At 70.3% G+C, this 112,198-nt stretch carries 103 protein-coding genes, 1 tRNA gene, 1 other RNA gene and 1 pseudogene (1 of these 106 running past the window's edge); 44 read left to right on the forward strand and 62 right to left on the reverse strand.

Features of this window, described 5'->3' with window-relative positions; all coding sequences use genetic code 11:
* Nucleotides 1-623, forward strand: a pseudogene (locus V8J36_RS10955) (hypothetical protein); the annotation flags it as partial.
* Nucleotides 624-741: 118 nt separating this feature from the next.
* Nucleotides 742-2,583 carry a cation:proton antiporter domain-containing protein gene (locus V8J36_RS10960; protein WP_336467318.1) on the forward strand — a complete coding sequence of 614 codons (1,842 nt, stop codon included), beginning with the start codon at nt 742-744 and terminating at the stop codon, nt 2,581-2,583.
* A 128-nt stretch (nt 2,584-2,711) separates the two neighbouring features.
* Here V8J36_RS10960 and V8J36_RS10965 read toward each other — a convergent pair whose 3' ends face one another.
* The 5 genes from V8J36_RS10965 to V8J36_RS10985 form a co-directional block, all read right to left on the reverse strand.
* A complete protein-coding gene (locus V8J36_RS10965) occupies nt 2,712-3,221 on the reverse strand; it encodes a CarD family transcriptional regulator (RefSeq protein ID WP_336462457.1) in 510 nt (169 codons plus the stop codon).
* 335 nt (nt 3,222-3,556) lie between these two features.
* Nucleotides 3,557-3,895 carry a ferredoxin FdxA gene (gene fdxA / locus V8J36_RS10970; protein WP_336467319.1) on the reverse strand — a complete coding sequence of 113 codons (339 nt, stop codon included), beginning with the start codon at nt 3,893-3,895 and terminating at the stop codon, nt 3,557-3,559.
* A 154-nt stretch (nt 3,896-4,049) separates the two neighbouring features.
* Entirely contained in the window at nt 4,050-4,340 is a 291-nt protein-coding gene (locus V8J36_RS10975; protein ID WP_336467320.1) for an RNA-binding S4 domain-containing protein, read from the reverse strand.
* 3 nt (nt 4,341-4,343) lie between these two features.
* Nucleotides 4,344-7,277 carry a helicase-related protein gene (locus tag V8J36_RS10980; RefSeq protein ID WP_336467321.1) on the reverse strand — a complete coding sequence of 978 codons (2,934 nt, stop codon included), beginning with the start codon at nt 7,275-7,277 and terminating at the stop codon, nt 4,344-4,346.
* A 12-nt stretch (nt 7,278-7,289) separates the two neighbouring features.
* Nucleotides 7,290-7,931: a tetratricopeptide repeat protein gene (locus V8J36_RS10985; RefSeq protein WP_336467322.1), complete on the reverse strand. Its 642-nt coding sequence runs from the start codon at nt 7,929-7,931 to the stop codon at nt 7,290-7,292.
* An 88-nt stretch (nt 7,932-8,019) separates the two neighbouring features.
* Here V8J36_RS10985 and V8J36_RS10990 point away from each other — a divergent pair, with 88 nt between their 5' ends.
* Both V8J36_RS10990 and V8J36_RS10995 read left to right on the forward strand, forming a co-directional pair.
* Nucleotides 8,020-8,307 (forward strand): SCP2 sterol-binding domain-containing protein, encoded by a 288-nt coding sequence (locus V8J36_RS10990; protein WP_336467323.1) that lies wholly within the window; start codon nt 8,020-8,022, stop codon nt 8,305-8,307.
* Nucleotides 8,308-8,310: 3 nt separating this feature from the next.
* Nucleotides 8,311-9,261, forward strand: coding sequence for an alpha/beta hydrolase (locus V8J36_RS10995; RefSeq protein ID WP_336467324.1), 951 nt, complete (start codon nt 8,311-8,313; stop codon nt 9,259-9,261).
* A gap of 64 nt (nt 9,262-9,325) precedes the next feature.
* On the opposite strand, the gene V8J36_RS11000 is transcribed toward V8J36_RS10995, so the two are convergent.
* The 5 genes from V8J36_RS11000 to V8J36_RS11020 are packed head-to-tail and all read right to left on the reverse strand — an operon-like array spanning nt 9,326 to nt 14,239.
* The gene (locus tag V8J36_RS11000; protein ID WP_336467325.1) at nt 9,326-10,255 is read right to left on the reverse strand and encodes an NAD(P)-dependent oxidoreductase; all 930 of its coding nucleotides are present in this window, start codon (nt 10,253-10,255) and stop codon (nt 9,326-9,328) included.
* A 20-nt stretch (nt 10,256-10,275) separates the two neighbouring features.
* Nucleotides 10,276-11,001 (reverse strand): proteasome-type protease, encoded by a 726-nt coding sequence (locus V8J36_RS11005; RefSeq protein ID WP_336467326.1) that lies wholly within the window; start codon nt 10,999-11,001, stop codon nt 10,276-10,278.
* Nucleotides 11,002-11,055: 54 nt separating this feature from the next.
* Nucleotides 11,056-11,868, reverse strand: a complete 813-nt coding sequence (locus V8J36_RS11010; RefSeq protein ID WP_336467327.1) for a transglutaminase family protein — start codon at nt 11,866-11,868, stop codon at nt 11,056-11,058.
* Complete coding sequence (locus V8J36_RS11015) at nt 11,865-12,818, reverse strand: alpha-E domain-containing protein (RefSeq protein WP_336467328.1); 954 nt, start codon at nt 12,816-12,818, stop codon at nt 11,865-11,867. The genes V8J36_RS11010 and V8J36_RS11015 overlap by 4 nt, the downstream gene beginning before the upstream one ends.
* 5 nt (nt 12,819-12,823) lie before the next feature.
* Nucleotides 12,824-14,239 (reverse strand): circularly permuted type 2 ATP-grasp protein, encoded by a 1,416-nt coding sequence (locus tag V8J36_RS11020; protein WP_336467329.1) that lies wholly within the window; start codon nt 14,237-14,239, stop codon nt 12,824-12,826.
* Between the two features lie 340 nt (nt 14,240-14,579).
* On the opposite strand from V8J36_RS11020, the gene V8J36_RS11025 reads away from it, so the two are divergent.
* From V8J36_RS11025 to V8J36_RS11035, 3 genes are all read left to right on the forward strand, one after another.
* Nucleotides 14,580-15,599: a ligase-associated DNA damage response exonuclease gene (locus tag V8J36_RS11025; RefSeq protein WP_336467330.1), complete on the forward strand. Its 1,020-nt coding sequence runs from the start codon at nt 14,580-14,582 to the stop codon at nt 15,597-15,599.
* A 169-nt stretch (nt 15,600-15,768) separates the two neighbouring features.
* Entirely contained in the window at nt 15,769-17,361 is a 1,593-nt protein-coding gene (locus V8J36_RS11030; protein ID WP_336467331.1) for an ATP-dependent DNA ligase, read from the forward strand.
* 93 nt (nt 17,362-17,454) lie between these two features.
* Entirely contained in the window at nt 17,455-19,281 is a 1,827-nt protein-coding gene (locus V8J36_RS11035) for a M3 family oligoendopeptidase (RefSeq protein ID WP_336467332.1), read from the forward strand.
* Between the two features lie 986 nt (nt 19,282-20,267).
* On the opposite strand, the gene V8J36_RS11040 is transcribed toward V8J36_RS11035, so the two are convergent.
* From V8J36_RS11040 to V8J36_RS11060, 5 genes are all read right to left on the reverse strand, one after another.
* A complete protein-coding gene (locus V8J36_RS11040) occupies nt 20,268-20,684 on the reverse strand; it encodes a DUF4174 domain-containing protein (protein ID WP_336467333.1) in 417 nt (138 codons plus the stop codon).
* 94 nt (nt 20,685-20,778) lie between these two features.
* The gene (locus V8J36_RS11045) at nt 20,779-21,729 is read right to left on the reverse strand and encodes an endonuclease/exonuclease/phosphatase family protein (protein ID WP_336467334.1); all 951 of its coding nucleotides are present in this window, start codon (nt 21,727-21,729) and stop codon (nt 20,779-20,781) included.
* 582 nt (nt 21,730-22,311) lie between these two features.
* A complete protein-coding gene (gene rpoH, locus V8J36_RS11050; RefSeq protein WP_336467335.1) occupies nt 22,312-23,208 on the reverse strand; it encodes an RNA polymerase sigma factor RpoH in 897 nt (298 codons plus the stop codon).
* A gap of 331 nt (nt 23,209-23,539) precedes the next feature.
* Nucleotides 23,540-24,982, reverse strand: a complete 1,443-nt coding sequence (gene cls, locus V8J36_RS11055; protein WP_336467336.1) for a cardiolipin synthase — start codon at nt 24,980-24,982, stop codon at nt 23,540-23,542.
* A 799-nt stretch (nt 24,983-25,781) separates the two neighbouring features.
* Entirely contained in the window at nt 25,782-26,819 is a 1,038-nt protein-coding gene (locus V8J36_RS11060) for an RluA family pseudouridine synthase (protein WP_336467337.1), read from the reverse strand.
* Between V8J36_RS11060 and V8J36_RS11065 the strand changes: the two genes are divergently transcribed.
* The gene (locus V8J36_RS11065; RefSeq protein ID WP_336467338.1) at nt 26,812-27,120 is read left to right on the forward strand and encodes a DUF6476 family protein; all 309 of its coding nucleotides are present in this window, start codon (nt 26,812-26,814) and stop codon (nt 27,118-27,120) included. The two genes, V8J36_RS11060 and V8J36_RS11065, sit on opposite strands and share 8 nt — an antisense overlap.
* On the opposite strand, the gene V8J36_RS11070 is transcribed toward V8J36_RS11065, so the two are convergent.
* Genes V8J36_RS11070 through mgtE form a run of 3 tightly spaced genes read right to left on the reverse strand, consistent with a single transcriptional unit; the run spans nt 27,117 to nt 29,498 of the window.
* A complete protein-coding gene (locus tag V8J36_RS11070) occupies nt 27,117-27,521 on the reverse strand; it encodes a VOC family protein (RefSeq protein ID WP_336467339.1) in 405 nt (134 codons plus the stop codon). The two genes, V8J36_RS11065 and V8J36_RS11070, sit on opposite strands and share 4 nt — an antisense overlap.
* Nucleotides 27,522-27,531: 10 nt before the next feature.
* Nucleotides 27,532-28,116: a 5-formyltetrahydrofolate cyclo-ligase gene (locus tag V8J36_RS11075; RefSeq protein WP_336467340.1), complete on the reverse strand. Its 585-nt coding sequence runs from the start codon at nt 28,114-28,116 to the stop codon at nt 27,532-27,534.
* Nucleotides 28,113-29,498 carry a magnesium transporter gene (gene mgtE, locus V8J36_RS11080; protein WP_336467341.1) on the reverse strand — a complete coding sequence of 462 codons (1,386 nt, stop codon included), beginning with the start codon at nt 29,496-29,498 and terminating at the stop codon, nt 28,113-28,115. The genes V8J36_RS11075 and mgtE overlap by 4 nt, the downstream gene beginning before the upstream one ends.
* Nucleotides 29,499-29,676: 178 nt before the next feature.
* Here mgtE and guaD point away from each other — a divergent pair, with 178 nt between their 5' ends.
* The 9 genes from guaD (at nt 29,677) to V8J36_RS11125 (ending at nt 42,487) form a co-directional block, all read left to right on the forward strand.
* Nucleotides 29,677-30,975: a guanine deaminase gene (gene guaD, locus V8J36_RS11085; protein ID WP_442902474.1), complete on the forward strand. Its 1,299-nt coding sequence runs from the start codon at nt 29,677-29,679 to the stop codon at nt 30,973-30,975.
* 326 nt (nt 30,976-31,301) lie between these two features.
* The gene (locus tag V8J36_RS11090; protein WP_336467342.1) at nt 31,302-32,195 is read left to right on the forward strand and encodes a LysR family transcriptional regulator; all 894 of its coding nucleotides are present in this window, start codon (nt 31,302-31,304) and stop codon (nt 32,193-32,195) included.
* Between the two features lie 262 nt (nt 32,196-32,457).
* A complete protein-coding gene (paoA, locus tag V8J36_RS11095; protein WP_336467343.1) occupies nt 32,458-33,093 on the forward strand; it encodes an aldehyde dehydrogenase iron-sulfur subunit PaoA in 636 nt (211 codons plus the stop codon).
* Nucleotides 33,090-34,040, forward strand: a complete 951-nt coding sequence (locus V8J36_RS11100; protein WP_336467344.1) for an FAD binding domain-containing protein — start codon at nt 33,090-33,092, stop codon at nt 34,038-34,040. Before paoA ends, V8J36_RS11100 begins: the two co-directional genes overlap by 4 nt.
* Nucleotide 34,041: 1 nt before the next feature.
* Nucleotides 34,042-36,240, forward strand: a complete 2,199-nt coding sequence (gene paoC, locus V8J36_RS11105) for an aldehyde oxidoreductase molybdenum-binding subunit PaoC (RefSeq protein WP_336467345.1) — start codon at nt 34,042-34,044, stop codon at nt 36,238-36,240.
* A gap of 490 nt (nt 36,241-36,730) precedes the next feature.
* Entirely contained in the window at nt 36,731-38,812 is a 2,082-nt protein-coding gene (locus V8J36_RS11110) for a TonB-dependent siderophore receptor (protein WP_336467346.1), read from the forward strand.
* The gene (locus V8J36_RS11115; protein ID WP_336467347.1) at nt 38,806-39,738 is read left to right on the forward strand and encodes an iron-siderophore ABC transporter substrate-binding protein; all 933 of its coding nucleotides are present in this window, start codon (nt 38,806-38,808) and stop codon (nt 39,736-39,738) included. The genes V8J36_RS11110 and V8J36_RS11115 overlap by 7 nt, the downstream gene beginning before the upstream one ends.
* Nucleotides 39,735-41,723: a Fe(3+)-hydroxamate ABC transporter permease FhuB gene (gene fhuB / locus V8J36_RS11120; protein ID WP_336467348.1), complete on the forward strand. Its 1,989-nt coding sequence runs from the start codon at nt 39,735-39,737 to the stop codon at nt 41,721-41,723. The genes V8J36_RS11115 and fhuB overlap by 4 nt, the downstream gene beginning before the upstream one ends.
* Nucleotides 41,720-42,487, forward strand: coding sequence for an ABC transporter ATP-binding protein (locus V8J36_RS11125; protein WP_336467349.1), 768 nt, complete (start codon nt 41,720-41,722; stop codon nt 42,485-42,487). Before fhuB ends, V8J36_RS11125 begins: the two co-directional genes overlap by 4 nt.
* A gap of 542 nt (nt 42,488-43,029) precedes the next feature.
* Here the strand turns inward: V8J36_RS11125 and dps are convergent.
* From dps to V8J36_RS11165, 8 genes are all read right to left on the reverse strand, one after another.
* Entirely contained in the window at nt 43,030-43,515 is a 486-nt protein-coding gene (gene dps, locus V8J36_RS11130) for a DNA starvation/stationary phase protection protein Dps (protein ID WP_336467350.1), read from the reverse strand.
* Between the two features lie 69 nt (nt 43,516-43,584).
* Nucleotides 43,585-44,256 carry a Crp/Fnr family transcriptional regulator gene (locus tag V8J36_RS11135; RefSeq protein WP_336467351.1) on the reverse strand — a complete coding sequence of 224 codons (672 nt, stop codon included), beginning with the start codon at nt 44,254-44,256 and terminating at the stop codon, nt 43,585-43,587.
* 72 nt (nt 44,257-44,328) lie between these two features.
* On the reverse strand, nt 44,329-45,222 hold the full coding sequence (locus V8J36_RS11140) for an MBL fold metallo-hydrolase (RefSeq protein WP_336467352.1): 894 nt from the start codon (nt 45,220-45,222) through the stop codon (nt 44,329-44,331).
* A 27-nt stretch (nt 45,223-45,249) separates the two neighbouring features.
* The gene (locus tag V8J36_RS11145; protein ID WP_336467353.1) at nt 45,250-46,026 is read right to left on the reverse strand and encodes a sulfite exporter TauE/SafE family protein; all 777 of its coding nucleotides are present in this window, start codon (nt 46,024-46,026) and stop codon (nt 45,250-45,252) included.
* 1 nt (nt 46,027) lies between these two features.
* Entirely contained in the window at nt 46,028-46,462 is a 435-nt protein-coding gene (locus V8J36_RS11150; RefSeq protein ID WP_336467354.1) for a DUF6691 family protein, read from the reverse strand.
* Between the two features lies 1 nt (nt 46,463).
* A complete protein-coding gene (locus V8J36_RS11155) occupies nt 46,464-46,901 on the reverse strand; it encodes a YeeE/YedE family protein (RefSeq protein WP_336467355.1) in 438 nt (145 codons plus the stop codon).
* Complete coding sequence (locus tag V8J36_RS11160) at nt 46,898-47,101, reverse strand: YgaP family membrane protein (RefSeq protein WP_336467356.1); 204 nt, start codon at nt 47,099-47,101, stop codon at nt 46,898-46,900. The genes V8J36_RS11155 and V8J36_RS11160 overlap by 4 nt, the downstream gene beginning before the upstream one ends.
* A gap of 112 nt (nt 47,102-47,213) precedes the next feature.
* Nucleotides 47,214-48,146 (reverse strand): 3-keto-5-aminohexanoate cleavage protein, encoded by a 933-nt coding sequence (locus tag V8J36_RS11165; RefSeq protein WP_336467357.1) that lies wholly within the window; start codon nt 48,144-48,146, stop codon nt 47,214-47,216.
* Nucleotides 48,147-48,413: 267 nt separating this feature from the next.
* Here V8J36_RS11165 and V8J36_RS11170 point away from each other — a divergent pair, with 267 nt between their 5' ends.
* Both V8J36_RS11170 and V8J36_RS11175 read left to right on the forward strand, forming a co-directional pair.
* Nucleotides 48,414-49,139, forward strand: a complete 726-nt coding sequence (locus V8J36_RS11170) for a GntR family transcriptional regulator (protein WP_336467358.1) — start codon at nt 48,414-48,416, stop codon at nt 49,137-49,139.
* Nucleotides 49,123-49,890 (forward strand): SDR family oxidoreductase, encoded by a 768-nt coding sequence (locus V8J36_RS11175; RefSeq protein ID WP_336467359.1) that lies wholly within the window; start codon nt 49,123-49,125, stop codon nt 49,888-49,890. Before V8J36_RS11170 ends, V8J36_RS11175 begins: the two co-directional genes overlap by 17 nt.
* A gap of 441 nt (nt 49,891-50,331) precedes the next feature.
* On the opposite strand, the gene V8J36_RS11180 is transcribed toward V8J36_RS11175, so the two are convergent.
* Nucleotides 50,332-51,441 carry a helix-turn-helix transcriptional regulator gene (locus tag V8J36_RS11180; protein ID WP_336467360.1) on the reverse strand — a complete coding sequence of 370 codons (1,110 nt, stop codon included), beginning with the start codon at nt 51,439-51,441 and terminating at the stop codon, nt 50,332-50,334.
* A gap of 224 nt (nt 51,442-51,665) precedes the next feature.
* On the opposite strand from V8J36_RS11180, the gene V8J36_RS11185 reads away from it, so the two are divergent.
* The 4 genes from V8J36_RS11185 to V8J36_RS11200 are packed head-to-tail and all read left to right on the forward strand — an operon-like array spanning nt 51,666 to nt 56,399.
* Nucleotides 51,666-52,571 carry a dihydrodipicolinate synthase family protein gene (locus V8J36_RS11185; RefSeq protein ID WP_336467566.1) on the forward strand — a complete coding sequence of 302 codons (906 nt, stop codon included), beginning with the start codon at nt 51,666-51,668 and terminating at the stop codon, nt 52,569-52,571.
* Between the two features lie 3 nt (nt 52,572-52,574).
* Entirely contained in the window at nt 52,575-54,083 is a 1,509-nt protein-coding gene (locus V8J36_RS11190; protein WP_336467361.1) for an aldehyde dehydrogenase, read from the forward strand.
* Nucleotide 54,084: 1 nt separating this feature from the next.
* Nucleotides 54,085-55,431: an NAD(P)/FAD-dependent oxidoreductase gene (locus V8J36_RS11195; RefSeq protein WP_336467362.1), complete on the forward strand. Its 1,347-nt coding sequence runs from the start codon at nt 54,085-54,087 to the stop codon at nt 55,429-55,431.
* Nucleotides 55,432-55,457: 26 nt separating this feature from the next.
* The gene (locus V8J36_RS11200; protein ID WP_336467363.1) at nt 55,458-56,399 is read left to right on the forward strand and encodes a LysR substrate-binding domain-containing protein; all 942 of its coding nucleotides are present in this window, start codon (nt 55,458-55,460) and stop codon (nt 56,397-56,399) included.
* Nucleotides 56,400-56,485: 86 nt separating this feature from the next.
* On the opposite strand, the gene V8J36_RS11205 is transcribed toward V8J36_RS11200, so the two are convergent.
* Nucleotides 56,486-56,562, reverse strand: a tRNA-His gene (locus tag V8J36_RS11205).
* A gap of 119 nt (nt 56,563-56,681) precedes the next feature.
* On the opposite strand from V8J36_RS11205, the gene V8J36_RS11210 reads away from it, so the two are divergent.
* Nucleotides 56,682-56,918 (forward strand): DUF6324 family protein, encoded by a 237-nt coding sequence (locus V8J36_RS11210; RefSeq protein ID WP_336467364.1) that lies wholly within the window; start codon nt 56,682-56,684, stop codon nt 56,916-56,918.
* A gap of 4 nt (nt 56,919-56,922) precedes the next feature.
* Here the strand turns inward: V8J36_RS11210 and V8J36_RS11215 are convergent, their stop codons facing one another.
* A complete protein-coding gene (locus V8J36_RS11215; RefSeq protein ID WP_336467365.1) occupies nt 56,923-57,348 on the reverse strand; it encodes an MmcB family DNA repair protein in 426 nt (141 codons plus the stop codon).
* A gap of 655 nt (nt 57,349-58,003) precedes the next feature.
* On the opposite strand from V8J36_RS11215, the gene ssrS reads away from it, so the two are divergent.
* A non-coding RNA gene (ssrS, locus tag V8J36_RS11220) (6S RNA) lies at nt 58,004-58,161 on the forward strand.
* Nucleotides 58,162-58,184: 23 nt separating this feature from the next.
* On the opposite strand, the gene V8J36_RS11225 is transcribed toward ssrS, so the two are convergent.
* The 6 genes from V8J36_RS11225 to V8J36_RS11250 all read right to left on the reverse strand — a co-directional run bounded on the left by V8J36_RS11225 (nt 58,185) and on the right by V8J36_RS11250 (nt 62,033).
* A complete protein-coding gene (locus tag V8J36_RS11225) occupies nt 58,185-58,427 on the reverse strand; it encodes a hypothetical protein (protein WP_336467366.1) in 243 nt (80 codons plus the stop codon).
* Nucleotides 58,428-58,533: 106 nt separating this feature from the next.
* Nucleotides 58,534-59,025, reverse strand: coding sequence for a transcription antitermination factor NusB (nusB, locus tag V8J36_RS11230; protein ID WP_336467367.1), 492 nt, complete (start codon nt 59,023-59,025; stop codon nt 58,534-58,536).
* 42 nt (nt 59,026-59,067) lie between these two features.
* Nucleotides 59,068-59,580 carry a 6,7-dimethyl-8-ribityllumazine synthase gene (locus V8J36_RS11235; RefSeq protein ID WP_336467368.1) on the reverse strand — a complete coding sequence of 171 codons (513 nt, stop codon included), beginning with the start codon at nt 59,578-59,580 and terminating at the stop codon, nt 59,068-59,070.
* A gap of 4 nt (nt 59,581-59,584) precedes the next feature.
* Nucleotides 59,585-60,688: a 3,4-dihydroxy-2-butanone-4-phosphate synthase gene (ribB, locus tag V8J36_RS11240; protein ID WP_336467369.1), complete on the reverse strand. Its 1,104-nt coding sequence runs from the start codon at nt 60,686-60,688 to the stop codon at nt 59,585-59,587.
* Between the two features lie 149 nt (nt 60,689-60,837).
* Nucleotides 60,838-61,437, reverse strand: a complete 600-nt coding sequence (locus V8J36_RS11245) for a hypothetical protein (protein WP_336467370.1) — start codon at nt 61,435-61,437, stop codon at nt 60,838-60,840.
* The gene (locus V8J36_RS11250) at nt 61,413-62,033 is read right to left on the reverse strand and encodes a riboflavin synthase (protein WP_336467371.1); all 621 of its coding nucleotides are present in this window, start codon (nt 62,031-62,033) and stop codon (nt 61,413-61,415) included. Before V8J36_RS11250 ends, V8J36_RS11245 begins: the two co-directional genes overlap by 25 nt.
* A gap of 233 nt (nt 62,034-62,266) precedes the next feature.
* On the opposite strand from V8J36_RS11250, the gene V8J36_RS11255 reads away from it, so the two are divergent.
* The 4 genes from V8J36_RS11255 (at nt 62,267) to V8J36_RS11270 (ending at nt 67,970) form a co-directional block, all read left to right on the forward strand.
* Nucleotides 62,267-63,361, forward strand: coding sequence for a phosphatase PAP2 family protein (locus V8J36_RS11255; protein WP_336467372.1), 1,095 nt, complete (start codon nt 62,267-62,269; stop codon nt 63,359-63,361).
* Nucleotides 63,362-63,365: 4 nt separating this feature from the next.
* Complete coding sequence (locus V8J36_RS11260; protein WP_336467373.1) at nt 63,366-64,652, forward strand: capsule biosynthesis protein; 1,287 nt, start codon at nt 63,366-63,368, stop codon at nt 64,650-64,652.
* A gap of 101 nt (nt 64,653-64,753) precedes the next feature.
* Nucleotides 64,754-65,896 carry a polysaccharide biosynthesis/export family protein gene (locus tag V8J36_RS11265; protein WP_336467567.1) on the forward strand — a complete coding sequence of 381 codons (1,143 nt, stop codon included), beginning with the start codon at nt 64,754-64,756 and terminating at the stop codon, nt 65,894-65,896.
* 1 nt (nt 65,897) lies between these two features.
* Nucleotides 65,898-67,970: a capsular polysaccharide biosynthesis protein gene (locus V8J36_RS11270; RefSeq protein WP_442902482.1), complete on the forward strand. Its 2,073-nt coding sequence runs from the start codon at nt 65,898-65,900 to the stop codon at nt 67,968-67,970.
* A gap of 71 nt (nt 67,971-68,041) precedes the next feature.
* Here V8J36_RS11270 and ribD read toward each other — a convergent pair whose 3' ends face one another.
* The 9 genes from ribD to lepA form a co-directional block, all read right to left on the reverse strand.
* A complete protein-coding gene (gene ribD / locus V8J36_RS11275; protein WP_336467374.1) occupies nt 68,042-69,127 on the reverse strand; it encodes a bifunctional diaminohydroxyphosphoribosylaminopyrimidine deaminase/5-amino-6-(5-phosphoribosylamino)uracil reductase RibD in 1,086 nt (361 codons plus the stop codon).
* The gene (gene nrdR / locus V8J36_RS11280; RefSeq protein ID WP_336467375.1) at nt 69,124-69,591 is read right to left on the reverse strand and encodes a transcriptional regulator NrdR; all 468 of its coding nucleotides are present in this window, start codon (nt 69,589-69,591) and stop codon (nt 69,124-69,126) included. The genes ribD and nrdR overlap by 4 nt, the downstream gene beginning before the upstream one ends.
* A gap of 143 nt (nt 69,592-69,734) precedes the next feature.
* Nucleotides 69,735-70,151 carry a secondary thiamine-phosphate synthase enzyme YjbQ gene (locus V8J36_RS11285; RefSeq protein WP_336467376.1) on the reverse strand — a complete coding sequence of 139 codons (417 nt, stop codon included), beginning with the start codon at nt 70,149-70,151 and terminating at the stop codon, nt 69,735-69,737.
* Nucleotides 70,152-70,190: 39 nt separating this feature from the next.
* On the reverse strand, nt 70,191-70,712 hold the full coding sequence (locus V8J36_RS11290; RefSeq protein ID WP_336467377.1) for a CAP domain-containing protein: 522 nt from the start codon (nt 70,710-70,712) through the stop codon (nt 70,191-70,193).
* Nucleotides 70,712-71,104 carry a hypothetical protein gene (locus V8J36_RS11295; protein WP_336467378.1) on the reverse strand — a complete coding sequence of 131 codons (393 nt, stop codon included), beginning with the start codon at nt 71,102-71,104 and terminating at the stop codon, nt 70,712-70,714. The genes V8J36_RS11290 and V8J36_RS11295 overlap by 1 nt, the downstream gene beginning before the upstream one ends.
* A 315-nt stretch (nt 71,105-71,419) precedes the next feature.
* Nucleotides 71,420-71,776: a hypothetical protein gene (locus tag V8J36_RS11300; protein WP_336467379.1), complete on the reverse strand. Its 357-nt coding sequence runs from the start codon at nt 71,774-71,776 to the stop codon at nt 71,420-71,422.
* Between the two features lie 12 nt (nt 71,777-71,788).
* Nucleotides 71,789-73,789, reverse strand: a complete 2,001-nt coding sequence (rpoD, locus tag V8J36_RS11305; RefSeq protein ID WP_336467380.1) for an RNA polymerase sigma factor RpoD — start codon at nt 73,787-73,789, stop codon at nt 71,789-71,791.
* A gap of 210 nt (nt 73,790-73,999) precedes the next feature.
* Nucleotides 74,000-76,039: a DNA primase gene (gene dnaG / locus V8J36_RS11310; RefSeq protein WP_336467381.1), complete on the reverse strand. Its 2,040-nt coding sequence runs from the start codon at nt 76,037-76,039 to the stop codon at nt 74,000-74,002.
* Between the two features lie 181 nt (nt 76,040-76,220).
* Complete coding sequence (gene lepA, locus V8J36_RS11315; RefSeq protein ID WP_336467382.1) at nt 76,221-78,020, reverse strand: translation elongation factor 4; 1,800 nt, start codon at nt 78,018-78,020, stop codon at nt 76,221-76,223.
* Between the two features lie 130 nt (nt 78,021-78,150).
* Here lepA and V8J36_RS11320 point away from each other — a divergent pair, with 130 nt between their 5' ends.
* Together V8J36_RS11320 and V8J36_RS11325 are read left to right on the forward strand one after the other, a co-directional pair.
* Entirely contained in the window at nt 78,151-78,348 is a 198-nt protein-coding gene (locus tag V8J36_RS11320; protein WP_336467383.1) for a heavy-metal-associated domain-containing protein, read from the forward strand.
* 159 nt (nt 78,349-78,507) lie between these two features.
* Complete coding sequence (locus V8J36_RS11325) at nt 78,508-78,816, forward strand: arginine transporter (protein WP_336467384.1); 309 nt, start codon at nt 78,508-78,510, stop codon at nt 78,814-78,816.
* A gap of 93 nt (nt 78,817-78,909) precedes the next feature.
* Here V8J36_RS11325 and V8J36_RS11330 read toward each other — a convergent pair whose 3' ends face one another.
* Complete coding sequence (locus V8J36_RS11330; protein ID WP_336467385.1) at nt 78,910-79,356, reverse strand: low molecular weight protein-tyrosine-phosphatase; 447 nt, start codon at nt 79,354-79,356, stop codon at nt 78,910-78,912.
* Nucleotides 79,357-79,447: 91 nt separating this feature from the next.
* Here V8J36_RS11330 and V8J36_RS11335 point away from each other — a divergent pair, with 91 nt between their 5' ends.
* Entirely contained in the window at nt 79,448-80,134 is a 687-nt protein-coding gene (locus tag V8J36_RS11335; RefSeq protein ID WP_336467386.1) for an NAD-dependent deacylase, read from the forward strand.
* A gap of 69 nt (nt 80,135-80,203) precedes the next feature.
* On the opposite strand, the gene rpmB is transcribed toward V8J36_RS11335, so the two are convergent.
* Together rpmB and meaB are read right to left on the reverse strand one after the other, a co-directional pair.
* Nucleotides 80,204-80,491 carry a 50S ribosomal protein L28 gene (rpmB, locus tag V8J36_RS11340; protein WP_336467387.1) on the reverse strand — a complete coding sequence of 96 codons (288 nt, stop codon included), beginning with the start codon at nt 80,489-80,491 and terminating at the stop codon, nt 80,204-80,206.
* Nucleotides 80,492-80,887: 396 nt separating this feature from the next.
* Entirely contained in the window at nt 80,888-81,892 is a 1,005-nt protein-coding gene (meaB, locus tag V8J36_RS11345) for a methylmalonyl Co-A mutase-associated GTPase MeaB (protein WP_336467388.1), read from the reverse strand.
* 197 nt (nt 81,893-82,089) lie between these two features.
* Here meaB and V8J36_RS11350 point away from each other — a divergent pair, with 197 nt between their 5' ends.
* The 3 genes from V8J36_RS11350 (at nt 82,090) to V8J36_RS11360 (ending at nt 87,867) form a co-directional block, all read left to right on the forward strand.
* Nucleotides 82,090-82,824, forward strand: coding sequence for a DUF3108 domain-containing protein (locus tag V8J36_RS11350; RefSeq protein ID WP_336467389.1), 735 nt, complete (start codon nt 82,090-82,092; stop codon nt 82,822-82,824).
* A gap of 216 nt (nt 82,825-83,040) precedes the next feature.
* Nucleotides 83,041-85,479 (forward strand): ATP-dependent helicase HrpB, encoded by a 2,439-nt coding sequence (gene hrpB, locus V8J36_RS11355; protein ID WP_336467390.1) that lies wholly within the window; start codon nt 83,041-83,043, stop codon nt 85,477-85,479.
* A gap of 69 nt (nt 85,480-85,548) precedes the next feature.
* Nucleotides 85,549-87,867 carry a Tex family protein gene (locus tag V8J36_RS11360; RefSeq protein WP_336467391.1) on the forward strand — a complete coding sequence of 773 codons (2,319 nt, stop codon included), beginning with the start codon at nt 85,549-85,551 and terminating at the stop codon, nt 87,865-87,867.
* Between the two features lie 140 nt (nt 87,868-88,007).
* On the opposite strand, the gene V8J36_RS11365 is transcribed toward V8J36_RS11360, so the two are convergent.
* The 4 genes from V8J36_RS11365 to V8J36_RS11380 form a co-directional block, all read right to left on the reverse strand.
* Nucleotides 88,008-88,649, reverse strand: a complete 642-nt coding sequence (locus tag V8J36_RS11365) for an Isoquinoline 1-oxidoreductase subunit (protein WP_442902483.1) — start codon at nt 88,647-88,649, stop codon at nt 88,008-88,010.
* 28 nt (nt 88,650-88,677) lie between these two features.
* Nucleotides 88,678-90,903 (reverse strand): xanthine dehydrogenase family protein molybdopterin-binding subunit, encoded by a 2,226-nt coding sequence (locus V8J36_RS11370; protein ID WP_336467393.1) that lies wholly within the window; start codon nt 90,901-90,903, stop codon nt 88,678-88,680.
* 3 nt (nt 90,904-90,906) lie between these two features.
* Nucleotides 90,907-91,365: a (2Fe-2S)-binding protein gene (locus V8J36_RS11375; protein ID WP_336467394.1), complete on the reverse strand. Its 459-nt coding sequence runs from the start codon at nt 91,363-91,365 to the stop codon at nt 90,907-90,909.
* A gap of 165 nt (nt 91,366-91,530) precedes the next feature.
* A complete protein-coding gene (locus tag V8J36_RS11380; RefSeq protein ID WP_336467395.1) occupies nt 91,531-92,841 on the reverse strand; it encodes an MFS transporter in 1,311 nt (436 codons plus the stop codon).
* Nucleotides 92,842-93,088: 247 nt separating this feature from the next.
* On the opposite strand from V8J36_RS11380, the gene ppk2 reads away from it, so the two are divergent.
* Entirely contained in the window at nt 93,089-94,021 is a 933-nt protein-coding gene (ppk2, locus tag V8J36_RS11385; protein WP_336467396.1) for a polyphosphate kinase 2, read from the forward strand.
* A 122-nt stretch (nt 94,022-94,143) separates the two neighbouring features.
* On the opposite strand, the gene proS is transcribed toward ppk2, so the two are convergent.
* From proS to V8J36_RS11410, 5 genes are all read right to left on the reverse strand, one after another.
* Nucleotides 94,144-95,484, reverse strand: coding sequence for a proline--tRNA ligase (proS, locus tag V8J36_RS11390; RefSeq protein ID WP_336467397.1), 1,341 nt, complete (start codon nt 95,482-95,484; stop codon nt 94,144-94,146).
* 169 nt (nt 95,485-95,653) lie between these two features.
* Entirely contained in the window at nt 95,654-96,457 is an 804-nt protein-coding gene (locus V8J36_RS11395; protein WP_336467398.1) for a M15 family metallopeptidase, read from the reverse strand.
* Between the two features lie 10 nt (nt 96,458-96,467).
* Nucleotides 96,468-97,079: a hypothetical protein gene (locus V8J36_RS11400; protein WP_336467399.1), complete on the reverse strand. Its 612-nt coding sequence runs from the start codon at nt 97,077-97,079 to the stop codon at nt 96,468-96,470.
* 161 nt (nt 97,080-97,240) lie between these two features.
* Entirely contained in the window at nt 97,241-97,624 is a 384-nt protein-coding gene (locus V8J36_RS11405) for a hypothetical protein (protein WP_336467400.1), read from the reverse strand.
* The gene (locus V8J36_RS11410) at nt 97,621-97,935 is read right to left on the reverse strand and encodes a hypothetical protein (protein WP_336467401.1); all 315 of its coding nucleotides are present in this window, start codon (nt 97,933-97,935) and stop codon (nt 97,621-97,623) included. Before V8J36_RS11410 ends, V8J36_RS11405 begins: the two co-directional genes overlap by 4 nt.
* A 218-nt stretch (nt 97,936-98,153) precedes the next feature.
* Here V8J36_RS11410 and V8J36_RS11415 point away from each other — a divergent pair, with 218 nt between their 5' ends.
* From V8J36_RS11415 to V8J36_RS11430, 4 genes are all read left to right on the forward strand, one after another.
* Nucleotides 98,154-99,353, forward strand: a complete 1,200-nt coding sequence (locus V8J36_RS11415) for an AI-2E family transporter (RefSeq protein WP_336467402.1) — start codon at nt 98,154-98,156, stop codon at nt 99,351-99,353.
* Complete coding sequence (locus tag V8J36_RS11420) at nt 99,353-100,027, forward strand: chromosomal replication initiator DnaA (protein ID WP_336467569.1); 675 nt, start codon at nt 99,353-99,355, stop codon at nt 100,025-100,027. Before V8J36_RS11415 ends, V8J36_RS11420 begins: the two co-directional genes overlap by 1 nt.
* A gap of 153 nt (nt 100,028-100,180) precedes the next feature.
* Nucleotides 100,181-102,355 carry an RNA degradosome polyphosphate kinase gene (locus tag V8J36_RS11425; protein WP_336467403.1) on the forward strand — a complete coding sequence of 725 codons (2,175 nt, stop codon included), beginning with the start codon at nt 100,181-100,183 and terminating at the stop codon, nt 102,353-102,355.
* 200 nt (nt 102,356-102,555) lie between these two features.
* The gene (locus tag V8J36_RS11430; RefSeq protein WP_336467404.1) at nt 102,556-104,112 is read left to right on the forward strand and encodes a Ppx/GppA family phosphatase; all 1,557 of its coding nucleotides are present in this window, start codon (nt 102,556-102,558) and stop codon (nt 104,110-104,112) included.
* A 30-nt stretch (nt 104,113-104,142) separates the two neighbouring features.
* Here V8J36_RS11430 and V8J36_RS11435 read toward each other — a convergent pair whose 3' ends face one another.
* From V8J36_RS11435 to V8J36_RS11455, 5 genes are all read right to left on the reverse strand, one after another.
* Nucleotides 104,143-104,496, reverse strand: a complete 354-nt coding sequence (locus V8J36_RS11435) for a hypothetical protein (RefSeq protein WP_336467405.1) — start codon at nt 104,494-104,496, stop codon at nt 104,143-104,145.
* 64 nt (nt 104,497-104,560) lie between these two features.
* Complete coding sequence (locus V8J36_RS11440) at nt 104,561-105,598, reverse strand: endonuclease/exonuclease/phosphatase family protein (RefSeq protein WP_336467406.1); 1,038 nt, start codon at nt 105,596-105,598, stop codon at nt 104,561-104,563.
* A complete protein-coding gene (locus tag V8J36_RS11445; RefSeq protein WP_336467407.1) occupies nt 105,598-106,302 on the reverse strand; it encodes a TerB family tellurite resistance protein in 705 nt (234 codons plus the stop codon). Before V8J36_RS11445 ends, V8J36_RS11440 begins: the two co-directional genes overlap by 1 nt.
* 77 nt (nt 106,303-106,379) lie before the next feature.
* Complete coding sequence (locus tag V8J36_RS11450; RefSeq protein WP_336467408.1) at nt 106,380-106,871, reverse strand: GNAT family N-acetyltransferase; 492 nt, start codon at nt 106,869-106,871, stop codon at nt 106,380-106,382.
* A 2-nt stretch (nt 106,872-106,873) separates the two neighbouring features.
* Nucleotides 106,874-107,479, reverse strand: coding sequence for a VOC family protein (locus V8J36_RS11455; protein ID WP_336467409.1), 606 nt, complete (start codon nt 107,477-107,479; stop codon nt 106,874-106,876).
* A 217-nt stretch (nt 107,480-107,696) separates the two neighbouring features.
* On the opposite strand from V8J36_RS11455, the gene nhaA reads away from it, so the two are divergent.
* The 4 genes from nhaA (at nt 107,697) to V8J36_RS11475 (ending at nt 111,521) form a co-directional block, all read left to right on the forward strand.
* Nucleotides 107,697-108,908 carry a Na+/H+ antiporter NhaA gene (gene nhaA, locus V8J36_RS11460; RefSeq protein WP_442902475.1) on the forward strand — a complete coding sequence of 404 codons (1,212 nt, stop codon included), beginning with the start codon at nt 107,697-107,699 and terminating at the stop codon, nt 108,906-108,908.
* A 168-nt stretch (nt 108,909-109,076) separates the two neighbouring features.
* Nucleotides 109,077-109,436, forward strand: a complete 360-nt coding sequence (locus tag V8J36_RS11465) for a HesB/IscA family protein (RefSeq protein WP_336467411.1) — start codon at nt 109,077-109,079, stop codon at nt 109,434-109,436.
* 130 nt (nt 109,437-109,566) lie between these two features.
* Nucleotides 109,567-110,313, forward strand: coding sequence for a triose-phosphate isomerase (gene tpiA / locus V8J36_RS11470; protein ID WP_336467412.1), 747 nt, complete (start codon nt 109,567-109,569; stop codon nt 110,311-110,313).
* 26 nt (nt 110,314-110,339) lie between these two features.
* Nucleotides 110,340-111,521: a cytochrome P450 gene (locus V8J36_RS11475; RefSeq protein WP_336467413.1), complete on the forward strand. Its 1,182-nt coding sequence runs from the start codon at nt 110,340-110,342 to the stop codon at nt 111,519-111,521.
* Here the strand turns inward: V8J36_RS11475 and V8J36_RS11480 are convergent.
* Nucleotides 111,518-112,198 carry the 3' portion of a glycosyltransferase family 2 protein gene (locus tag V8J36_RS11480; RefSeq protein ID WP_336467414.1) on the reverse strand. 192 nt of this gene lie beyond the right edge of the window, so only the last 681 of its 873 coding nucleotides appear in the window; its start codon lies off the right edge, out of view — the gene reads right to left on this strand; the stop codon is at nt 111,518-111,520. The two genes, V8J36_RS11475 and V8J36_RS11480, sit on opposite strands and share 4 nt — an antisense overlap.

The following is a 112,198-nucleotide window of genomic DNA, read 5'->3' on the forward strand; positions in this document are numbered from 1 at the left end:
CTGCCCGCCGGGCCGCCGACGCCGCCCAGGCCGAACAGCGCGCCGTGGCCGAGGCCGAGGCGCAGCGCGCCAACGACTTCGCCACCTCGACCCGGCTCGCGGTGCAAAGCTCGCGCAAGCCCACCAGCCGGCCCACCGACTTCTCGCAAGGTGTGGCCGCCGCGCTGGCGCTGGCCGTCGCCACCCCGATCCCCGAGCCCGTCGTCGCGGCCCCCGCTCCCGCGCCGGCGCCGGTGGCCCAGCCCGTCGCCCAGCCCGCGCCGCAGCCGGTGGCCCCGGCCCGCGTCGCCCTGGCCGCGCCCGAGCCCGAGGCCCCCGCGGATCATGACGAGATCGACGAGCCCGAGCCCGTCGGCACCGCGCCCTCGATCCCGACCTCGGCCTCGGTGGCGCAGCGCGCGACCATCGCCAGCGCGATCTCGCTGCGCGACATGAACCTGATCGGGATCTACGGCTCGGCCAAGAACCGGCGCGCGCTGGTGCGACTGGGCAACGGCAAGTACCTTCGCGTGGCCGTGGGCGACCGGCTGGACGGCGGCCGCGTCAGCCAGATCGGCGACGGTCAGCTGATCTATGTGAAGAACGGCCGCAGCCAGGTCCTGAAGATGATCCGCGAGAGCTGATCGCGACCGGTCACGAGCGCGGGACGCAGGCGCCGGCGCCTCTGGCGTCCGCGCGGGCCGCGTGGCACCTTGCCGCGGCCCCGGGCCCCTCCCGCCCGGACCGACGCGAGGACCCCCGATGGACGCCTTCCTGTTCCAGGCGACGCTCTACCTGCTGGCCATGGTCGTGGCCGTTCCCATCGCCTCACGGCTCGGCCTCGGCTCGGTGCTGGGCTATCTGGTCGCGGGGATCGTCATCGGCCCGCTGACCGGGCTGACCGGGGCCGAAATCACCGACCTGCAGCATTTCGCCGAATTCGGCGTGGTGATGATGCTGTTCCTGATCGGGCTGGAACTGGAGCCGCGCGCGCTTTGGGCGATGCGCGACAAGCTGGTGGGCATGGGCGGGCTGCAGGTGCTGGCGACGCTGGCGCTGATCGCGCTGGCGGGGCTGGCGCTGGGGCTGAGCTGGGAAAGCGCGCTGGCGACCGGGGCGATCCTGTCGCTGAGCTCGACCGCGATCGTGCTGCAGACGCTGGACGAGAAGCACCTGATGCAGACCGCCGGCGGGCGGTCGGCCTTCGCGGTGCTGCTGACGCAGGACATCGCGGTGATCCCGATGCTGGCGCTGCTGCCGCTGCTGGCGCTGCCCGGCGCCCGCGCGCTGGCCGAGGGCGAGCATGCCGCGATGCTGCAGTCGCTTCCGGGCTGGCAGGTCACGCTGGTGACGCTGGCGGCGGTGGGCGTGGTGATCCTTGCCGGCCATTACCTGATCCGGCCGGCCTTCCACTTCGTGCAGGCCGCCCGCCTGCGCGAGATCAACACCGCGCTGGCGCTGGCGATCGTCGTCGCCATCGCCTCGCTGATGCTGCTGGTCGGGCTGTCGCCGGCGCTTGGCACCTTCCTGGCCGGCGTGGTGCTGGCGAACTCGGAATTCCGCCACGAGCTCGAATCGGACATCGCGCCCTTCAAGGGGCTGCTGCTGGGCCTGTTCTTCATCACCGTCGGCGCCGGCATCGACATGGACCTGCTGATGTCGAAGCCGCTGCAGCTTCTGGGGCTGGCAGTGGCGCTGATGGCGGGCAAGGGCGTCGTGCTCTACGCGCTGGCGCGGGTCTTCCAGCTGCGGGGCCGCGACCGCTGGCTGTTCACGCTGGGTCTCGCGCAGGCGGGGGAATTCGGCTTCGTGCTGATCTCGTTCACCTCGCAGCAGCGGATCCTGCCGGCCGAGACGGCGCAGCTGCTGATGATGGTCGTCGCCCTGTCGATGCTGCTGACCCCGCTGGTGTTCATCCTCTACGAGCGTCTCGCGCGGCGGATCACCGAAGAGGTGCCCGATGCCGACGAGATCGACGAGGCGCAGCCGATCCTGATCGCCGGCATCGGCCGGTTCGGTCAGGTGGTGAACCGCATGGTCACCATGTCGGGGTTCCGGACCACGGTCATCGACCATGACCTGAACACCATCCGCCTGATGCGCCGCTTCGGCTATCAGGGCTATTTCGGCGACCCGACCCGGCCCGAACTGCTGAAGGCGGCGGGCATCGACAAGGCGAAGATCCTCGTCGTCTGCCTGGACGCGCCCGAAGCGACGACGCATCTGGTCGCCTATGCCCGGCGGATCCGGCCCGACCTGCACATCATCGCCCGCGCCCATGACCGGATCCATGTCTTCCAGCTGTATCAGGCCGGGGCCGACGACATCGTGCGCGAGCTGTTCGACAGCTCGCTGCGCGCGGCGCGCTACGTGCTCGAGAATTCGGGCCTGTCGGAATACGAGGCGGCCGAGGCCGAGAAGATCTTCTTCAAGCTCGACCGCGCGGCGGTGCGCAGCCTGGCCGAGGTCTGGGAGCCGGGCGTGCCGGTCGAGCAGAATGCCAACTACATCCGCCGCTCGCAGGAGCTGAACCGCGAGTTGGAGGCGGCCCTGACCCAGCATTTCCAGCCGACGGGGGAAAGCCCGGCCGCATCGGGGGACTAGGGCCGCGGCAGAGGGGGGGGCTCTGCCCCCCGCCCGTTCCGGGCGCCCCCCGGGATATTTCCGCCAATGCGAAACGCAAAAGGGCCGCCTCGCGGGAGACGGCCCTTCTGTCTGTCTTTCGAAACCGGTCAGGCGGCGCGCGAGACCAGAACGTCGTCGACGGTCTTGGCGGCGCCGGCTTCATCCACGCCCGAAACGGCCGCGACTTCGCGGGTCAGGCGCTCGAGCGCGGCTTCGTAAAGCTGACGCTCGGAATAGGACTGCTCGCGCTGGTCGTCGTTGCGGTGCAGGTCGCGGACCACCTCGGCGATGGCCATCAGGTCACCCGAGTTGATCTTCTGTTCGTATTCCTGCGCCCGGCGCGACCACATCGCGCGCTTCACGCGGGCCTTGCCCTTCAGGGTTTCCAGCGCCTTGGTGACGATGTCCGGAGTCGAGAGCTGACGCATGCCGATTTCGGTCGCCTTGTGCGTCGGCACGCGCAGCGTCATCTTGTCCTTCTCGAACGAGATCACGAACAGCTCGAGCTTCAGCCCGGCGATTTCCTGCTCTTCGATCGACAGGATCTTGCCCACGCCATGCGCGGGATAGACCACATGGTCGTTCGGCCGGAAATCGGTTTTCTTGGTCTTGGTCATTCGGTCGCTTCCTCGCACAGGGCTCAGACCCCAGAGAGACGAAAGCACCCGCCGGACTGGGTCATTGTCCGGTGCGTGCAGGGTTCGTGGCGCTGGAAAACCACCCCGCGGGCGAGCAGCTCCGAAGGTGGCGGGTCAGATCTCCAAGTTCATTGTGACGGAAATATAGCAGATTCTCCCCAGATTTCAAAGCGGCGCGGTGGCGCTCAAGGATTGATCGGGAAGGATAGGAAAACCTGCATTTTCCATGCTCTTAGAGCATGGAGATCACGGGCCGGCGCAGGATTCTCCCGCGCGATCACCGAATCGCGACCGGTCCGGTCGCGTTGGCGCAATCAGTCGCCCTGGCCCGGCGCTTCCGAGAAATACTTCTCGAGCTTGCCGGTCTCGCCGTCGCGCTCTTCGGCGCCCGGCAGCGGGTCGCGCTTCTGGGTGATCACCGGCCAGAGCTCGGAATATTTCCGGTTGAACTCGACCCATTTCTCCATGTCCGGCTCGGTGTCGGGCCGGATCGCGTCGGCGGGGCATTCGGGTTCGCAGACGCCGCAGTCGATGCATTCGTCCGGATGGATGACCAGAGTGTTCTCGCCCTCGTAGAAACAGTCGACCGGACAGACCTCGACGCAGTCGGTGTATTTGCAGGCGATGCAGTTGTCGGTGACGACATAGGTCATGGGACGGGGCCTTCCGGAGGGCTGTCGCGGATCGTCTTGCTGACTACCTGCGCCGCGCGGCCAGCGCAAGCGGCGAGCGGCAGGAAAGTCCATGGTTTCGGGGCACTGGCGCCGGGCGGAACCGCATCCGCCCAAGAGCGCGGCAGCGGGGACGTCATTCGCCCCGGGGAGCCGCTTCCAGATCGTCGTAGAGCGCCTGCGCCTCGGTCGCGGGGCCGCGACGCGCGCCGCAGGAGGCCACGCGGACCACCCGCACCTGCCCCGGCAGTGCAAGCGTCAGCGTGTCGCCGGGGCGCAGGACGTGGCCGGGCTTGGTAACGCGGGTGCCGTTCAGGCGGACCTTGCCCCCCTCGATCAGCGCGACCGAGACCGAGCGGGTCTTGCAGAAACGGGCGAAGAACAGCCACTTGTCCAGCCGGACAGCGTCCTGATCCTCGCCCGCCAAGGCTTACTTCCGGTCGCGCAGCGCGGCCAGCACCGCGAACGGATTGTCGGGGTCGATCTTCTGCTCGCGCGGGGGGCGGGATTCGAACTGGCGGGGCTTCTGCTGTTCGCGGTCCTTCCGGTCGAACTTGCCGCCCTTGCCCTGCGGCTTGCCGCCCTTCGGACGATCGCCACGCTCGGGCCGGTCGCCGCTGCGCTCGGGCTTCGGACCGCCGAAGCGACGCTCGCCACCCTCGCGGTTGCCCCCTTCGCGGGTGCCGCCCTCCCGGTTGCCACGGAAGCCGCCTTCGCGGTTGCCGTCACGGCCGCCTTCGCGGCGCGGGCCGCGCGGACGCGGTGCCCAGGTGAAGGTGTAGTAGGTCTCCTGCTCGACCGCGGGCGCCTCAACCTCTGCCGCGGCGTCTCCCTCGACCGCAGGCTCGGCGGCCACAGGCTCGGCCGCCTCGGCCAGAGGCGAGGTTTCCTCGGGGATCGGGTTCGGCGCGGGGCCCGCTTCGGGCTCGGCGACGGGCTCGGCGGCCGGCGTTTCCGACGGCGCGGTGGCGGCCAGCGGATCCGGGCGGGCCTTGGCACGCTCGGCCTTCTCGGCCTTGTAGCCCAGACCGCCCATCAGGTCCGAGAACTGCTCGAGCGTCATGCCCGTGATCGACAGCATGTCCGGCGTCGCCTCGAAGCCCGCGCGGCTGTCCTTGGCGCGCAGCAGGTCGGCAAGGCGTTCCAGCATGTCGATGCGGATCGCGCGCGTTCCGGCCGGATGATAGCCCGAGAGCGTGTAATAGCCCTTCGGCACGTCGGGCATGTTCGGGATCGTCACCAGCCCCGGCGGCGGGCTTTCGGGGAATTCCTGCAGGTCATGGGCCAGCGACCACAGCACCAGCCGCAGGCGGGTCGGCGCGGGCTTCAGCAGCGCCTGCTGGAAGATCGTGTACTGGCCGAAGCGCACGCCGTGCTTGCGCAGAAGGCCGCGGGCGTCCTGGTCGAGTTCCTTGACCTCGGCGGCCACGGTCTCGCGCGGGATCACGCCCAGGTTCTCGACCAGGCGGAAGGCGAAGCCGCGGGCAAGGCCGGTCAGCGTCTCGTCCGACGACAGCGCCACCAGCGGCTCGAACAGCGTGGCGACGCGGCGGTCGATGAAATGCTGCAGGCGGCGGCGGACCTTCTCGGCCACGTCGGCGCCGGCCTCTTCATCGACGAAGGGCTCGACACCCGGTTTCAGCGGGTCGGCGCCCTTCACGAGCTTGCCCACCGCCGAGTTGCCCCACATCAGGCCGCCCTGCTCGGTGAAGTCGAGCTCGGTGTCCGGCGCATTGTAGAACCGGTCGGCGCGGAGCGAGAACTCCGGGCGCAGCGACTCGTAGGCCGCCTGGCGCAGGGTCTTGGCCTCGTCGGGCGAAGACGTTCCGTCCTGGCGGAAGCGGAACCCTTCCAGACGGCCGACGAACTCGCCCTCGACCGCAACTTCGCCCTTGTCGTTCACCTCGGCCACGAGATGCTCCTTCTGCTTGAGCCGGCGCAGCAGCACGGATGTGCGCCGGTCCACAAATCTTTGGGTCAGAGCACCGTGCAGCGCGTCCGACAGGCGGTCTTCTACCGCGCGAGTCGCCTCGCGCCAATGGCTTTCATCCGCCACCCAGCCCCTGCGTTGTGCAATGTAGGTCCAGGTGCGGATGAAGGACAATCTTTTGGACAAGGCGTCGATGTCGCCCTCGGTCCGGTCGATGCGCTTGATCTGCGTCGCAAGCCAGTCGTCGGCGACATGGCCGGTATCGTGCAGGAAGCCGAAGATCCGGGTCAGCAGCGTCGCGTGCTCGGCATGCGAGATGCCGCGGAAGTCGGGAATCCGGCAGACGTCCCACAGAAGCTTCACGTCGCGCGGGCCCTGGATGCGGCCGCGCACCTCGCCGGCCTCGATCAGCGACTTGAGCGCCATGACGTCGTCATTCTCGCGGGCGCGCAGCAGCCAGGGATCGTCGGTCCCGGCTTCGAGCGAGGCGATCAGCCGTTCCGGCGTGCCGAAGTCGAGATCGGCATTGCGCCACATCAGCTTCTTGATCGGCGCGAAGCGGTGGTTTTCCAGCGCCTCGACGAGGTCGGGGCGGAAGGGGCTGGCCTCGCCGGTGACGCCGAAAGTGCCGGGCTGGGTGTGGCGCCCTGCCCGGCCGGCGATCTGGCCCAGCTCGTGCGGGAAAAGATCGCGCATCCGCCGCCCGTCGAATTTCGCCGTGGCCGAGAAGGCGACGTGATCGATGTCGAGGTTCAGCCCCATCCCGATCGCATCTGTCGCGACAAGGTAATCGACATCGCCGTTCTGGTAGAGCGCGACCTGCGCGTTGCGGGTCCGGGGCGACAGCGCCCCCATCACCACCGCGCAACCGCCCTTCTGCCGGCGGATCAGTTCGGCGATGGCATAGACGTTATCGACCGAAAACCCGACGATGGCCGAGCGTTGCGGCATCCGGCTTATCTTTTTCGAACCGGTATAGGTCAGGGTCGAAAACCGCTCGCGGCTGGTGAACTGCGCTTTGGGCACGAGATCCGCGATGGCGGGCCTCATGGTGTGCGACCCGAGGAACATGGTCTCGATCAGCCCGCGCGCCCGCATCAGCCGGTCGGTGAAGATGTGGCCGCGCTCGGGATCGGCGCAAAGCTGGATCTCGTCCAGTGCAAGGAAATCGGCGCCCAGCCCCTCGGGCATCGCCTCGGTGGTGCAGACCCAGTACTGGGTCCGCTCGGGCACGATGCGTTCCTCGCCGGTGACCAGCGCCACGACCGAGGGGCCGCGCTTGGCGACGATGCGGTCGTAGACCTCGCGCGCCAGAAGGCGCAGCGGCAGGCCGATGATCCCGGTGCGATGGCCGAGCATCCGCTCGATCGCCATGTGGGTCTTGCCCGTGTTGGTGGGCCCGAGGACCGCGGTGATCCTCGATTCGCGTGACATGTCGCGGGAGTCCTAGAGTTCCGTGCCCTCGGTGGAGTGCTCGAGTTTCTCGAGCTGCTCGCGCACGTCGGCCTGATGGGGATTGGCCTTGAGCGAGGCGCGGAACGCCTCTGCCGCGGCCTGCGGATGGTCGAGCTGTTCGAGGATCAGGCCCAGTCCGGCCAGCGCGCCGTAATGATCGGGGTTGAGGGTCAGCACCTGGCGGATGTCGGCCAGCGAGGGCCCGAATTCGCCGGCGGTGAAATAGGCGGTGGCGCGGGCGTTCCAGCCCTCGGCGAAGCCGGGGGCGTGATCGACCAGCGCGGTAAGATGCTCGATTGCGGCGGCACTGTCGCCGGCGGCCAGCGCCGCCTGACCGCGCTGCAGAAGCAGGTCCATTGCCGGCGAGCCCGAGCGCGACCATTCGCGCTGCAGATCGGATTCGGCGCGCTTCCAGTCGGGAGATTCGGGGTTCTGAAGCTCGTCCAGAAGCTCGCGCAACCGGGTCTGGGCGTCGGGAATCGGGGTCGGCCCCTCGTGCGACTCGGCTTCCTGCGGTGCACCGGGAACGGTCAGATCCTGCGCCCCGGCCGGCGCCGCGAACGCGATCACGCCTGCGGCAAGAGCGGCCCACAGCGTCACGACAGGTTTGTGGTTGGCGATGAAGCTGTCCATAACAATACCAAGTGTAGTCGATGCTGCGCGGATTGCGAGAGCCGCGGTGCCCGCGTCAGGATCAAAATTGCAGGATCGGAGTGCGTCGATGAGCGAAGTTGTGGCCAAGGCCGTGGAAAAGCTGAACGAACGGCTGGCGGGGGGCTTCGCGGGCCTCGCGCGGGTGGTGATCGAGGACGAGGGCAGCATCGTCATCGACACCGATGGCGCGCGCGAGGGCGATGCCGAGGCCGACGTGACCCTACGGGCCAGCGCCGAGACCTTCGTAGGCATGCTGAAGGGCGAGGTGAACCCGATGTCGGCCTACATGTCCGGCAAGCTGAAGATCGAGGGCGACATGGGCCAGGCGATGAGCCTCGGGTCGGCGCTGGCCTGAGCCATGGCCGCGGCCGAGGATTTCGGCGCGGCCGGGGCCGCGCCCTTTCATGCCGGGGTGGCCGAAGGGCCGGCCTCGGGCCATGCGGTCTGGGTCAGGACCCGCGACGGGCTGCGGCTGCGCGTCGGGCTCTGGCCGCATCCGGGCGCGCGCGGCACGGCGCTGATCTTCCCCGGGCGCACCGAATTCGTCGAGAAATACGGCGCCGTGGCGGCCGGGCTTGCCGCGCGGGGTCTGGCGACGGCGGCCGTGGACTGGCGCGGACAGGGGCTGGCGGATCGCCAGCTGTCGGACCCGATGACCGGCCATGTGATGCGCTTCGAGGACTACCAGCAGGATGTCGCGGCCTATCTGGGCGCGGTGCGGGCCGCCAGCCTGCCGGCGCCGATGGTGCTGGTCGCGCATTCGATGGGCGGCGCGATCGGGCTGCGGGCGCTGCATGAGGGTCTGCCGGTGGTCGGCGCCTGCTTCTCGGCCCCGATGTGGGGGCTGGCGCTGAAGGGCGCGGTGATGCCGGCGGCCTGGGTGCTGTCCTGGGCCGCGGGGCGGCTCGGGTTCGGGCACCGCTACGCGCCGGGCACCGGACCCGATCCCTATGTGGGCGCGGCGGCGATGGCGGGCAACGTGCTGACCTCGGACCCGCAGGAATTCGCGCGGATGCAGCGCCAGCTGGCCGCGCATCCCGAGCTGGCGCTGGGGGGGCCGAGCCTTGGCTGGCTGGGGGCAGCGCTGCTGGAAACGCGGGCGCTGCGGCGGCAGGCGATGCCCGCGCTGCCCTGCCATGTCGCGGTCGGCACGAACGAGCGGGTCGTCGATCCCGAGGCCGTGGCCGCCGGGGCGGCGCGCTGGTCGGGCGCGAGCTTCGCGCGGATGGAGGGGGCCGAGCACGAGATCCTGATGGAGCGGCCCGGGATTCGCGGCGCCTTCCTCGACCGGATCGCCAAGATGATCTGAGGTCCGGGGCTCTGCCCCGGGCCCCGGGATATTTCCGCCAGCAAGAAATCAGGCGGTCAGACCGTCAGGCTGCGGGCGGGGCCACGATCGTCATCGCGGGGTCGAGACGGCCTGCGAGGTAGTCGCCGATCGCGCCGGCGGCCATCAGGCCGGTGGCGCGGAAGCCGCGGTCGCCCATGCCCGCCAGATGCGGGGTCAGCATCACGTTCGGCACGTCGCGCAGCGGCTCGTCGGCGCGGATCGGCTCCTGTGCCAGCACGTCGAGCCCGGCGCCGCCGAGATGCCCTGCGCGCAGGCTGTCGGCCAGCGCCACCTCGTCGATCAGCCCGCCGCGGGCGGTGTTGATGACGATCGCACCGGCGGGCAGCGCCGCAAGCTCGGCCGCGCCGATCATGTCGCGGGTGGCGGGGCTGAGCGGCAGGTGCAGCGACAGCACATCCGTCACCGGCAGCACCGCGGCCAGCGAGGCCGCGACCGGCAGCCCCTCGTCCGTGGCCCCGCCCGCGCGCCGCGGCCAGACCACGGTCACCGCCATGCCGAAGGCCTGCGCCAGCCGCGCCACCTTCTGCGCCGAGGCGCCCCAGCCGACCACCGTCAGCCGCCGCCCTTCCAGATCGCGGATCGCGATCGCCGGATCGGGCCGCGCCGCGATCCGCTGCGCCGAGAGCGAGCGCGCGAGGCCGAGGATCAGCATCATCGCCTGTTCGGCGACCGAGCCGGAATTGGCGCCGGGCGTGTTGGTCACCGCGATCCCCGCGGCCTTCGCGGCAGCGAGGTCGATGTTGTCGACCCCCGCCCCGTGCTTGGCGATGATCTTCAGCCGCGGGGCGGCGGCGATGCGGTCGGCCCCCAGCTTCATCGTGCGGACCAGCACCGCCTCTGCCTCGGCCAGCGCGGCCATCAGATCGGCGGGGCGGTCGATCACGTCATGGCCGGCGGCGGCAAGCTCGACGAGCGTGTCGGGATGGACCGGCTCGGTCACGAGAACGCGCATGGCGTCTCCTTTCGGTCTTCTCAGATGGTGACGCGCACGAAGCTTTCGCGCAGCGCGTTGGACCAGGCCTCGGACATCGCCTTGAACTGGGGGTCCCCGGCCTCGATCCGGCGGCGCATGGTGACGCGGCAGTCGTCCGCCCGGATCACGGTCATGTCGAGCGGCATGCCCACCGACAGGTTCGAGCGCAGGGTCGAATCCATCGACAGCAGCACCGCCTTCTGCGCGTCGGCCAGGCTGGTCGTCGGCTTCACCACCCGGTCGAGGATCGGCTTGCCGTATTTGTGCTCGCCGATCTGCAGGAAGGGCGTGTCTTCGGTCGCCTCGATGAAGTTGCCTTCGGGATAGATCAGGAACATGCGCATCGCGCCGCCCGCCCGCTGGCCGGCGACGATCATCGAGGCCGAGGTCGAGACCTTCGAGGCCTGCATCTTCTCGTCGATCGACTGGCGCACGCCCGACAGCGTGTCGCCGATGATCTGCGCGACCTTCAGCATGGTCGGCGCCAGCATGATCGAGGTATGGGCCGTCGCATCCTCGTCCTCGATCGCCTCGCGCAGCTTGGCGATGGTGGTCTGGGTGACCGACAGCGAGCCCGCGGTCAGGATCGCGATCACCCGCTCTCCCGGCTGCTCGAAGACGAAGGTCTTCTTGTAGATCGCGATATTGTCCAGCCCGGCGTTCGTCCGTGTGTCGGACAGAAGCACCATGCCCTCGTCAAGCAGAAGGCCCACGCAGTACGTCATTGATAGTCCCCGAAGCGCGCCCTGCCCGACCCCACGGACAGGTGCGGCGCGACCCTATTGCTGGACGGCCGCGACCGCAACCGCCACATCGAGCGTCTCTCCGATCTGGCCCAGCGCCACGCCGCGGATCGGTGCCGCATCGCGGGCGTCGAAGCCGGAACCCAGCCGGATGTAGCGTTCGTCCGGGCAGCAGGCATTGGCCGCATCGAAGCCCACCCATCCCAGACCGTCGATGAAGATCTCCGCCCAGGCATGGGCGGCGTCATGGCTTGCTCCTTCGGCATCGGCCAGAAGGTAGCCCGAGACATAACGCGCGGGGATGAACATCGCCCTAGCGGCGGCGATCATCGCATGGGCATGGTCCTGGCAGACGCCCTCGCCCAGCGCCAGCGCCTCGGCGGCGGTGGTATGGGCCTCGGTCGCGCCGGGGACATAGGCGATGGCCTCGCTGACCGCGGCGGACAGGCGGTGCGCGAAATCGAGCGTGTCGCGGGCCTTGGCCTTCGCCGTCTCGCCCATCGCGGTCAGCGCCGCATCGGCGCGGGTCGGATGGGTCTCGCGCAGCCAGGCCTCGGGCGGCACCTGCTCGCGGAAGCCGCGCAGCACGCCCGCCATGTCGGTGGTGGTCACCTCGCCGGTGACGCGCACGGTGATCTCGTCCACCGGGCCCTTCACCGACCAGCTTTCGATCACGTCGCCCGAGCCGTCGCGGAAGCGCGCGCCCATGGCTCCGCCGTCGACGGCGATCTTCCACTGGATCGCCCGCTGCCCGTCGCAGGCCGAGGGCGTCAGGCGCAGGCTCTGCACCGCCGCGCGGATCGGCGCGTCATAGCGGTAGGTCGTCACATGGCTGACGGTCAGGATCATTGCGCCTCTCCGGTCAGGTAGACACCGCTCACCGAGGCCGACAGCGTGCCGATCTTGCCGATGAAGCGGGTGAGGAACTCATGTAGGCCTTCCTCGAAGATGTCGTCGACGGTCATCTCGGACAGCTCGCCCAGCAGGCTGCGGGCCTGGCTCTGCACCGGGCTCGAGGCGCGGTAGTTCCGCGCGAGCCGGTCGAGATGGCTGACGACGCCGTCGACCGAGGTGATCAGCGAGCGCGGCGACATCGGGTTCAGGATCAGGAAATGCGCGATCTTCGCCGCGGTGATCTCGCCGCCATAGGCCCAGTGGAAGGCACGGTGCGAGGACATGGCGCGCAGCAGCGTCTGCCACTGGTAGGTGTCGAGGCCCGAGCCCACGAATTCCACCCGCGGCAGCAGGACGTAGTATTTCACGTCCAGCATCCGCGCCGTCGCGTCGCCGCGTTCCAGCTTGTAGCCGAGGTTCAGGAAGTCCCAGCCGTCAGAGCGCAGCAGGGTCGAGTCGATGGCGCCGCGGACCAGCGCGCAGGTGCGCAGGGTCCATTCGGTCAGCCGCGAGAGCTCCAGTTCGCTGCGCGGGCGGCGTTCCAGCTGCTTCAGCTCCTGGAAGGCCGAGTTCAGCGCGTCCCAGACCTGGCTGGTCATCGCGGTGCGCACGATGCGCGCGTTCTCGCGGGCGCGGCCGATGCAGGTCGCGACTGACGAGGGGTTCTCCTTGTCGAAGAACAGGTAGCTTTCGATGTTGCGCTGCACCGGGTCGCCATACTTGTGCTGGAAGCCCTCGGCGGTGCCCGAGGCCTGCAGCAGGCTGTCCCATTCGCTGCGGTAGCCATGCCCGGCCGAGGGCAAGAGCGCGATGCGCCCGCCCACTTCCAGCAGGCGCGCCATGGTCTCGGCCCGCTCCATGTAGCGACCAATCCAATAGAGGTTGTCGGCGGTTCTGCTCAGCATGTCCGTTACTCCGCCAGAACCCAGGTGTCCTTGACCCCGCCACCCTGGCTGGAGTTCACGACGAGCGATCCCTCCTTCAGCGCGACGCGGGTCAGCCCGCCCGGAACAAGCTCGATCCGCTCGCCCACCAGGCAGTAGGGCCGCAGGTCGACATGGCGCGGCGCCACGCCCTCGTCCACGAAGGTGGGCACGGTGGACAGCGCCAGCGTCGGCTGGGCGATGTAGTTCTCGGGGTCGGCGATGATGCGCTCGCGGAAGCTCGCGATCTGTTCCTTGGTGGACTTCGGCCCCACCAGCATCCCGTAGCCGCCCGAGCCATGGACCTCCTTCACCACCAGCTCGCCGAGGTTCGCCAGCACATGCTTCAGGTCGTCGGTCTTGGCGCACTGCCAGGTCGGCACGTTTTCCAGGATCGGCGTCTCGCCCAGGTAGAAGCGGATCATCTCGGGCACGAAGGTATAGACCGCCTTGTCGTCGGCCACGCCCGCGCCCGGCGCGGAACAGATCGTCACACCGCCCGAGCGATAGACATCCATCAGCCCCGGCACACCCAGCATCGAGTCGGGACGGAAGCAGAGCGGGTCGATAAAGGCGTCGTCGATCCGGCGATAGATCACGTCGAGCTTCTTCGGCCCTTCGGTGGTGCGCATCCAGACGAAGCCGTCGCGCACGAAGAGATCCGCGCCCTCGACCAGTTCCACCCCCATCAGGTCGGCAAGGAACGAGTGTTCGTAATAGGCCGAGTTGAAATGGCCAGGCGTCAGGATCGCGATCGTGGGCTCGCGGTCGCATTTCGCCGGCGCCACCGAGGCGAGCGTGCGGCGCAGCAGTTCCGCATAGCCGTCGACCGGCTCGATCCGGTTCGCTTGGAAGAGGCCCGGGAACATCCGCATCATGATCTCGCGGTTCTCCAGCATGTAGGAGACACCCGAGGGCGTGCGGCAGTTGTCCTCCAGCACGTAGAACTGGTCGGGACCGGTGCGGACAAGGTCGATGCCGACGATGTGGCTGTAGACCCCGCGCGGCGGGGTGAAGCCGACCACAGCCTTCTCATAAGCCTCGTTGCGGTAGACGAGGCGCGAGGGGATCTTGCCCGCCTTGATGATCTCGCCCCGCCCGTAGACGTCGGTGAGGAAGGCATTGAGCGCGCGGGCGCGCTGCTTGATGCCGCGTTCGAGCTTGCGCCATTCGTCCTGCGCGAAGACGCGCGGGAACATGTCGAAGGGGATCAGCCGGTCGGGATCGCCGCCCTCGCCGTAGACGGCGAAGGTGATGCCGATGCGGCGGAACAGCTCCTCGGCCTCGGCCTGCTTCATCTGCCGAAGCTCGGCGGGCATCTTGCCCATCCAGTCCTGCAGCTGGCGGTAGGGCACGCGCACCTCGCGGCCCTGGTACATCTCGTTGAAGTATTCGGTCGCCATGCGGCCGCCGCCCCCCTGCCGATCGTTCCGGTCACTGGCCCTGTTCGAGTCGGGCCTCTCCTCTCAGGTTTAGGCAGCGACCGGGGCAGAGGAAAGGGCAGCCGTCGAGGCTTCCTGCCGAGGCGCCCGGAACTGCGCCCGTTTATCATGCACTTGATCAATAAACGCGCAATCCCGTCGTGATGGGCCGCGACGCAGGGTCCACCGCGGGGTCCTGCCGCTGCCGGAACCGCACCCGCGCGACAGGGTTGCCCCCGGGACGGCCCTCGGCAGCCGTCCCGGGCGCGGCCCCGACCGCCGCCCCGACGCCCGTTCCGTGACCGCCAAAGGATCCAAGCCCGTGAGCCGCGCCCCCGTCCTGACCTTCACCGACCGCGGCATCCACTGCCCCGCGGGGGACTTCTACATCGACCCCTGGCGGCCGGTCGACCGGGCCATCGTCACCCATGCCCATTCCGACCACGCCCGGCCCGGCATGCGCCGGTATCTCGCGACGCCGCGCAGCCTTGCCGCGATGCGCCACCGTCTGGGCGAGATCGAGGCCGCGCCCCTGCCCTATGGCGAGCGGATGCGGATCGGCGCGGCCACGGTCTCGCTGCACCCCGCCGGGCATGTCCCGGGCTCGGCGCAGGTCCGGGTCGAGGTGGCGGGCGAGGTCTGGGTGGTCTCGGGCGACTACAAGACCGAGGAGGACGGGCTTTCGGAACCCTTCGAACCAGTCGCCTGCCATGCCTTCATCTCGGAATGCACCTTCGGCCTGCCGGTGTTCCGCTGGCGCCCGGAAGCCGAGCTGCGCGCCGAGATCGCCGGCTGGTGGGCAGCCTGTCGCGCCGAGGGCCGCACCGCGGTGATCGGCGCCTACTCGCTGGGCAAGGCGCAGCGGGTGCTGAACGCGCTCGACCCACAGGCGGGCCCGATCCTCACCCATGGCGCGGTCGAAGAGATGTGCCGCGTCCTGCGCGCCGAGGGCGTGCCGCTGCCGCCCACGACCCGGGTGACGCCCGAGGTGACGCGCAAGACGCACCCCGGCGCGATCGTGGTGGCGCCGCCCTCGGCGCTCGGCACGCCCTGGGCGCGCCGCTTCGGGCCGACCTCGCAGGCCTTCGCCTCGGGCTGGATGCGGCTGCGCGGGATCCGCCGCCGCCGCGCCGTCGACCGCGGCTTCGTGATGTCGGATCATGCCGACTGGGACGGGCTCAATGCCGCGATCCGCGCCACCGGGGCCGAGCGCGTCTTCGTCACCCACGGCTACACCCAGCCCTTCCGCCGCTGGCTTGAAACGCAGGGCTACGAGGCCGGCATCGTCGCCACGGACTGGCAGGGCGAAGAGGCGGACACCGCCCCGGAGGACAGCGCATGAGCCCGCGCGCGGACGGGGGCGCTGCCCCCGCGGCCTTCGGCCTTCCCCCGGGATATTTTCACCAGTGCGAAAAGCGGAAGATCTTGCTGCTTTCGCACTGGCTCAAATATCCCGGGGGTGAGCGGGCGCAGCCTACGAGGGGGCAGCGCCCCCTCTCGCGAGGCTGGCCATGAAGCGCTTCGCCCGCCTCTTCGCCGCCCTCGACACCACCACCCGCACCTCAGAGAAGGTCGCGGCGCTTGCCGCCTATTTCCGCGAGGCGCGCGAACCCGACCGGCTCTGGACCATCGCGCTGCTCTCAGGCCGGCGGCCGAAGCGTGCCGTCACCTCGACCCGGCTTGCGGAATGGGCCGCAGAGGTCGCAGGCCTGCCCGCCTGGCTCTTCGAGGAAAGCTACGCAGTCACCGGCGACCTCGCCGAGACCATCGCCCTGATCCTGCCCGAGGCATCTTCCGGGGCGGACCTCTCCCTTTCCGACTGGATCCAGCGGATCCGGGCGCTGCCCCGGCTGGACGAGGCCGAGCGGCGCGCTGAGGTGCTGGCCGCCTGGGGGCAGCTCGACGGCACCGAGCGCTTCCTGTTCAACAAGCTTCTGACCGGCGGCTTCCGCATGGGCGTCGCGCAAGGCCTGATGGTGCGCGCGCTGGCCGAGGCGACGGGGCGCGACGAGCCGGACCTCGCCCTGCGCCTGATGGGCGACTGGTCGCCCGACAGCACCAGCTTCGCCGCCCTCGTGCTGTCCGAGAACCCCGCCGCCGACCTGTCGCGGCCCTATCCCTTCTGCCTCGCCCATCCGCTCGAAGCCGCACCCGAGAGCCTTGGCGCGCCCGCCGACTGGGCGGCCGACTGGAAATGGGACGGCATCCGCGGCCAGGCAGTGCTGCGCGAGGGCGCTTTCGCGCTCTGGTCGCGGGGCGAGGAGCTGGTGACCGACCGCTTCCCCGAGCTTTCCGAACTCGCCGACCGTCTGCCGCAGGGCACCGTCGTCGATGGCGAGATCCTCGTCTGGAAGGACGGCCGCCCCCTGCCCTTCGCCGCCCTGCAGCCCCGCATCGGGCGCAAGACGGTAGGCCGAAAGCTGCTGTCAGAGGCGCCGGTGATCCTGATGGCCTATGACCTGATGGAGCACGAGGGCCGCGACATCCGCGACCTGCCCTTCGCCGAGCGTCGGGCGCGGCTGGAAGCGATCGCCGCCACCGTCCCCGACACCGCGCCCTTCCGCCTGTCGCCCCTGATCGCCTTCGACGACTGGCCCGCGCTCGCCGCCCTGCGCGAGACCGCCACGGCGCGCGCGGCCGAGGGCGTGATGCTGAAATCCCGCGCCTCGCCCTATCACACCGGGCGCAAGCGCGGCGACTGGTGGAAATGGAAGGTCGACCCGATGAGCCTCGACGCCGTGATGGTCTATGCCCAGGCCGGGCACGGGCGGCGCGCGAACCTCTACACCGACTTCACCTTCGCGCTCTGGGACGGCAACGATCTCGTGCCGGTCACCAAGGCCTATTCCGGTCTGACCGATGCCGAATTCGCCGAGATCACCCGCTGGGTGGGCAAGCACACGCAGGAGCGCTTCGGCCCGGTGCGCCGGGTGGTGCCGGACCTCGTGTTCGAGATCGCCTTCGAAGGCATCCAGCGCTCGACCCGCCACAAGTCGGGCATCGCGCTGCGCTTTCCGCGCATGGTGCGCTGGCGGCGCGACAAGCCCGCCGCCGAGGCCGACACGCTGGACGCGGCCGAGGCGCTGCTGGCGTCCCGCGCCTGACGTCCCGCGTCTTGGGCATCGTGGCCAGACCTTGCGCCCCGCCGCCCCCAATGCCTAAGTCGGGAACAACGCGTCACGTGAAAGAGGTCCCCGATGATCCGCCAGCCCCAGCCGCTCTTCGATGCCAATGCCAGCGCCGGCGGCGCCTTCGGCACCCTGCCGGAATGGGACCTGAGCGATCTCTACCCCGCGCCCGATGCCCCCGAATTCACCCGCGACATGACCTGGCTGGAAGCCGAATGCGCCAGCTTCGCCGATGCCTACGAGGGCAAGCTGGCCGGTCTTTCCGCGGAGGATATGCTGACCTGCATCCGGCGCTACGAGAAGATCGACGTCGTGGCCGGGCGGATCATGTCCTACGCCGGCCTGCGCTACTACCAGAACACCATGGACGCCGCGCGCGCCAAGTTCATGGCCGATGCGCAGGACCGCATGACCGCCTTCACGACGCCGCTCGTGTTCTTCAGCCTTGAATTCAACCGGATCGATGATGCGGTCTACGAGGCGGCGATGGCGGCCAATGCCGATCTGGCGCGCTATCGCCCGGTGCTGGACAGGATGCGCGCGATGCGCCCCCACCAGCTGTCGGACGAGCTGGAGAAGTTCCTGCACGACCAGTCGACCGTCGGCTCGGCCGCCTGGAACCGGCTCTTCGACGAGACGATGGCCGGCCTGATGTTCGAGGTCGAGGGCGAGCCCGAGGCGCTGAACCTCGAAGCCACGCTGAATCTGCTGTCGGAACAGGACCGCGCCCGGCGCGAGGCGGCCTCGCGCGCGCTGGCGAAGGTCTTCGGCGCCAACATCAAGCTCTTCGCCCGCGTCCACAACACGCTGGCCAAGGAGAAGGAGATCGAGGACCGCTGGCGCAAGATGCCCTCGCCCCAGTACGGCCGGCACCTGTCGAACCATGTCGAGCCCGAGGTGGTCGAGGCGCTGCGCAATGCCGTGGTCGCGGCCTATCCGCGGCTGTCGCACCGCTATTACCGGCTGAAGGCCAAGTGGCTGGGGCTGGAAAAGCTGCAGGTCTGGGACCGCAACGCGCCCCTGCCGCAGGAAGACCCGGCGCCGGTGACGTGGGACCGGGCGCGCGACATGGTGATGGGCGCCTATGCGGGCTTCGACCCCGAGATGGCGACGATCGCCGAGCCGTTCTTCGACAAGGGCTGGATCGATGCGGGCGTGAAGCCCGGCAAGGCGCCCGGCGCCTTCGCGCATCCGACCGTGACCGAGGTGCATCCCTACGTGATGCTGAACTACCTTGGCAAACCGCGCGACGTGATGACGCTGGCGCATGAACTGGGCCACGGCGTGCACCAGGTGCTGGCGGCGGGCCAGGGCGAGATGCTGTCCTCGACCCCGCTCACCCTGGCGGAAACCGCGAGCGTTTTCGGCGAGATGCTGACCTTCCGCGCGCTGCTGGCGCAGGCGAAGACCCCCGGCGAGCGCAAGACGCTGCTCGCCGGCAAGGTCGAGGACATGATCAACACGGTCGTGCGCCAGATCGCCTTCTACGATTTCGAGTGCAAGCTGCACGCCGCCCGCCGCGAAGGCGAACTGACGCCCGAGGACATCAACGCGCTGTGGATGTCGATCCAGGGCGAATCCCTGGGCGATGCCTTCGAGTTCATGGAGGGCTACGAGACCTTCTGGTCCTACATCCCCCACTTCGTGCATTCGCCCTTCTACGTCTATGCCTATGCCTTCGGCGACGGGCTGGTGAACGCCCTCTACGCCGCCTACGAGGACGGGCTGCCGGACTTCCAGGCCAAGTATTTCGAGATGCTGAAGGCCGGCGGCTCGAAGCACCACAAGGAGCTGTTGGCGCCCTTCGGCCTCGACGCCTCGGACCCGGCGTTCTGGGACAAGGGCCTGTCGATGATCGAGGGGATGATCGACGAGCTAGAGGCCATGGAAGCCTGAGGCGCCCCCCGGGCGGCGCAGTGCCGCCCGGACCCGCACCGGGGGAGCCCAGCCGCCCCCTGCGGCACCCTGCCCTGCGCGGCCGCTGTCGTCGATCCCGTCGACCGGGTGCCGCCATTGCCGTCTTGGCATGGCGGGCCGGGACTTTCCTGTGCAAGGCGCGAGACCACGGGCGCTCTTGCCCATGAACGCCCCGCGGGGCAGAGGCGGATCGATGGTGCCGCACCGCGAGATCGCACTGGCCGTCGCCATGAAGACGGACGTCGTGCAGACATCGCCCGTGGCTGCGGCGACCCGGTCCGGTTTGAATTCCACGTCGCGGTACTTCCCCGGCTCGCATCGGACGCTGCGCATCGCCCGATACGGTGGCCCCCAGGCCGGCGACCGTTCCGGGACGAGATCGCCCGCGAGCGCCGGCAGCGCCCGGCCTCTCGCGCCCTGGCCTGCACTCCCCGGCAACTGCGTCGGCGCCCCGCGATCACTGGTCGCTTGCCAGCCCCTCGCGTCGGAACGGCACCGCGCGTCAGCGTGGCCGCGGGGGAGCTGGACCCCCGCCCCCCGGGAACCAGACAGGCCGCGCCGAACCACGTCTTCCCAGCACGAGCGCGGAGGAACCCCTTCCGCCGGATCGTGCGCCGGCAATATTCCCGCGCGCTGCCGAACAACGGGTGCCTCGCCGGGACAGAGCGCACGCGGGAGGACCGCGTAAGCCGGCCAAGCGTCCCGCGCCGCACGCAGAGCACCGGGCCGCCCGGCCACAGGACACCGGCCTTCACGGCACTCTCGCGAAGCCCAAGGCCTCCACGGCAGCTTTCGCCGCGGCCCACGCCATTCGCTTCCGGGCGCTCGCCGCCGGTGCGCCAGCTTCATCGGGATGCCGAGCGGCGCCAGCCTCTGCTGGGGTCACGGGCGCACGATGCGCCCTACAGTTGCCGTGGCCGCCGGTCGAAGGGCACCGGCGAAGCGCGGGCACCCGGGCCCGGCTCTCAACCCTCGACGCGCTGGCCCTGACGCATCGGCATGCGGTCGATCGTGTCGAGCAGCGTCTCGATCGCGATCGGGCGGGCCTCGTCCATCTTCACCCCGCCATCGAGGCCGACCAGCAGCATCCGGAACCCCTCGACGCCGAAGCCGGTGCGCAGGCGACCTGCGGCCTCGGGCGCGGTGTCGCTCAGCACGACGATCCGCCGTTCGGCCAGCGCGGCCGACCGGGCCTGCAGCGCGGCCATCGCCGCGCGATACTGCGGATCGTCGGCCGAAGGCGCGAAGATCAGCACCGGCCGCGCCTGCCAGCGGAAATCGTCGAGATCGCCCCGGTCAGGCGACAGGCTGCGCAACGGCGCGGCCTCGACGGACAGCGCGGTGGCGGCGAAAAGAACGGGTGTCAGCAGTCGGGACAGCAAGGGAGGCTCCTTCCGGGACAAGGTTCGGAAGGAAGACGTCGGGAGCGCGCGATCGGATCACCGCCCCGGTGCCGGCACCGCGGCCGGCCGGCGATCAGCCGCCCAGCGCCACCTCTGCCAGAAGGCCAAGGTGGTTCGACCCCAGCCCGGCGCCGAAGGGCTTCAGGCTGACCAGCCGCGCGCCGCCGCGCACGAACATGTTGTCGATCGGCACACCGGCCCAGCCCGAGCCTACCGGCCAGGTCGGCACCGGAACCCGCGCCGCCCGCAGGCCGCTTTCATCAAGCAGCGCCCGGTTCATCCGCCCCCAGGGCGCGGCATTGAAATCGCCCGCCACCAGCACCGGGCCGGCGATGTCATGCAGCAGGTCCTGCACCTGTTCCGTGGTGCGGATCGCGGGCTCCAGCGTCCAGGGCTTCAGCGCCTGCAGCGCCGCCAAGGTCAGCACGCGGCCGTCGCCCAGCTCGACCTGCGCCTCGCGCAGCCGCCCGTCCCATTGCGCGGGCACCCGGCCCGAAGGCTCGCCCGAGAACGGCAGCTTCGACAGGATCACCACGTTGCAGGCCCGGTCGCAGCCCAACATGTTCGGATAGGTCCGCCGCAGCTCGGGCAGCGCCTTGCGCATCGCCTCGCTCTCGGCCAGCGCCACCACATCGGCGCCGCTGTCCTCGACCGCCTTGGCGATGCGGCCCGCATTCGCCTCGTTGGTGATCAGCGTGTTGAAGAACAGCACCCTGACCGCCACCTGCGCATCGCGCTGCAGCGGCAGCGAGCGCTGCAGGTGCCCCAGCATGAACCAGCCCGCGAAGCCGGCAACGACCAGACCGGTCACAAGCCCGATCCGCCAGGCGCCCAGCACCCCGGCCACGATCGACAGCAAGAGGCCTGCCAGCAGGAATTGCGGCGCGAGGCTGTCGAGGATCCGTGCCAGCGCCGAGACCGGAAGCGTGTCCCCGATCATCCCCGGCACCACGCCCCCCGCAAGCGACAGCGCCGCCAGACAGAGCACGGCACCGATCAGGCGCTGGCGGAAGGTGTTCATCATGCGTCGCCCCTTTTCCGAACATTCCCCCGGCGCGTGGCCTCCGCCGGGGCGCGCGCCAACCTAAGCATCACGCCCCCGCGCGCAACCGCTGCCGCGGGGGCGCGGCGGACATTGGCCGATCACGATCGCGCGCCCTTCGCCAAAACCGGGGCCCCCGCAGCGCTTGCGGGATTGCCGGCATCCGCGCGCAGAAAGCGAAACCGCCTTGCGGGCCTGCCTTCTGGGATGATGACCCCCTCGCGCTCCGCGTCGCGTTGGCCGCGGAGCGCAGGCCCCCGGCGACCGGCATCCTGAGCGCCCGATGCGCGATCCGGCGTGGTGGGGAGGCCTCGGCGAGGCAGCACGCAAAGCGATGACGCACCGCGAGAGAGGGAGGAGAGCTGCGCGACCGGGCCATGCCCGGAGGGGCAACCGGCAGCGGCGCGGCGGGGTGCGACCCGGCGCACCGGCCCATGACATGACGGGCACGGCGCTGCGATGCACCGCGCAACAGTCGCGAACGCCCCGCGTCCGAACGCGACGGGGCCGCGCTGGTGGCGCGGCCCCTCGGGTCTGTCCTGCCTCGGGCGCGGCGCCCGGGCATCAGGCGGTGGCGAGCATGCCGCGGTCGCGGGCCAGCTCCTGCATCCGCTTCTGCAGCTTCTCGAAGGCGCGCACCTCGATCTGGCGGATCCGCTCGCGGCTGACGTCGTATTGCGACGACAGATCCTCGAGCGTGGCCGGGTTCTCGGTCAGGCGGCGCTGGACGAGGATGTCCTTCTCGCGGTCGTTCAGCACGTCCATCGCGCCCGCCAGCAGCTCGCGCCGCGCCTCGAGCTCGTCGCGCGCCTCGAAATCGCCGGCCTGGTCGGCGCTCTCATCCTCGAGCCAGTCCTGCCACTGCGTCGCGCTGTCGCCGTCCGAGCCCACCATCGCGTTCAGCGAGGCGTCGCCCCCCGACAGCCGGCGGTTCATCGCGATGACCTCGTCTTCCGAGACGTTCAGGTCCTTGGCGATCTGCGCGACGTTTTCGGGGCGCAGGTCGCCCTCTTCCAGCGCGCCGATCTTCGACTTGGCTTTGCGCAGGTTGAAGAACAGCTTCTTCTGCGCCGAGGTGGTGCCCAGTTTCACCAGCGACCACGAGCGCAGGATGTATTCCTGGATCGCGGCGCGGATCCACCACATCGCGTAGGTCGCCAGACGGAAGCCCTTTTCGGGATCGAAGCGCTTCACCGCCTGCATCAGGCCGACGTTGGCTTCGGAAATCACCTCGGCCTGTGGCAGTCCATAGCCGCGGTAGCCCATCGCGATCTTGGCGGCGAGGCGAAGGTGGCTGGTCACCAGACGGTGGGCGGCGCCCGCGTTCTGGTTTTCGACCCAGTTCTTCGCCAGCATGTATTCCTCTTCCGGCTCCAGCAGCGGGAACTTGCGGATCTCCTGCAGGTAGCGGTTCAGACCCTGTTCGGGGCTGGGGGCGGGAAGGTTGGCATAGGTGCTCATGTCTGCCCTTTCCGGGGCGCCCGTGCGACGCAGCGCCCCCTGTTAGCCGTCCGATCATCGGCACGGCACGTTACACAAAGATTACCCGGTTCTTAAATCCGTCCTAAACCGCGGCGCCGGGGCCGCTTCGTCGGATCCTCGATCAGGCAACGCCCCCAGCCCGGATCGGTTCGATACATGGGTGCGTGAACATTTCAACTGAAGATGAACTAAACCGCAGAGTTTAGCAAGCGGATTCGTCCGGGCTGACGCGAACGTCAGCTGTGCGGGCCCGCACCTGACGGCTTCGTCAGGGAACCGGGATCCGCGAAACGCAGCCAGACCAAGGGGATCAGAGCAGCGGCCCGACCGTGGCGACGAGATTGCAGGCCATCCGCCGCGGCAGGCCCCAGGCGCGGATCAGCTCGGGGTCGACGCGCTGGCTGTCGTCGAGCCACTCCTCGAACCGCACCCGCAGCGCCGCGGCCAGCGCCACGTCATGGGCCAGAAGGCTGTTCTCGTAATTCAGCTCGAAGCTGCGCCGGTCCATGTTGGCCGAGCCGACGACGATGCCCTGCATGTCGGCGACCAGCACCTTGGCGTGCAGAAGCCCGGGGCGGTATTCGTAAAGCTCGACCCCGGCCGAGATCAGCGGGCGGTAGTAGCTGCGGCTGGCGAGGCCCACGGTGCGGCTGTCGTTGCGCTCGGGCAGGATCATCCGCACCCGCACCCCCCGCACCGCCGCCGCGCAGATCTGCTGGTGCAGCGCCTCGTTCGGCACGTAATAGGGCGTGACGATCAGCAGATCGCGCTGCGCGGTGGCGATCACCGCCTGGAACAGGTCCGACACCGCCTTCTTGTTCATCCCCGGGCCAGAGCCCACCGCGATCGCCGTCACCCGCCCCTCGGGCCCGCCGTCGGCATCGTGCATCGGCTCTGCCAGAAGCTCGTCGATGGTCTCATAGGCATGGGTGGCCCAGTCGGCCGCGAACAATTGCTGGTGCTGCCAGACCACCGGCCCGGTCATCCGCACCATGATGTCGACCCAGGGCGCGAAACGCGGCTTGATCGCGAAGGCCGGGTCGGCGCAGTTCTGGCTGCCGGCATAGGCGATGTGGTTGTCGATCACCACGATCTTGCGGTGATTGCGGATATCGATGCGGCTGATCGACAGCCGCAGCCGCGGGAAGCTGATCGCGAAGGCCCGCGTGCACTGCACCCCCGCCGCACGCATCCGTCCCCAGGTGGCAGAGCCCGCGAACTTGCGCGCCCCCAGAGCGTCGACCATCACCCGGCAGGTGACGCCGCGCCCGGCGGCGCGGATCAGCGCCTCGGCCACGCGCTCGCCGTTGCGGTCGTTCAGCCAGATGTAGAACAGCAGGTGGCAGTGGCGTTGCGCGACGTCGATGTCCTCGACCAGCCGGTCGATGAAGCTGTCGCTGTCGCGCATCATCGCGATGCGGTTGCCGGGCAGCGGGCGAAAGCCGTTGGCGGCGGCGGCGCGGGCGAAGGCGGGGCGGTAGGGCTCCGGGATCGGCGCCTCGCCGGGGGCCGAGGGCGGCTCGGGCGGCAGGGCGGCCAAGGCCTCGGTCATCCGCTGGATCTTGCCGCGGCTGATGCGGACCTCGCCCACGAGGAAATACAGGCCCACACCGACGAAGGGCAGACCCACCACCACCAGCACCCAGGCCATGCGCGCGGCCGGCTCGCGGTCCTCGCGGGCCAGAACCCGCATCAGGGTCAGCGCCTGAAGCAGGAAGTGCAGGACCACCGACCATTGGAACGAACTGAGCATGATCCCCCTGCATCCCTGTTCCGCGCCAACCCCGTGACGACGGGGCGGTTCCCCGCGCAGTCCCGGGCGCCGACGATTTGCGCTCGCGGCGGCGTCCCACGCAGTCGCGGCCCCGTCCACGAACCCTTTCGTGGTCGAATGTCCCTGTCCAGACAATGGGATCAGAAGTGCGCGTTCAACTGTTTGCTGCGACACTCGCCGCCTGCGCCCCAAGTGTCGGCTCCACGGAAATCACGACCGTGCGCGCCTGCGGCCTGATGCAGCCCGGCCCGCCGCTGGTCGGAGCGGGGTCCTTGGCGACGCGCAGCGGGCTTCAGGGTCACGCGCGATGCACGCCTTCATTCACCGCGCGGGGCCCTGCACGGTCCCCGGACCGCATTCGGTGAAAGCGGGCAAGCTCGCCTCGCCGGACGCCCGGCCCGCACCCGTCCTTCGGTCGCGGTCCCTGTCGCCGTCCGAGGTTCCGCAATCGACGGCGCGCGCTCGCCCCCCGGCAGATCCTTGCCCCGCTGGCCGCCGACGTTCGGGCGACCGTCCGCCAGCCCGTGACCTGCGGCGCAGCGGCCGACGGCGACCGGTCAATCGGCTTCGGCACGAGCCGCCGGCCAGCGGTGGCGACGGGCTGCGACGGCGGGTCTTCGGCGACGTCGTCCCTGGCAGTCTGACCGTCACGGTCGGTGCCGCGCTGCCGCCGCCTTTTTCTCTGGTCGCGCTGCCGGCGACCAGCGGTCTGGACGCGCTGGCACCGGGGCACCATCGGGCGAAGCGCGGCGGCAGGGGCCGCGCCCTCAGCGCGGGCTCACTCGGGCGCGGCCTCGGCCAGCAGATCTGTCAGCGCCGCCATGTCTTCGGGCAGCGGGCTTTCGAAGCGCATCTCCTCGCCGGTCACCGGGTGGCGGAAGCCCAGCGTCGCGGCATGCAGCGCCTGGCGCGGGAAGGCTTCGACCGCCTCGGCCCGCTCGGCCCCCAGCGCGGTGGCCGAGACCTTGCGCCGCCCGCCATAGGTCTGGTCGCCCAGAAGCCCGTGCCCGCAATAGCTGAGGTGGACTCGGATCTGGTGGGTGCGGCCGGTTTCCAGCCAGCAGTCCAGCATCGCGACCGGTCCCGCCCAGGCCTCGACCACGCGGGCGCGGGTCACGGCGTGGCGGCCCTCTTCCCAGACCACCGCCTGGCGCTGGCGGTCGGTGCGGTGGCGGGCAAGGTTGGTGGCGATGCGCAGGATGCCGCCCGCCTCGAAGCTGACGCCTTTCAGCCCGCGCAGCCGCGGATCGGCGCGGTCGGGCACGCCGTGGCAGAGCGCGATGTAATGGCGCTCGACCGAGTGGTCCTCGAACTGCGCGGCAAGCCCGTGATGGGCGCGGTCGGACTTGGCGACGACCAGCAGCCCGGTGGTGTCCTTGTCGATGCGGTGCACGATCCCCGGCCGGCGGGCGCCGCCGATGCCCGACAGCGTGTCGCCGCAATGGTGCAGCAGCGCGTTGACCAGCGTGCCGCGCGGGGTGCCGGGCGCGGGATGCACGACCATGCCCGCGGGCTTGTCGATGACGATCAGGTCGGCGTCCTCGTAGACGACGCTCAGCGGGATGTCCTCGGCGACCGTTTCCAGCACCTCGGGTTCGCCCACGTCGATCTCGATCACGTCGCCGGGCGCGACCTTGGTCTTCTGTTCGGTCAGCACCGTGCCCTCGCGGGTCACCGCGCCCTCGGCGATCAGCTTGGCCAGCCGCGAGCGCGACAGGGACCATTCCTCTGGCACGGCCTGCGCCAGCGCCTTATCAAGACGCTGAGGCGCATCCTCGCCCAGAATGACGACGAGAGGGTCCCGTTCCGTGTCCAAGTCCGACGCTCCAGAAAGCCTGCTGCCGCCCGAACTGAGGTTCCTCAAGATCCTCGTCTCGGCGCTGGCGGGTGTGATGATCGTGGGGCTTCTAGCCATCGTGGCGCTGCTTGTCATCCGCTTCTCGTCCGCGCCCGAGGTGCCGCGCCTGCCCGAGGCGGTGGTGCTGCCCGATGACGCCAAGGCGAAGGCCGTGACCTTCGGCACCGGCTGGTATGCGGTGGTGACCGATCAGGACGAGATACTGGTGTTCGACGCAGGGTCTGGCGAGATCACCCAACGTGTGAAGATCGCCCCCTAAAGCCCCCACATCGCTGGCATTCCCACCTCGACCGAGGTGCCGGCCGGATCGCGGCAATAGAGCGAACGCGCCCCCGAGGGCCAGAGGTGGTCAAGCTCGATCGCGACACCTTGGGCCAGCAGATGACGGTGCCAGTCGTCGATCTCGGCCAGCGTCTCGGCGCGGAAGCAGACATGGCCGGGGCCTGTCGCGCCGTGGCGGGGGATCGCGATCTTCGGGTCGGGGCGGGCCGAGACCTCGGGGTCGAAGATCAGCAGCATCTGCGAACCGCAGCGCAGGAACACCAGCCGCCCGGGCACCTTCTGCACGACCTCCAACCCGAAGACGCGGGTGTAGAAATCCTGCATCGCATCGAGATCCGTGGCGTAAAGCACGGTTTCCAGAATGCCGTCCGCGCGCATGGCTTTCCCCTCAGGCACCGGGGCGGATCACGCCCCCTTCGGTCACGATCAGGTCGAGCGGCTGGTCGGTGGCCTCGATCGGCACCTCCTCGACCTCCTGCGCGGCCCAGGCGAAGCCGATGGCGATCACCGGGCCCTTCGCGCGCAGCCGTTCCAAGGTACGGTCGTAGAAGCCGCCGCCATAGCCCAGCCGATAGCCGCGCCAGTCGAAGGCCAGCATCGGCACGATCAGCACGCTGGGCAACAGCCAGTCGCCGCTTTCCGGGATCAGCGCGCCGAAATCGCCGGGCACCATCGGTACCTCGGGCGTCCACTCGCGGAAGAGAAGCGGCAGCCCCTCGCCCTCGATCACCGGCACCACGATGCGGCTGCCCTGCCCGCGCGCCAGATGCGCGGCCATGGCGGGACGGGGATCGATCTCGGTGCGGATCGGCATGTAGCCTGCCATCACCTGCCCCACGCAGGGCGCGAGCACCGAATAGAGCCGGGTCGAGGCGCGTTCCAGTGCCTCGCCCTGCCCGGCGGCATGGGCCGCCTTGCGGGCGGCGAAGGCGGCGCGGCGGGTCGCGGCCTTGGCTTCGAGAAGATCGGTCACAGCAGGATCACCGTTGCAAGGCCAAGGAAGGCGAAGAAGCCCACGACATCTGTCATCGTGGTGACGAAGGTGCCTGAGGCCAGCGCCGGGTCGAGGTCGAACCAATCGAGCGCCAGCGGGATCAGCGTGCCCGCCAACGCCGCCACGATCAGGTTCACCACCATCGCGATCGCGATCACGAGGCCCAGAAGCGGCAGCCCGTAGACCCCCCAGCCGACCGCGCCCATGATCACCGCGAAGAGAAACCCGTTGATCGCGCCCACCATCGCCTCGCGCCGCACCACCCGGCCGGCATTCGAGCGGGTGAGGTTGCGCGTCGCCAGCGCCCGCACCGCGACGGCCAGCGACTGGGTGCCCGCATTGCCACCCATCGAGGCCACGATCGGCATCAGCGCCGCCAACGCCACCAGCGACTGGATCGTGCCCGAGAATTGAGAGATCACGAAGGCCGAGAGATTGGCGGTCAGCAGGTTGATCAAGAGCCAGGGCGTGCGCTGGCGCACCGTCTCGCGCACGCCGTCCGAGATCGAGCTTTCCTCGCCGACACCGGCGAGGCGCAGCACGTCTTCCTCGTGTTCCTCGTCGAGCACGTTCATCGCGTCGTCGATGGTGATCACGCCCACCAGCCGGTCGTCGTCATCGACCACCGGGGCCGAGATCAGGTGATACTGGTTGAAGGCATAGGCGACGTCGCCTTCCTCTTGCAGGACGTGGAAGGTGCGGAAGCTGTCCTCGAGGATGTCCTTCAGCGCCATGTCGCGGCGCGAGGCCAGGATCTTGCCCAAGGTCGCATGGCCCACCGGGTGCTGGCGCGGATCCACCAGAACGACATGGTAGAACTGCTCGGGCAGCCAGTCGGCGGTGCGCAGCGAGTCGATGGCCTCGCCCACCGTCCAGTGCTCGGGCGCGGTGACGACCTCGCGCTGCATCAGGCGGCCGGCGGAATATTCGGGATAGGTCAGCGACTGCTCGACGGCGGCGCGGTCGCCCTCTTCCAGCGCCTCGAGGATGATTTCCTGCTGGGGCTCCTCGAGGTCCTGGATCAGGTCGACGACATCGTCCGATTCCAGCTCGCGCACGGCCTCGGTCAGGATCTCGCGCGGGAGGTATTCGATCACCTCCTCGCGGATCGACTCGTCGATCTCCGACAGCACCTCGCCGTCGATGCCGCGCGGCCAGATCTGCAGAAGATCGCGCCGCTCGTTCGGGCCGATCTGTTCGAGAAGGTCGGCGATGTCGGCGGCGTGCAGAGGCTCGGTCAGGGATTCGAGCCGGGCGGCATCGCCCTCCTCGACCGCCTCGAGGATCTCGCCGACAAGCGCGGCATCGAGCGCATAGTCCTCGTCCTCGCGCTCGGGATCCTCGATCTTCTGCTCGGCCATGGCGCCCCCTTCGGTCTTTGGCGCGGAGCCTAGCCGAGGGGGGCGGGAAGGACCAGTGCGGGCGCGGCATTGCGGCGAGGGCGCTTTGGGGCCGGGCGGCGCGGGGGGCTGCCTGCCCCCCGGTCTCCGGCTTGCGCCGGAGCCTCCCCCCGGGGATATTTGCGCCAATGAGAATGAGTTGGCGGAGGGCGTCTTGGCCGAGATCCTGATCGGAACCACGCTGGAGTTCACCGGCGATCCCTTCCTCGAGGGGCCGGAGGCGGCGCGGATCACCACGCGCGGCGGGGTGCTGGTCGAGGGCGGCCGGATCGCGGCCCTGGGCGACGGCGCGGCCCTGCGCGCGGCGCATCCGGGGGCGGTTGTGACCGATCTGGGCGACCGGCTGATCTCACCGGGTTTCGTCGATGCCCATGTGCATTACGCGCAGACCGCGATCATCGCGAGCTGGGGCAAGCGGCTGATCGACTGGCTGAACAGCTATACCTTCCCCGAAGAGATGCGCTTCGGCGACCCGGCCTATGCGGGGGACATCGCGGGGCGCTATCTCGACCTGGTGCTGGCAAACGGCACGACGACGGTCTGCAGCTATGCCACGATCCATCCCGAAAGCGTCGATGCGCTGTTCGGGGCGGCGCAGGCGCGGGGGATGCGGATCTATGCCGGCAAGACCTGCATGGACCGCAACGCCCCCGAGGGGCTGCGCGACACCCCCGCCCTTGCCTATGACCAGAGCCGGGCGCTGCTGGAGCGTTGGCACGGCGTCGACCGGCTGGGCTACGTCATCACGCCGCGGTTTTCGCCGACCTCGACACCCGAGCAGCTGATGGTGCTGGGCCAGCTGTGGCGCGAGCATCCCGACTGCCTGATGCAGACCCATCTGAGCGAGCAGACCGACGAGATCGCCTGGGTGAAATCGCTGTTCCCGCAGGCGCGCGACTATCTCGACACCTACGAGGCGCAGGGACTTCTGGGCCCGGGCGCGGTCTTCGGCCATGCGATCCATCTCGAGCCGCGCGAGCGGGCGCGGCTGCGCGAGGCCGGGGCGGCGCTGGTGCATTGCCCGACCTCGAACACCTTCATCGGCTCGGGCCTGTTCGACATGGGCGGGCTGAAGGCCGAGGGGCATCTGGTGGGGCTGGCGACGGACACCGGCGGCGGGTCGTCCTTCTCGATGCTGCGGACGATGGCGGCGGCCTATGAGCTGGGCCAGCTGCGCGGCCGGGCGCTGCATCCGGCCGAGCTGTGGTGGCTGGCGACCTGCGGATCGGCCGCGGCCCTGCGGGCCGGGGCGCGGATCGGGCGGCTGGCGGTGGGGATGGAGGCGGATCTGATCGCGGTGGACCTGGCCTCGACCCCCGCGATCGCGCAGCGGGCCGCGCGGGCCGGCGACGCCTGGGAGGCGATCTTCCCGACGATCATGATGGGGGATGACCGGGCCGTGGCCGGGGTCTGGGTCACCGGACAGCGGCTGCGCTGACCGCGGCCGGGGGCCAGAGCAGCCAGAGACGCCATCGCGGTGATGCGGATCGGGTGCCTCGCAGCTGTCACACCTTCGCTCTTTCAGGAGTTGCGTCCCGTCCCTTGCGATGACAGCCACCGACGTCAGAAACCTCTGATCCCAGCCCTCTGACGCCGGGTTTCCAGATCCGGCCACCTCGTTCCGACGGCAATTCCACGCTCTCGGAAGCTGGTGTCGCGAAGGGCCGGCGCGGGACCAGAGCGGTGGATTGACGGCGCGGGGCCTGCGGTCGATCATGCGGTGGAACGATCTATCCCCACGGCACCCATGACGGACGGACATGAATGAAGCGGGAGGATCTCGGTGACCTGATGGCCTTCCTCGCCGTCTGCGAAGCGCGCAGCTTCACCCGGGCCGCGGCGCGGCTGGGAACCTCGCAGAGCGCGCTGAGCCACACGGTCAAGCGGCTGGAGGAGCGCATGGACCTGCGGCTGCTGACGCGCACCACCCGCAATGTCATGCCGACGCCGGCGGGCGAGCAGCTGGCGGCCACGCTGCGTCCCGCGCTGGACGGGATCGAGGCGCAGCTCGCGGCGCTGAACGAGATGCGCGACCGCCCGGCGGGGCTGGTGCGGATCAATGCCTCGCACCATGCCGCGACCGAGATCCTCTGGCCGAAACTCTCGCCGCTGCTGGCCGCGCATCCCGACGTGCAGATCGAGATCGTGGTCGAGCAGCGCCTGACCGACATTGTCGAGGACCGCTTCGATGCCGGCGTGCGGCTGGGCGAGAGCGTCGAGAAGGACATGATCGCCGTGCGGATCGGCCCGGACCTGCGAATGCTCGCCGTGGCTGCGCCCGACTACTTCGCCCAGGCCGGACGCCCCGCAACGCCGCAAGAGCTGACACAGCACAACTGCATCAACCTGCGCCTGCAGACGCTTGGCGGGATCTACGCCTGGGAATTCGAGCAGGACGGCCGGCCGCTCAATGTCCGCGTCAGCGGTCAGGTCACCTCGAGCGATGTCGAGATCATCATCCGCGCCTGTCTCGACGGGCGCGGCATCGCCTGCCTGCCGGACTACCACCTGCGCGAGCATATCGCGGCCGGGCGGCTGGAACCGGTGCTCGAGGCATTCTCGCCGGCTTTCCCCGGCTATCACCTCTACTATCCCTCGCGCCGGCAGGCCTCGCCGGTCTTCGCGCTGGTGCTCGAGGCGCTGCGCCACCGCGGCTGACCGCGCGCCGCGGCGGGTCACATCGGCGTCATCGCGACCGGGATGCGGCCCGGGGCGTCGAACCGCGCGAACGCCCGCCCCGGCAGGGCCAAGTGGGGCCTCGGCGCGGCCGCGGCGGCCCGCGGCCGGGCCATTCATGCGGCAAAGAGATAACTGCAAGCGGCCCGACGGCATAGTCTTCGCCGCGCCGTCGACTATGTCACCGGTATCCCGCCCGGCCACGCCCCGCAGCGCGGCCCCAGCCAGACACTCAGGAACCCAGATGTCCCCACCCATCGCGTTCGAGATCCGCCGGCGCACGCTGCTGGCCTCTTCCGCCGCCGCCGCCATGTCGGTCGCGGCCCAGCGCCCCGCGGCAGCCAAGACGCCCGCCGTGCCCGCCCCCGAAACCCGGACCGTCACGCTGAACGTGAACGGCACCGCCCGGCAGATCGCCGTCGACACCCGCACCACGCTTCTCGACGCGCTGCGCGAGACCTTGCACCTGACCGGCACCAAGAAGGGCTGCGACCACGGGCAGTGCGGGGCCTGCACCTGCACGGTGAACGGGGCGCGGATCAACAGCTGCCTCAGCCTTGCGGTGATGCATGACGGCGACGAGATCGGCACGATCGAGGGGATCGGCACGCCCGAGGCGCTGGACCCGATGCAGGCGGCCTTCGTGAAGCACGACGGCTTCCAGTGCGGCTACTGCACCCCCGGCCAGATCCAGTCGGCACACGCGGTGCTGGACGAGATCCGCGCCGGCATTCCCAGCCATGCGACCGGCGACCTGACCGCCGCCATCGCCCTGACCGATGCCGAGATCCGCGAGCGGATGTCGGGCAACCTGTGCCGCTGCGGGGCCTATGCCAACATCCTCGCCGCCATCACCGAGGTCGCGGAGCAGGACGCATGAGAGCCTTCACCTACGAAAAGGCTGCCTCGCCGCAGGCCGCCGCCGCCCGTGCCGCAGAGGTCGAGGGCGCGACGTTCATCGCCGGGGGCACCAACCTGCTGGACCTGATGAAGCTCGAGATCGAGACGCCGGTCCACCTGATCGACGTGAACGGCACCGGGCTCGACACGATCACCGAGACCGCCGAGGGCGGGCTGAGGATCGGGGCGATGGTGCGCAACACCGCGCTGGCCGCCGATGCCCGCGTGCGGCGCGACTGGCCGGTGCTGACCCGCGCGCTGGTCGCCGGTGCCTCGGGCCAGCTGCGCAACAAGGCGACCACCGCCGGCAACCTGCTGCAGCGCACCCGCTGCCCGTATTTCTACGACACCGCCCAGCCCTGCAACAAGCGCAGCCCCGGCGCGGGCTGCGCCGCGCTGACCGAGGGCGCCTTCTCGCGCCAGCTCGGGGTCATCGGCACTTCGGACGCCTGCATCGCCACCCATCCCTCGGACATGGCGGTGGGCCTGCGGGTGCTGGACGCGGTCATCGAGACGGTGACGCCGGCCGGGCTCACCCGCACGATCCCGCTGGCCGACTTCCACACCCTGCCCGGCGCCACGCCCGAGCGCGAGACCGTGCTGATGCCCGGCGAGATGATCACCGCGGTGATCCTGCCCGCCCCGGTCGGCGGCCGGCAGGCCTATCACAAGGTGCGCGACCGGGCGTCCTATGCCTTCGCGCTGGTTTCGGTCGCGCTGATCCGCCAGCCCGACGGCACCGGGCGCGTGGCATTGGGCGGGGTCGCGCCGCGGCCCTGGTCGAGCGCCGAGGCCGATGCAGAGCTGCCCAACGGCGCCCGCGCCGTCATCGCGACGCTTCTCTCGGGCGCCCGCCCGACCGAGGAGAACGCCTTCAAGATCACTCTGGCCGAACGCACGCTGGCCGCCATGCTTCAGGAGGCCTGAGATGGAGTTCAACGCCCCCGCCGGGCGCAACCTCTTCGACGAGGCCCGCGTCATCGGCAAGCCGCACACCCGCATCGACGGGCCGCTGAAGGTTTCGGGCCGGGCGCCCTATGCCTATGAACGTCACGACGTCGCGGCCGACCAGCTGGTCGGCTATCCCGTGGTCTCGAGCATCGCGCAGGGCCGCGTCACCGCCATCGACACCGCCGCGGCAGAGGCCAGCCCGGGCGTGCGCGGCGTGGTGACCACGCTCGAGACCGGCGAGATGCCGAAGCCCTTCAGCCAGAACGTCGCCCCGCTGTTCGGGGGCGAGCGCATCTTTCACTATCATCAGGCGCTGGCGGTGGTGGTGGCCGACACGCTGGAACAGGCCCGTGCCGCGGCGGCGCTGGTCCGCATCGACTATGCGCCCGACGAGGGCAGCTACGACATGGAAGCGCGCTGGGACGCCCTGCGCGACGATGCCTCGGACCCGGTGGCGCGGGTCGGCGACTTCGAGGGCGCCTTCGCGGCGGCCGAGGTGACGCTGGACGAGGACTATCGCACCCCCGCCCACAGCCACGCGATGATGGAGCCGCATGCCAGCATCGCCGAATGGCGGGACGGACGGCTGACCGTCTGGACCTCGAACCAGATGATCGCCTGGAACCGCCAGTCGCTGGCCACGACGCTGGGTCTGGACCCCGAGGACGTGCGCGTCGACAGCCCCTATGTCGGGGGCGGATTCGGCGGCAAGCTGTTCCTGCGGGCCGACGCGGTGCTGGCGTCGCTGGCGGCGCGCAAGCTTGGCCGGGCGGTGAAGGTCGCCCTGCCCCGGCCGATGGTGATCAACAACACCACGCACCGGGCGGCGACGATCCAGCGCCTGCGCATCGGTGCCAACCGCGACGGGCACATCACCGCCATCGCCCATACCGCGGTCTCGCACACCCTGCCCGGCGGCTCGGGCGAGAATGCCGTCGACCAGACCCGGCATTTCTATGCCGGCGCGAACCGCCTGATCGTCAACCATCTGGCCGAGATGCACCTGCCCGAGGCCAACGCCATGCGCGCCCCCGGCGAGGCCTCGGGGCTGATGGCGCTTGAGATCGCCATGGACGAGATGGCCGAGAAGCTGGGCATGGACCCGGTCGAGTTCCGCGCGATCAACGACGTCCAAGTCCATCCCGAGGATGCGGGCCGCCCCTATTCCGACCGCAACTTCGTCGCCTGCCTGCGCGAGGGGGCGGCGGCCTTCGGATGGGAGTCGCGCAACCGCAATCCCGGCGGGCGGCGCGAGGGCGACTGGCTGATCGGCCACGGGCTGGCGGGCGCCTATCGCGGCTCGCCCGTGCTGGCCTCGGGCGCGCGGATCCGGCTGACGCCCGAGGGCGGGCTGATCGTCGAAACCGACATGACCGACATCGGCACCGGCAGCTACACGATCCTTGCCCAGACCGCGGCCGAGGTGATGGGCCTCGGCATCGACCGGGTCGAGGTGCGGCTGGGCGACAGCGACTTCCCGGTCGCCGCGGGTTCGGGCGGGCAGTTCGGCGGCCCCTCGTCCACCGCCGGGGTCTATGCGGCCTGCCTCGCGCTCAGGGCCGAGATCGCCCGGCGGATCGGCGCGAACGATGCCGAGGCGCTGGTCTTCGCCGACGGCGCGGTGACCGCGGGCAGCGAGACCCGGACCCTGGCCGAGATCGCGGCCGGCGAAGAGATCGCGGCCGAGGACAGCATCAGCTTCGGCGACTTCCGCGACGCGGCGCAGGTCGCGACCTTCGGCGCGCATTTTGTCGAACTCGCGGTGCATGCGCTGACCGGCGAGATCCGGTTGCGGCGGATGCTGGCCGCCTGCGACGCGGGACGGATCCTGAACCCGGTCACCGCCCGCAGCCAGGTCATCGGCGGCATGGTGATGGGTGTCGGCGCGGCGATGATGGAGGAACTGGCCCCCGACACCGGGCGCGGCTTCTTCGCCAACCACGACCTCGCGGGTTACGAGGTGCCGGTCCATGCCGACATCCCGGTGCAGGAGGTGATCTTCCTCGACACGCTCGACGCCACCGCCACGCCGATGAAGGCCAAGGGCATCGGCGAGCTTGGCCTCTGCGGTGTCGCCGCCGCCGTCGCCAATGCCGTCTACAACGCCACCGGCGTGCGCCTGCGCGACTATCCGGTGACGCTGGACAAGCTGATCGACAGGCTGCCCGCAGCCTGACCGATCGCGCTCCCGGCCGCCCTGCCGGGCGCGCCGGGTACGACGGCCATACGGAATGCAGGGATCCCCCGACGCGGCCCTCGGCGGGTCTTCGGGGCGGACCGGACGGTGGCGCGCTGGCCATTGCGCGCGCCGCACCACTTGTCGCGCCCCTCCACCGGGGCGCGGATACCCGGCACTCGCATCTCCTGGGCCCCTCATGCTGCCGAGCGCCCATTCTTCGCGGCGCGTCCCGGCGAACCCCCGCGGCACCTTGGGTGCGCACTGACCGGCACGCGACCGCGAAGCGTGATCGCTCGGCCAAGCCATTGTAGGAGCTTAGATAAACGTCATCGATCCAATGACATGAAGGCGAACGCCCATTTTCGCGCGGCGCGGCGATCACAGCCCGCCCCAATTTCGTAGTTTTTTACTCGGAATATAGGCGCCAGCTCTGGACAATTCCGACAATTACAGTAGGGAATCGCCGAAACACATCATCGGCGGCCCCATGACCCTTTCCAGATCTGCTCTCCTGCTGCTCGGCCCGAGCCTTCTTTCCCTGCACGCCGCCTGGGCGCAGGAGCCCACAGAGGCCCTGACGCTCGACACGATCACCGTCACCGCCTCGCCCGACAGCGCGGTCGCGGCCGATGGCTATGTCGGCACCTACAGCCAGGGCGCGACGAAATCGGCAACACCGGTGGCCGAGACCCAGGCCTCGGTCTCGGTCGTCACCGGGCGGCAGATCGAGGACCAGGGCGCGACGACGCTGGGTCAGGCTCTGTCCTACACCGCCGGCGTCCTTGGCGAGCCCTATGGCGCCGACCCGCGCTTCGACAGCCCGACGGTGCGCGGCTTCGAGGCGCGCGGCGCGCAATATGTCAACGGCCTGCGCCAGCTGCGCTACATGGGCGCCCCCGCCTACGAGACCTACGGCCTGCAGCAGGTCGAGGTCCTGAAAGGCCCGAGCTCGTCGCTGTACGGCGCCGGCAGCCCGGCGGGCATCATCAACCAGGTGCAGAAGCGCGCGCAGGAGTTCGACTTCGGCGAGACCGGCCTGTCCTTCGACAGCAACGGGTCGTCGGCGGCCTTCCTCGACATCAACCGCGCGGCGTCGGACACGCTGTCCTACCGCCTGACCGGCATCGGCCGCGACAGCCAGACCCAGATCGACGAGCTTGGCAACGAACGCGGCTATCTTGCCGGCGCGCTGCGCTGGCGGCCCGACGACCAGACCACCATCGACGTCATCGCGTCCTACACCAAGGACAGCCCGATCTCGCCCACCGGCGTCCCCTACGGCCTGACGCAGACCGAAAGCGGGCGCGAGCTGCGCAAGCTGCAGACCGACGAGGAAGGCTGGGACCGTTCAGACCGCCAGATGTGGAACACCGGGGTCGAGATCAGCCGCGCGCTGGACAACGGCTGGACGCTGAGCCAGGGCTTCCGCTACGAGAAATTCGACTGGGATTACAACGGCACCTATGTCTCGGGCCTCAGCACCGACGGCAGCCAGATCCTGCGCGGCGCGAACTTCCAGGACGAGGACACCACCGGGCTGAACCTCGACACCCGGCTTGCGGGCGAGATCACCACCGGCGCCGTCACCCACCGGCTGCTCTTCGGTCTGGACCTGCGCCGCTACGAGGCCGACACCACGACCGAGTTCTACACCGGGACCGCGCTCGACTGGGCCGACCCGGACTATGGCAACCTGCCCACCGGTGCGCCCTGGTATACCTCGATCAGCTCAGTCGAGCAGACGCAGGTCGGGCTTTATGCGCAGGACGAGCTCAGCTTCGGCAACTGGCGCGGCTCGCTGGCACTGCGGCAGGACTGGACCGAGCAGACCGGCGACACCTACACCAACTATGCCGGCGACGGCACCATCGACCAGCGCGACCAGGCGCTGACCGGGCGCGCGGGGCTGGGCTACCAGTTCGCGGGCGGGGTGATGCCCTATGTCAGCTATTCGACCTCGTTCGATCCCGAGATCGGCACCGACGAGAACGGCGACGCCCTCGACCCGCTGACCGCCCGGCAATGGGAAGTGGGGGTGAAATACCAGCCCACCGGGATGAACGCGCTCTTCTCGATCGCGGCCTATGACCTGACGCAGGAGAACGTCACCGTCTCGCTCGGCAACGGGCTGAGCCGGCAGATCGGTAAGGTCAGCTCGAAAGGGGTCGAGCTCGAGGCCACGGCAGAGCTGGCCAAGGGCTGGAACCTGCGCGCCGGCTACGCCTGGAACGAGACCGAGCAGCAGGGCGGCACCACCGACGGGCTCGAGATGCCGAATGCGCCCGGGCAGCTGGCCAGCCTGTGGCTGGACCACGATCTGGGCAACGGCATCAGCCTTGGCGGCGGCCTGCGCCACATCGGTGAGCGCAAGGGCGATCTTGCCAACACCTACGATCTTGAAGCGGTGACGCTGGTCGATCTGGCCGCGCGCTATCGCCACGGCGCCTACGAGGCCTCGCTGAACGTCTCGAACCTGACCGACGAGGTCTATGTGGCCAACTGCGGCAGCTTCGGCTGCTTCTATGGCGAGGGCCGCACGCTCACCGCCAAGGTCAGCTACAAATGGTGAGCGCCGCGGTGCGGTCCGGGGCCGTCTCCCCCGGGCCGGACCGCCGCGCGCTGCTGGCCGCCGCCGCCGGCCTGATGCTGGCGGCGGCGCTGCCGTCACGCGCCCGCGCCGGGCTGCGGGCCACCCCGCGGCTGGCGGCGATCGACTGGGCGATGCTCGACACCGCCGTCACGATCGGCCACGTGCCGGTCGCCGGATGCGAGCTGATCCGCTATCGCGCCGAGACCGTCGCCCCGCCGCTGCCCGACGCGGTCACCGACCTTGGCCTGCGCGGCGCCCCGAATTTCGAATTGCTGCAGCTGACCCGGCCCGGGCTGATCCTGTCCTCGCCCTATTACACCCGCTACGAGGCACGGCTCGCGACGCTGGCGCCGGTGCTGAGCCTGCCCTTCTTCCTGCCGGGCGAGCCGCCGCTGCCCAAGGCGCTCGACGCGCTGGAACGTCTGGCCGAGGCGGTGGACGATGCCCCCGCCGGTGCCCGCGCCCGGGCGCAGGCCGAAGCGTCCCTTGACGGCCATGCACGGGCGCTGGTGCCCTATGCCGACCGGCCGGTCTGTCTTGTGAACATCGGCGATGCCCGCCACCTGCGCGCCTTCGGCTTCGACAGCCTCTTCGGCAGCACGCTGGCGCGGCTTGGCCTTGCCAATGCCTGGGAAGGGCGGACGCGGTTCAGCTTCCTGGCCCCCGTCCCGCTCGAGGCGCTGGCCGCCCTGCCCGAGGCGCGGCTGGTGATCGTGGGCGAGGTGCCGCCCGAGGCGCGGCGCGGGCTCGAGCGCAGCCGGCTGTGGCGCGCGCTGCCCGCCGTCGCCGCCGGCCGGGTCTACCACCTGCCCGAGGTCAATGCCTTCGGCGGCACCGGCGCCGCGCTGCGCTTCGCCGCCCTGCTGGGCACCGCGCTGCAGGCCGGACCGGACGCCACCGCATGAGCCGCGCGACCGTGCTCGTTCCCGCCGCGGGGCTGCTGGCCGCCGCGTTGCTGGCCGCCACCCTGTGGAGCCTTGCCGCGCTGCGGATCCTGCCGTTTCCGGACTGGCCGGGGATCGCCCCGCTTGGCGACAGCCCCGACCTCGGGCAGATCCTGCTGGGCTGGGGGCTGATGCCGCGCGGGGTGATCGCGCTGCTGGCCGGGGCGGCGCTGGGCCTGTCGGGGGCGCTGCTGCAGACGGTGCTGCGCAATCCGCTGGCCGATCCGACGACGCTGGGGATCTCGTCCGGGGCGCAGCTTGCGCTGGTGCTGGCGACGGTCTTCGCCCCCGGCGCGCTCGAGGCCGGACGCTGGCCCTTCGCGATGGCGGGGGCCGCCGCGGCGGCGGGGCTGGTGATGGCGGTCGGCGCGCGGCGGCGGTTCGCCCCGGTGACGCTGGTCGTCACCGGGATGCTGGTGGGCATGACCGCCAGCGCGGTGGCGACGGCGGTCACGCTGGCGCGCGGCGAATACCTGCTGTCGCTGGTGATCTGGAACGGCGGCGCGCTGGCGCAGCAGGACTGGTCGGGCGTGCGGGGGCTGACGCTGGTGCTGGCCGCGGGCGCGCTGGGCGCCGCGGCGCTGCTCAGGCCGCTGCGGCTGCTGGCGCTGGGGGCCGAGGGCGCGGCGGGGCTGGGCCTGCCGGTCGCACCGCTGCGGGCGGCGGCGGTGGCGCTGGCGGCCTGGATCGCGGCCTCGGTCTCGGCCGAGCTGGGGCTGATCGCCTTCGTGGGCCTTGCCGCCCCGGCGCTGGCGCGCAGCCTTGGCGCCCGCGGCCCGGGCGCGCTGATGCTGCTGTCGCCGCTGGTAGGCGCGCTTCTGCTGTCGCTCTGCGACGGGCTGGTGCTGACGCTGGCGGGCCATGCGGGTGAAAGCTTCCCGACCGGCGCGCTGACCGGGCTGATCGGCGGGCCGCTGATGCTGTGGCTGCTGCCGCGACTGCGCGGCATGACCCCGCCCGGCACCGAGGCGGCCGAGGGGCCCGCGCCGCGCCGCGCCCGCCCCGGCCGGCTGCTGGCCGCGCTGGCGCTGGCCCTTGTGCTGGCCACTGTCGCGCTGGTCTGGGTCGGCCGCGTGCCGGGCGGCTGGGCGGTGCTCGACCCGGCCAGCGTCGCGGCCTTCCTGCCCGGCCGCCTGCCCCGGCTGATCGCCGCCGCCGCCGCGGGCGGCGCGCTAGCGCTGGCCGGCGCGATCCTGCAGCGGCTGACGGCGAACCCGCTGGCCTCGCCCGAGGTGCTGGGCGTCTCGGGCGGCGCGGCGCTGGGCTTTGCCGCCGTGGTCTTCACCGTCGCCGCCCCCGGCGCGCTGGCGCTGACCCTTGGCGCAATGACGGGCGGCGCGGTGGCACTGGCGGCGGTCACGGCCTTCGTCCTCTCCCGCGAGATGCCGCCCGAGCGGATCCTGCTGGCCGGCATCGCCGTCTCGGCGCTGGCCTCGGCGGTGCTGTCGGCGATGATGGCGGTGGGCGATGCGCGGGCCTGGACGATCCTGGCCTGGCTGGCGGGGTCGGCGGCGGCGGTCACCGCGGGGCCGGCGCTGGCGATGGCGGCGACGACGCTGGCGCTGTGGGCCGTGGCGCTGCTGCTGCGCCGCTGGCTGGCGCTGCTGCCGCTGGGCGGGGGCGTCGCGGGCGGGCTCGGCCTGCCGCTGGGCCCGGCGCGGCTGCTGCTGATCCTGCTGGCGGGGCTTGCGACCGGGGCCGCGACGGTTCTGGTCGGCCCGCTGAGCTTCGTGGGCCTTGTCGCGCCGCATCTGGTGCGCCGCCTTGGCCTGGCCCGCCCCGCCGACCAGCTGACCGGCGCCGCCCTTGCGGGGGCGCTGCTGATGATGGCCGCCGACTTCGGCGCGCGGATGGCGGGCTTCCCCTATGAACTGCCCCTCGGGCTCTTCGCCTCGCTTCTGGGCGGGCCCTGGCTGATCTGGCTGATGACGAGGTCCAGGCGATGAGACTGTTCGAGATCCGCGACCTTCGCGTCGACGTGCCCGGCCGCCGGCTGATCGACGGGCTGACGCTCGACCTGCCGCGCGGCGGCGTGACCGCGCTGATCGGCCACAACGGCTCGGGCAAGTCGACACTTTTGAAGACGCTCGCCCGGCAGGTCCGGGCCGAGGGCACCCTGCGCTTCGAGGGCCGGCCGCTGGCCGACTGGCGCGCGCGCGACTATGCCCGGCGGCTGGCCTATCTGCCGCAGACCCCGCCCCCGGCCGAGGGGATGACGGTGCGCGAGCTGGTCGCCCTGGGCCGCTATCCCTGGCATGGTGCGCTGGGCCGCTTCGGCGCGGCGGACCACGCTGCCGTCGCACGGGCGCTGGCGGAATGCGGGGTCGAGGCGCTGGCCGGGCGGCTGGTCGACACGCTGTCTGGCGGCGAACGGCAGCGCGCCTGGCTCGCGATGATGGTTGCGCAGGAGGCCGGCACCCTGCTGCTGGACGAGCCGATCAGCGCGCTCGACATCGCGCATCAGGTCGAAGTGCTGGAGCTGGTGCGCCGCATGTGCCGCGGCGGCGGGCGCAGCGCGGTGATCGTCCTGCACGAGGTCAATCTCGCGGCGCGGTTCTGCGACCACGTCGTGGCGCTGAAGGGCGGACGGCTGGTGCTGGAAGGGGCGCCGGGCGCGCTGATGGCGCCCGAGGTGCTGCGGCAGGTCTACGGCATCGGCATGGAGATCCTGACGCGCCCCGGCGGCGGCAGCGTCGCCGTGCCGGCCTGAGGCTTGCCCCGCATCCGGCGCCGGGGCGGTGTTCCTGCGCCGAAGGCCTTGTTCAGAACCGTGCGGGCAGAGTTCGGACGGCCCAACCGCGGTCGGACCGATGTCCCAAGCGTCCTCACCCATCCCGCAGGCCAGACGAACGGCTCGGCTGGTCTTCGAGAGGCTTTGGGCGCCCACGAGCCCGGCACCTGCAGCCCGGTCGGCGCCACGCGGCAGGGCCCTGCGCCGAAGGCAGAGTCAGACAGGGCGTAAAGAGATCAGGTTGCCGCGGCCGCGCGCGAACCGATGGAGCAACCGTCCTTGATCGCCCTGCCGTCCACGTCGGCGAAGCGAACACCGCGGCGGGTGCCCAAAGCGAGGGCCGGGGGCACCAATGGTGCCCGAGGGCTGCGGCAGGATGAGCGATGTCTCGAAGTGACCCGGCGGGGTCAATTCCGCGGCGCCGGTCTCAGGCGGGGCGCATACCTTCGCACCGTCAGACACAACGACGCCGGACCGCAGGGCCCGGCGCCGAAGGCGTCCTCAAAGCGGACGGAGAAAGCTCAGGCAGCCTCAGCCACGTTCGAGCCGATGAACCACGCGTCCTTGTCCACCGTGCGGCTCGCGCCGGTGAAGAGATCCGCGGTGTCGGCGTCGCCCGCCTCTTCGGTCGTCTCGATGGCCTTGCGCAGCGACTGCGACACGACCTTGTAGCGCGCCGACAGTTCCCTGACGTGATCCGCCACCTCGACGAGGTCGGTTGGATAGGCCTTCAGCTTGGTCTCCTTGACGATCGACTGGGAGGTGCCGTCCGGCGTGCCGCCAAGGATCACCGAGCGTTCCGCGATCTCGTCGAGGATGTCGCGCAGATGCGCAACGGCCCCGTCCAGAAGCTCGTGCACTCCGATGAAGTTCGTGCCGCGCAGCGTCCAGTGCGCCTGCTTCACGATCAGCGAAAGATCGGTCACGAGGATCAGGTTCTCGTTCAGGGCCTTGATCGAGGTCTTGGCGGCATTGTCGCTGACGCCGCTGGCGAAACGTTCCCGCATGGAAGGTCTCCTGTTGTTGATGTCTCGGCGACACAACGAGCAGAAGCCGAAGGCGTTCCGTGCGCGGCCTCAACCCGCCGCAAATTCCGCCAGCGCCGCCGGGTCGCGCAAGAGCACCGCGCCGCGTGACTGGTCGATCCAGCCGCGGCGGGCGAAATCCTGCAGGGTGCGCGAGACGACCTCGCGTGCGGTGCCAAGCTCGGCCGCCAGCGCCTGATGGGTGGCGCGGATCTCGCCGCCCGCGTCCGCGCGATGCGTCAGCAGCGAGGCCAGCCGCAGGTCCATGCGGCGGAAGGCGATCTCTTCGATCACGGTGAACAGGTCGGTGATCCGGTGCGAATAGGCCGCGAAGACGAAGCGGCGGAACTCGGGCGAGGTGACGATCAGATCCTCGAAATCCGCCCGCGACAGCAGCGCCGCGCGGATCGCGGTCTCGGCCAGACCCTCGGCGGTGTAATCCTCGTAGGCCAGCAGGCAGGCGGTGGTCAGAACGCAGCTTTCGCCGGCCTGAACGCGGTAGAGCAGGATCTCGCGCCCGTTCTCGGCCGTCTGCTGCACCCGGACCGCGCCCGACAGCAGAAGCAGCATCGCCGAGGGCGCCTGCCCCGGCCCAAACAGCCGCGTGCCCTCTGGCAGTTCAGCGATCGCCGCGCGGGCGCGCAATTCCGCCCGCGCCGCGGGCGCCATCCGCGCGAGGCCCGCGAAGGCCAGTGTCCAGTCCTCGGTCGCCGTGCCGGCCATGCCCGCCCCCCTCAGCCACGGGCCCCAGCATAGGGACCCGGCGGAGGGCGGACAATCGCGCCGCGCGGGCGGTCAGAAGTGGTTGGCAGGGATCTTGAAGTAGCTCTGCCCGTCGGCCTCGGGTTCGGGCAGACGTCCGCCGCGCAGGTTCACCTGCAGCGCGTGAAGCATCTGACGCGGCAGGGCCAGCGTCGCGTCGCGCGCCTCGCGCACGGCGATCCACTCCTCACGCGTGCGGCCGGCAAGCTGGATGTTGGTGGCCTTCTGCTCGGCCACGGTGCTTTCCCAGGCCGGTTCCTCGCGGGTCTTGGTGCCGTAGTCGTGGCCGATGAACAGCCGCGTGTCCCCGGGCAGCGCAAAGATCGCCTGCAGCGAGTCCCACAGCATCGCGGCCGAGCCGCCGGGGAAGTCGCAGCGCGAGGTGCCGGCATCGGGCTGCATCAGCGTGTCATGCACGAAGGCCGCGTCGCCGATGACATAGGTGATCGAGCCCAGCGTGTGCCCCGGGCTCAGCATCACCCGGCCGGTGAGCGTGCCGAGGCGGAAGGTCTCGCCATCCGCCAGCAGCCGGTCGTGGTCGCGCGCGGGGTCCAGCGTGCCCTCGGGCAGGTGATAGATCCCGGTCCAGATCCCGGCGATCTCGGTGCATTTCTCGCCGATCCAATGTGGCGCGCCGGTCTTCTGCGACAGCCAGTGGCCGGCGCTCAGGTGGTCGGCATGGGGATGGGTGTCGAGGATCAGGGTGATCTTCACCCCCTGCTCCTCGGCCAGCTTAAGCGCGTATTCGGCGGCCACGGTGCGGGTGCGGGCCGCGACCGGGTCGAAGTCCAGCACCACGTCGATCAACGCGGCCTCGCGCGTTGCGGGGTCGATGACGAGGTACTGGCAAGAGCCGGTGGCCTTGTCGTGGAAGCCGATCACCTCGGGCGATCCGGCACCGCGGGAGGGGCTCGTCTTGGTCAGCATGGGAGGTCCTTGGTTCGTTCGAGAGGGTCAGAGGGCCGCCGCCGCATGCCACAGCATGTAGGCGGCGACGGCGAAGATCAGGAAGGCGAAGACGGTCGAAAGGCTGCCGCGGTCCGACAGGCGCCGCGCCACGGCCGCGCCCGCAAGCCCGCCGCCGAGCCCGCCGGCGATGAAGACGCCGGCCAGCGCCCAGTCGACAAGGCCCGAGGCCGCGTAGTTCAGCGCGGTGGTCAGCCCGAAGGCGGTCACCGCGACAAGGCTGGTGCCGACGGCGTTGATCATCGGCATGTGGGTCGAGGCGACGAGCCCCGGCACGATCAGGAAGCCGCCGCCGATCCCGAAGAAGCCCGAGACGGTGCCGGTGGCCAGCCCGTAGCCCACCACCTGCCCCGCGTTCTCGCGGCTGCACTGGGCACCGGCAATGCCTGCGTCGCGGCGGTTGCGCAGCATCAGCGCCCCGATCACCACCATGATCACCGCAAACAGCGCCAGCAGCTTCTGCCCGTCGATCGCCTTGCCCAGCGTCGAACCGGCCGTGGCGCCAAGGATCCCTGCCCCGGCATAGATCGCCCCGCAGCGCCATTTCACCGTGTGGGCCCGGGCATGGTGGCCGAGGCTCGTCGCGGCATTCACCGCCACCGCCAGCGCCGAGGTGCCGATCGCCACATGCGGCTCGGCCACGCCGACGACATGGACCATCAGCGGCACCGCAAGGATCGAGCCGCCGCCACCGACCAGCCCGAGCGCGAGGCCGACCGCCCCCCCGCAGAGGGCGCCGAGAACGATCTGTGCGCTGTCCAGCATCTCAGCCCCGCGCCGGTTTCGGCGGACCAAGCCGCTTGAGGCCGCGCGCGGCCAGAAGCCCCGCCATCAGCGCCGCGACGAACAGCACGACATCGGGCAGCCCCAGCCCCAGCGCCGGCAGCGCGGCCCCCGGGCAGAAGCCCGCGATCCCCCAGCCGACGCCGAACAGCGCCGAGCCGCCGATCAGGGCCGGGTCGATGCGCTTGGTGTCGGGCAGCTGGAAGCCGGGCGCGAACCGCGGCGCGCGGGCTGCCAGCACCAGCCGATAGCCCGGGATGGCCACCGCCAGCGCCCCGGCCATGACGAAGGCCAGGCTCGGATCCCAGGTCCCGGCGATATCGAAGAAGTTCAGCACCTTGGCCGGGTCGATCATCCCCGAGACGGCGATGCCGGCGCCGAAGATCAGGCCGATGAGAAGGGCAGAGAGCAGGCGCATGTCAGGCCCCGATCAGGTGACGGATGACGAAGACGGTGACGAAGGCCGTGGCCATGAAGCTGGCCGTCGCCACGATCGAACGGCGCGAGAAGCGCGCATTGCCGCAGACCCCGTGCCCCGAGGTGCAGCCGCCGCCGTAGCTGACGCCCACGCCGACGATCAGCCCGCCGACGACGATCGCGGGGCGCGAGACCGGGATGGTGATCGCGGGCGACCAGCCGGTCAGCGCAAGGATCGCCACCGGCGCCAGCACCATGCCCGCCACCAGCGCCGCGCGCAGTTGCCAGTCGCGCGCATCGCCGCCGCGCATCAGCCCCGACAGGATCCCGGTCGCGCCGAGGATGCGCCCGTGCAGCGCCATCAGCAGCACCGCCGCCAGCCCGATCAGCGCCCCGCCCGCTATCGAGGCCAGCGGCGTGAACTCGGTCACCGGGTTCATGTGCGGCAGGTCCGAAGGCCCAGCAGCCGATAGGCCGGGCAGAAGCGCAGGATGCCGGTCGCCAGCAGCACCAGGCCGACGATCCAGCCAAGCAGGTGCGGCACCCCGGCCGGCAGGACGCCGGCCAGCGTCGCGGCGAGGACCGCGAGGCCGAGAAGGATGCGAAGCGCGCGGTCGAGACCGCCGACATTGCTGGTCATGACACCATCTCCTGAACGAGCATGATCTACCCGTCCAGTATGTCAGTTCCGGAAAATGCCGTCAGTGACCCCGGTCACAGAGTCGCAGCCTCTGCGCGCCCCTGCCGCAGCGTCAGAAGTTGACCCGGTCGCCCCCCTTCAGCGCCAGCAGCTCGCGCGCCTCGTCCGGGGTCGCGACCTCGAGGCCCAGTCCCTCGATCACCTGCCGCGCGGCACGCACCTGCTGGGCATTGCTCTCGGCCAGCTGGCCCCGCCCGGCCCAGAGATTGTCCTCGAGCCCGACGCGGACATGCCCGCCCATCGCCGCGGACATCGCCGCGACATTCAACTGGTTGCGCCCCGCGCCCAGCACCGACCAGCGGTAGTTGTCGCCGAACAGGCGGTCGGCGGTGCGCTTCATGTGCAGCACGTCGTCGGGATGCGCGCCGATGCCGCCCATCAACCCGAAGACCGTCTGGATGAACAGCGGCCCCGTCACCAGCCCGCGGTCGAAGAAGTACTTCAGGTTGTAGAGATGCGAGGTGTCGTAGCACTCGAATTCGAAGCGGGTGCCATTCGCGCCCAGCGTGGTCATCACATGCTCGACGTCGCCGAAGGTGTTGCGGAAGACGATGTCCTTGTTGCCGAGGTGGTCGCGCTCCCACTGGTGCTTCAACTGCGAATCGTAGCGGTCGAGCATCGGGAACAGGCCGAAGTTCATCGTGCCCATGTTCAACGAGGCGACCTCGGGCGCGTAATGGGCGGCGGGGCGGATGCGCTCGGCCACCGACATGGTCGGCGCGCCGCCGGTGGTGATGTTCAGCACCGCGCCGCTGCGCTGCTTGATCACCTCGAGAATCGGCTTGAACGCCTCGACCGACTGGTCGGGCCGGCCGTCACTCTCGTTGCGGGCATGCAGGTGGACCATCGCGGCCCCGGCCTCGGCGGCGCCGACCGCCGCCTCGACGATCTCGGCCGCGGTCACCGGCAGGTGCGGCGACATCGACGGCGTGTGGATCGAGCCGGTGACGGCGCAGGTGATGATGACTTTGCCCTTGAGGCTCATGGTCTTGGTCCTTGGCTTGGAAGAGGGAACGCGCCCGGCGAAGGGCGATGTCAGGCGAGGCTGCGCGGGCGCGGGCGCCGCCACGGGACCGCGACGGCGCGCGAAATCAGTCGCTGCATGGCCATCCCCTCCCCGAGACGTCGCCCAGACTGTCGCCCGAAGCGCGCGGCCCTCTCCCGCAGACGGGGTTCCCGGCCGGGTTGCGCTTCAGTGTGATCTCAGATCATACTGTCGGGCAGAGCCTCACGCTGTCAACACTCAGGCCAAATGACCGACCGTCAGATCCGCCCTCTCGAACCGGCCCCCTCGCTGACCGAGCAGGTCTATGCCGCCATTTCGGCGATGCTGCTGGACGGCACCTTGCGGCCCGACGGGCGCAGTTCGATCCGCGAACTGGCCGAGACGCTGGGCGTCTCGACGATGCCGGTGCGCGAGGCGGTGGGGCGGCTGGTCGCGCAGGGCGCGCTGGTCGTGCACCGCAACCGCGCCGTGGCGGTGCCGCGCTATACCGAGGCCGGGTTTCTCGAACTGACGCGGACGCGCATCCTGCTGGAAGGCGAGGCCGCGCGACAGGCCGCGATCCGGGTCACCGGGCCCGAGCGCACGGCAATCGAGGCATTGCACGAGGCTTTCGCGGCGGCCCTGGCCAAGGGCAGCGCGGCCGAGGCGCTGGTGCTGAACCGGCGGCTGCATTTCGCGCTGTATGATGCCGCGCGGGCGCCGATGCTGCGCCAGCTGATCGGGATCGCCTGGCTGAAGGCCGGGCCCTTCCTGTCGCTGGACGTGGGTGCCAGCGCCGCAGAGCCCGCGGACACCGCGCGCGGGGCCCATTCGGTCAGCGCCCACGCCGCGATCGTGGCCGCCCTCGGCACGGGCGACGGGGCCGCGGCCTCGGCGGCCGTCGCCTCGGACATCGCCGCGGCGGCGCGCACGATCCTGGCCCGGGACGGGCTTTTCGAACGGGAGGAGACCGAGGATGGATCTGGGACTTGAGGGCGCGCGGGTCGTGGTGACGGCGGGCGCGGCGGGGATCGGCCGCGCCATCGTCGAGGCGTTTCTGGCCGAGGGCGCGCGCATCGCGACCTGCGACATCGACGCCGAGGCGCTGGCCAGCCTGCCCCCCGCGGTCTTCGCCGCACGGGTGGACGTGGCCGATGCCGCGGCGCTGACCGGCTTCATCGACGCGGCGGCGGCGCATCTGGGCGGCATCGACTGCCTCGTGAACAACGCGGGCATCGCCGGTCCCACCGGGCGGATCGAAGAGATCGACCTTGCGGCCTGGCAGCGCACGCTGGACGTGGTGCTGACCAGCCAGTTCGTCGCCACCGGCCGGGCGGTGCCGCATCTGCGCGCCAGCGCCAATGCCTCGGTCGCCAACCTGTCCTCAATCGCGGGGCGGCTGGGGTTCGCGCTGCGCACCCCCTATGCGGCGGCGAAATGGGGCGTGATCGGGCTGACCAAGTCGCTGGCCATCGAGCTTGGCCCCGACAACATCCGGGTGAACGCGATCCTGCCCGGCATCGTCGCCGGCGACCGCCAGCGCCGCGTGCTGGAGGCCAAGGCGCAGGCCCGCGGCATCAGCTTCGCCGAGATCGAGGCCGAGGCCTTCCGCGCCACCTCGATCAAGGACTACGTCCCGCCCGAGGCCATCGCCTCGCAGATCCTCTACCTGGCCTCGCCGGCGGGGCGCTTCGTCTCGGGGCAGAGCCTGTCGGTCTGCGGCGACACCCGGATGCTGGCCTGACCGGATCAGGAACGTCCCACCGCGCCGGCCGGGTCGCGCCCGGCATAGTTAAAATTGGTCATGCGCGCCGTCGCGGCCTTGGCTAGGCATGGGGAGCCGGGCCAGCTCCCAAGCTGCATCCCATCCGCCCGGTTCTTCGTGTGACGACCATTTGATCCTGTGCATTTGTAGCCCTGATTTCATGGCGCAGCGTCGCGTCCGCCCCCGGTCCAGCGGGGGAGCGCGGCGGTGGCGCGGGCGGTCAGGCCAGGTCCGGACGCGCTGCACCCGGGGGTCGGCGCCAGGGACCAGGACTGTTGGCGCGTGGGGCGCGCCAGCATGGCATCGGCCCGGGGCCGGTGCATGACCGCGACGGGGTGTTGACCAGTGTCGCCCCGAGCCTTGGTCCAGACAAGGCTCGGGGCGTTTTACGCTCCGGCGACGCGCAACCGGCATCAGGTTTTAGGCATCGAGCTTCAGCACGACCCGCACCAGTTCGACCGCGCGCTGCACGTCGACCTTCGACATCGCGATCTTCAGCTGGTTGCGCACCGTGTGGATGCTGACCTGCCGCGCCTCGGCGATCTCGGCCGGGCGTTCGCCCCGCGCGAGCCGCACCGACACCTCGGCCTCGGCCGCGGTCATGCCGTAGCGCTGGGCCAGAACCGCGCGCAGGTCCATGCGCGGCGCCAGATGGGTGACGATCAGCGCAAGCCCCGGATCGCCGTAGGTGCCGCTGTGATAGGCGATCCCCGGCAAGTCCCCCGGCGCCACCGGCACGAGCCGCAGCCGAAAGCGCAGCGCGCCCTGCCCCAGATCACGCCGCAGCGGGGGCGCCCGGCCACCCGGCGGCGCCCGCCGCCGCGTCGCGAGGCACAGCGCCAGCCAGTCGGTCACCCCCCGATCACGGAATCGCAGCACCCCCCGCCAGTCGAGGCTGAACAGCGCCAGCACCGCCGGCGAGACGTCGTGGTCCATCCAGCTCACCCGCCCCTGCAGGTCGAGCCCGATCAGCCAGCTTGCGCCGCTGACCTGCGCCTCGGCCCGCAGCAGGCGCGAGGCCCGCTCGGCCATCGCCTCGTTCACGTCCAGCGCGTGCTGCAGGTGCGGCGCCAGTGCCTGCAGCGCGGCCAGCAGCCGCGGCTCGCTGCGCTCGCGCGCATCGCGGCGGATGTTGGCGCCCAACAGCAGTTGCACGCCGCCGCGCCCCGCCACCTTCATCGCGCTGCCGGCGATCACGTCGCCCTGCGGGCGCACCCAGTCCTGGTAGAACTCGCCCCGCTCGACGATGCTTTCATCGACCATCTCGCGCGCCAGCAGCGCCCGGCCGTTCGGCAGGCTGGCAAAGGTCGGCGCCCAGGGGTTCAGGTGCAGCATCTCTTGGTGAAGGGCGACGAACTCCGGCTCGAAGCTGCCGATCAGCGTTTCCACCGGCTGCTGCCCATGCGCCCCCAGCCGAAAGGCGAAGGCGCGGGCGTCGCCGCTCGCGGCCTCGATCTCGGCGATCACCTCGGCCCAGGCGGAAGGCTGCAACGCGGCCCGCTGGACGGTGGCGACAAGTCTGGAATGCATGCGGCTCCGGCCCTCCGCGTGGCGACCCGTTAACGACGTTGGCCATCATTGACTGACGAGACAAGTGTTTCGTGGTCTTGGGTCGGTCCCGGTGCAGGGCCTGCGGCTTCCCATAGTTTTTCTAATGCCGACCCGCTGGAACTTCTCTTTTGCAGCAGCCCTGCCTGCTGCGCGATAGTCCGTGCCAATCGTTCCGCATGGGAGACCGCCGCATGCCGCCCCGGATGGTGCTCGAAGGCATCTACACCCCGCTCATCACGCCGTTTCACGCCGATGGTTCGGTCGACAAGGACAGCCTTGCCGAGCTGATCGAGCGGCTGATCGGCGCAGGCGTCCACGGCCTGATCTCGGGCGGCTCGACCGGCGAGAACTACGCCCAGACCGTCGAGGAACGGCTCGACCTCGCGCGCTTCACCGTCGAGCGCACCAAGGGCCGGCTGCCGGTGATCGTCGGCACCGGCGCCATGCGCACGCCCGACAGCCTGGCGCTGGCCAGCGGCGCGCGCGAGATGGGGGCGGATGCGCTGCTGCTGGGCACGCCGCCCTATTCGGTCCCGACCGAGCGCGAGAACGCGCTGAACGCGCTGGCGATCGACCGCGCCGCGGACCTGCCGATCATCCTCTACAACTACCCCGGACGGATGGGCGTCGAGATGGGGCGCGAGTTCCTCGACCGCGTGGGCCGGTCGAAGAACGTGATCGGGATCAAGGAAAGCTCGGGCGACATCAACCGGCTGCACCTGCTGGCCCGCGACTATCCGCATATCCAGATGTCCTGCGGCATGGACGACCAGGCGCTGGAATTCTTCGCTTGGGGCGCGCGCAGCTGGATCTGCGCAGGCTCGAACTTCCTGCCGCAAGAGCATGTCTTCCTTTACGAAACCTGCGTGCGGCAGGGGGATTTCGCGCGCGGACGCCGGATCATGTCGGCGATGCTGCCGCTGATGCGGGTGCTGGAACAGGGCGGCAAGTTCATCCAGTGCGTGAAGCACGGCACCGCGCTGACCGGCCTCAGCACCGGGCCGATGCGCCCGCCGCTGCAGGGGCTGACGAAGGACGACAAGCGCGAGCTGGAACAGGTGATCCGCGTGCTGAAGGCCGCGGTGGCGGCGATCAAGGAAGGGAACTGAGCCATGGCCGAGCTGCTGACCACCGACGAATACCGCGCCATCGCCGCCGGGCTCGACCTGCCGCAGAACGCCTTCATCGACGGCGGCTATCGCCCCGCAATTAACGGCGCCACCTACCAGACGCTGAACCCCGCCACCGGCACGGTGCTGGGATCGGTCGCCGCCTGCGACGCGGCGGATGTCGATCTGGCCGTGGCGAAGGCGCGCGAGGCCTTCGACGACGGCCGCTGGTCGCGCCTGCCCCCGGGCGAGCGCAAGGCGGTGCTTCTGCGCTTCGCCAAGCTGCTGGAACGCAATGCCCGCGAGCTGGCGGTGATGGAAAGCCTCGACTCGGGCAAGACCATCTACGACTGCGAGACGGTGGACATCCCCGAGACGATCCACGTCATCCGCTGGCATGCCGAGCTGATCGACAAGATCTATGATCAGGTCGCCCCGGCCTCGGACGACCATATCGCGCTGGTGGTGCGCGAGGCGGTGGGCGTCGTGGGGCTGGTGCTGCCCTGGAACTTCCCGCTGCTGATGCTGGCCTGGAAGATCGGCCCGGCGCTGGCGGCCGGCTGCTCTGTCATCGTGAAGCCGGCCGAGGACACCGCGCTGACCGCACTGCGCGTGGCCGAGCTTGCGTCCGAGGCGGGGCTGCCGCGCGGGGTGCTGAACGTGCTGCCCGGCACCGGCGCCGCGGTGGGCGAGCCCTTGGGCCGCCACCCGGATGTCGACATGGTGTCCTTCACCGGCTCGACCACGACGGGGCGGAAATTCCTGCACTATTCCGCCGACAGCAACATCAAGGAGGTGGTGCTGGAGCTGGGCGGCAAGAACCCCTGCATCGTGCTGAACGATGCCGAGGATCTGGACGCGGTCGCGGCCCATGTCTTGAACGGCGCCTTCTGGAACATGGGGCAGAACTGCTCGGCCGCCTCGCGGCTGATCGTGCAGCGCGGGGTCAAGGACCGGCTGCTGGAGCGGGTGAAGGCCCATGCCCGCGAATGGGTGACCGGCGATCCGCTCGACCCCGAGACGCGGGTGGGCGCGCTGGTGTCCAAGGCGCATTTCGGCAAGGTTTCGGCTTATCTCGAGGCCTGCAAGGCCGAGACGGTGCTGATGGGCGGCACCTCGCCCGCGCCGGGCTTCATCGAGCCGACGGTGGTCGAGGTCGCCTCGAACGCGGCGAAGCTGGCGCAGGACGAGATCTTCGGGCCGATCCTGACCGTGATCCCGGTGGCGAGCTTCGAAGAGGCGATCGCGGTGGCCAATGACACGGCCTATGGACTTGCCGCCTCGATCTTCACCGCCAACGGCAAGCGGGCGCTGCGCGGCGCGCGGATGCTGCGGGCCGGCACCGTCACCGTGAACAGCTTCGGCGAAGGCGACATCTCGACCCCCTTCGGCGGCTATAAACAGTCGGGTTTTGGCGGGCGCGACAACGGCATCCACGCCCATGACCAGTACACGCAGCTGAAGACCATCTGGCTGGACCTGACGGACCACGCCGACACGGCGCTGGACTGACATGGGCGGGTTCCGGGCTGCACGGGCGCCGGTCTTCACCGGTGCCGCAGGCTGGCGGGCGATCCTGCCCGCGGCCCCCGCCTGCCCGGCGCTGTCGGGCGCGGCGGGCGCGGATGTGGCGATCGTGGGCGCAGGCTTCGCCGGCCTTTCGGCCGCGCGGCGGCTCTTGCAGATCGAGCCGGGGCTGAGGATCGCGATCCTCGACGCGACCCGGATCGCCGAGGGCGGCACCGGGCGCAACTCCGGCTTCATGATCGACCTGCCGCACGAGCTGACCTCGGGCGATTACGCAGGCGGCGGCGAAAGCCGCGACCGCGCGCTCACCCGGCTGAACCGGCAGGCCATCGACTTCGCCGCCGAGGCCGTGCGCGACTACGCGATCCCCGCGGGCTATTTCCAGCGGTCGGGCAAGATCAATGCCGCGGCCACTGACGCGGGGCTCGCGCAGAACGAAAGCTATGCCAAGCATCTGTCGGATCTGGGCGAAGCCCATGAGATCTACGACGCTGCGACCATGCAGGCGATCACCGGCAGCCGCTATTACCGCGGCGGCCTTTTCACCCCCGGCACCGCGATGATCCAGCCCGCGGGCTACGTCATGGGGCTGGCCGCGGGGCTGGAGCGCGCTGGCGTTTCGATCTTCGAGGACACGCCCGTGACCCGGATCGAGCCCACGGCGCAGGGCTGGCGACTGGTGGCGCCCGGCGGCGTGCTGACGGCGGCGAAGGTGATCCTGGCCACCAACGGCCACCTTGAAAGCTTCGGCATCCGCCGCGGGCAGCTGATGCACATCATGCTGAACGCCTGCATGACCGAAGCGCTGCCGCCCGAGGCGGTGGCCGCGCTGGGCGGCGCCGAAGCTTGGGGCGCGACGCCCGCCGACCCGATGGGCACCACCGTGCGCCGGATCGGCCCCGCGCAGGGTGGCCACCGGATCGTGATCCGTCAGGGCGGCTATTACCGCCCCGGCATGCAGACCAGCGCGGGCGATCTCGCGCGGCTGGTCGCGCGGATGCGCCAGAAGTTCGATGCCCGCTTCCCCACCCTGCGCGGCATCCGCTTCGAACACGCCTGGTCGGGGCATCTCTGCCTCAGCCGCAACGGCGTGTCGGTGATGCGCGAGCTGGAGCCCGGCCTTTACGCCGCCGCGGTCTGCAACGGGCTGGGCTCGACCCGCTCGACCCTGACCGGGATCGGCGCGGCGGAACTGGCCTGCGGGCGGAGCAGCGCCGTCACCGGCTTCTTCCTGGCCGAGCCGGACCCGACCCGCCTACCCCCGCATCCCTTCGACACGATCGGGGCAAATGCCTACATGCGCTGGAAAGAGTGGCAGTCGCGGCTAGAGTGAGCGGGCCCTGTCGAAAGATCCGCCCCATGGTCCAGTTCAAGCGCCGCCACCTGCCCTCGCTCGGCGCCTTCGCGACCTTCGAGGTCGCGGCCAAGCACCTGAGCTTCACGCTGGCCGCGCGCGAGCTGAACGTGACGCAGGGCGCGGTCAGCCAGCAGATCCGCCTGCTGGAGAAGGCATTGGAGGTCGCGCTGTTCCAGCGCCGCCACAATGCGCTGTCGCTGACGCCCGAGGGCGAGGGGCTGCTGGCTGCGGTGACCGAAGGGCTCGATTCGATCGGCGCCGGTGTGGCGCGGCTCGGGCACCAGACCGGGCCGCAGCTGGTCACGCTCTCGGCCACCGACGCGATGGCCAGCTACTGGCTGCGCCCGCGCCTTGCCGCCTTCCGGCAGCAGCATCCCGACGTAACCTTCACGATCCTCGCCTCGGACGAGGACGACGGGCTGCGCAGCTATGCCGAGGTCGACATCGCCATCCTCTGCGGCAACGAGCGCTGCGAGGTCGGCGACCAGCTACACTACCTCTGCCCCGAGGTGGCGCAACCGGTCTGCACCCCCGCCTTCCTGCAGGCCTACGGCCCCTTCGACGAGGCCCGCGACCTGCTGGGCGTGCCGCTGCTGCACCTTCACGAACGGCACTGGGCCTCTGACGCGATCGGCTGGCAGCCGCTGGGCTGGCCGGACTGGTTCCGCGCCCGCGGGCTGGCCGGCGCCGGCGGGGTCGAGGGCGTCACCTCGAACAAGGTCGGGCTGCTGATCGAGGCGGCGCTGGCCGGCGAGGGGGTGATGCTGGGCTGGCAGCACCTGGTCGAGGCGCATCTGGCCGACGGCCGGCTGGTGCATGCCCATCCCGCCTCGATCACCGCGGGGCGCGGCAATTTCCTGAGCCTGCGCCGTTCGGCCGCGGACCGGCCCGCCGTGGCGGCGGTGGCGGCGCATCTGGTCACGGGCGCGGCCCCCGGCCCCTGACCCCCGGCCACGCTGCCTTGGCCACTGCCCCCCGTTGCACGAACGAAAAAGGGCCCGGGCATTCCTGCCCCGGCCCCGGAATTCGATGGTACCGCCTTCCCGGTTCGAACGGGAGACCCCCAGATCCACAATCTGGTGCTCTAACCAACTGAGCTAAGGCGGCACTGCGGGGCGATCTACAGTCATTGCGCGGGCATTGCAAGACCGATCCGCACCCGATTGCCGCTTGCTAGACCGCCCCGTTTCGCGCTAGGCGATTGCGCCTTCGGAAAGGACGGAACCATGAGCATCGACAAGGAAAGCGAAATCGCCGCCAACCTCCAGATCGGGCCGACGACACTCGGCATGGTCCGGATCTATGTCGAGGCCGAGGGGCTGGAACTGCCGCTCGACTTCGATCCCGAGGAAGCCGAGGAGATCGCCGAGGAGCTGCGCGCCGCCGCAGAGGCCGCCCGGCAGATGACCCCGGCCAAACCCGCCGGTGCGCCGCAGGGCAAGCCCGGCAAGGGCCGGCGCTGAGCGCTCAGCCCAGGCGGGCCCCGGGGTCACGCAACGCCTGCAGCCGGACCGCCGCATGGCGCGCGAATCCCGCCGTCACCGCCTTGCGCCGGGCGGGCGCAAGCGGCGTGGCCGGCGGCATCCGCAGGATCTCGGCGTCGTAGGCATCGGCCAGGATCAGGCCGCTGCCCTCGGGCAGCAGCCCCGCCGGGAAATCGGCATCCACCGCCCAGAAGAACCGGTCGGCCCAGTCGAGGTAGCCCTGCCACTTGCGGTCCGACACGAAGTCGGTGCGGCAGGACTTGCATTCGACGATCCAGATCTCGCCCTTCGGGCCCAGCGCCATCACGTCGACGCGCAGCCCCGGCGCGGGCACCAGTTCCTCGACCGTGACGAATCCGAGCGACAGCAGGTGCCGGCAGACGCCGCGCGCGATCATCTGTCCGGGCATCAGGGCATGCGTCTCCGCCCCGGCAGGCTCGGGCATGGCACGCGGCGGCGCCGTTTCGTCCCAGCGATCGGGCCCCGGCAGAGGGTCCGATAGGGCGACAGAGAGGGGATCCGGCTTGACCGACATGGGGCGAACATGAACAATCCACGAACACCTGTCCAGTAGGTTGGCGCCCACCTGCCGTCACCAGCCCGTGAGCGCAGCCGGCATCTTTCGTTCCCATCCGAGACCTGCCCCCATGCGGGCGTCGCCCGCCCCGCCTGCCCCGCGGCCAACTCCCCCGCGCCTCCCTTACAGCCACCGCCGCCGCGCCTGCCCTAAAGTGATCGCCGCTCCGCCTGCCTTGCGGGCATCATCGCGGCGCCACCTGCCTCGCGGCCATAGCGGCCCCGCCTGCCCTGCGGGCACCGTCCGGCCCGCCTACCCTGCAGCCATCGCCGCCTTACCTGCCGTGCAGGCGTCGCCGTCCGGCCAGCCTTGCAGCCGTCACCGGGCACCTGCCGTACCTGCTTCGGAGCCATCGGCGCCCGGCATGCCCAGCGGGCGGCGCCTCGACCGCCTGCCATGCAGCCATTGCCCCTTACCTGCCTAGCAGGCATCTCCCACCGCGCCTGCCCTTGCGGGCACCGCCCCCCTCGCCTATCTTGTCAGGCGGCGGGTACTGCCCCTCGCGTGAGAGGCTTTTTTCCAGTGGCCGATAAGCATTTCCGAGGGTGCTGGCTCTGCCATGGTCCTGGCCATGGTATCTGGTGCCCACCTGGTACATCCAGGCTCTCGGGAAATCACGCCATCCACGGTTGCCGCGGTTCCCGCCGCCTTCCCCTACTCCTTCACGCTCAGGGCTGATCCGGCCCGGAGCCCTCGCCGATCCGCGCCAGCGCGATGGCGAACTGCACGCCGCCGAAGACCACGGCATTGGCAAGGATCATCATCCCCACCGCGATCCAGCCACCGCGCACGGTGGTCACCAGATGCCTCAGCCCGGCGACGTCGAAGCCGATCAGCAGCGCGGTGAAGACCGCGGCCAGCAGTGTGCCCAGCACGGCCGAGCGGATGTAGAGACGGACGAGTGCGGGCATGCGGCGGCTCCTCCCAGCGCAGGGCGCGAGCCTAGCATGGAAAAGGCCGCGACACGCCATCTGCGCATCGCGGCCTTTAGATCAGGTGCAGCCGGCGGGCCGGCCCTCAGAACGCGTCGGGGCGCGCCTCGCGGGCCATGTGGTCGAGCACCGCGTTCACGAAGCTCGGCTCCTTGCCTTCCGGGAAGAACGCACGGGCCACGTCGACGAACTCGTTGATCACCACCTTGGGCGGGGTCGCAGGGTTGAACAGCTCGGCCCCCGCGGCGCGGAACAGCGCGCGCAGCGTCGGGTCGATGCGGTCGATCGGCCATTTCGCGACCAGCGCCCGGTCGGTCATCTGGTCGATCTTCGCCTGCCAGGTCACCGCGTCGTCGATCAGGCGGCGGAACAGGTCCGGATCGCCCTCGGCCATCTCGTCCTCGTCATAGGTCGCGCCGAAACGGTGCGTCTCGAACTCGCGGGTGATCTTCTCGGCGGTCTGGCCCGAGACCTCCATCTGGAACAGCGCCTGCACGGCGTAAAGGCGGGCGGCAGACTTCATCTGCCGCTTCTGCTCGGAGGTCAGCTTGATCGGGCGCGGGGTGTCTTCGGTCATCGGGGCCTCGGTCAAGGTCATGCGGTCTAGGGTCAGGCGGGATCAGCTCTCGGCAGAGGCGAGGAAGCCGACGCCCTTGGTGCGGCGCGCCCATTTGCGGGAAAGCGCGACCAGATGCAAGGCCGCAGCGGCAGCACCGCCGCCCTTGTTCTGGCCCGCCGCCTCGGCCCGCGCCACCGCCTGCGCGCGGTTTTCCACGGTCAGGATGCCGTTGCCGATGCAGCTGCCCTGCAGGCCCAGCAGGGTGATCCCGCGCGAGCTGTCGTTGCAGACCGTGTCGTAATGCGTCGTCTCGCCGCGGATCACGCAGCCCAGCGCCACGAAGCCGTCGTAGTCGGTCATCCGCGCCGCCATCCCGATCGCGGTCGGGATCTCGAGCGCGCCCGGGACCTCGATCGTCTCGTGGCTGCCGCCCACCGCCTCGACCACGCCGCGCGCGCCGGCCAGCAGCTCGTCGGCGATGTCCTTGTAATAGGGCGCCACGACGATGAGGATCTTCACCGGCCGGTCGAACTCCGGCAGCGGCAGGGTGTAGTGCTGTTCGGCCGCGGCCATGGTCTTACTCCGTGATCGGATGGGTGCCGGCGATCTCGAGCCCGTAGCCCTCGAGGCCCACGACCCGCGGTTGCTCGCTGTTGGTGACCAGCGTGATCTGCTTCAGGCCCAGCGTGGCCAGGATCTGCGCGCCAAGGCCATACTGGCGCAGGACATGCGGGCTGGCGTGCCCCTCGACCGACAGGCGCATGGTGGTGTCGCGCAAGAGCACGATCACCCCGCGCCCGATGGTGCCGATGGTGCGCATCGCCGCGGCAAGGTCCGAACCCTCGCCGATGCCCAGCACATCCTCGAGCGGGTCGAGCTGGTGCACCCGCACCGCGACGGGCCCCGGCGAGGACAGGTCGCCCTTGGTCAGCACGATCTGCTCGGCGCCCTGCGTGGCGTCGGTGAAGATGCGCATCACCCAGTCGCCGCCATGCACCGATTTCACCGGCTTCACCGCGGTTTCGGTCACGAGGTTGTCGTGGCGGCGGCGATAGGCGATCAGGTCCGAGATGGTGCCGATCTTCAGCCCGTGCTTCTGCGCGAATTTCACCAGGTCGGGCAGCCGCGCCATGGTGCCGTCGTCGTTCATGATCTCGCAGATCACGCCGGCGGGCTTCTTGCCGGCCAGCCGCGCGATGTCGACCGAGGCCTCGGTATGGCCGGCGCGGACCAGCACGCCGCCGTCGCGGGCGCGCAGCGGGAAGATGTGGCCCGGGGTCGCGATGTCGGAAGGCTGGGTCTTGTCGTCGATGGCGACGGCGATGGTCAGCGCCCGGTCGGCGGCCGAGATCCCGGTCTCGACCCCTTCGCGCGCCTCGATCGAGACGGTGAAGGCGGTTTCGTGGCGCGAGGAGTTCTTAGAGGCCATCAGCGGCAGGTTCAGCGCGTCGATGCGCTTGCTTTCCATCGGCAGGCAGATCAGGCCGCGGCCGTGGGTGGCCATGAAGTTCACCACCTCGGCATTCGCCATCTCGGCGGGAATCACCAGATCGCCCTCGTTCTCGCGATCCTCGTGGTCGACGAGGATGAACATTTTCCCGGCACGGGCATCCGCGATGATTTCCTCCGTCGTGGAGATCGCGTCGCGATAATGGTCTTCGGGAAGGATGGGATCGGTCATGGCAGCGCTCCGGACAGTCGTGGTCCGTTTAGCGCGTCCGGGCCCGGAAGGCCAGATTCGCAGGGCTTCGCAGGGGCGCAGGGCGGCTGTGCAAGCCCGCCCCCCACGCGCGGCGCGGGGTGGCCCCCGGCGCGCGCGCCCGCCCGGGCTCAGGCCGGGACCGCCCCGGCGAAGAACCGCTCTGCCGGCAGATAGCCCGCCAGCCGCCCCGCGGCCGCCCAGTCGCGCTCGAGCCCGGTGTCGCCGACCATCAGGACCCGGTCGGCGGGACGCGCGCCGGCCATCTCGCGCACCGCGCGCGACAGGGCGCCCCAGCCCAGCAGGCCCGGCGCGGGGGCCGCGCCCTCGAAGGCCAGCCCCTGCCCGGCCAGGACCGACAGCGCGGCCTCGGGCGTCAGCGGCGGCTGCTGTGCCAGCCGTTGCGCCACGCCGCGCTGGCGGGCCAGCGCCTCGGCGCGCGCGGCCTCCAGCGCCTGCCCCTCGCGGAACAGCCGCAGCGCGTTCGACGAGAAGAGGAAGGCCACGATGTCGTGCCCGGTCGTCGCGCGGACCGTGGCATAGGTGCGGTAGTCCAGCCCGATCTCGGCCGCGCGCCGGACCCGCAGCCTCACGACCTCGAGCGGCAGGGTCGGCAGCAGATCGGCCCGGGCGCGGCTCCAGCAATGCGCGCGCCAGCCGGCGCCGGGCGCGACCGAGGGGCCGCCGTTGTGGCCGAGCCCCGCGCTCACGCCTTCACCGCCGAAGACCATTCGGCCATCCGCGCGACATAGCGCGCCAGCGTGTCGACCTCGAGGTTCACCGCGTCGCCCTCGGCCATCAGGCCCCAGGTGGTGACCTCTTTCGTGTGCGGGATCAGGTTGACGCCGAAGGTCGCGCCCGCGACCTCGTTCACGGTCAGCGAGGTGCCGTTCAGCGCGACCGAGCCCTTGGGGGCGATGAAGCCCGCCAGCGCATCCGGCACGCGGAAGGTCACGCGGGTGCTGTCGCCCTCGTCGCGGATGCCCACGATCTGCGCCACGCCGTCGACATGGCCCGAAACGATGTGCCCGCCCAGCTCGTCGCCCACCTTCAGCGCGCGTTCGAGGTTCAGCCGCTTGCCGACCCGCCAGCCGACATTGCTGCCAAGGTTGGTCTTCGACACCGTCTCGGCCGAGATCTGCACCTCGAACCAGTTCACGGGCTGGGTGCCGGTGGCGATCACCGTCAGGCAGACGCCGTCGCAGGCGATCGAGGCGCCGATGTCGATCGTTTCGGGATCGTAGGCGGTGCCGATCCGGGCGCGCAGGTCGCCCTCCTGCACCAGTTCGAGAACCTCGCCCCTGTCGGTGATGATGCCGGTGAACATGGGTCCGCCCTCCTGTGTCGTGCCGCGCCGTCACTGGATGGGTAGCCGCCGCCCCCCGGCGACGCAAGCCCGCGCCGCCGCGCAGAAAGCCGCCGCCACCTGCACGATGCGCCACGCATGACGCCCCCGCCTGACGCGCCGGTCGCGGCGACGCTTCCCGCAATCTCCCGCGCTTCGCCCCGTTCGGGCCGCATTTGCCGGCGATGCTGGCGCCGAGACGAGCGGAGCCCGACATGACCCAGTTCCCCGACGCGACCGGCACGCCCGCCGCTTCCTGGCTGGCGCTGCCCCTGCGCGCGCTTGCCGCGAACCGCTGGCTGCTGGGAGCGGTCGCCCTGCACGGGCTGGCGGCGCTGCTGCTGGCCGAGGGGCTGGGGCTGCAGGTCGACGGCTATCTGCGGGACACCGCCGGCAGCCTGCTGGTGCGGCTTCTGCCCTTCTTCGGGATCACGGTGCTGCTGATCCGCGCGGTCAGCTTCCAGCTGGTGCTGCGCCACCGGCTGCCCGGCAAGCGGCTGCTGCCCTGGCTGGCCGAGGATCTGGGCGCGCTGCTGCGCGACGGCGAGCGGCTGCTGTCGGGCGCGCTGGCCTTCGCGGCGATCCTGGCCTTCTGCGGCACATTCGCCTTCGTGAAGGCGGTGATCCCGGCCGTGGTTCCCTTCACGCTGGACCCGCTGCTGGCGACGATCGACGCCTGGCTGCACGGCGGCACCGATCCCTGGCGGCTGGCCCATGCCGTCTTCGGCGCGCCGCGGGCGATCTTCACCATCAACCTCGCCTATCACGCCTGGGCGGTGCTGGTGTTCTTCACCGTGGTCGCGGCCGCCTTTCTCGACACGCGCGGGCCGCGGCGAAGCACCTACCTTCTGGCCTTCGTGCTGGTCTGGGGACTGGGCGGCAACCTCGCGGCGATGCTGCTGTCCTCCGCAGGGCCGGTCTATTACCAGGGCCTCGGGCTTGGCGACCGCTTCGCGCCGCTGATGGAACGGCTTCAGGCCGCCGACCGGGTGATGCCGGTCTGGGCGCTGGGGGTGCAGGACCTGCTTTGGGCAGGCTACGTGCCGGGGGCGCCGGGGCGCGGGATCTCGGCCATGCCGTCGATGCATGTGGCCTCGAGCGTGCTGATGGCGCTATATGCGATGCAATGGTCCCGGATCCTCGGCCTGATCGCCTGGATCTTCGCGGCGACGATCATGGTGGGGTCCGTGCTTTTGGCCTGGCATTACGCGGTGGACGGCTATCTGGGCGCAGGCGTGGCGCTGGCCTGCTGGCGCGGCGCCGGATGGCTGGCTGCCCGAGACATGCGCCTGAACAAGGCGGGGACCTGAGCCGGTGCCACCGCCGCCCGATCGCTGCTTCCTGTTCCTGCAGGGCCCGCACGGCCCCTTCTTCGACCGCGTCGGGCGGATGCTTGCACGCTCGGGCGCGCGGGTGCTGCGCGTGGGCTTCAACCGCGGCGACGAGCGCTTCTGGTCCGACCGCGCCAGCTTCGTCGCCTATGACGGCACGCCCGAGGCCTGGCCCGACCGGCTCTCCGCTCTGCTCGACACCGAGGGCGTCACCGACATCGTCCTTTACGGCGACACCCGCCCCGTCCATGCCGCCGCCGTGGCCGAGGCCCGCGCCCGCGGCCTGACGGTGCATGTCTTCGAGGAAGGCTACCTGCGCCCCTACTGGATCACCTACGAACGCGGCGGCTCGAATGGCCATTCGCGGCTGATGCAGATGACGATCCCGGGCATGCGCATGGCGCTGGAGCGATCCGAGATGGAGATGCCCGCCGCCCCCGCCCGCTGGGGCGACATGCGCCACCATGTCTTCTACGGCGCGCTCTACCATTTCTACGTCATGGCGCTGAACGGCCGCTATCGCGGCTTCCGGCCCCATCGCGGCATCACCGTGCTGGGCGAGTTCCGCCTGCATCTCGCGCGGCTGCTGCTGATGCCGGTGCATGCGGTCGAACGGATGATCGCCACGCAGCGGATCCGGCTGGGCGGCTTCCCCTATCACCTCGTCCTGATGCAGCTTGCCCATGACGCCAGCTTCCGGATGCACGGCCCCTTCGCCACGATGACCGAGTTCATCGACCTCTGCCTCAAGGGCTTCGCCGAGGGCGCGCCGCGTCATCACCACCTCGTCTTCAAGGCGCATCCGCTGGAGGACGGCCGCAGCCCGGTGCTGGCAGACCTGCGCCGGCTGGCCGCGGAGTACGGCGTCGCCGACCGGGTGCATTTCGTGCGCGGCGGCAAGCTGGCGGCGCTGCTGAACCAGGCGCGCTCGGCGGTGACGGTGAATTCGACCGCGGCGCAGCAGGTGCTGTGGCGGGGCCTGCCGCTGAAGGTCTTCGGGGCGGCGGTCTATTCGCAGCCCGAGTTCTGCTCGCCCCAGCCGCTGCCCGAATTCTTCGCCCAGCCCCGCCGCCCCGACAGCCGCGCCTATCGCGACTATCGCCACTACCTGCTGGAGACCAGCCAGGTGCCGGGCGGCTTCTACTCGGCCCGCGGCCGCCGCCATGCGCTGCGGCAGGTGATCGACATGATGCTGGCCCCGACCGATCCCTATGACGCGCTGGCCCAGGGCATTGCGGCACCCCGGCAACAACTGGTCGTCGTGCAATAAGCCCGCTTCCGTTTTCGAACCGGATTCCGTAGGCTTGCCGGAAAAAGCCAAGAAAAAAGTATCGAGGCAGTATCCGTAAAGGAGCCCGGGCAGTGAAATTGATGGCTTCCCGCGGGGCGCGTGCAGCGACCCTGCTTGTTCTTGCAGCCAGCGTGGCGGCCTGCGGCCTGCCGCGGTCGGGTCCCAGCAAGCGCGAAATCTATGCCAGTTCCGTCCAGCGCCAGGGCGACGCCTTCGTGGTCTCGGTCAACGACCGGGTGAACCGCGCGGCCTCGGTCACCCCCGCGCTCGGCTTCAGCCGCGCCTTCGTGAACGCGGGCGTCGTCGGCTCGGACGACATCCGCCCCGGCGACACGCTGGCGCTGACGATCTGGGAAAACGTCGACAACGGCCTTCTGGCGCAGGCGGGCCGCCCCGCCACGCAGCTGAGCCAAGTGCAGGTCGACGGCGCGGGCTTCATCTTCGTGCCCTATGCCGGGCGCATCAAGGCCGCCGGCAACACGCCCGAGGGCCTGCGCCGGATCATCACCGAAAAGCTCGACGCCCAGACCCCGGACCCGCAGGTTTCCGTCACCCGCGCGGCCGGCGACGGCGCGACGGTGACGCTGATGGGCGCGGTCTCGGGCCAGGGCGTCTACCCGATCGAGCGGCCGACCCGCACGCTGTCGTCGATGCTCTCGCGCGCCGGCGGCATCGCGATCGAGCCGGACATCGCCAAGGTCACCGTGACCCGCGGCAACCAGACCGGCACCGTCTGGCTGACCGACCTGTGGAAGAACCCCGCGCTCGACATCGCGCTGCGCCCCGGCGACGTGATCGTGGTCGAGGAAGACCAACGCAGCTACACCGCGCTGGGCGCCACCGCCGGCCAGCGCCGGGTGCCGTTCCAGACCCAGACCCTGTCGGCGCTGGAAGCCATCGCGCAGGTCGGCGGCCTTGCCACCAACCTCGCCGACCCGACCGGCGTCTTCGTGCTGCGCAACGAGCCCGCCGAGGTCGCGAACCAGGTGCTGGGGCGCAACGACCTCGTGGGGCCGCAGCGCATGGTCTACGTGCTCGACCTGACCAAGCCCACCGGCATGTTCATGGCCCGAGACTTCTCGATCCGCGACGGCGACACCGTCTATGTGACCGAGGCGCCCTTCGTGCAATGGACCAAGGTCATCTCGTCTGTCACCGGCTCGGCCGCCTCGCTCAACCAAGTCACCAACGCCGGCACCAACATCGCCGCCGCCGGGGGCTGAGCTGCCCGCGCCCGCCCTTTCCGAAGCCGCCGGCCCTGCCCGGCGGCTTTTCTATTACACCGCCGGTTTCGCCCGCGACCGCGCGCTGCGCCGAGTGCTGCAGCTGTCCGGCTATGCCCCGCGCCCGGGCCTGCTGGGACGCCCCGGCCCCGAAGACCTGATCGCGGTCTGGGGCCAGAGCCCCTATGCCCATCGCGGCGAGGCCGCGGCCCGCGCCACCGGCGCCGGGCTGCTGCGGGTCGAGGACGCTTTCCTCCGCTCGGTCCGTCCCGGCCGCTCGGGCGGCGGGCCGGCGCTGGGGCTGATGCTGGACGCGACCGGCACGCCGGACGAGGGTGGCGTGCATTTCGACAGCCGCCAGCCCTCGGCGCTCGAACGCCTGCTGCGCGACCACCCGCTCGACGATGGCGACCTGCTGCGCCGCGCCCGCGACGGGATGGCCCAGATCGCGGCGCTGGAGCTGTCGAAATACAACATCCACGACCTTGCCATCGCGCCGCCCGAGCCGGGCTATGTGCTGGTGGTGGACCAGACCTTCGGCGATGCCTCGATCCCGATGGGCGGCGCGCGGGACTCGACCTTTCTGGAAATGCTGCTGATCGCGCAGGAGGAACACCCCCGCGCCCGGATCCTGATCAAGACCCATCCCGAAACCCAGTCCGGCGCCCGTCCCGGCCATTACGGCCCCGAACACGCGACCGGCCGGGTGACGCTGGAGACGCGCCCGATCTCGCCGCAGGCGCTGCTGGCTGGGGCGGTCGCGGTCTATACCGTCAGCTCGCAGCTGGGGTTCGAGGCGGTGCTGGCCGGCCACCGCCCCCGGGTCTTCGGCCAGCCGTTCTACGCGGGCTGGGGCCTGACCGAGGACGAACGCCCGGTCTGGCGCCGCCAGCGCAAGCTGACCCGCGCGCAGCTTTTCGCGGCGGCGATGATCCTCGCCCCCGTCTGGTATGACCGCCCCCGCGACCGGCTGGCGAGCTTCGAAGAGGCGCTCGACCAGCTCGAGGCCGAGGTGCGCGCCTTCCGCGACGACCGCGCCGGCCATGTCGCCTGCGGCATGCGCCTGTGGAAACGCCGCCCGCTGCAGGCGATGCTGGGCCGCGAGCGGCGGCTGGTCTTCGAGGACCGGCCCGACCGCGCCGCGGCCCGCGCCCGCGCCGAGGGCCGCGGCCTGCTGGTCTGGGCCGGGCGCGAGACGCCCGCGCTGACAGAAGCCGCCACGGGCCTGCCGCTGGCCCGGGTCGAGGACGGCTTCCTGCGCTCGCGCGGGCTTGGCGCCGAACTGGTGCCGCCGCTGTCGCTGGCCCTGGACCACATGGGGATCTACTACGACCCGACCCGCGAGAACGATCTGGAGCGCCTGATCGCCGCCGGCCCGCCCCCCGGCGGCCTGCGCCGGGCCGAGCGGCTGGTCGAGCGCATCGTCGCGGGCGGGCTCAGCAAGTACAACCTTGGCGGCGCCCTGCCCGAGCTGCCCGAGGGGCACCGGATCCTCGTGCCCGGACAGGTCGAGGACGACGCCTCGATCCGGCTGGGCACCACGGATGTGCGCAGCAACCGCGACCTGTTGATCGCCACGCGGGCCCGGAATCCGGGCGCGGTGCTGATCTACAAGCCGCATCCCGATGTCGAGGCCGGGCTGCGCCCCGGGGCGATCCCGCCGGCCGAGCTGTTCGGGCTGGCCGATTTCGTGCTGGGCGCCGCGGATCCGGCGCAGGTGATCGCGGCGGTGGACGAGGTCTGGACCATGACCTCGACCCTGGGGTTCGAGGCACTGCTGCGGGGCAAGCCCGTCACCTGCCTCGGCGCGCCCTTCTACGCGGGCTGGGGGCTGACCCGGGACCTGGGCGCGGTGCCGGCGCGGCGGCGGGCCCGGCCAGAACTGGCGGCCTTCGCCCATGCGGCGCTGATCGCCTATCCGCGCTATCACGATCCGGTCTCGGGCCTGCCCTGCCCGGCAGAGGTGGCGCTGGAGCGGCTGATCTCGGGCGAGGTGCCGCGGCGGGGTGTGGGGAACCGGCTTCTGGCGAAGGCGCAAGGCATCTTGGCGTCGCAGAGCTGGATCTGGCGCTAAGGCAGACAGAGTCGGGGGGACCGCGGGTCCCCCCGCGCGCCCCCCCCCGGCTCAGGCGCGTCATGGCGGCGTCAGGCGCGGGTCCAGCGGTGGTAGATGTCGGCGCCGACGGGGCGCGTCTCGGCGAGGCGGAAACGGGGGAAGGCCCCAAGGGGCGCCTCGGCCAGCGCGCCGATCGAGGCACGGCCTTCGGCGCCCAGCGTCAGGCCCGCGGTGAAGCCCACCACCTCGTCGACGACGCCCGCCGTCAGCAGCGAGGCCGCAAGCTGGCCGCCCCCTTCGCAGAACACCCGCGTCAGGCCCTCGGCCCCAAGCGCGGCCATCATCCCGGCGGCGTCGAAGGCGCCGGGCAGTTCGATCCGGCGCGCCCCCGTCGCGTCCCAGGCGGCGCGGCGCTCGGTCGGTGCCTCGGCCCCGTGCACCAGCCAGACCGGGATCTCGCGCGCGCTGGCGGCAAGCCGGCCCAGCGGCAGGTCGAGCCCGGCCGAGGCCACGATCCGCACCGGCTGCGCCACCGGCCCGAGGCCGCGGACGTTCAGCATCGGGTCATCGGCCCGCACCGTGCCCGCGCCCACCAAAATTGCGTCATGGCGCGCCCGCAGCGCATGGGTCAGGTGCCGCGCCTCTGGCCCGGTGATCCAGCGGCTCTCGCCCGACGCCGTGGCAATGCGCCCGTCGAAACTGGTCGCAAGCTTCAGGGTCAGCATCGGCCGCCCCTGCCGGATACGGGTCAGGAAGCCGATCTGCGCGGCCTCGGCCTCGGGCGCCATCAGCCCCGCCAGCACCTCGATCCCCGCGTCGCGCAGGATCTGGTGGCCGCGGCCCGCCACGCGTGGATCGGGGTCTTCCAAAGCGCTGACCACACGCGCCACGCCCGCCGCCACCAGCGCCTCGGCGCAGGGCGAGGTACGGCCATGGTGCGCGCAGGGTTCGAGGCTGACATAGGCGGTGGCCCCGCGCGCGGCCGCGCCGGCCTGCGCCAGCGCCTCGCGCTCGGCATGGGGCCGCCCGCCCGGCTGCGTCCAGCCGCGCCCGACGATGCGCCCGTCGCGCACCAGCACGCAGCCCACGGCGGGGTTCGGCCAGGTCCGGCCAAGCCCACGGCGCCCCAGCGAGAGCGCCAGCGCCATGAACCGCCGATCGATCTCGGGCGTCACTCTTCGAGGGCGGTCGAGGGGCGCAGTTCCGAGACGAACTTGTCGAAGTCGTCGGCGTCGCGGAAGTTCTTGTAGACGCTCGCGAAGCGGACGTAGGCCACGGTGTCGATCCGGGCCAGCGTCTCCATCACGATCTCGCCGATCACCTTCGAGGGGATATCGGTGTCGCCCATCGATTCAAGCCGCCGCACGATTCCAGAGATCATCTGGTCGATGCGTTCGGGCTCGACCGGGCGCTTCTGCATCGCGATCCGGATCGAGCGTTCCAGCTTGGTGCGGTCGAATTCCTCGCGCTTGCCCGAGGACTTGATCACGATCAGGTCGCGCAGCTGCACGCGTTCATAGGTGGTGAAGCGGCCGCCGCAGGCCGGGCAGAAACGGCGCCGGCGAATGGCGACGTGATCCTCGGCAGGCCGAGAATCCTTCACCTGAGTGTCGACATTGCCGCAGAACGGGCAGCGCATGGCCCTCTCCCTCGTCGGTCAGTCCCCGTTATCCACAGCACTATAGGGCGGCGACGAATCGTTGGGTAGCCGATTTTCCACCCCACCACATGTCGTGGGACGTGGCTGTGGCCGCCAAGACTCAATCCGCATCACCTGGCCGGTCAATCGGCGCGGAAATGGGCGGCGATCTCGCGCCGGTGCGGGGCCGAGCGGTGTTCGAAGAGGAAGATCCCCTGCCAGGTGCCCAGCCGCATCCGCCCACCCATCACCGGGATGCCCAGCGTGACCGGCAGCAGCGCCGCGCGGATATGGCCCGGCATGTCGTCGGGCCCCTCGTAGGTGTGGGTCAGGTAGCACATCGAGGGGTCGGTCGCCGGCGGCACCGCGCGGCTGATCCATGCCAGAAGATCGGTCTGCACCTCGGGGTCGGCATTCTCCTGGATCAGCAGCGAACAGGAGGTGTGCCGCACCAGCAGGGTCAGAAGCCCGTCGCCGCGCCCCTTCACCCAGGCGGCGATCTGCGGGGTGACCTCGTAACTGCCCTGGCCGCGGGTCTCGATCTGGAAGGTGGTGTGCATGGGCCCGAGTTCACCGCGGCCCGCGGCGGAAGGCAAGCCTCAGCAGCCGCGCGCCAGCACCATCACCCAGACCGTCCGCCCCTGCCCGCGGATCGCGGCCAGCCCCAGCCCCCGCGCCTCGGGCGCCAGCATGTTGCGCAGATGTCCCGGCGAGCCGCGCCACATCGTCACCGCGACGTCGACCGGATCCGCCGCGGCGGTGCTCGAGGCGATGTTCTCGGCCACCCAGCAGACATCGGCGCCGCGGGCCACGACCCTGTCCATCGGGCCGGCGCCCTCGGGCGAACGGTGATCGAAATAGCCGCGGCGGGCCATGTCGCAGGCGTGATCCTCGGCCGCTTCCGACAGCACCGCGGACAGCGCCAGCGGCGGCAGGCCCCGCCCCGCGCGCAAGGCGTTGGTGAGCGCGAGCCCGCGCCGCGCCCCTTCGGCATCCAGCCGGATCTCGGCCCCCGCCCCGCAGGACAGGCCCGCAACCGAGGCCGGCACCTGCGCCGCGGCATGTCCGGCCAGCAGGGCCAAGCCAAGAAGCACCGGCGCAAGCGCCGCCCCGCGCCGCATCAGTCGTCGGGGAAGATCGTGCGCGGGCCCTGGCACATCGACTGGGCATGCGCCGCCGAGAAGCCGCCGTCCTGACGCCCGATGGTGACGATGCCGGTCTCGCCCGAGCTTTTCGCCGGGTCGATCGAGAAGCCCATGTGCCCGATCGCCCGCGGCGAACTGGCGGTGGTGCGATAGATGGTGGTCGTCGGCGACAGGCGAAGCTTGCCGATCGCGAAATCCGCCGCGGCGCACCAGTAATCGCCGACGATGTTCGACGGCCGGTAGGCGACGGTGAAATCCTGCGCGGTGCCGTTCACCCGCAGGGTGTTCGAGGCGGGCCAGGCCAGCAGCGGCGTCGCGGCGCAGGCTGCGGCGAGCGCCGCCGGGAACAGGAAATGTCTGGGATGCATGGCGGGCTCCTTCGTCGGGCGGTGGCCCGGCGGGCGCGCCCCTCGGACCCTATCTAGTCACCCGGCGCGCGGGCGCAATGGGCTTGGCCTTGCCCGTCGCCCGCCGGGGTCACGCCGGCCGCGGGCTCAGACACGCGATCAAGCGGCCACGCTCGCCGCCGGCGGCAGGCGCGATCAGGCGGAAGGGCATCAGGATCGAAGCGCGGTCATCGTCACGGCGGCACCAGCCAGCGTCGCCCGGCCCGCACGTGTGGTCTGCGGAACCCGCACCGGGGCCCGCGACGTCGCCTCCGCTGTGCACTGGCGCGGGCAGAGTCAGCCCGCGGCAGACACCAGCTGCAGCCACCGCTCGGCGGCCGCGGCATCGTCCAGACGCACGATCACTTCGCCCGACTTGCTGACCCGCGCGCCCGGGAAGGCGGCGGTCACCGCCTCGGGCGTCACGCCACCGCGCTGGGCGGGCTTGCGGACATAGGCCAGCACGCCCTCGTCGCCGGGAACGGCGGCAAAGACCCACTCCTCGCCACGCTCGACGCGCAGCGCGGATTTGAAGCCCTGCTCATGGGCATGCATCGCCAGATCGGGCATCGCGGCAAGCCCTTCGACCAGACGGTCGAAGGCGGCCTTCGCGGCGTCCGAGACGCAGGCGTCCCGAAGCTCGGTGATCTCCACGTCGCGCCGCCCTTACTGGTCGAGGAACGAGCGCAGCTTGCGCGACCGCGACGGATGCTTGAGCTTGCGCAGCGCCTTGGCCTCGATCTGCCGGATCCGTTCGCGCGTGACGCTGAACTGCTGGCCCACCTCCTCCAGCGTGTGGTCGGTGTTCATGCCGATGCCGAAACGCATCCGCAGAACCCGCTCCTCGCGCGGGGTTAGGCTGGCCAGAACCCGCGTCGTCGTCTCCTTCAGGTTCTCCTGAATGGCCGAATCCAGCGGCAGGATCGCGTTCTTGTCCTCGATGAAGTCGCCCAGCTGGCTGTCTTCCTCGTCCCCGATCGGGGTCTCGAGCGAGATCGGCTCCTTGGCGATCTTCATCACCTTGCGGACCTTCTCGAGCGGCATCTGCAGCTTTTCGGCCAGCTCTTCCGGGGTCGGCTCGCGCCCGATCTCATGCAGCATCTGCCGGCCGGTGCGGACCAGCTTGTTGATCGTCTCGATCATGTGGACCGGAATACGGATGGTCCGGGCCTGGTCCGCGATGGACCGGGTGATCGCCTGACGGATCCACCAGGTGGCGTAGGTCGAGAACTTGTAGCCGCGGCGGTACTCGAACTTGTCGACGGCCTTCATCAGGCCGATGTTGCCTTCCTGGATGAGGTCCAGGAACTGCAGGCCGCGGTTGGTGTATTTCTTCGCGATCGAGATCACGAGGCGCAGGTTGGCCTCGACCATTTCCTTCTTGGCCTGACGGGCTTCCTTCTCGCCCTTCTGGACCTGGTTCACGATCCGGCGGAATTCCTGGATGTCGACGCCGACATACTGGCCGACCTGCGCCATCTCGGCGCGCAGGTCGTCTACCTTGTCGCGGCTCTTCTCGAACAGCGCCAGCCAGCCGCGGCCGCCCTTGGCGATCAGCCGGTCGGCCCAGGTCGGGTCAAGCTCGTAGCCGCGGTATTCGTCGATGAACTCGCGGCGGTTGATGCGGGCGGCATCGGCCAGCTTCACCATCCCTGAGTCGATCGACATGATCTTGCGGTTGATGCCGTAAAGCTGGTCGATCAGCGCCTCGATCCGGTTGTTGTGCAGATGAAGCTCGTTCACCAGCATCACCATCTCGCTGCGCAGCTTCTGATACGCCGCCTCGTCGGCCACCGAATAGCTGGTGCCCTCGGAGAGCGTCGCGCTCATCCGGCGGTCCTGCATCTCGGACAGCATGCCGTAGTTCTCGGCGATGATCTCCAGCGTCTCCAGCACTTTCGGCTTCAGCGCGGCTTCCATCGCGGCCAGCGACATCGCCGAGGCCTCGTCATCCTCGTCGCCGTCGTCCGAGGCGATCGGGTTGCCGTCGGCGTCAAGCTCCTGCTCGCCGGAACGTTTCGGCGCGGGCGACACGGCGGCGCCATCGACGATGGCCTCTTCCATGTCGTCCTCGCCCTCGCCGTCGAGATTCCGCCCGAAGGTGGTCTCGAGGTCGATGACGTCGCGCAGCAGGATCTCTTCCGACAGAAGTTCGTCGCGCCAGATCGTGATCGCCTGGAAGGTCAGCGGGCTTTCGCACAGGCCCGCGATCATCGTGTTGCGGCCGGCCTCGATGCGCTTGGCGATGGCGATCTCGCCCTCGCGGCTCAGCAGCTCGACCGAGCCCATCTCGCGCAGATACATCCGCACCGGGTCGTCGGTGCGGTCCAGCGTCTCGGTGGTGGTGGTCGCGACCGCGACCTCGCGCGAGCCCGAGGTCTCGACGACCTGCCCGCCGTTGCCACCCTGGGCATTGCCCTCGCCGTCCTCGGCGTCGTCATCCTCGATGACGTTGATGCCCATCTCCGAGAGCATCGACATCACGTCCTCGATCTGCTCGGACGAGACCTGCTCGGGCGGCAGGACTTGGTTCAGCTGGTCGTAGGTGATGTAGCCGCGCTCGCGCGCCTCGGCGATCATCCGCTTGACGGCCGCCTGGCTCATGTCGAGCGAATGGTCCTGATCCTGATCGTCGTGCTTCACGTCTTCGGCGTCTCGGGCTGCCATGTGCACTCCTCATCGGGTCGTCGCGGCGGCCGGGCCTGTCGCCGCGCGGGGTCATTCGGTCAGGTCTCCGGCAGGGCCACCAGAGTCGGCCAATGATTCGGGTAGCACCGAATCATATCGGTCCTCTTTATCGAATCGCGGCGCCGGATCACAGGGCACCCCGTCGTGTCAGATAGTCCGCAAGGTCCAGGTGTCACCGGCAGGCCGCGATCAACGCCGCGACTTACGCCAGATTTCCTTGTCGATCATGTCCTGAAGCTGCTGCTTCAGGGCATCGCGGTCCTCGCCGAGGTCCGACGAGTCGTTGATTCGCGACCGCTCGGCGCGCTGCCGGGCCTCGGCCGCCTTGCCAAGGCGCCAGGTGACGCCCTCGTCGGCGAAGCCTGCCAGATCGGCAACCGCATCCTCGATCTCCTCCCGGACCCCGCGCCGCGCCGCGAGCTTGGCGAGTTCCTCGGCCAGGCACATGGCGACGATCGCCGGGTCGGCCTCGGGCCGCGCCGGCGGCGCGATCGCTACATGGGGAAGCCCGCGCAGGGTTTCAAGGATACCGTTCGCCCGCGGTCCCAGCCGGTCGAGGAACCCCTCGCCCGGATCGCGCGCCTCGCGCAGCAGCGCCGCGCGCAGGGCGTCATGCCCCTCGCCGGTCATCGCCATCCGCTCGAGATCGCTTTCGAATTTCACGATGCAGACCGGATGCGCGGCGAGAATCGCCAGGATCATCGCCTCGCGCAGCCGCTCCTCGACCAGCCCATCGTCCCCCTCGGCCGCCGCGGCAGCCAGAAGCGAGGCGCGGGTCGCGGCCAGCGGCAGGATCTCGATCGGGCGCTGGCCCGGCTTCCAAGGTTTGCGAGCGCCCCCGGAGAAGCCTCCAGCGAAGCCGCCTGAGAAACCGCCCGAGAAGCCCCCGGAGAAGCCACCTCCGAACTCGCGGGTCGGGCGCGGACGGTCCTCGGACCCGGTGCGGCGGCCGAACAGGCCAAGGCGCAACTGGGCGATCTCTTCGCCGTAATGGCCACGCAGCGAGGGGTCCTTGATCTGCCGGATCAGCTCGCGGAGGCGGCGGTCGAGCCCGGCCTTGCGCTCGGGGCTGTCGAAGACTTTCCCTTCGGTCTCGCGCCGCCACAACAGCTCGACCATCGGCCGCGCCTGCTCGATCACCTGCGCCATCGCCTGCGCGCCGCGGGCGCGGATCAGGTCGTCGGGGTCCTCGCCCGCCGGCAGCACCGCGAAGCGCAGCGCGTTGCCGGGCTCCAGCATCGGCAGCGCAAGGTCGATCAGCCGCTCGGCGGCGCGGATCCCCGCCTTGTCGCCATCGAGCGCCACCACCGGCTCGGGCGAGATCCGCCACAGAAGCCGCAGCTGGTCCTCGGTGATCGCAGTGCCCAGGGGGGCAACGGCGCCGCCGAAGCCCGCCTCGGACAACGCGATCACGTCCATGTAGCCTTCGGTGACGATCAGCGGCGCGCCCTTCGCCACCGCGTTCCTCGCGGCCTCCTGGTTGTAGAGGTTGCGCCCCTTGTCGAAGAGCTCGGTCTCGGGCCCGTTGAGGTATTTGGCGCGCGCGTTCGGGTCCATCGAGCGGCCGCCAAGGCTGATCGCCCGCCCCCGCCCGTCGCGGATCGGAAAGATGATGCGGCCGCGGAAGCGGTCATAGGGCGCGCCGCCATCCTCGGGCTTCGCGCAAAGCCCCGCCGCCACCAAGAAGTCGGCGGCGATGCCCTTGGCGGTCAGCGCCTGGAAGATGCCCTGCCGACTGTCGGGCGCCCAGCCGATGCCGAAACGCTCCTGCCCCGCGGGCCCCAGCCCGCGCCGGTCGAGATAATCGCGCGCCGCCTGCGCCGAGCCGGTGCGCAACTGCAGCCGGTACCACTTCACCGCCTCTTCCATGACCTCGGCCAGCTGGCTGCGGCGGTCGGCCTTCTGGGCGGCGACGGGATCGCGGGCGGGCATGGTCATGCCGGCCTCGCGCGCGAGGCTCTCGATCGCCTCCATGAACGACTGGTTCTCGCTCTCGCGCAGGAAGGTGACGGCGTCCCCCTTGGCGTGGCAGCCGAAGCAGTAATAGAAGCCCTTGCGGTCATCCACATGGAAAGACGCGGATTTTTCCTGGTGGAACGGGCATGGCGCCCACCAGTCGCCCTTCGCTTGGTTCGACTTCCGCCGATCCCACGTCACCTTGCGGCCGATCACGCTGCTCAGCGTGATGCGGGTGCGAAGCTCGTCGAGGAAACCGGGTGGGAGACTCATGGCCGTACTATCCGCCCTCGGTCGGGACCTGTCCAGAATGGCAAAGAGGGGGCGCTGCCCCCTCGGACCTGCGGTCCTCACCCCCGGGATATTTGAGCCAGTGCGAAAGCGGCTTTCTTACTGGCAAAAATATCCCCGTCGGAGGCATCCGCCCGACGCGACCGGGCGCGACGCCGGGTCTTCAGTCGTCCATCTTCAGGGCCGAGATGAAGGCTTCCTGCGGGATCTCGACCTTGCCGAACTGGCGCATCCGCTTCTTGCCGGCCTTCTGCTTTTCCAGAAGCTTCTTCTTCCGGGTGGCATCGCCGCCGTAGCATTTCGCGGTCACGTCCTTGCGCATCGCCGACAGCGTCTCGCGCGCGATGACCCGGCCGCCGATCGCCGCCTGGATCGGGATCTTGAACATGTGCCGCGGGATCAGGTCCTTGAGCTTCTCGCACATCGCGCGGCCCCGGCCCTCGGCCCGGTCGCGGTGCACCATCATCGACAGCGCATCCACCGGCTCGTCGTTCACCAGGATCTGCATCTTCACGAGGAAGTCCTCGCGGTATTCCGACAGCTGGTAGTCGAACGAGGCGTAGCCCTTCGTCACCGATTTCAGCCGGTCGTAGAAGTCGAAGACCACCTCGGCCAGCGGCAGGTCGTAGACCGCCATCGCGCGCGAACCCGCATAGGTCAGGTCCATCTGGATCCCGCGACGGTCCTGGCACAGCTTCAGAACGTCGCCCAGATATTCGTCGGGCACCATGATCGTGGCCTTGATCCGCGGCTCTTCGATATGGTCGACGTAGGTCAGGTCGGGCATGTCGGCGGGGTTGTGCAGGTCGCGCACCTCGCCGTCCTTCATGTGCAGCTTGAAGACCACCGAAGGCGCGGTGGTGATCAGGTCCAGATCGTATTCCCGCTCGAGCCGGTCGCGGATCACCTCGAGGTGCAGCAGGCCGAGGAAGCCGCAGCGGAAGCCGAAGCCGAGCGCGGCCGAGGTCTCCATCTCGTAGCTGAACGAGGCGTCGTTCAGCGCCAGCTTCTCGATCGCGTCGCGCATGTCGTCGAAATCGGCGGCATCGACCGGGAAGAGGCCGCAGAACACCACCGGCTGGGCGGGCTTGAAGCCCGGCAGCGGCGTCTCGGCGCCCTTCTTGTCATGGGTGATCGTGTCGCCGACGCGGGTGTCGCGCACCTGCTTGATCGAGGCGGTGAAGACCCCGATCTCGCCCGGGCCCAGTTCCGCGATGTCGATCATCTTCGGCTTCAGCACGGCAAGCTTGTCGATGCCGTAGACCGCGCCGGTCTGCATCATCTTGATGGTGTCGCCCTTGCGGATCACGCCGTCCATGACGCGGATCATCACGACGACGCCGAGATAGGCGTCATACCAGCTGTCGACCAGCATCGCCTTCAGGGGCGCGTTGCGCTCGCCCTTGGGCGCGGGCAGCCGCGTCACGATGGCTTCCAGCACGTCCGGGATGCCCATCCCCGACTTGGCCGAGATCGGGATCGCGTCCGAGGCATCGATGCCGATCACATCCTCGATCTGCTCCTTCACCCGGTCGGGCTCGGCCGCCGGCAGGTCGATCTTGTTCAGCACCGGCACGATCTCGTGCCCCGCGTCGATCGCCTGATAGACGTTGGCCAGCGTCTGCGCCTCGACACCCTGCGAGGCGTCGACGACCAGAAGCGAGCCCTCGACCGCGCGCATGGACCGGCTGACCTCATAGGCGAAGTCGACGTGGCCGGGGGTGTCGATCAGGTTCAGGACGTAGGTCTTGCCGTCCTTCGCCGGATACTCGATCCGCACGGTGTTCGCCTTGATGGTGATCCCGCGCTCGCGCTCGATATCCATCGAGTCGAGGATCTGCGCCTTCATGTCGCGTTCGGCCACCGTCCCCGTCATCTGGATCAGGCGATCCGCGAGGGTGGATTTGCCGTGGTCGATATGGGCCACGATGGAGAAGTTGCGGATCTGGTCGAGCTCGGTCATGCGCGCCATATGAGCGGGATTCGGGCACCGGTCAAGCGGCGGCGCGCGGCCCGCCCCCCGCCCGGCGGCCCCTTGACCTTCGCGCCGCCCGCGCGATGCTGCGCGGCAACGTTTCACAAGGAGAGATCCGATGATCCTGAGCGTTCCCGACATGTCCTGCGGCCATTGCCGCGGCGCGGTGCAAGAGGCTGTGACCGGCGTCGATGCCGGTGCGACGCTGACCTTCGACCAGGCCGCACGCCGCGTCGACATCGCCACCAAGGCCAGCCCCGAGGCGATCATCGCCGCGCTGGACGACGCGGGCTATCCGGCCAGCCTGGCCTCCTGACGTCCTCACCCCGCGGGATCCTGCGTCACGGCCTGCGCCGTCACGCGTGGCCTGCGGGGCACAGCGCGCCCGCCCGCCGCATCACGACCCGCGGCGCGCGGTTGAAGCAGGCCCGCGCCGCCCCCATAGTCCGCCGGATTTCGCGACGACGGACGAACGATGCGCAGACGCCTGATCCCCCTGGCCTTTCTTGCCCTCACCGCCGGCTGCGGCGGCGGAACCCACGGGCCGGTCAACGCCGCCTGCCTCGGCGCCGGGCGCTCGGCCGCGACCGCCGCCAGCTGCGGGTGCGTGCAGCGCGTGGCCCATCGCTCGCTGGGCTGGGGCGAGCAGCGCCGCGCCGCGCGCTTCTTCAAGGACCCCGACCGGGCCGAGGCCACACGGATGTCGGACGCCCCCGCCGACAAGACCTTCTGGAAGCGCTACGAGGCCTTCATCGACCGCGCCAAGGCCAGCTGCCAAGGCTAGTGCGGCCCGGCCCGGCCCCGATCATCCCCATCCTTGCGCAGCGGGCGCCACGGCCGCCGGAGGATCCCCGGCCTGCGGGGCCCGACAGCGCGCCTAGGCGGCCAGCTGCGCCAGCCAATGCGCGACGCCCTCTTCGACCCGGTCGAGCGCGCCCTCGAAATCCTCGGTGTAATAGGGGTCGGGCACTGTGGCGCCGCCGGGCAGGAAGGCCTCGATCCGCGCGGCGCTGCCTGCGGGCGCAAGCCGGCGCAGGTCGGCGAGGTTCTGCGCATCCATCGCGAGGATCAGGTCGAACCGGGAGAAATCCGCCCGCGCCACCTGCCGAGCCCGAAGCGGCGACAGATCGTAGCCCCGCGCCCGCGCGGCGGCGACCATTGGCGGGTGCGGCGGCTCACCGACATGCCAGCGCCCGGTGCCGGCGCTGTCGAGCGCGAGGTCGAGCCCGGCGCGGGCGGCATGGGCGCGCATCGCGCCCTCGGCGGCGGGTGAGCGGCAGATATTGCCGAGACAGACGAAGAGGATGGACCTTGGCGCGTGCATGGGGTCACTCTTGGGCAAAGCCCCGGCCCGGGGCAAGCGGCGGAGGTGCCATGACCCAGTCGATCCTGCCCTGCGGCGGCGCGATCCCGCGATGAACATCGTGATTCTGACCGGCGCCGGGATCTCGGCGGAAAGCGGGCTTGCGACCTTCCGCGCGTCCGACGGGCTTTGGGAAGAGCACCGGATCGAGGATGTGGCGACCCCGCAGGCCTTCCGCCGCAACCCGGTGCTGGTCCATGAATTCTACAACCAGCGCCGGGCGAAGGCGCGGCTCGCGCGGCCGAACGCCGCCCATCAGGCGCTGGCGCGGCTGGGCGCCGATCCCCGCCACCGGGTGACGCTGGTCACCCAGAATGTCGACGACCTGCACGAACGCGGCGGCTCGACCGGCGTGATCCACATGCATGGCGGGCTCGAGACCGGGCTCTGCGCCGCCTGCGGCCACCGCTGGGAGGCGCCGGCGATCATGGGGCCCTACGACCGCTGCCCGGCCTGCGCAAGGCAGGCGACGCGGCCCGACATCGTCTGGTTCGGCGAGATTCCCTATCACATGGAAGAGATCGCGGCGGCGCTGGAGCAGGCCGATCTCTTCGCCGCGGTCGGCACCTCGGGCAACGTCTACCCGGCGGCGGGCTTCGTGGAACTTGCGGCGGCCGCCGGCGCGCGGACGGTCGAGCTGAACCTCGACGCCTCGGCGCGGACCTCGGTCTTCGACGAGGCGCGGCGGGGGCCGGCGACGCAGGTCGTGCCGCAGTGGGTGGATGAGCTTGTCGGCTGAACCGCCCGGGCTGAAAGCAAAAAGCCCCGCGGATGGCGGGGCTTGTCGCGACGTTCGGAGATCAGCGGATCAGGCCGCGGCCTGGGCCTTGGCGATCTCTTTCTTGATCTTCAGGGCGCGGTCCGACAGTTCGTCGTCCTTGGCCTTGGCGAGGTAGGCGTCGAGGCCACCGCGGTGGTCGACCGAGCGCAGGCCGGCAGCCGAGACGCGCAGCTTGAACGACTGGCCGAGCACGTCCGAGATCAGCGTGACGTCGTTCAGGTTGGGCAGGAACCGGCGACGCGTCTTGTTGTTCGCGTGGCTGATGTTGTTGCCCGTCATCGGGCCTTTCCCGGTCAGTTCGCAAACGCGCGACATGGTTCGTTCCTTCGTTTCCCGGTCCCTCGCCGCAGGGGCGGGACAGCTATGAGCCATACATGAGTGGGGCGCCGCGGCGGGGCACCCCGAATTCCGTCCGCGGGCAATACGGACAAGCGGGCGGAAGGTCAAGCGATTCATCTGGCGAAACGGCCGGCAGGGTCGCGCGCGCGGGGGCATGATCCGTAAACAGGCGGGGGGCGCTGCCCCCCGGGNTCTGCACCAAGCCCTCGACCCCCGAGGTTCTGGCCTCGTGCCTCTGCGCGGCGATGGCCGAGCCCTGAACGCCCGCGACCCGCGCCGGCCTGGAGGGACGGCGGGGGGCGCTGCCCCCCGGGGCCCGTGCCGGGCCCTCCCCCCGGGATATTTGGACCAGTGCGAAAGGAACAGAGCGCCTCAGTCGAAGGCGGCCAGAACCTCGGCCGCGGCGCGCGCGGGGGCGGCGCGGCCCTCGGCCACGGCCCTGCCCAGGGTTTCGAGGCGGGCGCGGATCGCGGGGTCGCGCGCGAGGCGGGCGAGAAGGCCCGCACGCACCTCTTGCTCGAACCAGTCGCGGGCCTGGGTGGCGCGGGTCCGCGCCCAATGGCCCTGATCGCGCCGCCAGTCGGCGAGGGCCTGCATCTGGTCCCAGGCGGGGGCGAGGCCCTCTTCGGCCAGCGCCGAGACCGGCAGCGCCTTCGGGAAGTCCTCGGGGTCCTGCGCGCGCTTGCGCAGCAGCCGCAGCGCGCCCGCGTAATCGGCCACCGTGCGCAGCGCCGCGGATTTCAGCTCGCCATCGGCCTTGTTGACGAGGATCAGGTCGGCCATCTCCATGATCCCGCGCTTGACCCCCTGCAGCTCGTCACCGCCCGCGGGCGCGAGCAGCAGCACGAAGAGATCGGACATGCCCGCCACCATCGTCTCGGACTGGCCCACCCCCACCGTCTCGATCAGCACCACGTCGAAGCCCGCCGCCTCGCAAAGCGCCACCGCCTCGCGCGTGCGGCGCGCGACGCCGCCCAGCTGCGCCTGGCTGGGCGAGGGGCGGATGAAGGCCTTGGGGTCGCGCGACAGCCGTTCCATCCTTGTCTTGTCGCCAAGGATCGAGCCGCCCGAGCGCGCCGAGGACGGATCGACCGCCAGCACCGCCACCCGCAGCCCCTGCCCGGTCAGGTGCAGCCCGAAGGCCTCGATGAAGGTCGACTTGCCGACGCCCGGCGTGCCCGACAGCCCGATGCGCAGCGCCTGCCGCCCGGCCCCGGCGAGCCGGTCCAGAAGCGCCTCGGCCTCGGCGCGGTGATCGGCGCGGCCGCTTTCGACCAGCGTGATCGCGCGGGCGAGCGCGCGGCGGTCGCCGGCGAGGATCGCCTCGGCCAGGGCATGGGTCTTCTTCTGGGTCTCGGTCGGGTCGGAAGCGGTCATCGCGCGCCTTTTCGCGGGGGATCGGGAGACGCCCCGACATCGCGGCCTCAGGCTTGACGGGGCGGGCGCAGAGAACAGGTTGACTGGCGAACTTGTCAACCGGCGTGAGCGGCGCCGGGCGGCGGGACGTCGCGACCTCTGCTAGGGTCGCACCAACGACGCGGGCCGCGAGGCCCCGGGCGAAAGGAGACCAGACGATGATCCGCCCCCTGCTGCCCGCGCTGGGCCTGTCCGTCGCGCTTGCCCTCCACCCGGCCGGTGCGGCCCGGGCCGACCAGACCGACAGCGCCACCTTCACCCTGTCGCTGCTGGGGCTGACCGCCGGCACGCTGACCATCAACGGCAAGGTCGAGGGCAACCGCTATGGCGTCACCGGCCGGCTGCAGAGCGGCGGGCTGGTGTCGATGATCCGCAAGATCTCCTATGATGCCGAGGCCTCGGGGCGGCTCGCGGCGGACCGTTTCACCCCGTCGCGCTACGTCGAGGCCGCGGACACCGGCAAGCGCAAGACCCGCGCGGTGATGGACTACGACCGCGGGGTGCCGCAGCTGAAGGAATACGACCCGCCGCGCAAGGCGAAGGCGCAGGACATCGACCCCGCCACGCAGGGCGGCACCGTCGATCCGCTGACCGCCGCCTATGCGGTGCTGCGCGACGTGCCGGCCGAGGGCGCCTGCACCCAGTCGCTCGACCTGTTCGACGGCAAGCGGCGCACGGCGGTGACGCTGAAGAACCCCCGCCCGCATCGCAACGGCGGGCTGATGTGCGACGGCGAATACCGCCGGGTCGCGGGCTTTGACGCCGACGACATGGCCGAGGCCAGCCGCTTCCCCTTCACGCTGGTCTATGCGCCGCTGTCGGACGGGCGGCTGAGGGTGGTCGAGGTCGCGATGGACACGATCTACGGCAAGGGCCGGCTGACCCGGCGCTGAGCGGGGCACACCTGCAATGCCCGTGTCAGGGCGCGGCCCTGCGCCAAGGGGCCGCGATCCGGCCGGCGGCGCGGCCGGGCGGCGGGGAACGGCCGAGGGGGCATGGGGCCGCCCTGCGGCCGGTGACTGGACGCGTGAACTGGCGCGTGACCGGGCACAGCCGGCGCGGCTGACCCGCCCTCTGGTCAAGGCCCCGCGCCGCGGCGATAAGGGCCCATGCGCCTGCCCATCGACGATGCCCTTCCCGATCTTCTCGCCGCCCTCGGCACCCATCGCCGTGCCGTGCTGATGGCCCCGCCTGGCGCTGGCAAGACCACGCGGGTGCCGCTTGCGCTGCTGCAGGCCGGGCTGACGGAGGGCCGGATCGTGATGCTGGAGCCGCGCCGCCTGGCCGCCCGCGCCGCGGCCGAGCGGATGGCCGCCACGCTGGGCGAGCCGGTGGGCGCCACCGTGGGTTACCGGATCCGGGGCGAGGCGAAAACCGGCCCCGCCACCCGGATCGAGGTGGTGACCGAGGGCATCCTGACCCGGATGCTGCAATCCGACCCCGACCTGCCCGGCATCGGCGCGGTGATCTTCGACGAGTTCCACGAACGCTCGCTGAACGCCGATCTCGGCCTTGCGCTGACATGGGAGGTGCGGGGCGCGCTGCGCGAGGATCTGGTCGTCGTCGTCATGTCCGCCACGCTGGACGCAGGCCCCGTGGCCGCGATGCTGGACGATGCGCCGGTGGTCGTGTCCGAGGGGCGCGCCTTCCCGGTCGAGACGCGCTGGCTGCCGCGCCCGCCCGACCGCTCGCTGCGCTTCGAGGCCGGGGTGGCGGGGCTGGTCGCGCAGGCGGTCGAGGAAACGCAGGGCGGCGTGCTGGTGTTCCTGCCCGGCGAGGGCGAGATCCGCCGGGTCGAGGCGCAGCTGTCGGGCCGGCTGCCGAAGGACTGCCACATCCACCCGCTTTTCGGCGCGATGGAGTTCGCGGCCCAGCGCGCGGCGATCGCCCCCGCGGCCGCGGGGCGCAAGATCGTGCTGGCGACCGCCATCGCCGAGACCTCGCTGACCATCGAGGACGTGCGGGTGGTGATCGACGGCGGCCGCGCCCGGCGCGCGCGCTTCGATCCCGGCGCCGGCATGGCGCGGCTGGTGACCGAGCGCGTGAGCCGCGCCGAGGCCGAGCAGCGCCGCGGCCGCGCCGGCCGGGTGGCCGAGGGCACCTGCTACCGCTTCTGGACGAAGGGAGAGGAAGGCGCCCTGCCCGCCTTCGCGCCGCCCGAGATCGAGACCTCGGACCTCGCCTCGCTGGCGCTGGATCTCGCGCTCTGGGGGGCGGCGCCCGGCGATCTGGCCTTCCTGACCCAGCCGCCCGGGCCCGCCTTCGCCGAGGCGCAGGCGCTGCTGACCGAGCTTGGTGCGCTCGACGCCGCGGGCCGGATCACCGCGCATGGCCGGGCGCTGGCGCGGATGCCCACCCACCCGCGGCTCGCCCATATGCTGGCCGTGGCCGGACCGGGCGCGGCGACGCTCGCGGCGCTGCTGGCCGAGCGCGATCCGCTGAAGGGCGCGCCCGCGGACCTCTCGCTGCGCCTCGCCGCGCTCCGCGACCCGAAGCGCTTCGAGGCCGACCACCCCTGGCCCATCCATCGCGGCACCGTCGAGCGGGTGCGGCTCGAGGCCAAACGGCTCGCCCGGCTGGCCGGGCCCGAGACGAAGACTAGCCCCGCCGGCATGGCCGCGCTGGCCTATCCCGACCGCATCGGGCTGCGCCGCGCCGGAGACGCGCCGCGCTATCTGCTCTCGGGCGGCAAGGGCGCGAAGCTGCCCGAGACCGATCCACTGGCGAAGCAGCCGCTGATCGTCGCGACCGATCTCGACGGCGACCCGCGCGAGGCGCAGGTCCGCCAGGCGATCCCCCTGCCCGAGGCCGAGCTGCGCGCGCTCTTCGCGGACCAGATAGCCTGGGTCGATGTCGCGGAATGGTCGCGCCGCGAGGGCCGGGTGATCGCGCGCCGACAGGAGCGGCTCTTTGCCCTGACGCTGGCCGAGCGCCCCTGGCCCGACGCCCCGCGCGAGACGCTGGCGCGGGCCGCGCTCGACGGGCTGCGCCAGCTGGGCCTGCCCTGGACGCCGAAGGCCGCCCGCCTGCGCGCCCGCATCGCCCTTCTGCGCGAGGAAGGCGCCGATCTGCCCGACCCGTCGGATGCGGCGCTTCTGGAAACCGCCGAGGACTGGCTGCTGCCGCATCTGGGCAACCGCCGCTCCGAGGCCGACCTGCGGGCGATGGACCTGACCGAGGCGCTGAAGCTGCGTCTCGGCTGGGAAGGGCAGCAGATCCTCGACCGCGGCGCGCCCGAGCATTTCACCACGCCGCTCGGCAGGCAGGTGCCGATCGACTACGCGGGCGACAACCCCTCGATCGAGCTCCGGCTGCAGGAGCTGTTCGGCGTCACCCGCCACCCGGTCGTCGGGCGCCGCCCGCTTCGGATCACGCTGCTGTCGCCGGGCCAGAGGCCGGTGCAAACCACGATGGACCTGCCGGGGTTCTGGGCCTCGAGTTACGCCGATGTCCGCAAGGACATGCGCGGCCGCTATCCCCGGCACCCTTGGCCCGAGGACCCGACCGAGGCCGACCCGACCCTGCGCGCCAAACCGCGCGGGACCTGATGGCAGGCTTTCCGGGGCGCGCGCCACGGTCTATTGAGGGCGACCAGTCCAGATTCACCGGAGCGCCCCATGACCCCCGATCCGATCGCCCGCATCCCCCAGCTCATCGCCACCGAGATCGGGGCGCAGGCGGGACAGGTCCGCAGCGCGATCGAGCTTCTGGACGGCGGCGCCACGGTTCCCTTCATCGCCCGCTACCGCAAGGAGGTGACGGGCGGTCTCGACGACACCCAGCTGCGCACGCTGGCCGAACGGCTGGGCTACCTGCGTGAGATGGAAGACCGCCGCGCCGCGATCCTGAAATCGGTCAAGGAGCAGGGCAAGCTGACCGAAGAGCTGGCGGGCAAGTTCACCGGCGCCACCACCAAATCCGAGCTCGAAGACCTCTACCTGCCCTACAAGCCCAAGCGTCGCACCCGCGCGATGATCGCCCGCGAGAACGGGCTGGAACCGCTGGCCGAGGCGATCCTTGCCGACCGTTCGAAAGACCCCGAGACGCTGGCGGCGGGCTATCTTAACGAAAACGTCGCCGACACCAAGGCCGCGCTCGAAGGCGCGCGCGACATCGTGGCAGAGCGGCTGTCCGAGGATGCCGAGCTTCTGGGCAAGCTGCGCGGCCACATGAAGTCCGCGGGCCGGCTTCAGGCCGCGGTGGTGGCCGGGAAAGAAGCCGAGGGCGCCAAGTTCTCGGACTATTTCCAGCACGACGAGGCATTCGAGACCGCGCCCTCGCACCGGGTGCTGGCGATGCTGCGCGGCCGCAACGAGGGCGTGCTGTCGCTGGATCTGGCGGTCGAGCCCGAGGCCGCCCCCGGCACCAGCCGGGCCGAGGCGATGGCCCGCGCCGCGCTTGGCGCCGCAGGCTCGGCCCCCGGCGACCGCTGGCTGCAGCAGGCGGCGGGCTGGGCCTGGCGGGTGAAGCTGCGCACCTCGCTGACCCTCGACCTGATGGCCGAGGTCCGCGAGCGCGCCGAGGCCGAGGCGATCAACGTCTTCGCCCGCAACCTGAAGGACCTGCTGCTGGCGGCACCCGCCGGCGGCAAGGCCACGATGGGCGTCGACCCGGGCATCCGCACCGGCTGTAAGGTCGCGGTGATCGACGCGACCGGCAAGCTGATGGCGACCTCGACGATCTATCCGTTCCAGCCGAAGAACGACGTGATGGGCGCGATGGCAGAGCTTGCGATGCTCATCCGCAGGCACGGGGTCGAACTCATCGCCGTCGGCAACGGCACCGCCTCGCGCGAGACCGAACGGCTGGTGGCCGAGGTCATCGCCAAGCTGCCCGCCGGCGGCACGAAGCCCACCAAGGTGATCGTCTCGGAAGCCGGCGCCTCGGTCTATTCGGCCTCGGAACTGGCGGCACGGGAATTCCCCGACCTCGACGTGTCCCTGCGCGGGGCGGTGTCGATCGCCCGGCGCCTGCAGGATCCGCTGGCGGAACTGGTGAAGATCGAGCCGAAGTCGATCGGCGTCGGCCAGTACCAGCACGATGTCGACCAGCACCGGCTTGGCCGTTCGCTGGAGGCGGTGGTCGAGGATGCGGTGAACGCGGTGGGGGTCGATCTGAACACGGCCTCGGCGCCGCTTCTGGCCCGCGTCTCGGGCCTCGGGCCCTCGCTGGCCGAGGCGATCGTGCTGCACCGCGACGCGAACGGCAAGTTCGCGACCCGCAAGGAGCTTCTGAAGGTGGCGCGGCTCGGCCCCAAGGCCTTCGAACAGGCGGCGGGCTTCCTGCGCATCCCCGACGGCAAGGAGCCGCTCGACGCCTCCTCGGTCCACCCCGAGGCCTATGACGTGGCCCGCGCCATAGTGAAGGCCTGCGGGCGCGACCTGCGGGCGGTGATGGGCGACGGGGCGCTCCTGAAGGGTCTCAGCGCCCGCGACTTCGTCTCGGACCGCTTCGGCCTGCCGACGGTGAAGGACATCCTGTCGGAACTGGAAAAGCCCGGCCGCGACCCCCGCCCCTCGTTCAAGACCGCGGCCTTCGCCGAGGGCGTGGAAGAGATCAAGGACCTGAAGCCGGGGATGGTGCTGGAGGGCACGGTGACGAACGTCGCCGCCTTCGGCGCCTTCGTCGACATCGGCGTGCACCAGGACGGGCTCGTCCATGTCAGCCAGCTGGCGGACCGCTTCGTGAAGGACCCGCACGAGGTGGTGAAGGCCGGCGACGTGGTGAAGGTCCGCGTCACGGACGTCGACGTCGCGCGCAAGCGCATCGGCCTGACCATGCGCAAGGACGGCGGCGGCGAAAAGCCGGCGGACCGCCCCGCGCGCGACGCCGCACCGAAGGGCAAGCCCGGACCGCGCTCGGCCAGCCCGGCGCCGAAAGAGGGCAGCATGGGCGGCTTCGGCGCCGCGCTGATGGACGCGATGCGCAAGCGCTGAGCAAGGCAGGGGGCGCTGCCCCCTGACCCCCGGGATATTTGCGCCAATGCGAAAATAGGACCCACTGCGCTTTCTCATTGGCGAAAATATCCCGGGGGGAGGTCCCGTAGGGACCTAGGGGGCAGCGCCCCCGCCGGGCATCAGCCAGAGGGACAGGCCGCGCCGGTGTCGATCCAGGCGCGGGTGAGCGCGCCGAAGATCTCCTGGCTGCCCGGCGCGGGCGCGCGGCCCGGACCCGGGACCCAGCCCCAGCCGACCAGCCCGTCATGGGCATTGTGTTCCCACAGCGCCTCGAGGTCCTTGCCGCCGTTCTTCGCCGGGTCCTTGATCTGCGCGCAGATCGCGCCCAGCGACTGGCCCTGCCAGCCCATCGACACCGGGGCGAGCGACCAGGGCTCATGCCCTGGGATCGAGCCCTCGCCGGTCGAGAAGGCAACATTGGCCGCGCCGTGGCAGGTGTTGCAGGTCATGCCCGGCGCGCCGAAGTCCGCGTCGCCGCGCACGACCGGCGGTGAATGCGGGTGCATGTCATCGCCTTGGGTCGGGCCGCCGGTCACCGGGTGACAGTTCAGGCAGCGCGGATGGGTCAGGACCTTGCCCATTTCGTTGAAGATCGCCACAGAACGCTCTGTCTTGTCAGAGATTTTGTCGAAAGCCTCGGGGCCGAGCAGCGTCTCGGCCGGCGGTTCGGTCAGGGGGGTGCCATTGCCGGCGGCGGTGGTCTGGGCCAAGGCCGGGGTGGCCAGCGAAAGCGCCAGCGCAAGGGCGGCGTGCAGTCGGATCGTCATCGTCATCTCCTGTCCGATGCCCTCAGGAAAGCCCGCGCGGGAAGGGAAGCTGGCGCACCGGGGTGCCGGTCAGCGCCCGCCAGGCATTGGCCAGCGCCGGGGCCAGCGCCGGAACGCCGGGCTCGCCCACGCCGGTCGGGTCCTCGGTCGAGGCGATGATCGCCACCTCGACCTTCGGCATCTCGTGGATCCGCAGCATCTGGTAGTCGTCGAAGTTCGACTGCTCGACCGCGCCGCCCTCGCCGAGGCTGATCGCCGAATAGAGCGCGGCAGAGAGCGCATAGCCGATCCCGCCCTCCATCTGGGCGGTGATGATGTTGGGGTTCACCGCCACGCCGCAGTCGACCGCGCACCAGACCCTGGTCACCCGCGGGAAACCGCCGCGATCCTCGACCTCGACGATCTCGGCCACGTAGCTGCCGAAGCTTTTCGCCCAGGCGATGCCATAGCCCTTGTCGCCCTGCTTCGGCCCCTTCCAATCCGCGATCTCGGCCACCTTCTCGATCACCGCGCGCTCGCGCGTGGCCTCGGGTTTCAGGAGTTCGAGCCTTCCTGCGACCGGGTCCTTGCCGGCCTTGGCCAGAACCTCGTCAAGGAAGGTCTCGACCGCGAAGGCGGTGTGGGTGTGCCCGACCGAGCGCCACCACAGCACCGGCACCGGGCTTTGCATCTGCGCCCAGCCGATCCGCTTCGCGCCAAGGTCGTAGGGCAGCCCGCTGGAGCCTTCGAACGAGGTCGGGTCCATGCCGTTCTGCATCATCGCCTCCATCGGCGTGCCGGCCATGATCGACTGGTTGGCGACCACGTTCTCCCAGCCGACGATCTTGCCCGAGGCATCGAGCCCCGCGCGCAGACGGTGCACGGTCAGCGGCCGGTAGTAGCCGCCCTTGATGTCATCCTCGCGGGTCCAGACCAGCTTGAACGCCCCGTCGCGGCCCGCGGCCTTGGCCACGGCCGCGGCCTCTGCCGCGATATGGGCCGAGCCCTGCGCGCGCCGCCCGAAGCTGCCGCCGGCCAGGAGCACGTTGATCGAGACGTTCTCGACCGGCAGGCCCAGCACCTTCGCCGCGGTCGGGCGGTCGAAGGTGGGGAACTGGCAGCCGTACCACATCTCGGCCCGGTCGCCCTTCACCTCGATCACCGCGTCCAGGGGCTCCATCGGCGCATGGGCGAGGAAGGGGAACAGGATCTCGGCCTCGAGCACCTCGGCCGCGCTGGTCAGCGCCTCTTCGACCTCGCCCTCCTTCTCGACGGTGTCACCGCCCTTGGCGGCGGCGCTGGCGAAGGTCTCGAACAGCTGGCGCGACGATCGGGTCTCGGCCCCGGTCTCGTCCCAGTCGGCACTCAGCGCCGCGCGGCCCTTCAGCGCGGCATAGGTGTTGCGGGCATAGACCGCGATGCCCGAGGGGATCTCGCGCACCATCTCGACCCCCGGCACCTTCAGCGCCGCGGTGTCGTCGAAGCCGGTCAGCTTCGCGCCGAACTTCGGCGGATGCGCGACGACGACGGTCAGCATCCCCTCGCGGTAGACATCCATGGTGAACTGGGCGGTGCCGCTGGACTTCGCGACGGTGTCGAGCCGCGGGCGGTCGGTGCCGATCAGCACGAAATCGGCGGGGTCCTTCACCGGCGGGTCCTGCGGCACCGGCAGCGCCGCGGCCTTTTCGGCGAAGGCGCCGAAGCCCGAGGTCTTGCCGCTGCCGGCATGGGCGATCACGCCCTTCGACACGGTGATCTCGGCCTCGGGCACGCCCCAGTCGGCGGCGGCGGCGGCGACCAGCATCGCCCGCGCGGCGGCGCCCGCCTTGCGCATCTGCATGTAGCTGTTGGCGATGGCGGTCGAACCGCCGGTGCCCTGCGCACCGAAGGCGAGGTTGGCGTAGAGCGCGTCATCCGCCGGCGCCCCCATCGCGCGCATCTGGCCCCAGTCGGCGTCGAGTTCCTCTGCGATCAGGGTGGCGAGGCCGGTATAGGGGCCCTGCCCCATCTCGAGATGCTTCGACAGGATCGTCACGGTGTCGTCGGTGCCGATGCGGATGAAGGCATTGGGCGTGGCGGGGGGCACCTTGATGCCGCCGCCCTCCTGCGCGCGCAGGCCGGGGACCGGTAGCGCGAAGGCCAGCGTCAGCCCGCCGATCCCGGCCAGCACGCCGCGGCGGGTGGCGATGAAGCGCGGCGCCACCGGTTCCGGCGCCGGCTGTTGCGATGCGTGGGCGGTCTGAAGGCCCTTGATGAACTGGCTCGTCATCGCTCAGCCCTCCAGCGTCTTGGCGGCATCGTGGATCGCCTGCCGGATGCGGACATAGGTCGCGCAGCGGCAGACATTCCCGGCCATGGCGTTGTCGATGTCCTCATCGCTCGGCGCCGAGACCTGGGACAGCAGCGCGGTTGCCGCCATCACCTGCCCCGACTGGCACCAGCCGCATTGCGGCACGTCGATCGCCACCCAGGCGGCGCGCACCGCCTCGGCCTCGCGGCCCTCGAGGCCTTCGATGGTGGTGACCTCCGATCCCTCGATCGTGCCGATGGGCGTGACGCAGGACCGGCGCGGCATCCCGTCGAGCATGACCGTGCAGGCTCCGCATTGCGCGACGCCGCAGCCAAACTTTGTGCCGGTGAGCTGCAACTCGTCCCTGAGAACCCAAAGCAGCGGGGTTTCGGGATCGACGTCAAGCGTGACGTCCTTCCCGTTCAGCTTGAACGCGGTCATGGCCTGGCCTCCGGGCTGGGGTGTCCGGGCAAAAGGGTAGACCCATGAGTTCAGTTGGCAAGCCGAGTCGTCAGAAAACTGCGGCGGAATGACGCAGGGACAGCCAGACAGGAAAACGGCGGGCCCTGGAGGGGCCCGCCGCGTCATCGTTCCGGTGCGAAGGGATCAGACCTCTTCGCGGCCCGAGGCCAGGATGCAGAGCAGCGTGATCACCGCCGCGGCCAGCAGGTAGTAGCCGACATAGGCCATGCCATAGTTCGCCTGCAGCCAGGTCGCGATGTAGGGCGCGAGCGAGGCGCCGAAGATGCCGGCGAAGTTGAAGGTCAGCGACGAGCCCGAATAGCGCACCCGCGTCGGGAAGGGCGCGGCCAGCGCGGCCCCGATCAGCCCGTAGGTCACGCCCATCAGCGCCATGCCGACGGTGACGAAGGTCAGGATCCCGCCGAGGCCCGCGGCAAAGAGGCCGGCCAGCGCGAAGGAGAAGATCCCGATCAGCACCGTCACCCAGATCAGCACCGTGCGGCGGCCGAAGCGGTCGCCGATCTTGCCCGCGACCACGATGAACAGGCCGAAGACGATCGCACCCCAGAGCTGGATCTCCAGCGCCTCGACCAGCGGCATCTTGATGACCTTGACGTTGTAGGACAGCAGATAGGCCGAGCCGATGTAGAACAGCACGAAGGTCGCCAGCGCCACGAAGGTGCCCAGGAACAGGCTGCGCTTGTGGCGGGCGAACAGCTCCACGACCGGCACCGCGACGCGCTCGTGATGGTCGATGGCCTTCTGGAAGTCCGGCGTCTCGGTCAGCGACAGGCGGACCCACATGCCGATGGCGATCAGGAGGATCGAGCCGAGGAAGGGCACGCGCCAGCCCCAGGCCAGCAGGTCCTCGTTCGACATGAAGTTCAGCAGGATCCAGAAGGTGCCCGAGGACAGGAACAGGCCCACCGGCGCGCCCAGCTGCGGGAACATCGCGAAGAGGTTCTTCTTGCCCGGGGGGGCGTTTTCGGTCGCGATCAGCACCGCGCCGCCCCATTCGCCGCCCAGACCGAAGCCCTGGCCGAAGCGGCAGAGCGCCAGCAGCAGGGGCGCCGCGACGCCGATCGAGGCATAGGTGGGCAGCAGGCCGATGACCACCGTCGAGACGCCCATGGTCAGCAGCGCCGCGACCAGCGTGGCCTTCCGGCCCACGCGGTCACCGAAATGGCCGAAGACCACCGCGCCCAGCGGCCGGGCGAAGAAGGCGATCGAGAAGGTCGCGAACGAGGCGAGAAGCGCGGTCATCGGGTCTTCGCCGGGGAAGAACAGCGCCGGGAACACCAGCACCGCGGCGGTCGCGTAGACGTAGAAGTCGAAGAATTCGATGGTGGTGCCGATGAGGCTCGCCAGCAGCACGCGCGAGGCGGAGTTCACCGGGCGCGCGGCCTCTGCACCAGCGGCCGGCGCGCCGGCCAGCGGGGAGGATGCGTCAGTCATTTTTCTTGTCCGTACCGTGGGGCCCGCGCGGGAGTGCGCCGCCCCGTCACATCGAGTGCAAGCAAACGATCCGCGGGCGTTAGCGCAATCTTAAGACCGCAGGAACCCCCGCCCCGTTGCGAATGTTGCGTCGCATGGCGGGTATGCGGACGACACATGACGGTGCGCGGCGCGCGGGTGTCACGGCGCTGTCACGGGGACATGCTGAAAGCGGACGCGACTCCGCCTTCCTGAACCCGAGGACTCCATGGCCGACAGCTTCCCCCCGCCCGAAAGCGATGATCCCGCGCTCGACTGGCTCGAGGCCGAGCTCGCCGACACGCTCGACGAGGATTACGAGCTCGAGCTCGAGGATGCCGTGCTCAGCCGCGAGATCCGCCGGATCTACCTGAAGGCGCATCCCGAGATGATCGACCGCCGGGTCTATTTCCGCGAACTGCTGCGCCTGCAGTCCGAGCTGATCCGCCTGCAGGACTGGGTGCAGCACTCGAAGGAAAAGGTCGTCGTCCTCTTCGAGGGCCGCGACAGCGCCGGCAAGGGCGGGGTGATCAAGCGCATCCAGCAGCGACTGAATCCGCGGGTGGTGCGCACCGTCGCCCTTCCCGCCCCCTCGGACCGCGAGAAGACGCAATGGTATTTCCAGCGCTATGTCCCGCACCTGCCGGCGGGGGGCGAGATCGTGCTCTTCGACCGCAGCTGGTACAACCGCGCGGGCGTGGAACGGGTGATGGGCTTCGCCAGCGAAGATCAGGTCCAGCAGTTCTTCGACGACGTCCCGGAATTCGAGCGGATGCTGGTGCGCTCGGGCATCCGGCTGGTGAAATACTGGTTCTCGGTCACCGACGAGGAACAGCAGATGCGCTTCCTGATGCGCATCCACGACCCGATGAAGCAGTGGAAGCTGTCGCCGATGGACCTGCAGAGCCGAGTGCGCTGGGAGCAGTACACCAAGGCCAAGGAAGAGATGCTGGCCCGCACCAACATCCCCGAGGCGCCCTGGTACGTGGTGCCGGGCAACGACAAGAAGCGGGCGCGGCTGAACTGCATCGACCACCTGCTGAGCCTGATCCCCTACGGCGACGTGCCGCATGAAGAGATCCACCTGCCCGACCGTGTCTTCAACCCGGATTACGAACGCGCGATCCTGCCGCAGGATCTCTACGTCCCGGCGAAATACTGAACGACAAAGGGCCCCGCAGCGGGGCCCTTCGAAACCTTCGGCTTTCTCATTGGCCCAAATATCCCGGGGGTGAGCGGGCTTCGCCCGCGAGGGGGCAGCGCCCCCTCTCCCCCGGCAGCCCCTCAGGGATGCGCCGCGTAGATCTCGGCCAGTTTCGCGACCGCGGCCTCGGGGCTCATCTCCTCGCTGACGCCGGTGCGGCGCGAGGTGAGTTCCACCTTGTTCTGTGCCAGCCCGCGCGGGCCGACGGTCACGCGCCACGGCAGGCCGATCAGGTCCATGGTCGCGAATTTCGCGCCCGCCCGGTCGTCGCGGTCGTCATAGAGCGGGTCGAGGCCCTTGGCCTTCAGCGCGGCATAAAGCGCCTCGCAGGCCGAGTCCGTGGCGCTGTCGCCCTGCTTGAGGTTGACGATGCCCGCGTGGAACGGGGTGACGCCTTCGGGCCAGATGATGCCCTTGTCGTCGTGGCTGGCCTCGATGATCGCGCCCAGCAGGCGGCTGACGCCGATGCCGTGCGAGCCCATCTCGACCGGCACGCGGCCGCCCTCGGGGGTCACGACCGTGGCGCCCATCGACTCGGAATACTTGGTGCCGAAGTAGAAGATCTGGCCGACCTCGATGCCGCGACCGACCTTGCGGCGCTCTTCGGGGATCTGGTCGAAGAGCGTGGCGTCATGCGTCTCGTCCGTCCGCGCGTAAAGCGTGGTGAACTCGTCGCAGATGCCTTTGACTTCCGCGCGGTTGTCGAAATCGACGGCGCGGTCGCCCAGCTTCAGGTCGGTGACGGCGCTGTCGTAGAACACCTCGGACTCGCCGGTGGAGGCCAGCACCAGGAATTCATGAGTGTTGTCGCCGCCGATCGGGCCCGAGGCCGCGCGCATCGGGATCGCGGTCAGGCCCATGCGCTCGTAGGTGCGCAGATAGCTGACCATGTGGCGGTTGTAGGCGTGCAGCGCATCGTCCTTGGTCAGGTCGAAGTTGTAGCCGTCCTTCATCAGGAACTCGCGGCCGCGCATCACACCGAAGCGCGGGCGCACCTCGTCGCGGAACTTCCACTGGATCTGGTAGAGCGTCAGCGGCAGCTGCTTGTAGCTGTTCACATGGGCGCGGAAGATGTCGGTGATCATCTCCTCGTTCGTCGGCCCGAACAGCATGTCGCGCTCGTGGCGGTCCTTGATGCGCAGCATCTCGGCGCCGTAGTCGTCATAGCGCCCCGACTCCCGCCACAGGTCGGCGGGCTGCATCGTCGGCATCAGGACCGGGATATGGCCGGCGCGGGCCTGTTCCTCGTGCACGATCTGCTCGATCCGGCGCAGCACCTTCAGCCCCATCGGCAGCCAGGAATAGATCCCCGCGGCCTGCTGCTTGATCATGCCGGCGCGCAGCATGTAGCGGTGCGAGACGATCTGCGCCTCGGCGGGGTTTTCCTTCAGGACGGGCAGGAAGTAGCGGCTCAGGCGCATTGGACGGTCCCCGGGGCTTGGCGTAAAAGGGTCCCGAGGGGTGTAGGCGGAAGCCGCGCCCCGCACAAGCCACCGCGCCGGGCAGCGGCTGCGAAGACCGCGCGCCCGGGACCTGCCGGGGCACGCGATCGTCGCTCTCACAGGTCGGCGCCGTCACAGGTCGGCGCCGTCACAGATCGGTTCGGGCCAGTTCGAAATGCATGCCGTCGACGGACTTGCCCGAGAAATGCCCGCCCCAGGCGAAGCCATGGGCCGCGAAGATCGGCACCAGCGGGCGCAGGCTGCCATGCTCGCCGGCCAGCGGCGGCGTCACCCCCACCCCGTTCCAGCGCGCATTGAAGTCGATCGCCACGCCCCAGGAGTGCGAGCTGAGCGAATAGGCCGGGTTGTGGTTCTTGTGGCGCGGCACGAAGGTTCCGGCGCAAGTCAGCAACAGCCCGGCGAGGCCCGCAGAGCGGATGTCGTCCAGCACCGCCTCGTAGACCGGGGCGGCCTTGCGGTGCAGGTACAGCCGCGGGTAGCCGACGTCTTCAAGCAGCGGCGTCTCGAGCGTGACGATATTCTGCCCGACCCAGGCCTGGTCGATGCGGATCGCGCCCTTGGCGGCCTCGGTATAGCTGAACCTGCCGAAGACCTGGTGCAGGCCGGCGATGTCCAGCGGCAGGATGGTCCCGTCGGCGCGCAGCCGCGTCGCACCGGCCGGCACGGCGCCGAGGGTCTGCGGCGGCTCGGCAGGGACCGCGGGTTCGAGCGTCGAGCAGCCGCCCGACCAGACGAAGCCCTCGCCCTCGCAGCGGAACCAGATGTCGTTGCCGGCGACCTCGTCACCCCGGACCATCTCCTGCACCACGATCGCGGTGCCGGGGTCAAGGACGCGCCGCACCGGCGCGCTGCGGCGCGGGGCGCCCTCGCGCAGGTTCAGCCTGGCGGTCGTGGTGACCGAACCGGCCGTCAGATGTGCACCATCAAGCATAGCAGCCTCCTCAGCCCACGGCTTCCAACATCGTTTCGTCCAGCGCCGCCTCGGGCGACGCCTGCGCGACGCGACCGGCCTGCCGGTCGGGCGCCCTCTCGCGCGGGGCCGGCATCGCGTTGGCCGCAGGGGCGACCGCGATCGCCGCGACTGCGGCCGGGGCGGCCAGCGCCGGGGCGGTGGCCGGCGGCGCGACGGCAGGCGCAGCCGAGGCCGTAACGGCGACCGTGGCGGGGGGCGCGGTTGCGGCGGCGGGCGCGATCGTCAGATCCGGCGCGGCCTTGCGCATGAAGGCCTCGACGAAATCCGCGCCCGAATAGCCGGCGGCGAGGATCGCGAAGATCGCCTGCGTCTCGACCTGCGCCACGTTCTTAATCAGGCCGAGCCCGGCCAGCACGCCCGCCACCCCGCCGATCATCAGGCTGCGCAGGAAGCGCCCGCCTTCGAAGCTGGTGGCGAGCCGCGCGCCTTCGACCTGTTGCACCTGGTCGTTGAGCTTCTTCACCCCGGCGATCGAGCGGATCACCTGCCCGCACATACCCACCATCAGGCACAGAAGGATGATTTGTATCCAGGCCGTCGCGGGCAATCCGCCGGCCGCAATCGTGGAGGCACTCTCCATCACTGAACCTCGTCAAAATGACTGAACAAAATCGCAAGCGTGCCGGACCGGCGGCGATGCCGCAGACCCGGACGGGAAAAATGCTGCAAAGGCGCCATACCCTTGGCCAGCAGGATATGATTAAATCTTAAGCGATAGCCCGGGAGCGGCCCGGGCGCAGACTACGACCGCGCCCCTGTCCCCAGACCGTGCCGCAGCACCGTCACAAGGAAGATCAGCATCGAGGCCAGCGTCACCAGCGAGCCGGCGATCGCCAGCCCGTGGGTCACGCCCAGGATGCTGAGCGCGATCCCCGGCACGAACAGCACCACCCCCGCGATCGCCACCAGCAGGTGCACGCGCGCCAGCGGCTGCACCGCCGCCGCCGGGGTGACGTGGTAGTAAAGCCCGAACAGCGCCATCGACACCCAGCCCACGAGGTTGAGATGTGCATGCGCCGGGGCCAGCAGGAAGTCCTCGCGGATCCCCATCTCGATGCCCCAGAGCATGCCCAGCGTCACGCAGGCCACGGCAGCAAGGAAGAAGGCGAAGGCGGTCCGCTTCATGCTGCCACCTCGGTTTCCGCCGACAGGGTCACGAAATGCGCGGCAAGGCTGGCGACGCGCCAGCCGAACAGCACGCCGCGCCCGATGCGCATCGCCGTTCCCGCGCCCAGGGTGATCTGTTCGTCCGGCGTCATCACCGAAAGCTCGCCCTCGAGCACCAGCAGCGCCAGATCGCCCTCGCACTGGCAGCGCAGACCCGAGCGGGAGTCGAGCGGTTCGTGATGGTCCGTCAAGGACAGACCGCGGGGCACGGACGGGAATGGAAGGGCCATCGCCTGCAGCGACGGGGCGACCGAAATATGGCCGGTCATGGCAACCTCGCGTAATAATATGTCGTCAAAATGAACCCGGGCGACAGAAGCGGCCGGAGCCAAACTGGTATCACGAGTCCGCGCCACCGGGCAAGGGAAATTGCCGGCATGCGAACAACCCAGGGGCGGCCGCGGTTTTTCCCGCGGCGGTGCCGGGTGCCCTTGTGCTTGCGGGACGGGGCGGCAATATCGGGGAAAAGACAGGAAGGATTACCCAGATGGCGCTGCCGGTCCGGCAACAGGTGAAGTACTGGGGCATCGCCGCCGTGGTGTTCCTGCTCGTGCTCTGGCTCCTGGGGGGCGTGATCGTGCCCTTCCTCGTCGGCGGTGCCGTGGCCTATTTCATGGACCCCGTCGCCGACCGGCTGGAAAAGATGGGGTTCTCGCGCGCGGCGGCGACGGCGATCATCTCGGTGATCGCGCTGGTGATCTTCGTGCTGGGCGCGCTTCTGGTGGTGCCGACGCTGGTGCGCCAGCTCGCACAGCTGATCAACACCGCGCCGCAGATCTTCAACCAGTTCCAGACCTTCCTGACCGAGCATTTCCCCTCGCTCATGGATGAGCAGTCGGTCCTGCGCGAGACGCTGTCGTCCTTCGGCGAGATGATCCGACAGCGCGGCGGCCAGCTGGTCAGCACCGCGCTGTCCTCGGCGCTGGGCGTGGTCAACTTCATCGTCTTCCTCGTCGTCGTCCCGGTCGTGGCCTTCTACATGCTGCTCGACTGGGATCGGATGATGCGCCATCTCGACAGCTACCTGCCGCGCGAACATGCACCGACGATCCGCGCCATCGCGAAGGACATCGACCAGACGCTGGCCGGCTTCGTGCGCGGGCAGGTGCTGGTCTGCATGATCCTTGGCGTCTACTACGCGGTGACGCTGACGCTGGTCGGGCTGAACTTCGGCTTCGTCGTCGGCGCGATCGCGGGCTTCCTGACCTTCATTCCCTATGTCGGCGCGCTTGTCGGCGGCGGGCTGGCGATCGGGCTCGCGCTGTTCCAGTTCTGGGGCGACTGGTGGTGGATCGTCGCGGTCTGGGCGATCTTCCAGTCCGGCCAGTTCGTCGAGGGCAACATCCTGACCCCGAAACTCGTCGGCGGGTCGGTCGGCCTGCACCCGGTCTGGCTGCTGTTCGCGCTGTCGGCCTTCGGCACGCTCTTCGGCTTCGCGGGCATGCTGGTCGCGGTGCCGGTCGCCGCGGCGCTGGGGGTGATCGCGCGGTTCTTCATCGGCCAGTACAAGGACAGCAAGCTGTATCAGGGCATCGCCGATGCCGATTACGAACCCGACTACCGCGTGGAGGTCCGGATGACCGACGACCTGCGCCCCGCGGGGACCACCGTGCTTGACCACAAGGGCCGCGTCGTGACCACCCCGCCCGCCGCCTCTCCACAGGACGGCAGCGCCGACCCCGCATGATGGCCGAACAGCTCGCCCTCGACCTGCCCCTCGCCCCGGCGATGGGGCGCGCGGATTTCATCGTCGCGCCCTCGAACGCGGTGGCGCTGGCGCAGGTCGATGCCTGGCGCGACTGGCCCGGCGCGAAACTGGCGCTGATCGGGCCCGAGGGCAGCGGCAAGAGCCACCTCGCGCATCTCTGGGCCGAAGAGACCGGAGCCGAGCTGGTGCCCGCCCGCGAACTGGCGCTGGCCGACCTGCCGGATCTGGCCCGTGCCGGCCGCGTCGTGGTCGAGGATGCCGACCGCATCGCAGGCTATGGCGAGGGCGAGCGCGCGTTGTTCCATCTGCACAACATGGTGCTGGCGGGCGGCGGGCGGCTGATGGTGACCGGGCGCAGCGCGCCCTCGCGCTGGGGCGTGGTGCTGCCCGACCTCGCCAGCCGGCTGCAGGCGATGGCGACCGCGGAACTGGCCGAGCCCGACGACCGGCTCTTGTCGATGGTGCTGGTCAAGCTCTTCGCCGACCGGCAGGTGACCGCGCCGGCGACGCTGATCCCCTGGCTGGTGACGCGGATGGACCGCTCGCTGGCCGCGGCGAACCGGCTGGTCGAGCGGCTGGACCGCGAGGCGCTGGCCCGCGGCCGCGCCATCGGTCGGGTGCTGGCGCAGCAGGTGCTGGACGAGGCGGTCTGACCGCCCGGACGGGCCCTTCATGACAGTTCTGTGACCACGGGACCGTGACCGGCGCCTTTTACGACAGGACCGTGCCGACGCTGGCGTTCGTGGCGGCTTCACGGCATAGTGGCTGGCATCCCAACAAAAATGCCGAACGGCACAGTGGTTACCATGAGCAGCAACAGTGCAGACTTCCTGACAGCCCCCTTCCCCGTCCCGCGCTGCCCCTCGGCCGCGGAACGCAAGTCCATGAAGCGATACTTCAATCGCGAGATGAGCTGGCTTGCCTTCAACTGGCGGGTGCTGGACGAGGCGCGCAATCCGCGCGTGCCGCTGCTGGAACAGCTGCGCTTCCTGTCGATTTCGGCCGCCAACCTAGACGAATTCTACACCGTCCGCGTCGCGGGCCTGCGCCAGTTGCGCCGCTCGCGCCCGAACGGGTTGTCGGATGACGGGCTGACCCCGGCCGAGCAGCTTTTCGCGATCAACGCCGACGCGCGCAAGCTGATGGACACCCAGCAGCAGATCTGGAACCGCCTGCGCCGCGAGATCGGCCGCGAGCACATCCACATCGTGCCCCGCGCCCGCCTGCGCAGGACCGACCGCGAGGCGATGCAGGACTACTTCCTGTCCCATGTCTTCCCGGTGCTCTCGCCCCTGGCGATCGACCCGGCGCACCCCTTCCCCTTCATTCCCAACACCGGCTTCTGCCTTGGGCTGGAGCTGGAACGCACCGCCGATCACCGGATCCTGCACGCGCTGCTGCCGGTGCCCGCGCAGCTGCCGCGCTTCGTGCGCCTGCCCTCGCGCCCCGACGAGGCGCGCGTCCTGCTGCTGGAAGAGCTGCTGCTGCTGCACCTCGGCGCACTCTTCCCCGGCTATCAGGAGACCGGTCACTGCGCCTTCCGGGTGCTGCGCGACAGCGACCTCGAGGTCGAGGAAGAGGCCGAGGATCTGGTCCGCGAGTTCGAGACCGCGCTGAAGCGGCGCCGCCGTGGCGAGGTGATCCGACTGAAGATCTCGTCCGGCGCGCCCGAACAGCTGCGCGCGCTGATCATGGAGGAACTCGACGTCGATCCCGACGAGGTGGTCGAGGTCAAGGGTCTGGTCGGCATGGCCGATGTGAAGGAGCTGGTCCTGGACAACCGCCGCGACCTGCTGTGGCCGCCCTTCACCCCGCGGATCCCGGAACGGGTGCAGGACCATGACGGCGACATCTTCGCCGCGATCCGGCAGAAGGACATGCTTCTGCACCACCCCTACGAAACCTTCGACATGGTGATCCGCTTCCTGCAGCAGGCGGCGGCGGACCCGGACGTGCTGGCGATCAAGCAGACGCTCTACCGCACCTCGCGCGACAGCCCGATCGTGGCAGCACTCTGCGAGGCGGCCGAGGCCGGCAAGTCCGTCACCGCGCTGGTCGAACTCAAGGCCCGCTTCGACGAGGCCGCCAATATCCGCCAGTCGCGCCGGCTGGAACGCTCGGGCGCGCATGTCGTCTACGGGTTCACGAACCTCAAGACCCATGCGAAGATCTCGACCGTGGTCCGGCGCGAGGGCGACCGGCTGGTGACCTACACCCATTACGGCACCGGCAACTACCACCCGATCACCGCGCGGATCTACACCGACCTGTCGTTCTTCACCTGCGATCCCGCGCTCGGCCGCGACGCGACCAAGGTGTTCAACTACCTGTCGGGTTATGTGCAGCCCGCGGGGCTGGAAAACCTCGCCATCTCGCCGATCAGCCTGAAGCCGCGGCTCCTGGAACTGATCGAGGCCGAAGCGCAGCACGCGCGCGCCGGCCGCCCGGCCGAGATCTGGGCCAAGATGAACTCGCTGACCGACGTGACGGTGATCGAGGCGCTCTATGCCGCCAGTCAGGCCGGGGTGAAGATCTCCCTCGTCCTGCGCGGGATCTGCGCGCTGCGTCCGGGCATCGAGGGGCTGAGCGAGAACATCCGCGTCAAGTCGATCGTGGGCCGGTTCCTCGAGCACAGCCGCATCGTCTGCTTCGGCAACGGCCACGGGCTGCCGTCGAAACAGGCGCGCGTGTTCCTGTCCTCGGCCGACTGGATGGGGCGCAACCTCGACCGCCGGGTGGAAACGCTGGTCGAGACGCTGAACCCCACGGTGAAGGCGCAGATCGTCAGCCAGATCATGGCCGCGAACATGGCCGACACCGCGCAAAGCTGGGTGCTGGCCCCCACCGGCCGCTACCTGCGCGACGAGACGACCGAGGCGCCCTTCTCCTGCCACCGCTTCTTCATGGAGAACCCCTCGCTGTCCGGCCGGGGCAAGGCCGGGGCCAAGGACGTGCCGCGACTCGCCCATGCCGGCGAGTGACGCCGCGGCCGGCCCGGCCCCGCGGCCGGGTGCGCCGCGGACCATGGCTCGCGTAACCCCCTGATTTGACATGGTGCCCGCGCGCGCCAGCTAAGACCTTGGGCCCGGGTCGAGACTCCGGTCTTGTGCCGCGCGCCCTTGGTTGGCATTGAGGGTCCGACGGCCGGCACCCCGGTGCCGGCCCGTGTGAGGAGTGCGAGATGGAGGATCACGCCTTGGCGCCGACAGAGGACTGGGGCCCCTTCGGCCGCCCGCTGTTCGATGATCCCTCGGCCCGCGCACTGCGCCGGGTCGGCGTGGTGGACGTGGGCTCGAACTCGATCCGGATGGTGGTCTTCGACGGCGCGGCCCGCAGCCCCGCCTATTTCTTCAATGAAAAGGTGATGTGCGGCCTGGGTCAGGGTCTCGCCACCACCGGCCGGCTGAACCCCAAGGGGCGCGAGCGCGCGCTGGCGGCGCTGGCGCGCTTCGCGATGCTCGCCCGCGGCATGGACATGGCGCCCCTGACCTGCGTCGCCACCGCCGCCGTGCGCGAGGCCGAGGACGGCCCCGAGTTCCAGGCGCAGGTGCTGGCAGAGACCGGCCTCAGGCTGCATGTCATCGACGGCCCCGAAGAGGCGCGGCTGTCGGCGCAGGGCGTGCTTCTGGGCTGGCCCGAGGCCGAGGGCCTTGTCTGCGACATCGGCGGCAACTCGATGGAGCTGGCCGAACTCACCGGCGGCGCCATCGGCCGCCGCGCCACCTCTCCCCTTGGTCCGTTCCGCATCCAGCAGGTCGAGGGCGGCCCCGAGGCGGTTGCGGCCCATATCCGGGCCGAGGTCGCCAAGCTGCGCGAGGCGATCCCCGGCACCTACGACCGCATCTACCTTGTCGGCGGCAGCTGGCGCGCCATCGCCCGGCTGGACATGGAGCGGACCACCTACCCGATGACGGTGCTGCACGAATACCGCATGACGCCCGACTCCGCGCTCGAGACCGTCGAGTGGATCGGCAAGAACGACCTGCAGCAGCTGCGCGGCCGGGTCGGCATCTCGTCGGACCGGATGGAGCTGGTGCCGCTGGCCTCGCGCGTGCTGGCCGAGCTGATCCGCCAGTTCGCGCCCAAGGAAATCGACATCTCGAGCTATGGCATCCGCGAGGGGATGCTCTACGAGCAGATGCCCGAAAAGCTGCGCCGCCGCGATCCGCTGATCGAGGCCTGCCGCTTCCAGGAGGCGACGCAGGCCCGCCTGCCCGGCTTCGGCAAGCGGCTTTACGAATTCCTCGAGCCGCTCTTCGCCGGCGCGTCCGAGGCCCGGCTGCGCATCGTCAAGGCGGCCTGCCTGCTGCATGACACCACCTGGCGCACGCACCCCGACTACCGGGCCGAAGCCTGTTTCGACAACATCACCCGCGCCAACCTTGGCGGGCTGTCGCATCCCGAACGGGTGTTCCTGGGGCTGGCGCTGCTGCACCGCTACAAGAACAGCCGTGCCGGCAGCCGGATGGAGCCGATGTTCGCGCTTCTGGACGAGGCCGCGGTGCAGGATGCCGAGGTGCTGGGCAAGGCGATGCGCTTCGCCTCGATGTTCACCATCGGCGACCCCTGCGAGGCGGGCAAGCTGAAGCTGACCAAGAAGGGCGTGCTGGAGCTGACGCTGGAGCCGAAGGGCGTCGCGCTCTTCGGCGAGGTCGCGCAGGCCCGTTTTGCCTCGCTCGCGGCCGCGATGAGCGTGACCACCAACATCAAGGCCGCCAAGCTCGCCAAGGCGGGCTGATCCGGCGGACTGATCCGGCGGGCTGAGGGGTCAGAGGTCGATCGACTGTCCCGGCGGCGGGTCCGGCAGGCCCGGCACCGCATCGGGCACGTCATCGCCCGGGTTCACCTGCTGTGGGGTCCTGCGGCGGATGATGATGTCGCCGTTCGGCAGCTTCTCGGGCATCTGGTAGTTCGCCACGTCGCCGATCATCGCCGCCAACTGGCGCAGCATCGGGCCGATCTCGCGCAGGGCGGGCTCGGCATCGTCCATGAAGCCGTTGAAGAAGTCGCGGGCGCTGTCGCTGAAGCTGTCGGCGAAACCGTCCCCTTCGGGCGCAGAGTCCTGCGCCGCGGCGGGAAGCGCCAGCGACAGGCACAGAAGCGGGGCGATGAGGGGGCGCATCCGGGTCATGCTTCCCATATAGGGCGCCCGCCCCCGCGGGCCAAACGCGGCGCGGGAAAGCCGCTCAGATCTGCAGGTCGAGGCTGACCGGAAAATGGTCCGAGGCGTCCAGCAGCGCCTCGCGCAGGTCCGTGTCGCGGTAGATCTTCGGATCGTCGAAGGGATGCCAGATCCGCCAGGCCGGGGCCTTGGCGCAGAGATCGGGCGAGACCAGCACGAAATCCAGCATGGCCGAGAAATACTGCCGTTCCGGCGCCAGCCAGAACCGGGCAGAGGCCGGGGCCGCCGCGGTCGCATGGCCGCTGGTGGCCCGCGCATGGGGGTCGAACATCCGCAGGGCCGGCGCCTCGTGCGCGCCGGTGACGATCTCCAGCCCCGAGCGGCCGAACAGCGCCTCGAACTCATCGAGGCCGGGGCCGTCGTTGAAATCGCCCAGCACGATCAGCGTGTCGCCGCGGGTCAGATGCTCGACCACCCGCTCGCGCAGCCAGATGCATTGCGCCAGCTGCTTGCGGCGGTTCTGGATCGCCAGCCGCCGGGCGTGGTCGGGGTCATGCGCGCCATGCGGCGCCTTCGATTTCACATGCACCCCGATCAACCGCAGCGCCGTGCCGCCGGCGGTCACCGCCGACAGCTCCAGCGGTGGCTTCGAAAACCGCACCTCGTCCAGCGTCGCGTCGATGTCGAGGTCGATCCGGTAGCTCTGGTCGAAGCGCGGCGCGGCGCCCCCGGGTCCCAGCGGCGGCGCCATCGGCCCCTGCGGGTCATGCTGCACCACGATCCGGTCGGGATCGGTCAGCACCGCGATCTCTTGCTGGGTATCGTTGGCATAGCCCAGAAGCGCGCTGCGCGCCCTCAGGCCGAAGCGCCGCGCCACCGTCTCCAGCATGTCGACCGTGCGCCGGCCGCGGCTGTCATCGGGCGCCTCGATCACCATCAGCAGGTCGGCGTCGAGCCGCTGCAGCACCGTTCCCACCGCCTCGAGCTGGCGGCCGCGGCTAATCTGGTAGCGCGCCGAGAGGTCGTCATCGCCTTCCAGCAGCCGCCCCTCGCCGTCGAAGAGCCCGTTGAACCATTCGACGTTCCAGGTGGCGATCCGCATCACAGTGCCAGGGCTGTGTGGGTCTTGCCGCTGATCTCTTCCCAGGCGCGGTTGACCGCGATCAGCCGCGCTTCGGCCAGCTTGATCGCCTCGGCCGGCAGGCCCCGCGCCGTCAGCCGGTCGGGATGGCTGTCGCGCACCGCCTGCCGCCAGGCCGCCCGCGCCTCTTCGACGGTCGCGGTCTCTTCCAGCCCCAGCACCGTGTAGGGATCGGGCACCTCGCCCTCGACATGGCGGGCGCGGATCGCGCGGAAGGCGGGCTCGCTCAGCCCGAAGATCCCCGCGACCTGCGACAGGAAATCGTCCTCTGCCGGGTGATAGCCGCCATCGGCCACCGCGACGTGGAAGAGCCCCTCCATCACGTCCGACAGCACCGGGTCGCCGGGGCCGAACATCGCCGCGATCTTGCGCGCCCAGGCGTCGAAGCCGGTCACGTCCTGCCGCGCGAGGTTGAAGACCGTGGCCGCATGCGCCTCTTCGTCCGGCGGGATCATGAACACCCGGCGGAAGGCCGCGACCTCGTCCCGGGTCACCGCGCCGTCGGCCTTCGCCATCTTCGCCCCCAGGGCGATGATCGCGATGGTGAAGGCGACAGAGCGTTCCGGCGCCACCGGCTGCGCCCAGAGACGGTCCATGGCGGCCCAGAGCCCCTCGCCCTTGGCAAGGGCGGCGAGGGCGTCGGCAATGCGGGTCCAGATCGACATGGCCGCATCCTAGCGGCTGGCTGCGCCCCTGTCAGCGGAACATCGCCGTCCTGACGCGCCCGTGATCCCCTGAAATATCAAAGGATTTTCTGCATGAGGACGAGGTCGTGCCAGGCGTCGAACTTTCGCCCCGCCTGGGCCACCCGGCCCGCCTCGACATACCCCAGCGCCCGGTGGAACCCGAGCCCCGCCGCGTTCCCGGCCGAGACGCCGCCGACCATCAGATGCACCCCCGCCGCGCGCCCATGCGCTTCCAGCGCCGCCATCAGCGCCCGGCCGATCCCGCGGCCCTGCGCGGCGGGCGACAGGATCACCGTATGCTCCATCGTATGGACGTAACCGTTGCCGGCGCGGAACTGCGCATAGGTGACATGGCCAAGGATCGTGCCGCCCGCGTCGACGCCCAGCAGGAAAGGCCAGCCCTTCGCCGCGCGTTCGTCGATGGTCGCGGCCAGCCCCTCGGGCGTGCGCTCCTCGGAGGAAAAGGTGACGATCGTGTCGCGGATCAGCGGGTTCCAGTAGTCGCAGATCGCGGGCGTGTCGGCGGCAGTCGCCTGTCGGATCTTCATGGTCACTCCAGCACGCGCAGCCCGTGGGGGGTGCGGATCTCGGCCCGCAGCGCGACGGTCGCGCCCTCGGTCACCACCAGCCGCGGATCGGCCAGCCGCAGCGCCGCCGCCAGCGCGCCGGCCTGCGGATGGGCGATCTCAAGCCGTTCCAGCCGGCAGCCGACCTCGGCCAGCAGGTCGCGCGGATGCAGCGCCCCCTGCCACTGGATCATCGCCGGGAAGGCATCGTCGAAGGGCAGCCGGCCGTCATCGGGCACCGCCATCCGCCAGCGCAGATCGCCCCGTTCCAGCGCCACCGCCCGCCCGAGGCCCGGCGGCGCCGCGATCAGCGCCGCATCGAGGTCGGAGGTCCGCACCACCCAGTTCGTCAGCCGCACCCCGCGCCGCTCGTCCAGCCGGAACCAGCGCGGTCGCCCCGGCGCGGGGGACGAGGGATCGGGCGCGATCACTTCCAGATAGGTGTCCCCCAGACCCAGCAGCCGGTTCCAGGTCGCCATCAGCGGATGCCGCCCGCCCGGCGCCAGCGCCAGCCCCAGCGCCGCCTCGACCGCCGCCACGCCTTCTTCCAGCGAGGGCGCGGTCACCGCGAGATGATCGAGTTCCCACATGGCCGCCTCCGATGCCAAACCTCACGCCGGACCTTACGCCGGACCCGCGCGGGCGCAAGCCGCGACCCGCGACATGGAACCGTCGCAAATCGGCACCGCCCGCCCGAAAAACGGGCGCCATGGCCTTGAAAACGCGCGCGCGCGTGTTGAACGGGGGGCGGGGGGGCCCATTTCCCCTAGGTATTCGAACGATCCGAAAGAGAGGAACCACCCGACGATGTCATTGATGACCGCCGTGACCAAGATGCTGAAGCACGATGCCGCAGGTGGCATCGCCCTGATGATATCGGCCGCCCTCGCCTTCATCGTCGCGAATTCGCCGCTCTTCCCCGTCTACGACCACATCCTGCACCTCTATGCCGCCGTGACCATCGACGGCGAGGGGCTGAGCCTGTCGATCCTGCACTGGATCAACGACCTCCTGATGGCGATCTTCTTCTTCCTCGTCGGGCTCGAGCTGAAGCGCGAGATGCTCGAGGGCAAGCTGAAGAACCCCGCCGACGTGATCCTGCCCGGCATGGCCGCGGTGGGGGGCATGGTCGTGCCGGCGCTGATCTTCGTCGCCTTCAACCTGTCGAGCCCCGACACCATCGGTGGCTGGGCGATCCCGGCGGCGACCGACATCGCCTTCGCGGTCGGCGTCATGGCGCTTCTGGGCAAGCGCGTCCCGGCCTCGCTGAAGATCTTCCTGCTGACGCTGGCGATCCTCGACGATCTTGGCGCGATCCTGATCATCGCCTTCTTCTACACGGCGGAACTGAAGACCACCTATCTGGCGCTGTCGCTGATCCCGATCGCGGGCCTGTGGCTGCTGAACCACCGCGGCGCGCACCGGGTGGCGCCCTCGCTGCTGCTGGGCGTGCTGCTGTGGATCTTCGTGCTGAAATCGGGCATCCACGCGACGCTCGCCGGCGTGATCACCGCCTTCTTCATCCCACTGAAGGACCGCCACGGCCGCTCGCCGCTGCATGCGCTGGAACACGGGCTGTCGCCTTACGTCTTCTTCCTGATCATCCCGGTCTTCGCCTTCGCCAACGCCGGCGTGGTGCTGAAGGGGATGCAGCTGTCGGACCTGTTCGCGGCACTGCCGATGGGGATCGCCGCGGGCCTGTTCCTCGGCAAGCAGATCGGCGTCTTCGGCGTCACCTGGCTGATGGTGAAGACCGGCCTCGCCCGCCTGCCCGCCGGCGCGACCTGGGTGCAGGTCTGGGGCGTCGCCTGCCTCGCCGGCATCGGGTTCACCATGTCGCTCTTCATCGGCTCGCTGAGCTTCTCCGATGCGGCGCTGATGAACGAGGTGCGCATGGGCGTGCTGCTGGGGTCGCTGCTGTCGGCCGTCGTGGGCTTCGTGCTGCTGCGCATGGCCCCGCAGGCCAAGGAGCGCACCCGCGACCAGCAGCGCTACGACAGCCACGTGCTGCCGGGCTGACACCCGCACCCTGACACGACCCGGCGCGCCGTCCCCCCCCGGGGGCGGCGCGTCTTCCTTGCGAGGGACGGCCGCCTTCCCTATATTCAGGGCCAAGAGCCAAAGGCCGCGGTCCGGGACGGACCCGCCTGCCGCCACCCAACCGCCCCTATCCAGACGGATCTCCCGATGTTCGGCATTCCCGGCAAAGCCCCGGTCACCCTCACCCCCGCCGCCCGCGCGCAGATCGTGCGGCTGATGACCAAGGACGGCGCCTATGGCCTGCGCCTCGGCGTCAAGAAGGGCGGCTGCGCCGGCATGGAATACACGATGGAGATCGTGCCCGCCGCCCAGCCGATGGACGAGGTGATCGAGGACGGCGAGGCCCGCGTGATGATCGCGCCGATGGCGCAGATGTTCCTCTTCGGGACCGAGATCGACTTCCAGACCTCGCTGCTGGAACAGGGCTTCAAGTTCAACAACCCGAACGTCGCCGAGGCCTGCGGCTGCGGCGAGTCGATCTCGTTCAAGAACCAGCCCGCCGGCTGAGGCAAGGTCCGGCTCGCCGCCTGAAGCACTGCGGCGTTAGCGCTAGAGCCCGGTTTTCTCCCGTCTTTCCGGTTTGCTTCCCCGCGGCCGCGCCCTAGTGTCTGCCCCGAAACCCCTTTGGAGGATCGGCATGCGGACCAAGCTCGCGGCAGGCAACTGGAAGATGAACGGGATCTCGGCGGCGCTGGCCGAGATCGACGCGCTGAAGATCGACTTCGGGGCGCCGGGCGTCGAGATCCTGGTCTGCCCCCCCGCCACGCTGGTCGACCGCCTGTCGCAGCGCGTGCAGGGCAGCCCGGTGATGGTCGGCGGTCAGGACTGCCACGAGAATGAGACCGGCGCCCATACCGGCGACATCTCGGCCCGGATGCTGCATGACGCGGGCGCCAGCCACGTCATCGTCGGCCATTCCGAGCGCCGCGCCGACCACCACGAGACCGACGCGATGGTCCGCGCCAAGACCGAGGCCGCGATCGCCGCGGATCTGGTCGCCGTCGTCTGCCTCGGCGAGTCCGAGGCCGAGCGCGACGCGGGCGAGACGCTTGCCGTGATCGGCCGCCAGCTTGCCGGCTCGCTGCCCGACAGCGCGACCGCGGCGACCGTCGTGATCGCCTATGAACCGATCTGGGCGATCGGCACCGGCCGCACCCCCACGCTGGACCAGATCGCCGAGGTCCACGGCTACCTGCGGGCCGAGCTTGTGCGCCGTTTCGGCGCCGAGGGCGACGCCATGCGGCTGCTGTATGGCGGATCGGTTAAGCCCGCGAATGCCGCGGAAATTTTCGCGGTGCCGGATGTCGACGGCGCGCTGGTCGGCGGGGCCTCGCTGAAGGCCGCGGATTTCGGCGGGATCATCCGGGCTCTGGAACAGGCCTGATTTCAGATTCTTGCCGGGCGACGTTGATGCAAAGCCTGAAGCAATCCCCGACCGACCCGGCCTTCGTGCAGGACCCCTATCCGTTCTACGACAGGCTCCGCGCCGCGGGTCCGGTGGTGGTCTGGGAAGACTACGGCCTGCCGGTCTCGGCCCGGGCCGCGGTCGTGGGTCAGGCGCTGCGCGACCGCCGGCTGGGCCGCGCCGCGCCCGAGGGCTTCGGGCCCAAGATCCCGGAGCGGCTGCGCGCCTTCTATGACATCGAGGATCACTCGATGCTCGAGATCGACGGGCCGCGGCATGCCCGGCTGCGGGGGCTGGTGCTGCGCGCCTTCACCTCGCGCCGGATCGCGGGTCTGGCGCCCGAGATCGCCGCGCTGGCCGACCGGCTGATCGACGCCCTGCCCGAGGGTCCGTTCGACCTGATCGACAGCATCGCCAAACCGCTCCCGGTCATCGTCATCGCCCGGCTGCTGGGCGTGCCCGAAGAGCGCGCGCCGGACCTGCTGGGCTGGTCGAACGCGATGGTCGGCATGTATCAGGCGCGGCGCGACACGGCGATGGAGGAGGCCGCCTGCCGCGCGGCCGAACACTTCGCCGCCTTCCTGCGCGCCGAGATCTCCGCCAAGCGCCGCGCGCCGGGCGACGACCTGCTGTCGGCGCTGATCGCGGCAGAGGAGGACGGGCAACGTCTGTCCGAGCCCGAGATGGTGGCGACCGCGATCCTGCTGCTGAATGCCGGGCACGAGGCGACGGTGCACACGCTGGGGAATGCGGTGAAGGCGATCCTGACCCATGGCGCACAGGCCGCGACCGCGCCGGATCGCATCGAGGATCTGGTCGAAGAAGTGCTACGTTTCGACCCGCCGCTGCATCTTTTCACCCGCTGGGTGCAGGAAGATTGCAACATCGGCGATACCGCCTTTCGCCGCGGCGACCGGATCGGCTGCCTGCTGGCGGCCGCGAACCGCGATCCCGAAGGCTGGGACCGGCCCGCGGCCTTCCTGCCGGAGCGCGTCCGCAAGCCGAACCTCGCCTTCGGGATCGGGCCGCACTTCTGCATCGGTGCGCCGCTGGCGCGGATGGAACTGGCGGTGACGCTGGAACGGATCTTCGCGCGGATGCCGGGGTTGCGGATCGCCGAGCCGCCCGCCTACGCCGATCTCTACCATTTCCATGGGTTGGAACGGCTGATCCTGAGCCGCGGTTAGCGCCGCTCGGGCGGGCGCGACAGCAGCAGCAGCCGGCCGTGTTCATAGACCCGCGCCAGCCGCAGCAGATACTGCACCCAGATCGCGCCAAGCCGCACGCGCAGCGGCGCCTTCGCCCCCAGCAGCCGCACCGAGGACGAGATCGAGGGCAGCAGCCGGAACGGCAGCATCAGCAGGAAGGCCGCCGCCAGCTTCAGCCGGCCGCGGGTGTCGAGCTTCTGGACAAGCTTCCCGCCCTCGACCCGCCGGCGCTTGCGCACCAGCGCGGCAAGGCTCGCCCGCGCCGGATGGGCCACGACCATCGCCGGGACGCTTGCAATCGGGAAGCCGGCCGCGGCGGCACGGCGGCCCCATTCCTGGTCGCCCCCCGACATCAGCCGGTCCTCGAACCCACCCAGACGCGTGAACAGCTCGGCCCGGGTCGCCATGTTCGCGGTCACCGACCAGCCCCGCGCCATGTTGCGGTCCTGCCGGAAGGCGGTGAGCAGATCGTAGCATTCGGCCAGGTTCGGCGGCTCGCCCGAGGTCACCCGCACCGGACCGCCGGCCCGCGCCGCGCCCGCCTCGATCGCGGCGAGGCCGGCGGCGATCCAGCCCGGATCCGGAAGGCAGTCGGCATCGGTGAAGAAGATCACATCCGCCGAAACCTCGGCCAGCGCCCGGTTGCGCGCGGCGTA

Source organism: Frigidibacter sp. MR17.14, assembly GCF_037095735.1.
Taxonomy (GTDB): Bacteria; Pseudomonadota; Alphaproteobacteria; order Rhodobacterales; family Rhodobacteraceae; genus Frigidibacter.

Coding starts and splice junctions, on each gene's coding strand:
- V8J36_RS10960 (WP_336467318.1), top strand. CDS start 742: ATGGACGCCTTCCTGTTCCAGGCGACGCTCTACCTGCTGGCCATGGTC.
- V8J36_RS10965 (WP_336462457.1), bottom strand. CDS start 3,221: ATGACCAAGACCAAGAAAACCGATTTCCGGCCGAACGACCATGTGGTC.
- fdxA (WP_336467319.1), bottom strand. CDS start 3,895: ATGACCTATGTCGTCACCGACAACTGCATCGCCTGCAAATACACCGAC.
- V8J36_RS10980 (WP_336467321.1), bottom strand. CDS start 7,277: ATGTCACGCGAATCGAGGATCACCGCGGTCCTCGGGCCCACCAACACG.
- V8J36_RS10985 (WP_336467322.1), bottom strand. CDS start 7,931: ATGGACAGCTTCATCGCCAACCACAAACCTGTCGTGACGCTGTGGGCC.
- V8J36_RS10990 (WP_336467323.1), top strand. CDS start 8,020: ATGAGCGAAGTTGTGGCCAAGGCCGTGGAAAAGCTGAACGAACGGCTG.
- V8J36_RS10995 (WP_336467324.1), top strand. CDS start 8,311: ATGGCCGCGGCCGAGGATTTCGGCGCGGCCGGGGCCGCGCCCTTTCAT.
- V8J36_RS11000 (WP_336467325.1), bottom strand. CDS start 10,255: ATGCGCGTTCTCGTGACCGAGCCGGTCCATCCCGACACGCTCGTCGAG.
- V8J36_RS11005 (WP_336467326.1), bottom strand. CDS start 11,001: ATGACGTACTGCGTGGGCCTTCTGCTTGACGAGGGCATGGTGCTTCTG.
- V8J36_RS11010 (WP_336467327.1), bottom strand. CDS start 11,868: ATGATCCTGACCGTCAGCCATGTGACGACCTACCGCTATGACGCGCCG.
- V8J36_RS11015 (WP_336467328.1), bottom strand. CDS start 12,818: ATGCTGAGCAGAACCGCCGACAACCTCTATTGGATTGGTCGCTACATG.
- V8J36_RS11020 (WP_336467329.1), bottom strand. CDS start 14,239: ATGGCGACCGAATACTTCAACGAGATGTACCAGGGCCGCGAGGTGCGC.
- V8J36_RS11030 (WP_336467331.1), top strand. CDS start 15,769: ATGAAGCGCTTCGCCCGCCTCTTCGCCGCCCTCGACACCACCACCCGC.
- V8J36_RS11035 (WP_336467332.1), top strand. CDS start 17,455: ATGATCCGCCAGCCCCAGCCGCTCTTCGATGCCAATGCCAGCGCCGGC.
- V8J36_RS11045 (WP_336467334.1), bottom strand. CDS start 21,729: ATGATGAACACCTTCCGCCAGCGCCTGATCGGTGCCGTGCTCTGTCTG.
- rpoH (WP_336467335.1), bottom strand. CDS start 23,208: ATGAGCACCTATGCCAACCTTCCCGCCCCCAGCCCCGAACAGGGTCTG.
- cls (WP_336467336.1), bottom strand. CDS start 24,982: ATGCTCAGTTCGTTCCAATGGTCGGTGGTCCTGCACTTCCTGCTTCAG.
- V8J36_RS11070 (WP_336467339.1), bottom strand. CDS start 27,521: ATGCGCGCGGACGGCATTCTGGAAACCGTGCTTTACGCCACGGATCTC.
- mgtE (WP_336467341.1), bottom strand. CDS start 29,498: ATGGCCGAGCAGAAGATCGAGGATCCCGAGCGCGAGGACGAGGACTAT.
- V8J36_RS11090 (WP_336467342.1), top strand. CDS start 31,302: ATGAAGCGGGAGGATCTCGGTGACCTGATGGCCTTCCTCGCCGTCTGC.
- paoA (WP_336467343.1), top strand. CDS start 32,458: ATGTCCCCACCCATCGCGTTCGAGATCCGCCGGCGCACGCTGCTGGCC.
- V8J36_RS11100 (WP_336467344.1), top strand. CDS start 33,090: ATGAGAGCCTTCACCTACGAAAAGGCTGCCTCGCCGCAGGCCGCCGCC.
- paoC (WP_336467345.1), top strand. CDS start 34,042: ATGGAGTTCAACGCCCCCGCCGGGCGCAACCTCTTCGACGAGGCCCGC.
- V8J36_RS11110 (WP_336467346.1), top strand. CDS start 36,731: ATGACCCTTTCCAGATCTGCTCTCCTGCTGCTCGGCCCGAGCCTTCTT.
- V8J36_RS11115 (WP_336467347.1), top strand. CDS start 38,806: ATGGTGAGCGCCGCGGTGCGGTCCGGGGCCGTCTCCCCCGGGCCGGAC.
- fhuB (WP_336467348.1), top strand. CDS start 39,735: ATGAGCCGCGCGACCGTGCTCGTTCCCGCCGCGGGGCTGCTGGCCGCC.
- V8J36_RS11125 (WP_336467349.1), top strand. CDS start 41,720: ATGAGACTGTTCGAGATCCGCGACCTTCGCGTCGACGTGCCCGGCCGC.
- dps (WP_336467350.1), bottom strand. CDS start 43,515: ATGCGGGAACGTTTCGCCAGCGGCGTCAGCGACAATGCCGCCAAGACC.
- V8J36_RS11135 (WP_336467351.1), bottom strand. CDS start 44,256: ATGGCCGGCACGGCGACCGAGGACTGGACACTGGCCTTCGCGGGCCTC.
- V8J36_RS11140 (WP_336467352.1), bottom strand. CDS start 45,222: ATGCTGACCAAGACGAGCCCCTCCCGCGGTGCCGGATCGCCCGAGGTG.
- V8J36_RS11145 (WP_336467353.1), bottom strand. CDS start 46,026: ATGCTGGACAGCGCACAGATCGTTCTCGGCGCCCTCTGCGGGGGGGCG.
- V8J36_RS11150 (WP_336467354.1), bottom strand. CDS start 46,462: ATGCGCCTGCTCTCTGCCCTTCTCATCGGCCTGATCTTCGGCGCCGGC.
- V8J36_RS11155 (WP_336467355.1), bottom strand. CDS start 46,901: ATGAACCCGGTGACCGAGTTCACGCCGCTGGCCTCGATAGCGGGCGGG.
- V8J36_RS11160 (WP_336467356.1), bottom strand. CDS start 47,101: ATGACCAGCAATGTCGGCGGTCTCGACCGCGCGCTTCGCATCCTTCTC.
- V8J36_RS11165 (WP_336467357.1), bottom strand. CDS start 48,146: ATGAGCCTCAAGGGCAAAGTCATCATCACCTGCGCCGTCACCGGCTCG.
- V8J36_RS11170 (WP_336467358.1), top strand. CDS start 48,414: ATGACCGACCGTCAGATCCGCCCTCTCGAACCGGCCCCCTCGCTGACC.
- V8J36_RS11175 (WP_336467359.1), top strand. CDS start 49,123: ATGGATCTGGGACTTGAGGGCGCGCGGGTCGTGGTGACGGCGGGCGCG.
- V8J36_RS11180 (WP_336467360.1), bottom strand. CDS start 51,441: ATGCATTCCAGACTTGTCGCCACCGTCCAGCGGGCCGCGTTGCAGCCT.
- V8J36_RS11185 (WP_336467566.1), top strand. CDS start 51,666: ATGGTGCTCGAAGGCATCTACACCCCGCTCATCACGCCGTTTCACGCC.
- V8J36_RS11190 (WP_336467361.1), top strand. CDS start 52,575: ATGGCCGAGCTGCTGACCACCGACGAATACCGCGCCATCGCCGCCGGG.
- V8J36_RS11195 (WP_336467362.1), top strand. CDS start 54,085: ATGGGCGGGTTCCGGGCTGCACGGGCGCCGGTCTTCACCGGTGCCGCA.
- V8J36_RS11200 (WP_336467363.1), top strand. CDS start 55,458: ATGGTCCAGTTCAAGCGCCGCCACCTGCCCTCGCTCGGCGCCTTCGCG.
- V8J36_RS11210 (WP_336467364.1), top strand. CDS start 56,682: ATGAGCATCGACAAGGAAAGCGAAATCGCCGCCAACCTCCAGATCGGG.
- V8J36_RS11215 (WP_336467365.1), bottom strand. CDS start 57,348: ATGCCCGGACAGATGATCGCGCGCGGCGTCTGCCGGCACCTGCTGTCG.
- V8J36_RS11225 (WP_336467366.1), bottom strand. CDS start 58,427: ATGCCCGCACTCGTCCGTCTCTACATCCGCTCGGCCGTGCTGGGCACA.
- nusB (WP_336467367.1), bottom strand. CDS start 59,025: ATGACCGAAGACACCCCGCGCCCGATCAAGCTGACCTCCGAGCAGAAG.
- V8J36_RS11235 (WP_336467368.1), bottom strand. CDS start 59,580: ATGGCCGCGGCCGAACAGCACTACACCCTGCCGCTGCCGGAGTTCGAC.
- ribB (WP_336467369.1), bottom strand. CDS start 60,688: ATGACCGATCCCATCCTTCCCGAAGACCATTATCGCGACGCGATCTCC.
- V8J36_RS11245 (WP_336467370.1), bottom strand. CDS start 61,437: ATGGTCTTCGGCGGTGAAGGCGTGAGCGCGGGGCTCGGCCACAACGGC.
- V8J36_RS11250 (WP_336467371.1), bottom strand. CDS start 62,033: ATGTTCACCGGCATCATCACCGACAGGGGCGAGGTTCTCGAACTGGTG.
- V8J36_RS11255 (WP_336467372.1), top strand. CDS start 62,267: ATGACCCAGTTCCCCGACGCGACCGGCACGCCCGCCGCTTCCTGGCTG.
- V8J36_RS11265 (WP_336467567.1), top strand. CDS start 64,754: ATGGCTTCCCGCGGGGCGCGTGCAGCGACCCTGCTTGTTCTTGCAGCC.
- nrdR (WP_336467375.1), bottom strand. CDS start 69,591: ATGCGCTGCCCGTTCTGCGGCAATGTCGACACTCAGGTGAAGGATTCT.
- V8J36_RS11285 (WP_336467376.1), bottom strand. CDS start 70,151: ATGCACACCACCTTCCAGATCGAGACCCGCGGCCAGGGCAGTTACGAG.
- V8J36_RS11290 (WP_336467377.1), bottom strand. CDS start 70,712: ATGCGGCGCGGGGCGGCGCTTGCGCCGGTGCTTCTTGGCTTGGCCCTG.
- V8J36_RS11295 (WP_336467378.1), bottom strand. CDS start 71,104: ATGCATCCCAGACATTTCCTGTTCCCGGCGGCGCTCGCCGCAGCCTGC.
- rpoD (WP_336467380.1), bottom strand. CDS start 73,789: ATGGCAGCCCGAGACGCCGAAGACGTGAAGCACGACGATCAGGATCAG.
- dnaG (WP_336467381.1), bottom strand. CDS start 76,039: ATGAGTCTCCCACCCGGTTTCCTCGACGAGCTTCGCACCCGCATCACG.
- lepA (WP_336467382.1), bottom strand. CDS start 78,020: ATGACCGAGCTCGACCAGATCCGCAACTTCTCCATCGTGGCCCATATC.
- V8J36_RS11320 (WP_336467383.1), top strand. CDS start 78,151: ATGATCCTGAGCGTTCCCGACATGTCCTGCGGCCATTGCCGCGGCGCG.
- V8J36_RS11325 (WP_336467384.1), top strand. CDS start 78,508: ATGCGCAGACGCCTGATCCCCCTGGCCTTTCTTGCCCTCACCGCCGGC.
- V8J36_RS11330 (WP_336467385.1), bottom strand. CDS start 79,356: ATGCACGCGCCAAGGTCCATCCTCTTCGTCTGTCTCGGCAATATCTGC.
- V8J36_RS11335 (WP_336467386.1), top strand. CDS start 79,448: ATGAACATCGTGATTCTGACCGGCGCCGGGATCTCGGCGGAAAGCGGG.
- rpmB (WP_336467387.1), bottom strand. CDS start 80,491: ATGTCGCGCGTTTGCGAACTGACCGGGAAAGGCCCGATGACGGGCAAC.
- meaB (WP_336467388.1), bottom strand. CDS start 81,892: ATGACCGCTTCCGACCCGACCGAGACCCAGAAGAAGACCCATGCCCTG.
- V8J36_RS11350 (WP_336467389.1), top strand. CDS start 82,090: ATGATCCGCCCCCTGCTGCCCGCGCTGGGCCTGTCCGTCGCGCTTGCC.
- hrpB (WP_336467390.1), top strand. CDS start 83,041: ATGCGCCTGCCCATCGACGATGCCCTTCCCGATCTTCTCGCCGCCCTC.
- V8J36_RS11360 (WP_336467391.1), top strand. CDS start 85,549: ATGACCCCCGATCCGATCGCCCGCATCCCCCAGCTCATCGCCACCGAG.
- V8J36_RS11370 (WP_336467393.1), bottom strand. CDS start 90,903: ATGACGAGCCAGTTCATCAAGGGCCTTCAGACCGCCCACGCATCGCAA.
- V8J36_RS11375 (WP_336467394.1), bottom strand. CDS start 91,365: ATGACCGCGTTCAAGCTGAACGGGAAGGACGTCACGCTTGACGTCGAT.
- V8J36_RS11380 (WP_336467395.1), bottom strand. CDS start 92,841: ATGACTGACGCATCCTCCCCGCTGGCCGGCGCGCCGGCCGCTGGTGCA.
- ppk2 (WP_336467396.1), top strand. CDS start 93,089: ATGGCCGACAGCTTCCCCCCGCCCGAAAGCGATGATCCCGCGCTCGAC.
- proS (WP_336467397.1), bottom strand. CDS start 95,484: ATGCGCCTGAGCCGCTACTTCCTGCCCGTCCTGAAGGAAAACCCCGCC.
- V8J36_RS11395 (WP_336467398.1), bottom strand. CDS start 96,457: ATGCTTGATGGTGCACATCTGACGGCCGGTTCGGTCACCACGACCGCC.
- V8J36_RS11400 (WP_336467399.1), bottom strand. CDS start 97,079: ATGGAGAGTGCCTCCACGATTGCGGCCGGCGGATTGCCCGCGACGGCC.
- V8J36_RS11405 (WP_336467400.1), bottom strand. CDS start 97,624: ATGAAGCGGACCGCCTTCGCCTTCTTCCTTGCTGCCGTGGCCTGCGTG.
- V8J36_RS11410 (WP_336467401.1), bottom strand. CDS start 97,935: ATGACCGGCCATATTTCGGTCGCCCCGTCGCTGCAGGCGATGGCCCTT.
- V8J36_RS11415 (WP_336467402.1), top strand. CDS start 98,154: ATGGCGCTGCCGGTCCGGCAACAGGTGAAGTACTGGGGCATCGCCGCC.
- V8J36_RS11420 (WP_336467569.1), top strand. CDS start 99,353: ATGGCCGAACAGCTCGCCCTCGACCTGCCCCTCGCCCCGGCGATGGGG.
- V8J36_RS11425 (WP_336467403.1), top strand. CDS start 100,181: ATGAGCAGCAACAGTGCAGACTTCCTGACAGCCCCCTTCCCCGTCCCG.
- V8J36_RS11430 (WP_336467404.1), top strand. CDS start 102,556: ATGGAGGATCACGCCTTGGCGCCGACAGAGGACTGGGGCCCCTTCGGC.
- V8J36_RS11435 (WP_336467405.1), bottom strand. CDS start 104,496: ATGCGCCCCCTCATCGCCCCGCTTCTGTGCCTGTCGCTGGCGCTTCCC.
- V8J36_RS11440 (WP_336467406.1), bottom strand. CDS start 105,598: ATGCGGATCGCCACCTGGAACGTCGAATGGTTCAACGGGCTCTTCGAC.
- V8J36_RS11445 (WP_336467407.1), bottom strand. CDS start 106,302: ATGTCGATCTGGACCCGCATTGCCGACGCCCTCGCCGCCCTTGCCAAG.
- V8J36_RS11450 (WP_336467408.1), bottom strand. CDS start 106,871: ATGAAGATCCGACAGGCGACTGCCGCCGACACGCCCGCGATCTGCGAC.
- V8J36_RS11455 (WP_336467409.1), bottom strand. CDS start 107,479: ATGTGGGAACTCGATCATCTCGCGGTGACCGCGCCCTCGCTGGAAGAA.
- nhaA (WP_442902475.1), top strand. CDS start 107,697: ATGTCATTGATGACCGCCGTGACCAAGATGCTGAAGCACGATGCCGCA.
- V8J36_RS11465 (WP_336467411.1), top strand. CDS start 109,077: ATGTTCGGCATTCCCGGCAAAGCCCCGGTCACCCTCACCCCCGCCGCC.
- tpiA (WP_336467412.1), top strand. CDS start 109,567: ATGCGGACCAAGCTCGCGGCAGGCAACTGGAAGATGAACGGGATCTCG.
- V8J36_RS11475 (WP_336467413.1), top strand. CDS start 110,340: ATGCAAAGCCTGAAGCAATCCCCGACCGACCCGGCCTTCGTGCAGGAC.